At 36.0% G+C, this 115343-nt stretch carries 80 protein-coding genes, 1 pseudogene and 2 riboswitches (2 of these 83 cut by a window edge); of the genes and pseudogenes, 19 read left to right on the top strand and 62 right to left on the bottom strand.

All coding sequences use genetic code 11. The features are described 5' to 3' along the window. On the top strand, nucleotides 1-5201 hold the 3' portion of the coding sequence (locus BGO84_RS03620; RefSeq protein ID WP_291027729.1) for a helicase-related protein. 205 nt of this gene lie to the left of the window's left edge; 5201 of the gene's 5406 nt are visible here — the last part of the coding sequence; its start codon lies beyond the left edge, outside the window; its stop codon occupies nucleotides 5199-5201. Nucleotides 5202-5275: 74 nt separating this feature from the next. On the opposite strand, the gene BGO84_RS03615 is transcribed toward BGO84_RS03620, so the two are convergent. The 29 genes from BGO84_RS03615 to BGO84_RS03475 form a co-directional block, all read right to left on the bottom strand. Then, nucleotides 5276-5629 (bottom strand): helix-turn-helix domain-containing protein, encoded by a 354-nt coding sequence (locus BGO84_RS03615; protein WP_291027727.1) that lies wholly within the window; start codon nucleotides 5627-5629, stop codon nucleotides 5276-5278. A gap of 4 nt (nucleotides 5630-5633) precedes the next feature. Further along, nucleotides 5634-5996 (bottom strand): helix-turn-helix domain-containing protein, encoded by a 363-nt coding sequence (locus tag BGO84_RS03610; RefSeq protein ID WP_291027725.1) that lies wholly within the window; start codon nucleotides 5994-5996, stop codon nucleotides 5634-5636. A 283-nt stretch (nucleotides 5997-6279) separates the two neighbouring features. Continuing rightward, nucleotides 6280-6813: a dihydrofolate reductase family protein gene (locus tag BGO84_RS03605; protein WP_291027723.1), complete on the bottom strand. Its 534-nt coding sequence runs from the start codon at nucleotides 6811-6813 to the stop codon at nucleotides 6280-6282. A gap of 272 nt (nucleotides 6814-7085) precedes the next feature. After that, a complete protein-coding gene (locus BGO84_RS03600; RefSeq protein ID WP_291027721.1) occupies nucleotides 7086-7934 on the bottom strand; it encodes an RteC domain-containing protein in 849 nt (282 codons plus the stop codon). Nucleotides 7935-8013: 79 nt separating this feature from the next. Beyond that, on the bottom strand, nucleotides 8014-8772 hold the full coding sequence (locus BGO84_RS03595) for a metallophosphoesterase family protein (protein ID WP_291027719.1): 759 nt from the start codon (nucleotides 8770-8772) through the stop codon (nucleotides 8014-8016). After that, nucleotides 8769-9251: a GNAT family N-acetyltransferase gene (locus BGO84_RS03590; RefSeq protein WP_291027717.1), complete on the bottom strand. Its 483-nt coding sequence runs from the start codon at nucleotides 9249-9251 to the stop codon at nucleotides 8769-8771. Before BGO84_RS03590 ends, BGO84_RS03595 begins: the two co-directional genes overlap by 4 nt. A gap of 11 nt (nucleotides 9252-9262) precedes the next feature. Continuing rightward, nucleotides 9263-9634: a hypothetical protein gene (locus tag BGO84_RS03585; RefSeq protein WP_291027715.1), complete on the bottom strand. Its 372-nt coding sequence runs from the start codon at nucleotides 9632-9634 to the stop codon at nucleotides 9263-9265. Between the two features lie 74 nt (nucleotides 9635-9708). Next, complete coding sequence (locus BGO84_RS03580) at nucleotides 9709-10809, bottom strand: efflux RND transporter periplasmic adaptor subunit (protein ID WP_291027714.1); 1101 nt, start codon at nucleotides 10807-10809, stop codon at nucleotides 9709-9711. Between the two features lie 12 nt (nucleotides 10810-10821). Next, entirely contained in the window at nucleotides 10822-13971 is a 3150-nt protein-coding gene (locus BGO84_RS03575; protein ID WP_291027712.1) for an efflux RND transporter permease subunit, read from the bottom strand. Nucleotides 13972-13974: 3 nt separating this feature from the next. After that, the gene (locus tag BGO84_RS03570) at nucleotides 13975-15366 is read right to left on the bottom strand and encodes a TolC family protein (RefSeq protein WP_291027710.1); all 1392 of its coding nucleotides are present in this window, start codon (nucleotides 15364-15366) and stop codon (nucleotides 13975-13977) included. Between the two features lie 588 nt (nucleotides 15367-15954). Then, nucleotides 15955-16413: a MarR family transcriptional regulator gene (locus BGO84_RS03565; protein WP_291027708.1), complete on the bottom strand. Its 459-nt coding sequence runs from the start codon at nucleotides 16411-16413 to the stop codon at nucleotides 15955-15957. Nucleotides 16414-16450: 37 nt separating this feature from the next. Continuing rightward, entirely contained in the window at nucleotides 16451-16699 is a 249-nt protein-coding gene (locus BGO84_RS03560) for a hypothetical protein (RefSeq protein WP_291027706.1), read from the bottom strand. An 86-nt stretch (nucleotides 16700-16785) separates the two neighbouring features. After that, a complete protein-coding gene (locus BGO84_RS03555) occupies nucleotides 16786-17193 on the bottom strand; it encodes a heavy-metal-associated domain-containing protein (protein ID WP_291027704.1) in 408 nt (135 codons plus the stop codon). Between the two features lie 32 nt (nucleotides 17194-17225). Beyond that, nucleotides 17226-18902: an efflux RND transporter periplasmic adaptor subunit gene (locus BGO84_RS03550; RefSeq protein WP_291027702.1), complete on the bottom strand. Its 1677-nt coding sequence runs from the start codon at nucleotides 18900-18902 to the stop codon at nucleotides 17226-17228. Nucleotides 18903-18916: 14 nt separating this feature from the next. Further along, nucleotides 18917-20401 (bottom strand): TolC family protein, encoded by a 1485-nt coding sequence (locus BGO84_RS03545; protein ID WP_291027700.1) that lies wholly within the window; start codon nucleotides 20399-20401, stop codon nucleotides 18917-18919. Nucleotides 20402-20412: 11 nt separating this feature from the next. Then, complete coding sequence (locus tag BGO84_RS03540) at nucleotides 20413-24237, bottom strand: efflux RND transporter permease subunit (RefSeq protein WP_291027698.1); 3825 nt, start codon at nucleotides 24235-24237, stop codon at nucleotides 20413-20415. Nucleotides 24238-24259: 22 nt separating this feature from the next. After that, on the bottom strand, nucleotides 24260-24634 hold the full coding sequence (locus BGO84_RS03535; RefSeq protein WP_291027696.1) for a rhodanese-like domain-containing protein: 375 nt from the start codon (nucleotides 24632-24634) through the stop codon (nucleotides 24260-24262). 125 nt (nucleotides 24635-24759) lie between these two features. Then, nucleotides 24760-25236 carry a hypothetical protein gene (locus tag BGO84_RS03530; protein WP_291027694.1) on the bottom strand — a complete coding sequence of 159 codons (477 nt, stop codon included), beginning with the start codon at nucleotides 25234-25236 and terminating at the stop codon, nucleotides 24760-24762. 347 nt (nucleotides 25237-25583) lie between these two features. Further along, the gene (locus BGO84_RS03525; protein ID WP_291027692.1) at nucleotides 25584-26375 is read right to left on the bottom strand and encodes an ABC transporter permease; all 792 of its coding nucleotides are present in this window, start codon (nucleotides 26373-26375) and stop codon (nucleotides 25584-25586) included. A gap of 7 nt (nucleotides 26376-26382) precedes the next feature. Further along, nucleotides 26383-27360 (bottom strand): ABC transporter ATP-binding protein, encoded by a 978-nt coding sequence (locus tag BGO84_RS03520; protein WP_291027690.1) that lies wholly within the window; start codon nucleotides 27358-27360, stop codon nucleotides 26383-26385. 110 nt (nucleotides 27361-27470) lie between these two features. Then, a complete protein-coding gene (locus BGO84_RS03515; RefSeq protein ID WP_291027688.1) occupies nucleotides 27471-28034 on the bottom strand; it encodes an AraC family transcriptional regulator in 564 nt (187 codons plus the stop codon). A gap of 1617 nt (nucleotides 28035-29651) precedes the next feature. Further along, nucleotides 29652-30809 carry a DUF5009 domain-containing protein gene (locus BGO84_RS03510; RefSeq protein ID WP_291027686.1) on the bottom strand — a complete coding sequence of 386 codons (1158 nt, stop codon included), beginning with the start codon at nucleotides 30807-30809 and terminating at the stop codon, nucleotides 29652-29654. 33 nt (nucleotides 30810-30842) lie between these two features. After that, the gene (locus BGO84_RS03505) at nucleotides 30843-32918 is read right to left on the bottom strand and encodes a family 20 glycosylhydrolase (RefSeq protein WP_291027684.1); all 2076 of its coding nucleotides are present in this window, start codon (nucleotides 32916-32918) and stop codon (nucleotides 30843-30845) included. A gap of 30 nt (nucleotides 32919-32948) precedes the next feature. After that, nucleotides 32949-36557 carry a glycosyl hydrolase gene (locus tag BGO84_RS03500; RefSeq protein ID WP_291027682.1) on the bottom strand — a complete coding sequence of 1203 codons (3609 nt, stop codon included), beginning with the start codon at nucleotides 36555-36557 and terminating at the stop codon, nucleotides 32949-32951. A 54-nt stretch (nucleotides 36558-36611) separates the two neighbouring features. After that, nucleotides 36612-38906, bottom strand: coding sequence for a GH92 family glycosyl hydrolase (locus BGO84_RS03495; RefSeq protein WP_291027680.1), 2295 nt, complete (start codon nucleotides 38904-38906; stop codon nucleotides 36612-36614). A 76-nt stretch (nucleotides 38907-38982) separates the two neighbouring features. Continuing rightward, nucleotides 38983-40518, bottom strand: a complete 1536-nt coding sequence (locus BGO84_RS03490; protein ID WP_291027678.1) for a RagB/SusD family nutrient uptake outer membrane protein — start codon at nucleotides 40516-40518, stop codon at nucleotides 38983-38985. A gap of 33 nt (nucleotides 40519-40551) precedes the next feature. Next, nucleotides 40552-43800 (bottom strand): TonB-dependent receptor, encoded by a 3249-nt coding sequence (locus BGO84_RS03485; RefSeq protein WP_135106458.1) that lies wholly within the window; start codon nucleotides 43798-43800, stop codon nucleotides 40552-40554. A gap of 293 nt (nucleotides 43801-44093) precedes the next feature. Further along, nucleotides 44094-45086 carry a FecR domain-containing protein gene (locus BGO84_RS03480; protein WP_291027676.1) on the bottom strand — a complete coding sequence of 331 codons (993 nt, stop codon included), beginning with the start codon at nucleotides 45084-45086 and terminating at the stop codon, nucleotides 44094-44096. A 110-nt stretch (nucleotides 45087-45196) separates the two neighbouring features. Beyond that, nucleotides 45197-45769, bottom strand: a complete 573-nt coding sequence (locus BGO84_RS03475; RefSeq protein WP_291027674.1) for an RNA polymerase sigma-70 factor — start codon at nucleotides 45767-45769, stop codon at nucleotides 45197-45199. A 354-nt stretch (nucleotides 45770-46123) separates the two neighbouring features. Between BGO84_RS03475 and BGO84_RS03470 the strand changes: the two genes are divergently transcribed. The 3 genes from BGO84_RS03470 to BGO84_RS03460 all read left to right on the top strand — a co-directional run bounded on the left by BGO84_RS03470 (nucleotide 46124) and on the right by BGO84_RS03460 (nucleotide 47387). Then, nucleotides 46124-46513, top strand: a complete 390-nt coding sequence (locus BGO84_RS03470) for a GDSL-type esterase/lipase family protein (protein ID WP_291027672.1) — start codon at nucleotides 46124-46126, stop codon at nucleotides 46511-46513. A gap of 172 nt (nucleotides 46514-46685) precedes the next feature. Beyond that, a complete protein-coding gene (locus BGO84_RS03465) occupies nucleotides 46686-46886 on the top strand; it encodes a hypothetical protein (RefSeq protein ID WP_291027670.1) in 201 nt (66 codons plus the stop codon). 84 nt (nucleotides 46887-46970) lie between these two features. Further along, nucleotides 46971-47387 (top strand): NUDIX domain-containing protein, encoded by a 417-nt coding sequence (locus BGO84_RS03460; RefSeq protein ID WP_291027668.1) that lies wholly within the window; start codon nucleotides 46971-46973, stop codon nucleotides 47385-47387. A 64-nt stretch (nucleotides 47388-47451) separates the two neighbouring features. Here the strand turns inward: BGO84_RS03460 and BGO84_RS03455 are convergent, their stop codons facing one another. Beyond that, nucleotides 47452-47805, bottom strand: a complete 354-nt coding sequence (locus tag BGO84_RS03455) for a helix-turn-helix domain-containing protein (RefSeq protein ID WP_291027667.1) — start codon at nucleotides 47803-47805, stop codon at nucleotides 47452-47454. Between the two features lie 78 nt (nucleotides 47806-47883). Between BGO84_RS03455 and BGO84_RS03450 the strand changes: the two genes are divergently transcribed. Continuing rightward, the gene (locus tag BGO84_RS03450; RefSeq protein WP_291027665.1) at nucleotides 47884-48429 is read left to right on the top strand and encodes an NAD(P)H-dependent oxidoreductase; all 546 of its coding nucleotides are present in this window, start codon (nucleotides 47884-47886) and stop codon (nucleotides 48427-48429) included. 136 nt (nucleotides 48430-48565) lie between these two features. On the opposite strand, the gene BGO84_RS03445 is transcribed toward BGO84_RS03450, so the two are convergent. From BGO84_RS03445 to BGO84_RS03435, 3 genes are all read right to left on the bottom strand, one after another. Beyond that, a complete protein-coding gene (locus tag BGO84_RS03445; protein WP_291027663.1) occupies nucleotides 48566-49789 on the bottom strand; it encodes a GNAT family N-acetyltransferase in 1224 nt (407 codons plus the stop codon). A 135-nt stretch (nucleotides 49790-49924) separates the two neighbouring features. Then, on the bottom strand, nucleotides 49925-50797 hold the full coding sequence (locus BGO84_RS03440; protein ID WP_291027662.1) for an endonuclease/exonuclease/phosphatase family protein: 873 nt from the start codon (nucleotides 50795-50797) through the stop codon (nucleotides 49925-49927). A gap of 199 nt (nucleotides 50798-50996) precedes the next feature. Continuing rightward, entirely contained in the window at nucleotides 50997-52340 is a 1344-nt protein-coding gene (locus BGO84_RS03435) for a cobyrinate a,c-diamide synthase (RefSeq protein ID WP_291027761.1), read from the bottom strand. A gap of 68 nt (nucleotides 52341-52408) precedes the next feature. Continuing rightward, nucleotides 52409-52605, top strand: a riboswitch (cobalamin riboswitch). 48 nt (nucleotides 52606-52653) lie between these two features. On the opposite strand from BGO84_RS03435, the gene BGO84_RS03430 reads away from it, so the two are divergent. The 8 genes from BGO84_RS03430 to cobM are packed head-to-tail and all read left to right on the top strand — an operon-like array spanning nucleotide 52654 to nucleotide 65249. Beyond that, entirely contained in the window at nucleotides 52654-54849 is a 2196-nt protein-coding gene (locus BGO84_RS03430; protein ID WP_291027660.1) for a TonB-dependent receptor, read from the top strand. A gap of 8 nt (nucleotides 54850-54857) precedes the next feature. Next, the gene (locus BGO84_RS03425; protein WP_291027658.1) at nucleotides 54858-55979 is read left to right on the top strand and encodes an ABC transporter substrate-binding protein; all 1122 of its coding nucleotides are present in this window, start codon (nucleotides 54858-54860) and stop codon (nucleotides 55977-55979) included. A gap of 5 nt (nucleotides 55980-55984) precedes the next feature. After that, nucleotides 55985-56920: a sirohydrochlorin cobaltochelatase gene (locus tag BGO84_RS03420; RefSeq protein WP_291027656.1), complete on the top strand. Its 936-nt coding sequence runs from the start codon at nucleotides 55985-55987 to the stop codon at nucleotides 56918-56920. A gap of 49 nt (nucleotides 56921-56969) precedes the next feature. Further along, nucleotides 56970-59315: a TonB-dependent receptor gene (locus tag BGO84_RS03415; protein ID WP_291027654.1), complete on the top strand. Its 2346-nt coding sequence runs from the start codon at nucleotides 56970-56972 to the stop codon at nucleotides 59313-59315. Nucleotides 59316-59317: 2 nt separating this feature from the next. Further along, on the top strand, nucleotides 59318-60814 hold the full coding sequence (locus tag BGO84_RS03410) for a PepSY domain-containing protein (protein WP_291027652.1): 1497 nt from the start codon (nucleotides 59318-59320) through the stop codon (nucleotides 60812-60814). A 7-nt stretch (nucleotides 60815-60821) separates the two neighbouring features. Continuing rightward, nucleotides 60822-62231 (top strand): precorrin-3B C(17)-methyltransferase, encoded by a 1410-nt coding sequence (cobJ, locus tag BGO84_RS03405; RefSeq protein WP_291027650.1) that lies wholly within the window; start codon nucleotides 60822-60824, stop codon nucleotides 62229-62231. 10 nt (nucleotides 62232-62241) lie between these two features. Further along, a complete protein-coding gene (gene cbiE, locus BGO84_RS03400; protein ID WP_291027648.1) occupies nucleotides 62242-63435 on the top strand; it encodes a precorrin-6y C5,15-methyltransferase (decarboxylating) subunit CbiE in 1194 nt (397 codons plus the stop codon). Further along, entirely contained in the window at nucleotides 63432-65249 is a 1818-nt protein-coding gene (gene cobM, locus BGO84_RS03395; protein ID WP_291027646.1) for a precorrin-4 C(11)-methyltransferase, read from the top strand. Before cbiE ends, cobM begins: the two co-directional genes overlap by 4 nt. A 7-nt stretch (nucleotides 65250-65256) precedes the next feature. On the opposite strand, the gene cbiD is transcribed toward cobM, so the two are convergent. From cbiD to BGO84_RS03270, 25 genes and pseudogenes are all read right to left on the bottom strand, one after another. After that, nucleotides 65257-67080 carry a cobalt-precorrin-5B (C(1))-methyltransferase CbiD gene (cbiD, locus tag BGO84_RS03390; RefSeq protein WP_291027644.1) on the bottom strand — a complete coding sequence of 608 codons (1824 nt, stop codon included), beginning with the start codon at nucleotides 67078-67080 and terminating at the stop codon, nucleotides 65257-65259. Beyond that, complete coding sequence (locus tag BGO84_RS03385; protein WP_291027642.1) at nucleotides 67077-68078, bottom strand: ABC transporter ATP-binding protein; 1002 nt, start codon at nucleotides 68076-68078, stop codon at nucleotides 67077-67079. Before BGO84_RS03385 ends, cbiD begins: the two co-directional genes overlap by 4 nt. Nucleotides 68079-68082: 4 nt before the next feature. Continuing rightward, complete coding sequence (locus BGO84_RS03380; RefSeq protein ID WP_291027640.1) at nucleotides 68083-69114, bottom strand: iron ABC transporter permease; 1032 nt, start codon at nucleotides 69112-69114, stop codon at nucleotides 68083-68085. Next, complete coding sequence (locus BGO84_RS03375; RefSeq protein WP_291027638.1) at nucleotides 69115-70245, bottom strand: ABC transporter substrate-binding protein; 1131 nt, start codon at nucleotides 70243-70245, stop codon at nucleotides 69115-69117. It abuts the gene before it with no gap. 5 nt (nucleotides 70246-70250) lie between these two features. Next, complete coding sequence (locus BGO84_RS03370; RefSeq protein ID WP_291027636.1) at nucleotides 70251-70958, bottom strand: precorrin-2 C(20)-methyltransferase; 708 nt, start codon at nucleotides 70956-70958, stop codon at nucleotides 70251-70253. A gap of 278 nt (nucleotides 70959-71236) precedes the next feature. Next, nucleotides 71237-71438, bottom strand: a riboswitch (cobalamin riboswitch). A 12-nt stretch (nucleotides 71439-71450) separates the two neighbouring features. After that, nucleotides 71451-71855, bottom strand: a complete 405-nt coding sequence (locus BGO84_RS03365) for a RidA family protein (protein WP_291027634.1) — start codon at nucleotides 71853-71855, stop codon at nucleotides 71451-71453. 171 nt (nucleotides 71856-72026) lie between these two features. Continuing rightward, nucleotides 72027-72821 (bottom strand): helix-turn-helix transcriptional regulator, encoded by a 795-nt coding sequence (locus BGO84_RS03360; protein WP_291027632.1) that lies wholly within the window; start codon nucleotides 72819-72821, stop codon nucleotides 72027-72029. 130 nt (nucleotides 72822-72951) lie between these two features. Further along, nucleotides 72952-75308 (bottom strand): annotated as a pseudogene (locus BGO84_RS03355) (TonB-dependent receptor). Nucleotides 75309-75450: 142 nt separating this feature from the next. Then, a complete protein-coding gene (gene nhaA / locus BGO84_RS03350; RefSeq protein ID WP_291027630.1) occupies nucleotides 75451-76779 on the bottom strand; it encodes a Na+/H+ antiporter NhaA in 1329 nt (442 codons plus the stop codon). A gap of 253 nt (nucleotides 76780-77032) precedes the next feature. Then, nucleotides 77033-77380, bottom strand: a complete 348-nt coding sequence (locus BGO84_RS03345) for a YciI family protein (RefSeq protein ID WP_291027628.1) — start codon at nucleotides 77378-77380, stop codon at nucleotides 77033-77035. A 70-nt stretch (nucleotides 77381-77450) separates the two neighbouring features. Further along, nucleotides 77451-78275: an AraC family transcriptional regulator gene (locus tag BGO84_RS03340; protein ID WP_291027626.1), complete on the bottom strand. Its 825-nt coding sequence runs from the start codon at nucleotides 78273-78275 to the stop codon at nucleotides 77451-77453. A 126-nt stretch (nucleotides 78276-78401) separates the two neighbouring features. Beyond that, nucleotides 78402-81500 (bottom strand): CusA/CzcA family heavy metal efflux RND transporter, encoded by a 3099-nt coding sequence (locus tag BGO84_RS03335; RefSeq protein WP_291027624.1) that lies wholly within the window; start codon nucleotides 81498-81500, stop codon nucleotides 78402-78404. A 2-nt stretch (nucleotides 81501-81502) separates the two neighbouring features. After that, a complete protein-coding gene (locus BGO84_RS03330) occupies nucleotides 81503-82594 on the bottom strand; it encodes an efflux RND transporter periplasmic adaptor subunit (RefSeq protein ID WP_291027622.1) in 1092 nt (363 codons plus the stop codon). Between the two features lie 5 nt (nucleotides 82595-82599). Further along, nucleotides 82600-83889, bottom strand: a complete 1290-nt coding sequence (locus BGO84_RS03325) for a TolC family protein (RefSeq protein ID WP_291027620.1) — start codon at nucleotides 83887-83889, stop codon at nucleotides 82600-82602. A gap of 74 nt (nucleotides 83890-83963) precedes the next feature. Continuing rightward, nucleotides 83964-85310 carry a HAMP domain-containing sensor histidine kinase gene (locus BGO84_RS03320; RefSeq protein ID WP_291027618.1) on the bottom strand — a complete coding sequence of 449 codons (1347 nt, stop codon included), beginning with the start codon at nucleotides 85308-85310 and terminating at the stop codon, nucleotides 83964-83966. Next, the gene (locus BGO84_RS03315; RefSeq protein WP_291027616.1) at nucleotides 85307-85993 is read right to left on the bottom strand and encodes a response regulator transcription factor; all 687 of its coding nucleotides are present in this window, start codon (nucleotides 85991-85993) and stop codon (nucleotides 85307-85309) included. Before BGO84_RS03315 ends, BGO84_RS03320 begins: the two co-directional genes overlap by 4 nt. A gap of 181 nt (nucleotides 85994-86174) precedes the next feature. After that, the gene (locus BGO84_RS03310; RefSeq protein WP_291027614.1) at nucleotides 86175-87335 is read right to left on the bottom strand and encodes a DUF5009 domain-containing protein; all 1161 of its coding nucleotides are present in this window, start codon (nucleotides 87333-87335) and stop codon (nucleotides 86175-86177) included. A 10-nt stretch (nucleotides 87336-87345) separates the two neighbouring features. Continuing rightward, complete coding sequence (locus BGO84_RS03305; protein WP_291027612.1) at nucleotides 87346-88935, bottom strand: beta-N-acetylhexosaminidase; 1590 nt, start codon at nucleotides 88933-88935, stop codon at nucleotides 87346-87348. Between the two features lies 1 nt (nucleotide 88936). Continuing rightward, nucleotides 88937-91444: a family 20 glycosylhydrolase gene (locus BGO84_RS03300; protein ID WP_291027610.1), complete on the bottom strand. Its 2508-nt coding sequence runs from the start codon at nucleotides 91442-91444 to the stop codon at nucleotides 88937-88939. Between the two features lie 16 nt (nucleotides 91445-91460). Next, nucleotides 91461-92432, bottom strand: coding sequence for a hypothetical protein (locus BGO84_RS03295; RefSeq protein ID WP_291027608.1), 972 nt, complete (start codon nucleotides 92430-92432; stop codon nucleotides 91461-91463). 75 nt (nucleotides 92433-92507) lie between these two features. Further along, on the bottom strand, nucleotides 92508-93869 hold the full coding sequence (locus BGO84_RS03290) for a DUF5016 domain-containing protein (RefSeq protein ID WP_291027606.1): 1362 nt from the start codon (nucleotides 93867-93869) through the stop codon (nucleotides 92508-92510). Nucleotides 93870-93881: 12 nt separating this feature from the next. Then, the gene (locus tag BGO84_RS03285; RefSeq protein WP_291027604.1) at nucleotides 93882-95342 is read right to left on the bottom strand and encodes a RagB/SusD family nutrient uptake outer membrane protein; all 1461 of its coding nucleotides are present in this window, start codon (nucleotides 95340-95342) and stop codon (nucleotides 93882-93884) included. A gap of 12 nt (nucleotides 95343-95354) precedes the next feature. Continuing rightward, nucleotides 95355-98624 (bottom strand): TonB-dependent receptor, encoded by a 3270-nt coding sequence (locus tag BGO84_RS03280; protein WP_291027602.1) that lies wholly within the window; start codon nucleotides 98622-98624, stop codon nucleotides 95355-95357. Between the two features lie 35 nt (nucleotides 98625-98659). Then, nucleotides 98660-99643 carry a FecR family protein gene (locus BGO84_RS03275; RefSeq protein WP_291027600.1) on the bottom strand — a complete coding sequence of 328 codons (984 nt, stop codon included), beginning with the start codon at nucleotides 99641-99643 and terminating at the stop codon, nucleotides 98660-98662. Between the two features lie 65 nt (nucleotides 99644-99708). Then, a complete protein-coding gene (locus BGO84_RS03270; RefSeq protein WP_291027598.1) occupies nucleotides 99709-100251 on the bottom strand; it encodes an RNA polymerase sigma-70 factor in 543 nt (180 codons plus the stop codon). 478 nt (nucleotides 100252-100729) lie between these two features. Here BGO84_RS03270 and BGO84_RS03265 point away from each other — a divergent pair, with 478 nt between their 5' ends. The 6 genes from BGO84_RS03265 to BGO84_RS03240 all read left to right on the top strand — a co-directional run bounded on the left by BGO84_RS03265 (nucleotide 100730) and on the right by BGO84_RS03240 (nucleotide 110968). Then, nucleotides 100730-101608, top strand: coding sequence for an AraC family transcriptional regulator (locus tag BGO84_RS03265; RefSeq protein ID WP_291027596.1), 879 nt, complete (start codon nucleotides 100730-100732; stop codon nucleotides 101606-101608). A gap of 391 nt (nucleotides 101609-101999) precedes the next feature. Then, nucleotides 102000-102590: a DUF3575 domain-containing protein gene (locus BGO84_RS03260; protein WP_291027594.1), complete on the top strand. Its 591-nt coding sequence runs from the start codon at nucleotides 102000-102002 to the stop codon at nucleotides 102588-102590. Between the two features lie 70 nt (nucleotides 102591-102660). Continuing rightward, nucleotides 102661-103773, top strand: coding sequence for a hypothetical protein (locus tag BGO84_RS03255; RefSeq protein ID WP_291027592.1), 1113 nt, complete (start codon nucleotides 102661-102663; stop codon nucleotides 103771-103773). Between the two features lie 136 nt (nucleotides 103774-103909). After that, complete coding sequence (locus BGO84_RS03250) at nucleotides 103910-104848, top strand: FimB/Mfa2 family fimbrial subunit (RefSeq protein ID WP_291027590.1); 939 nt, start codon at nucleotides 103910-103912, stop codon at nucleotides 104846-104848. Nucleotides 104849-104932: 84 nt separating this feature from the next. After that, nucleotides 104933-108031, top strand: coding sequence for a fimbrial protein (locus BGO84_RS03245; RefSeq protein ID WP_291027588.1), 3099 nt, complete (start codon nucleotides 104933-104935; stop codon nucleotides 108029-108031). Nucleotides 108032-108079: 48 nt separating this feature from the next. Beyond that, the gene (locus BGO84_RS03240; protein WP_291027586.1) at nucleotides 108080-110968 is read left to right on the top strand and encodes a fimbrial protein; all 2889 of its coding nucleotides are present in this window, start codon (nucleotides 108080-108082) and stop codon (nucleotides 110966-110968) included. Between the two features lie 66 nt (nucleotides 110969-111034). Here the strand turns inward: BGO84_RS03240 and BGO84_RS03235 are convergent, their stop codons facing one another. From BGO84_RS03235 to BGO84_RS03220, 4 genes are all read right to left on the bottom strand, one after another. Continuing rightward, nucleotides 111035-111916 carry a 3-hydroxyacyl-CoA dehydrogenase gene (locus tag BGO84_RS03235; protein WP_291027584.1) on the bottom strand — a complete coding sequence of 294 codons (882 nt, stop codon included), beginning with the start codon at nucleotides 111914-111916 and terminating at the stop codon, nucleotides 111035-111037. 5 nt (nucleotides 111917-111921) lie between these two features. Next, on the bottom strand, nucleotides 111922-113412 hold the full coding sequence (locus tag BGO84_RS03230) for a hypothetical protein (RefSeq protein WP_291027582.1): 1491 nt from the start codon (nucleotides 113410-113412) through the stop codon (nucleotides 111922-111924). Between the two features lie 112 nt (nucleotides 113413-113524). After that, entirely contained in the window at nucleotides 113525-114715 is a 1191-nt protein-coding gene (locus BGO84_RS03225; protein WP_291027580.1) for a nucleotide disphospho-sugar-binding domain-containing protein, read from the bottom strand. Then, on the bottom strand, nucleotides 114716-115343 hold the 3' portion of the coding sequence (locus tag BGO84_RS03220; RefSeq protein ID WP_291027578.1) for a nucleotide disphospho-sugar-binding domain-containing protein. The gene runs 575 nt beyond the window's last position; the window shows 628 of its 1203 coding nt (coding positions 576-1203); its start codon lies beyond the right edge, outside the window — the gene reads right to left on this strand; it ends in the stop codon at nucleotides 114716-114718.

Here is a 115343-nt window from a genome sequence, read left to right as displayed (position 1 = left end):
TATTCCCAATGGTTGCCGAGCTGCATAGAGTAATAAGGGATAATACCGATTCTACTATAGAGTATAAGCAATATATCAATAGTATAAAGAACTCGGTACTGACAGCTTTCTATACTCCGCCTTTAGTTGTTCAGGCTCTAGCCGATACATTCAGTGATAACGATGTACAGATAAATACCCTGTTAGATCCATCAGCAGGCATGGGTGGTTTTTCCTCTGCTTTTTCTTTCCGCTACCTCAAAGCTGATATTGTCAATTTTGAAAAGGATCTGTTAACAGGTAAAATCCTTTCCTTTATCAATCCTGATGATAAAGTTATTGTAGATGGTTTTGAAACGATAGAAAGCCGATATGATAATCATTTCGATGTAGTTACCTCCAATATCCCTTTTGGTGAGATGAGTGTATTCGATGCAGAATTTATGAAAACAGATAAACTGCATAGGGATTCTACTCGGGCCATTCACAATTATTTCTTTCTGAAAGGAGTTGAAACATTGCGTGAAGGAGGATTGATGGCATTTATTACCTCTCAGGGAGTATTAAACTCACCCAATAACCAGGCCGTTCGCCAATGGCTGATGAATAATACGAATCTGATATCAGCTATCCGTTTACCGAATAATCTCTTTATAGAAAATGCAGGAACAGAAGTCGGCAGTGACTTAATCGTTCTGCAAAAGAATACACAAAAGCAAGAACTAACCCGTCAGGAGAAAAAGTTCCTGACAACCTATGAGCTTTCACCCAGCATAACAATAAACAGCAGCTTTGAGAACCTGCAACGAATAGTCCATACCAAAGGATTTACAGATACCGATCCTTATGGAAAGCCGGCACAGGTATTCTTACATGAAGGAGGAATAGAAGCTATTTCTTCTGATTTAAAGCAAATGTTGAATACAGATTTTAAACTGAATCTCGATTTGAACTTATACTATAAATATTCAACACAAAGCCAAAAAGCTGTTCAAAGTACATCTGCATTAAATAACAAATCACAATCGGTAGAAGAAAAAGCGAAAGTTATTGAGCTGAATGTATCACAACCAACCATGTCATTATATGATTTGTTTGGGTTTACAGAAGCCGAGCGTACACAGATTAAACCGAACAAAAGAAAACGCACACCTCAATCCAATCAAAAACCTGTACAGTTAAGTTTGTTTTCCTCCAATGAGAGACAAAAGCCTGAACCCACCCCCAAACAAGTTATCAGGGAAGAGAAACCAAAGCTACCGATGGAACTTCGACCATTCTCCGGCATATTGGAAGAATATCATAAACAAGGCTCATTAGTCAAAAATGACGGGCAGATCGGCTATCTGAAAGAACGTTACAGGACAGATGCCATGTTTCAGCCTTTAGATCTGTCGACAACACAACAGTCAAAGGTTGACAGATATATTCAATTACGGGATGCATATCATAAATTGTACGATTATGAAGCCAAGAACCTAATTGAAGAACCTGATTTACGAAAAGGTCTGAATATCTCTTACAATTCTTTTTTCAGGCTCTATGGGAATCTGAATGATAAGAAGAATCTGGATATAATCAAGATGGATGCTTCCGGAACAGCGATTCTTGCATTAGAACGCAGGATAGACGGAAGATTGCAAAAGGCGGATATATTTCAGAGACCTGTAAGTTTTAATCCTGATGAGGTAAAACACGCAGAAACTTCCCGAGAAGCTTTAGTCGCATCATTAAACAAATATGGTGAGATTCACATGGATTACATGCTCTCACTACTGGATAATAAAAAACAGGAAGAGGTATTAAAGGAACTGGAAGGACAAATCTATTTCAACCCGATGATCCAAAAATTTGAGATCCGGGATAAATTTATTTCAGGAAATGTGATTGAAAAAGCAGAGCAAGTCAAAAACTATCTCACTAATCATCCGAATGATCCGGCATCACAAACCGCCCTTAAAGTATTAGAAGAATCCATTCCGCAACCGATCCGCTATGCTGAACTAGATTTTAATTTCGGAGAACGCTGGATCCCGATGCAAACCTATCGGGATTATGCCGGTACACTCTTTGAAACCAATGTGAATATTGAATATTATGCCTCTCGTGATGATTTTACTGTCAATTCCGAACGAAGCAACCTGATCATTAATGAAAAGTTTGCTGTACAAAGTGAAAAGCAGCTTTTTACAGGGATTCATCTGATGAAGCATGCATTACTTAATACAACTCCGAATATTACCAAGACAATTGAAGTTTTGGATGAGAACGGGGAACGTAAAAGTGTAAAAGTCGCAGACCCGGAAGCAATCCAATTAGCAAATTCCAAAATAGACGAAATCCGGAATGGCTTTACCGACTGGCTCAACGAACAATCCCCCGAATTTCAAAATAAGTTAGCAGATTTATATAATAAAAAATTCAACTGTTATGTCCGTCCTGAATACGATGGTTCACATCAGACATTCCCTGATCTTGACCTGAAAGCATTGGGTATTGTCGATTTATATCCGAGTCAGAAAGACTGTATCTGGATGCAGAAACTGATAGGAGGAGGCATAGCTGATCACGAAGTCGGTGGCGGAAAGACGCTTATTATGTGTATTGCAGCCTATGAAATGAAACGGCTTGGTTTAACTAACAAGCCGATGATATTAGGATTGAAAGCCAATGTACACGAAATAGCTCATACCTTTAGAACAGCATACCCGAATGCTAAAATTCTCTATCCGGGAAAGGAAGACTTTACACCAAGTAAACGGGTAAAGATCTTCAATGATATAAAGAACAACAACTGGGATGCTGTTATATTAACACACGACCAATTCGGAAAGCTACCCCAATCTCCTGAAATGCAGCAACAGATATTTCGGGCAGAACTGGATTCGGTCGAAGAGAATCTTCGTGTTATCGAACAGATTGAAGGTAAATCCGCTTCCAAACGCATGTTACGGGGATTGGAAATAAGGAAACAGAATCTGGAGGTAAAGCTGAGTGTGCTTGCCGATACGATAAAGAACCGGACAGATGATGTGGTAGATTTCAAAATGATGGGAATCGACCATTTGTTTGTAGACGAATCTCATCAATTTAAGAACCTGACTTTTACCACTCGACATGATCGTGTTGCAGGCTTAGGTAATCCTGAAGGAAGCCAGCGAGCTTTGAATATGCTCTTTGCCGTTCGCACCATACAAGAACGTACAGGTAAGGACTTAGGAGCAACATTTCTTTCGGGGACAACCATATCTAACTCCCTGACAGAATTATATCTGTTATTCAAATACCTTCGTCCGAAAGAATTGGAGAATCAGGGTATCAATTCTTTTGATGCATGGGCAGCAATCTATGCAAAGAAAACAACCGATTATGAATTCTCGGTTACCAACCAGATTGTACAGAAAGAACGTTTCCGTTATTTTATTAAAGTCCCAGAACTGGCGAACTTTTATGCGGAGATAACTGATTTTCGTACAGCAAAGGATATTGGTATAGATCGTCCCGAAAAGAATGAGATACTGTACAATATTCCGCCAACACCACAGCAGGAAATATTTATTCAAAAACTAATGGAATTTGCCAAAACCGGAGATGCTACATTGCTCGGTCGTGCTCCACTGACAGAGAAAGAAGATAAGGCAAAAATGCTGATTGCAACTGACTATGCCCGTAAAATGTCATTGGATATGCGGATGATTAATCAGGCATATGGAGACCATATTGATAATAAAGCATCGCATTGTGCAGCTAAGATAGCCGAATATTACAATAAATATGAATCCAATAAAGGAACCCAATTTGTATTCTCTGACTTAGGGACATATAAACCCAATGAATGGAATCCTTATTCGGAGATTAAGCGAAAGCTGGTAGAGGATCATGGTATTCCGGCACATGAGATACGTTTTATTCAGGAAGCAAAGACAGATAATGCCCGTAAAGCAATGATCGAGGGGATGAATGAAGGGCGTATCCGAGTATTGTTTGGTTCTACTTCTATGTTGGGCACAGGAGTGAACGCTCAACAAAGAGCTGTTGCTATTCATCATCTGGATACACCTTGGAGGCCATCAGATCTGCAACAACGGGACGGGCGTGCTATCCGAAAAGGGAATGAGATCGCTAAACTATATGCAGATAACAAAGTGGATGTAGTTATCTATGCAGTCGAGAAAAGCCTTGATTCCTATAAGTTCAATCTGTTACAGAATAAGCAGACATTTATCAATCAGCTAAAGAATAATAGTCTGGGTAGTCGCACCATTGATGAAGGCAGTATGGATGAAAGTGCAGGCATGAATTTTTCGGAGTATGTAGCAATTCTTTCAGGTAATACCGATTTGTTGGAAAAAGCCAAGCTGGAGAAAAAGATCAATGCTTTGGAAAGTGAGAAGAAAGCATTTGTCAAAAGTAAATCTTCAGCCACATTTAAATATGAAGATAGTACCCGAACCATTGACGGGAATACACAGATGATAAACCGCATGACAAAAGATTGGGATGCGTTCAGCAATCGTGTTCAAACAGATAAGGAAGGAAATAAACTGAATCCTGTAAAATTGGAAGGGATAAATTCATCTGATCTGAAAATTATCGGAGAAAAGTTAAATCACTTATCGGATAATGCCCGTACTAATAACGAGTATTTTACCATTGGAACACTCTATGATTTCAAGCTTCTTGTAAAGACCGAGGATAGTCAAAAGGAAGGCTCTATTTTCAAAGATAATCGGTTCCTTATAGAAGGGGAGGGTGGAATAAAGTACAACTACAACAATGGGCATATTGCTGCTGATTCCAAACTAGCCGCTATGAATTTCCTGAATGCTTTGGAACGTATTCCTAAGTTGATTGAGAAATACCAGACCGACAATGAAAAGCTATCTAAGGATCTCCCAATACTTAAAGAAGTTATTGATTCTTCTTTCAAGAAAGAGCCACAATTAAAAGAGCTGAAAACAGAATTGGTCGCTTTGGATCGGCAGATTCAGCTTACTCTGACAACCAAAGATGAACCGAAAGAAGTTCAAAAAGTTGTTTCTGTACAGTCTGTTGATTCTGTAAGTGATGTACGTTCTGGACAACCAATGAGTATTAAGGAGATTATTGATGCAAACAGGGATCGGATATTATTAGGCAGGCCTGATAATGGAAATGTTAGTATTTCAGAGAATAAGAAAAATAAGGATGAGAATTCTGAATATAGAGGAATGAGATTGTAACAATAAAAAGAGTTTCTGCGTTTCACAACGAAGAAACTCTAAAAAGGCTAATAGAAAAGAATTTTAATGATCTGCTATTGGATATTGTCTTTGTTTTTTGAACTGCTTTTCTTCTGCCATTTATCTTTATCTGTAGGTTTATCCTTTCCTCCGAAATATTGATCGACAAATACTTTTACATCAGATTCCCTATAGTAGTTCCGTTTACAGATTGTTTTGAAAGGGAGTAATCCTAAATTGCGATAGCGTTGTAAAGTACGTGGGGTGATTTTAAGGAACAGACATAAATCCTGATTATCAAGTAAACGCTCTCCCAATACACCACTGTTCTCAGAAACCAGTAGCTTATCAACTTTTTCATCAATACGTTTGAGAAGTCTGGCTAGCCCTTTTATGTTGGACTCGAATATTTCGTCGTCTATCATCATAACTTTATTTTTTAGGCTTATTTCTTTTCCTGCGTTCAATATACTGTTGATGGTTAGTGATCAAATCAGATAGTGCTTCTTCTCCTGTTTTAACCAAGCGTTCCTCTAGAATACGCTTTATTTCTCCTATGGTATAATAGGTTTTCCCTGACAGGATAGAATATGAGATAAGTTGATTGGAGCGAAGACGTTGCAAAGTGCGTTCGCTTATCCGAAGGAAAGTGCATACTTCATAACTATCAACCCATACTTCATCTAATTCTTTAGATATACTGGACGTGTCATTATTTCGGATGTAGTCGGTAATCGAATCAATCTTTCTGATTAACTCTTTAAATGCTTCTGAATCTATTGTTATAACTTCCATATCATATTTGTTTGAAGCAAAGGTCTGATATTTAGAAGTTTCAAAAGCCCAAGTTGGGATGACTATTTATAGATAAATATCTAATTTACTAATAGATAGTATCCTTTTTCTAATTATTTTGATTTACTAAGATGAGAATCTGTGGTGTGAAATTTTAATGAAGAAACATGGGGCTTTGAAGACTATTTTTAGCTCTATTACATGTGGAAATGTATGGAAAAATAAATACCCAAGCTTGGGATAAACTTGGGTAAATTGGATTTTATTTTTATCGCATTTAAGGCTAAATATTTCGATGGTATTCAACTTGTAATACATTATTGCTGTATGTATGGGTGTTGTGTAGCTTCCAAGTCGATTCTTTAGCTGTATTGGGAAATAAAGGAATTTCTGCTCCAAGCATGATCGGTATGATTGTAATTGTCATTTCATCTATTAAATCATTATCAAGAAACATCGAAATAATTTCACCTCCACCCACAAGCCAGATGTCTTTGCCTTCCTGTTTTTTTTTCTCTGATAGAGTTTCTATAATATTATCCGAAATAAAATGAATATTCTCTTTCGGATTGTTCATCTTATTTCTTGTAATTATATATGATATTTTATCCTTGTATGGATAGATTACATCCATATTAAGAATATCCCGATAAGTTCTACCTCCCATGATGACACTATCTACTGAATCGAAGAATTCATTATAGCCATAGCCCAATTTAAGTGTAATTGGATATGCTGAGAGCCAGTCTAAACCTCCGTCTATATTAGCAATATATCCATCGATAGATGCTGCAATATATAATCTGATTTTTCGCATAGATATAATATTTAGATGTGCAATATACAAAAAAGAAGTGTGGAGCATGCACTGCTCCATCACGAGGTACTGGTATACCCGAAGAACGAAACAGGCATGTCCACACCATACTTTCGTATAGCATGAACATTGCACATTTCGTCTCGTTCTTCTAAAATTACCAGTTTTCGTGATGAGACGTTTACGTGAACGTTATGTTATATATATCAAGAAGTATTATGAATACTCCTGTTTTTCTTTTTATTCATACAAATATAAGTTATTATTTCGATTCATTTATTGTCTAATCCATCCATTCTTTCTTCGAGAAGCTTAATCATTTTATCTAAAAACAAGGTGCGGCTACCTTTGCGTTCCCGGATTTCAAGAAATGTGTGATAGAAATCTCCCAAATTGATATTGAAGACTATCTCAATATATTCAGCAAGCTCTTTGATGTTAGTATTGCCATTATTGAAACAACCCACATTATCCCATGCGTAAATCTGTTCAACAAGTTCTGCTTTCTTTGCTGTCCATGTAAGCTTCGCTTTTGGAAAACTAAATGTTTCTGGAATATTCCGTTCGAGATTATCTATGTTTAAAAGCTTATTATTTATATAAACTGTTAATCTCTCATTGGCAATCATCTTTGCAACTTTAAAATCAAAGCTTGTAGAGAACTTAGAGTCCCTTTCAAAGTAGAAGCAATCCTGTATTAACTGAATGTCCGGCTTACCTCTAAGAAAGTAATATTTATCAAGGTGGGTACTTCCTGAACGATAATACTGATAGAAGTCTGCATTATTATCGAAGAAATACTTTATTCGTCCTAATATACTTTCTAAATAATTCTTTCTATCAATGTAACTACCTGTTGGCATTCTCATTTCCAGATTATACATCTTTCTATGGTAAATTAGAATACTGAAAAGTTGAGGCTTTGTTTCTTTAAAGAAAGTAATCTCGTCGAGTTGATTTTGAAAGGTATAATTTGAAACGAATTCTTTCAATTCATCAAAAGCTGTTTCTAATAAAGAAATAATACTAATTGATTTTTGAAAAATATTACTCTCTTCTAATTCTATAAATTGAATCTTTTTATTAATGTTTTCCTTTATTTGACGAATAAACTGTTCCATAGTATTGTATTAGATTTGCGTAATAATTCTTATTCAGAGCTTAAAAACTAGAAACACTTATTTGCATTTGTGCTAACCTTTAACGAATAGACTTCAATAAAAAGTTGGCATAAAAGTCTGGAGTAGAACTATTCTTTATGCCATTTATCGTTTTGCGTATATCATAATCAATTTTCCGAAGAGTGAGCTTTACCTTTTCGTCAAATGTGGGCCCGTCTTCATTTATTGTCAATTGTAAATAAACGGCTTTTCCTCCATTCGGCTCTTTACTGCGACCAATCGATCCTGCGTTGATGAACAATTTAGGTAAATCATTGCAATAAACTTCCTTTATAAAAGACAAGTGCGTATGTCCAGAAACAATAACATCCGCTTGATTCGATTCAAACATACTTATTATAGATTCTGTATCATGATTTTCGTAGATATATTCTTCGTTGCTCTTAGGACTGCCATGCACAAGCAGAAAAGATATATCTGCATAACTAAATCTGATATTAGGTTTTAACTCTGATAAGTATTCACTATTGGTTTCAGATATTGTTTCCTTTGTTTGCCGTATAGTTTCTGCACGAGCAAGTTGTTCTTCTAATGTATGTTTTTTGAGAGGATGCACTTCATAATCGAAAGCTATTCGTTCGTCATGATTCCCCATAATTGTGGGGATATTATATTCTTGAATCAGATCGATAACTTCGTTTGTCCAAGGAGCTCCATCGGTTAAATCTCCAAGACAATAAATTTGATCGGCCCTAAAATTAGAATGAATATCCTCTAAAACTTTTTCTAATGCCGGCAAATTGGCATGTATATCACTTATTATTGCTATTTTCTTCATTCGTCTAAATTCTTCAACATCCATATTTTACAGTAATTATGTCCACTTTCTCCCATAGGAGCATCTAGGTATTTAAATCCTAATCTTTCGTATAAACCGACAGCCATGCTTAGTTCTTCCATACTTTCGATATATATATGCTTATATCCTACTTGTTTGGCAAAATCAAGACATATATTTATCAATCGCTTGCCATATCCCTTTCCTCTGATTTCAGGGATAGTGTATAGCTTCACTAGTTCGGCTGTATGTTCGGGTAAACCTTGAGTCGGATAAATACCTGCACCACCTAGTATCTTATTATTTTCTTCGATGACAAAGTATGCACTTTTATCATTGTTTACAATGTCACTCAAAGACCATATACTCTGGTCATAATATACAGTTCCCGGCTGGTTGGCTCCAAATTCTTCCAGAGTGGCTCGTATTATACGAGCCACAGCTTGATTATCTTTTTCTTCTATCAAACGTATATTCATATTTCAAGTAATTATCTGTATCTGCAACAATGAGGTAAAGCATTGTATGTCTTAGTATCGGCAATATGCCTCTCTGTATCATATCCCCATCTGGCTAAAGCAATACTTATCGAGTCTATATTTGTTTTTGTCGGATCAAAATCCACTAACAGCTTTTGATCGTTTTGTATCCAATAAGCAAAAGAAACCCCTTTTACATTAAATCGTGCAACTTTTTCTATTTCTTCCTGACACATTTCACATTCTCCTCTTACTCCCAGTACATAATGTTTTCCTTCCTTTCTGGGTAGGGTTCCTACCTCATTTGTTGGTGTTACAATATTACTGACTTTACAGGAACTAAGAATTATGGTTATTAAAAAAATGATCGCTACTGTTTTCATAATCTCTATTATTTAATATTAATAATCAAAGAGTGTTGGTATTGGCTAACCAACACTCTTCTTAGTGAAGAAACCTATTCTTTAGGTATGAACATGTTTTCTTTGGTTTCCTCACTTACTTTTAATAATATCTCATCATTAGGCTCCAGATTGCCAAATACCTCTATTGTCATTCCGTTTGTCCGTCCTTTCCGAACAGGTACTTTTTGAGTTTTGCCTTCTACAATTTTCATGACATATATACCCATATTTCCATCGACCAAAGCTGATTTGGAAATAAAGAATGTAGGTTCTTTAGATTGGAGAGTAATGTTTGCATCAACAATCATACGAGGTAATAAAAGGTTATCTTGATTTTGCACATCAATCTCGATACGTTCAGCCCTTAATTTAGAATCCAAAGCACCTGCTTTTCTGACAACAAGTCCCGTAAATACTTTCTGAGGAATTGATTTGGCTGAAAATTTCACGGTGTCACCTATTTGAATGTAAGGAGTATGAGCTTCAGGAATTGCTAATACAAGCCTTAATGCTGCATCTTTTTGAACGACCAACAATGGTCTGTCTGAACCTTTACCCGCAGGACCTACATAAGCACCTATATCTGTATTACGTTCTGTTACAATCCCCGAAAAAGGTGCACGTATAACCAGATAATTCTCCATTGCCTTAATCTCTTGGTAAACAGATTTTGATGCAGTGTATTGGGCTTCGTCAGCGTCTTTCTTTGCTGTTATTTGATCAATGGCATCTTGCGAAACAGCCCCTTCTGTTTGAGCAGCTTTGATAGTTCTGTCATAAGTTGCTTTCGTGGCTATATAAATAGCCTCCTGTGCTTTCATCTTCGACAGTGCAGATGCTAGTTGAGAATTAATCTCAGGGGCTTCCATAGTTATTAATACTTGACCTTGCGAAACCTTAGAGCCTACATCGACCTTTAGTGTTTGTACATAGCTGGCAACTTTTGCATAAATCTGTACTTCCTGATCTGCAATTAATTCCCCGGGAAGGCGAACCGGTACTGTCGGATTTGATTTATTGAGTTTGACAGTCTCTAAGCTCATAGGCATATTCATTCCAGCTTGCGGTTCTTCTGCTTTCTTTTCTTTAGTTGAGCATGCACCGAATAGTAAGATGAATGTTGTAGCTAAAACAATATTATATATCTTTTTCATTCTGCTTATTTCTTATTTAATTTCATTATCAAAGTATTTACTTTCTGCATCTTCCGGATCTAAGGATACCGATTGTATCGATGCTTTATTTTGCATGTAGGCATATATCTGAGGAAGTATAACTAATACGGCAAAAGTAGAAGCTATAATACCACCAATCACAGCTCGTCCAAGAGGAGAGGTTTGATCTCCACCTTCTCCAAAGCCAATAGCCATTGGGAGCATACCTGCCGTCATCGCTAAACTTGTCATGATAATAGGACGTATACGCAGAGCCGCTGCCTCCTTAGCTGCCCCTAGAGCATCACCGGTTTGCTTACGGATATCCTCTGCATTCGATATAAGCAGCAAAGCATTCGCAATAGATACTCCGATTGACATGATTAGACCCATGTAAGATTGCAGGTTAAGAGTTGAGCCTGTTAACAGAAGCATACTCAATGCTCCCAGAATTACAGCCGGAACACTGGTTAATATGACTGCCGATACTTTGAAAGATTGGAAATTTGCAGCCAACATAATAAATATCACAACAATGGATACGAGTAATCCTCCTTCCAAACTATTCATTGTATCGGTCAATACCGGAGCCATCCCTGCCACTTCAACATTCAATCCTTTAGGCATTTCCCCCAATGAGTTAATCGCTGCTTGTATATCTTTAGCTGCACGTCCTAAATCTTTTTGATGAACGTTGGCGATAACAGAAGTATATCCCATGGAGCCTTTGTTATAACTTTCCCCGTATCCTTTACCTTGTGTAATAGTAGCAACATCACCGAGAATGGGACGAACACTCCCTTTAGATACCGGAATATTCGATAAATCATCAACACTCGACATTTCATTAATAGGCACTTGTACCTGAATATCATAGGCCATATTCATCATACCGCCTATCCAGAAGTTCTTATTGGTATAACGGGATGATGATGTAGATGCAACCATTGAACGGGTAATATCAGACATATCAACTCCTAGTTGAGCTGCACGCACACGGTCCACATCAATATTCAGAGTCGGGTAATTTAAAGATTGAGGTATTTGCTGATCCCGCAAATAATTAATTTCGTTGAGCTTTGCCAAAAGCTTATTGGCATACATTTCGTTACGTTTCTTCATCATTCCTGAGAAGCGTACTTCAATCGGGTTATTCGTTCCCTGGCTCAACACTTTTTCGGTCAAATCCATTGGCTCAAAAGATATCTGCAATTCAGGCATTTTCTCTTTCAATTGCTTACGAATTTCTTCTTTCAGGTTATCCAGATTTAAATGATTATCATTCATTGCCACCTGAAGTGTCGCTTCATGAGGTCCTGCATTGTATAGATAGATAGGACTCACCGCAAATGTGGATGGGTGTTGTCCGACAAAAGCTGAGGTGATCTTTATATGATCTTTACCTATCATTTGGTCTAATTCATCTAATACTTTATGTATCTTTTGTTCTGTTACATCCAGCCTTGTTCCTTCGGGAGCTTTGATTCTCATTTGAAACTGGCTGGAATTAACAGAAGGGAGTACATCTCTACCGATTATATTAAATAACAAAACCACAATGCCAATACTTGCAAGCAAATAACCGAATGTAATTATCTTTCGCTTATTAAGCAGACCACTGATAAAATTCTCAAACTTGTTTCTAAACCGATCAAAAGCACCCTCTTTATGTTCTTCTTTAATTTCTTTCTCTTTTATCAGCCAGTTGGATAGGATAGGCACAAATGTCTGAGAAAGAAGAAAAGAGGTTATCATCGCAAAACTGATAGCTAAAGCCAAAGGTTTAAACAATGCCCCGGGTATTCCCGACATCGTGAGTGCAGGCACAAAAGCTGCCAGCACACTCAACATGATAAGTAACTTAGGAAAAGCAATTTCTTTACAAGCATCCCATACGGCGGTTGCCTTTTTCTTACCCATCTCTAAGTGGCGATGTATATTCTCTATCGTGACAGTACTTTCATCTACCAATATCCCGACAGCCAGAGCAAGACCGGACAAGGTCATAATATTAATCGTTTGCCCGAACAATTGCAGAAATAAAACAGATGATATTAACGAAATCGGTATTGTCAGAATGACAATAAATGCAGAACGTCTGTCCCGAAGGAATAACAAAACCATCAGTCCGGTAAGCAAAGCTCCGATTACTCCTTCGGTAATCAAACTTTTTACGGCATTGATTACATACGTTGATTGATCGAACTCGTAAGAAATGGTTACATCATCAGGAAGGTTTTTCTGGATTGTAGGTATCTGAGCTTTCAAGTTCTTCACAACATCCCAAGTAGAGGCTTTTCCCGATTTAGCAATATTGATATAAACAGAACGTTTTCCGTTTACCAAAGCATATCCTGTTGTTATATCTGCTCCATCTTTTACCGTTGCTACATCACGCAGATATACGGTCTGAACATCTCCTTTAAATAGTGGTATATCTTCAAAATCCTTTACTCCTTTTATAGTATTATTTGTAGGAGTCAGGTAATTGATGTCTCCAATCTGCACATTACCCCCTGGAGCGGTAATATTGTTCTTGGTGATCGCTTCTACAATTTGATCCGGTGACATATTGTGCACCCGCAATGCCGAAGGATCGACATTGATCTCAATTGTTCGGGGGCTTCCCCCAAACGGAGGTGCACTCGTAAGACCGGGAATTGCAATAAGAAAAGGTCTTGCCGTAAAGTTGGCAATATCCTGCAATTCATTATTTGTTTTAGTGGAACTCTTAAAAACAAGTTGTCCTACAGGTTGAGACGAAGCATCGAAACGGATAATGAAAGGAGCTGGAGCCCCTGGTGGTAAGAATACTTGCGATCTGTTGGATAAGGCACTGATTTCAGCAATTGCCTGCCCCATATCCGTATTCTCATAAAAAGTCACCTTCATCAAGGTAAGACCTTGCGTATTTTTTGTTTCAATGTTTTTGATACCATTGGTAAATAGCATCATATTGATGTACATTTTAGTGAAATATCCTTCCATCTGGCTAGGAGTATAGCCTCCGAATGAGTGTGCAATGTAAACCACCGGCAAATTCATTTCGGGAAGAATATCCACCCGCACATCACGGGTTGCTTTTATTCCGAAAAATAACAACCCCATTACCAGTACCAATACCGCTATTGGTTTACGTAATGCAGCTCTGATTAAATTCATATTTTATTGATCTATTTCGTTAGTGAATAAATTGATGTCTCCCACAGAAGAAGCTTTCAACAATAAAGCTTGCCAAACGTTGATAATTGCAATCTCGTTATCCGTTTCGGCTCTGTTCAGACTATAAAAAGATTGAGTAAGATCTGCAATCGTGGTTAATCCGTTTTTATACAAAGCTAAATGTTGTTGATATGCTTCAGTGGCAGCTTTTACTTGTATAGGAGATTCTTTTTTATAATCCAAAGCATTAAGTATTCTTCCGTCTGCCATAAGTGATTGGGCTTTTAATTCACTTTCTAATAACTTATATTCATCAACTAATGCTGATGAAGTGAATCTTTGGCTTTTTATTTTAGAATGATTACGGAATAGTGATGTAAAATTCCACGTTACACCGACACCAATCAAATAGTTAGTCCTGTCTATTCCAACTCCGTCTGTGTACTTTCGGGAGAAGGCTGAATTATCCTGAACATAATTATATTCAAAACCCGATCCTCTCCCTTGCAATACTCCGAATAAAGAAAATCTTGGCAGATTTTGAGATTTCAATAACTTTATCTGTCCATTACTATGATCTATAATGGCTTGCTTATATAGCAATGAGGGATGATTTTGAGAGTCTTCAGATGCTAAAGAAAGTAACGCTGGTGACGATTTTGAGAAAGTATCCTCCAATTGAAATTGGGTATATTCAATACCTAAAAGAACGGCTAATACTTTCGATAACTCAAGTTCTTTATCCAAAACTTTTATCAGACTTATTTTTGCATTCGATACTTCTGCCTGAGCCAAAGAAGCGTCTACCTTTGGCTTCAATTCACTGTCTGCTAGACTCTGTACCGTTGAGAGGAATACCTCGGCTCTATCTACATTTTGTTGTTGGACAAATACCATTCGTTGAATAGCTAATAGATTAAGATAAGCTGACACGGTTCGTATCTGATGCTGAAATATTTCCTGTTTTAAATCAGAACTATTTTTTTCTTTTGCCAGACGGGACAGATTTATATTATTACTGATCTGACCGAAAGTAAAAAAATCCCAATTGATATTAGCCAGATACAGAGAGCCGAAAGCGGCGTTCCAGTTTTGCTCAGCCAAAGGGACACTGGTTGACGCGACTCCGAGTCCTCCAAAACCATACATAGGTCCGTTCTGGGCATTGATAGTTCCGTAGCTTTGCTGAGCTGAAAATTTCAGGTCGGGTAGATATTCTCGTTTACTAGCTTGTTCTGTGGCTTCTGATGCTTGCAGATAATTTCTCTTCGCTTTGATACTTTGATAATTACCTGAGGCAATACGCAAGGCATCCTGCATACTCAACGATGTTTGAGCAGGTAGAATCTTACATACCGAAAGCAGCATCAGTAGAACAATTATTTTTTTGTTCATATTCTGCTTTTTATGAAAATGTATAAATTGAATGAATAGTCTTTTAGATGAAAAGACTAAAAAAATGAAGTGTATTATGCCTTTAGAAAAAAGACACAATAAGTCTTCCTATTGTTGAGCAATAGGTTTAAATAAGGTAAGTGCAGTTAAGAATATGAATTGGATTTTGAGCTCCTAGTGGCGGGGCATTTGTTACCGGATAAGTTTCTTTGCTGATCGTATTCGCATCTGGAGTAATATATCCAGATAAAAATATACTTAGAATCTCAATTTGTTGAGGTGTAATCTCAATATGTGAAATGTTATGGTTCTGGTCAACCTTTAGCTGTAAATGCTCTTTTGAGTGTTTACAGCAACTTCCATCTTTCTTACATTGCTTTTGTGTACAATTTGGACATTTGTCACAATTCAAATTATTCACAACTAAAGAGGTTTTCATTAATCGATTCTGACAATACACATTATAATTGATAAATCCAATCGATATTACCAAATAGAATGCAGCGAGTATGATTAATAAAAAACTTTTCATTTCAATACCAAAATTAATACTCAATTTCGATTTTAAGAAATAGAAATCTATAAGAATTACGAAAAATAACAATTGAGCAAACTTTGTTCTAGTTTCTTATGAAGAGTCAATAATAGACTTTTTTCAAAATCTTTGTAAAGACTAATCTTATGCTTGTCAATTTCGTGTATTATTTGATTAAAATATAATTTGCCTTGAGTTGTAAATGTTATTTTGAGAATACGAGTATCTATATCATCTCTATCTCTCTTTACTAAGCCTTTTTTTTGTAAAGACCTTAAAACTGTAGATACCGTCATTGCATCAATTAGAGCTGTGTCAGATAAACGAATCTGAGTGAGCTCTTTCCCTTTATTTGAGTGCTCAAATATTGCAGCTAATATCTCAAATTGAGTACAAGTTAAACCAAATTGGTTTAGTATGTTTTTTCTATTTCTCAAGATTATTTTTCCAATTAACAACACTGTTTTTTCTAATTCGTAAGGCAGTGTTATTGGGCTATTATTACTATTCATATGGAGGCTATTTTCTTGTTAATTAATATGATGAAGATTATCCCTTTTTGAAAATCGCTATAAATATACACCATGTGATAAATGCTGATATTCCCATGAACGGAACAGGATAATTGAGCTTTGCACACGAACCATTACTACATCGTATTAAGAGATACCAAAATAAAAGACCGATAATAGATCCTATGCTCAAACTAATGATAGATATATATTTATCAAAAAAAACATGTTTTGGAGGTGTCGGTTCCAGCTTTTTTACCGGACTTACTCTAATTTTATTACTCATAACCATGTCCTTTAAATACAACCACTCTGAATAAATATTTAATGAAAAATAAATTAGAGTGGTTATATAAAATTTATACTAAGTATTTATACCTGACAACATGTAGGTAACGCCTCGTAAGCATCTGGATCTGCCGGATCTTTATCAGTACGATGTCCCACTTTAGCTATCGCTTTGCTTATAGAATCAAGATTTGTTAGTTTAGAGTCGAAACTGAGATCAATTTTCTTCTTACTTATGTCCCAATTGGCAGAAGCAACACCTTTTACACTTTTAGCGGCTGTTTCAATGCGCTCTTTACATATTTCACAATCACCTTGTACTCCGAGGGTAGCATGATCAATGCTACTCGCAAGTTCTGATTCAGGATTCGTTTTTGAATCCTGAGTTTCTATTACCGATGTATTATGTCCCTCTTTAGTCGAAGCATTGGAATTACACGAAGCCAAAAATATTACACCGAAAGTCATTGATGCTATAAAAAAATGTTTCATTTTATTTTAAATTAATTGTTTAAAAAAATCGATTATTTAGTAACTCTGTATTTACAGCAGCTCGGTAATGCATCATAAACAGCATTTGGAGCCTTATATTTATTTGTGTCGTGTCCTGCATTCGCTATAGCTTTGCTAATCTCATTAATTGATGTCTTAGTCGGATCAAAGTTTAACTGAAGTTGTTTTGATTTCTCATTCCATGTTGCGAGTATCACTCCATTTACCGATTTTGCCGCTTTCTCAATACGGCTTTTACATATTTCACAAAGTCCTTGTACACTAATTATACTCTGTTCTGTATTTGTTTTTTTTTCAGTTTGAATATTTTTAGCCGTATTATGGTCTGGATGCTCATGATGATTCATATCATGAGAATTTCCAGTCATATTATGTTCTTCATGACCTGTTGCTGGACGAGCAGAATCCTCGTTCATCATACTGCGCTTTCCTTCTAATTGGGCACTCGCGTCTATTGTGAATGCACCATTAGTAACAATTTCATCGCCGTCATTTATACCTGAAACGACCACATACGAATCACCTAAAGAAGGTCCTAATTCTACCTGATGAAGCATAAATGCAGGAGTTTCAGTATTGGGTTGTTTTACATAAACAATTGAGCGTTTACCTGTCCAGAGAACGGCAGACTTCGGTATGACTAGCTGATTGTCGTATTGTTTAAGAGGTGACTTAATTACAGCATTAGCATACATTTCGGGTTTTAACTGCATTCCCGGATTGGCTGCCTCGATACGTATTTTAGCTGTACGTGTCACAGGATCTAATATAGGATTAATAAAAGAAATATTTCCCGACAATGTTTTTCCGGGCAATGCCTGAAGTGTATATTCAAGTTTATCCCCTACCTTTAAGAAAGGAAGATCCGACTCGTAAGCATCAAACATAACCCACACTCTTGAAAAATTAGCAACGTCAAACAGTACATTTCCCTGATTAACGTAATCACCCTGACTTACTTTTTTCCCGACAACAATACCACTAGTTGTAGCCTTTACTTCAACGTATGGCGAAATAGTCTTAGACTGTTCTATCCGCGAAATTTGTTGATCTGTTAATTTCCAGAGTCTTAGTTTCTCCCTTGCCGCCTGCAATAAGGCTGGCTGAACAGATTGCATTTTAGCAGCTTCGAGTAATTCTTGTTGGGCACTCAATAACTCCGGAGAATAAATAGTGGCAATAGTCTGTCCCTGATGTACACTCTCTCCTGTAAAGTTGATGAATAGCTTTTCTATACGACCATTCACGTGAGAGGTTTGAGATTGAGATAGGCGTTCATCTGCCTGAACTGTACCATACAAACGGACTTCTTTTACCGGATTTTGTTTGCTTACAACTGTTGTTTGAATATTTGCCAATGCGACAGCTTCTTTCGACATTTGTATTGCATCCGGGTCAACAGCTGCATCTCCTGTTCCTGCTGTTTTTAATGGAATCAGATCCATTCCACAGATCGGACACTTACCCGGTTTATCCATTTTTATTTGAGGATGCATCGAGCAAGTCCACACTTGTTTTCCGTTTTCATCTGTGGTCATCTCGTGGGTATGTCCTGAATGATCTTCCGCATGCATAGAGTCAGATCCTCCTGAAAATATTACCCATCCTAACAGAATGCCTATAAGTAGGATAATCCCGTACCTGATATAATTATTTCTGAACACTTGTTTTATTTTATTCGTATCCATAATATGAAAGTTTTTTATTGTTCCGTATCTTTTTTGAATGAAATTAATTTCTCTATAGAGGCTACCATTGTATTGTAACTTGCTATAGATTCCGCTTCTTTTAACTGATAGTCTAGTAACTGCCGTTGTACCTGAATTACATTAGTCAGGTCACTTTTACCTGAAACAAATTCCTGAATAATCAAATTATAGGTTGTCTTAGCTAACTCCTCCTGTTTTTTATACAAGGCAATCTTGCGGGCTGCATCATCAAGAAGGTGTTTAGTTTTATATAATTCTGATTCCAACGTATTGCGGGTATTATCATATTTCTCACGGCTGGCCTGCCACCAAAATTTACTCTCCCTCTGCTGAGCTTTGTATTTGTTTCGGTACAAGGGAATGCTGACAGATACCATTGGCATGATCATGTCTTTGCCATTCATATCACCCATTGCAAGCATTGTCTCATCAGTTTTCTTATTAAGCATATACTGCACTCCTATACCAAACATCGGATAACTCATCTTCTTATCCATTTCAGCTTTAGCCTTGTAAGAGAGACCTTCTTCTGTTATCATTCCCAGCATCGGATTCTGATTTTCGATTTTAGCCATTATAGATGCTCCATCGAAAAGAAATGGTGTCTGCTCGAATGATTCGGGGATCTGAATATCACTGCTCACATGACGATTCAATAGAGTATTAAATTTGGCTTTTTCTGCCGCTATTTCAGATAATAAGCTGGCTATGTTGTTTTCAATTTCGGCGATCTCCAATTGTATGCGTAAGACATCGGACATACCAGATGTGGAGGATCCCATAGAAGACATACCAGTAGAACCTCCTCCCATTGAGGACATATTACCTTGCGATGTAGACATAGAGGAAGATTTAGAGCTACCACCTCCCATTGAGGACATACCGGACATACCTCCGCCTGCAATCACAGGTGTGCTACTTGCTGCCGAAGGTGGGGGAGACGGAATGGAATATCCTGTAGATGAATTGCCCGATGGGGAAGCAAACTTGCGAACAGCCAGTTCTTCGAGTTGGGAAAGTAAAGCTTTATTTTCCCTGTTATTCACCAAACGTTGTTGTAAACTACATAAGATATACCATTGGGTATAGACATCAAGGTACAGATTGTCTCTTGTTTCTCTGAATTTCTCATAAGACATCTTTGCCATGTGCGTAGCCTCTTTCTGGGCTGCTTTTTTTGTGCCAAACCAAGGAAACATTTGCATTAGTTTAAACTCTGCAACCTGTTTTCCGCCTATGATATCCATTGGTTGAAGGAACATGCCTATTTCGAGTTGAGGATCTTCATAGGCTCCTTCTTGAGGTATCTTTTGCAAGGAAGCCTTATATGCAAAAAAATCGGCTTTTACTCCAGGATTATTTTGGGCAGCAACTTGCAAATAATGACTCAATGAGTCTATATTCTGTCCATATGTATTCATAAAGGACGTTGCTATTATGAATGCAATCAATAAATATTTTATATTATTTCTTTTCATAAGCTTTGTTTTTATTCTTTAATACCTCCATGTTTTCTTATAGCCCATTCTCTCCACCAACACTGGAATACAGGAACTACAAACATGGTCATAGATTGAATAAGCATACCGCCGAAAGTTGGTATAGCCATAGGGATCATTATATCAGATCCTTTTCCGGTAGAAGTCAATACAGGTAGTAAAGCAATCAATGCAGTAGCTGTGGTCATAGCTGCCGGACGTACCCTTTTTAATCCTGCATGTACTACAGCTTCCCTGATTTCATCTTTTGTATGAGGATTTTCTTTCAGGAATGTGTCATGTATATAAGTACCCATCAATACTCCATCGTTGGTAGCTATACCAAACAAGGCTATAAATCCAACCCATACAGCTATACTTAGGTTGATAGGATGCATCTGGAACATGTCCCGAACATTCGATCCTCCCATAGAAAAGTTCATAAACCAAGGTTCTCCATATAACCAAAGCAGAATAAATCCTCCGGCAAAAGCCACAATAACACCCGAGAAGTGAATGAGTGACGCTGTAACCGTTTTAAATTGGAAATAAAGAATTAGCAAAATAGCCAGTAGACTCAATGGTATTACTATGAGCAAACGATTGGCTGCACGTTCTTGCTGTTCATAATTACCTGCAAACTTGTAGGAAACTCCTTTAGGAAGCTGAATTTCTCCCGAAGCGATTTTCTCGGTCAATATTTTATCTGCTTCTTTTACAACTTCAACTTCAGCTTTACCTGCAACTTTATCGAAAATAACATATCCCAACAGGAAGGTATTTTCGCTTTGTATCATTTGTGCCCCTTTGGTATATTCTATATCTGCCACTTCGCTAAGAGGAATCTGTGCACCTGTAGCTGTGGGTACAATAAGTCTAGATAGCTCTTCGGGATTCTCTCTTAACTCGCGGGGATAGCGTAGTCTGACAGGGAAGCGTTCACGTCCTTCTACCGTTGTAGTTAATGGCATGCCACCAACAGCAGAACTAATTACTTCTTGTAGATCGGCTACTGTAATGCCATACCGAGCCATATTCTCCCGGTTCAGTTTGATTTCAATATATGGTGCTCCCACTGCTCGATCATAAAATACAGTTGAAGGAAGTATCGACGGAACATCTTTTAATGCAGCTTCCAAAGCTTTGCCTCCTTTCTCGATAGATTCAAGATCAGGACCTGATACTTTTATACCCATCGGAGCTCTCATTCCGGTCGATAACATGACCAGACGGGCTTCTATCGGTTGTAACTTCGGCGAAGAAGTAAGTCCGGGCATATGAGATACATTCACAATCTCTTGCCAGATATCATCCGTATTTTTTATCTGAGGACGCCATTGACGGAAATAGTCTCCATTCTTATCTATAACAAGGCTATCTGCCGGAATGAGTCGGAATCCATCTTTAGGGTTATGAGCTGAACCATTAGCAAGTAAAAACTCGCCCTTTCTGTTTACTTTGAACCGTTGTCTATGTCCGTTTTGATCCAAGATATATTCGGGACGATAATTTATTGTGTTTTCGAACATCTGTGTCGGTGCAGGGTCTAGAGCTGAGTTAACACGTCCCCATTTGCCGACAGTAACTTCAACTTCCGGAATATTGGATATGCGTTTATCCAATGTTTCAATATATGCTAGATTCTGCTCTATACCGGTATGAGGCATACTTGTAGGCATCAAAAGGAAAGAACCTTCATTCAAACTAGGCATAAATTCTTCACCGATACCCGGAAATTTATTACTGGAGGCTTGCCATATACTTGTTTGCCTGAATGTTTTCCAACCTACTGCTTCGAAGCCATTGGCTACGAAACCGAATGTTTTGTCAAATCCTATCCAGATAATCATACCGAAGAACACTGTTATGATAGGTATCATCATAAACTTCCAACGATGTGCAAGGCACCAATGCAAAATCCGCTCATAATAAATAACCAATACCCATAACATTCCTAATATAACTGCGATAGCCAATACAACAAACACAAAGTTGATAGGAATACCTTCTTGTGTACCTACAGGTAGCCATTCTATTGTCAGATAATAAACAGCTATGAGGATAGCGATACCGACATTTAGATAAGTAGGTATTTTACTGTTCTTCCATTTATGAGAAAACAGATTATTCAACCCGAATAAGCTTAGCCCTATTACAGGCACAATCCCAGTAAATATAAGCAGGACAATTCCACTCACAACAAGTGTAATGTTGCAAATCTTACGAATAAGTTTAGAACTTATCTTAAGTGAGAAAACATAATATGCTAAAGTAGGTAACATCGCTATACCTAACAAAAATGCTGATAGCAGGGCAAAAGTCTTGGTATAAGCCAGAGGTTTAAATAATTTACCCTCTTGGGCTTCCATTGCGAACACAGGCAGAAAGCTGATAATAGTAGTAAGCATAGCGGTAGACAATGCACCCGATACTTCGCTCACACTCTTATATATAAGGTCAACAAATGCTTTTCCTTTTGTTACGCCTTTATTAGATTCCTCTTCCATATGCCGGATAATATTCTCGACAAAGACGACACCGATATCCACCATTACCCCGATAGCTATTGCAATACCTGACAGTGCCACAATATTAGCTTCGATTCCTGCATAACGCATGATAATAAATGTCATTAACACTGCAATAGGTAAGATACTCGATATCACAACCGAAGCCCTCAGGTTAAAGACAAGTACAATAACTACAATAATACAAATAAGAACTTCGTGAGATAGAGCAGTTTCAAGCGTTCCAATTGTTTCCTGTATCAACCCCGATCTGTCATAGAAAGGAACTACCGTCACCTTGGAAACAGTTCCGTCTGCTAACGTTTTTTGTGGAAGACCGGCTTCCATTTCTTTGATCTTGTCTTTTACATTTTGTATAACCTGCATCGGATTAGATCCGTAACGGGCAACCACAACACCTCCGACAGCTTCGACCCCTTCTTTATCCAGTCCTCCCCGACGGGTAGCAGGTCCAAGATTGACAAATGCCACATCTTTTATTTTAACGGGAACTCCGTTTCGGACAGTAATTACAGCTTCTTCCAGATCTGATACTTTTTTTATGTATCCCAATCCTCTCACCAGATACTCAGCTTTATTAATTTCAACAGTTTCAGCACCGATATCAAGATTACTCTTTTGGACGGCATTCATCACATCCATTATAGATACGTTGTAAGCACGCATCGAGTTAGGATTTATCTCAACCTGATACTCTTTGATATATCCACCGATAGAAGCTACTTCTGAGACCCCTTCGGCTGATGAAATAGAATATTTGGCATAAAAATCCTGAACAGTTCTTAATTCATCAGGATCCCAACCTCCGGTCGGTTTTCCCGTTTCAGGATTACGACCTTCCAATGTATACCAAAATATCTGACCTAAAGCGGTTGCGTCTGGTCCTAAATTAGGTTGTACCCCTTCTGGAAGTGTTCCGGCTGGGAGAGAGTTTAGTTTTTCCAGAATACGAGAACGACTCCAGTAAAATTCTATATTGTCATCAAATATGATATAGATGAAAGACATTCCGAACATGGATGTACTACGGATGGTTTTTACCCCGGGTATCCCTAATAGGGATGTTGTCAGTGGATAAGTTATCTGATCCTGAATATCTTTCGGTGAACGTCCCATCCATTCGGATGCTACAATCTGTTGGTTTTCTCCGATATCGGGGATTGCATCCACAGGCACTGGATCACTAGGTAGTAATCCTCCGTGCCAATTAAAAGGAGCTGTTGATAATCCCCAAACAATTAGAATAACCAGTAATAACATTGTTATTAATCTGTTATTTAAAAAATACTTAATAATCTTGTTAAGCATAGTAAGAATTATTTACGTTTATTTATTCTTTTAAAGTTTGCCAATTTCCGCCATCGTGTACATTTGATAGTCCCAGTTTTGTGAGAATATTCTTAGCTATTTTACTCCTATTTCCTGTACGACAGACAACAACTACATTTTCATATTTGAGTAAAAACTCTTTTGATTCAGCTAGGTTGTCTAAGGGCAAATTGACTGCACCAGGGAAGTGTGCCTCAAAGAATTCTATATGAGCCCTAACATCAACAATGAGTGTTGAGTTTAAGGACAATGAATAGATTGAATTTTCAGAATGAATTACAATAGAATCTGTTCGATATATTGTTTCACCTGAATCTTGAGCCTGAATGTAGGTTGGTAGGAATGCCAAGCCTATTAAAAAATAATATGGTTTCATTATATTTTAATTTTATAAGCATAGGTACGACGGGGTACATCCACCAAACAAAACAGTAATTAAAGCTGATTTGTTAAACGGATAAATCGCAGTTTGGTAACTAAAAAGTTACTCTACTTATAAAATCAAATGCGGTAGATACAAATATAGGAGAGTAAATCTATATTTAATTTACTCAGACCTCCAGGAGGAAAAATATGTTTGATCGTAACTGTACTATCAAACTCAAAATCCTTGAATATTGAATAAAACACAAACCAAACATTTATAAAGAATGGCAGTGTATTATTCAAGTTCGTTTGCTGAACTTGATAGTTATAATCATCTGTAGACAATTGTACATGATTAAAAGAACAGCAATTATTATAATCTTCTACAAGTGATGTTTGTGATGTATGATCAGACTTAGGCTCATTTTCGCAGTTGTCTTTAGACATGTTCTTCATCTTATCACAACAAGAATGATTGGTCTGATTGGGTTTAGCTAAATTAACAGAATAGAAATCACCCGCACAAAAATGCATTGCCAGCACGGGATGAGCCCCTGCGACAAGGATTATAAGTGTTATAAGTGAAAGTAATACTGATAAAAACCGTTTCATTAACTAAACATATTTACTATAAAATATCTTAACATACAAATATATACATATACATCAAATATTAGATATAAAAATCTATAAAAAGAGATGATGTGGTCTATTTTTACAATATATAGCTTAAACGTTATGTGTAAACATCTTCATTTCGATTCTGATATTAATAAAACAATATACAGTAAAATTAAACCTTACTGTATATTGTTGTCGTAAAGGTTTGTTATCGAATAATAAATTTACTCTTCTAACTTAGTACGACTAAAATATTGATTATTACTAATGGAACTTATATCTGTATTTCATATATATAATATTGAAATTAATGGCATGTTTCGAACGATAAAGGCTATTTATCTATTTGCCATTTTAATAAATCGTTTCATTCCGTAATACCCCATAATTAGAGTAAATATCACAATACCAGATAGACTGAATATTAGAGGCATTGTTTCCCCTGATGAATTAAGAATAAAGCGTAATGCTTCATTGATATATACTAATGGATTAATCAGAGTCAGATATTTTATTACAGGAATTGTTTGAAGTGCTGACCAATTGAAAAATATAGCTCCAGTGAATATTAGAGGCATTAAAAAACCAGGGAACATAGCTGCTATTTGGGTTGGTTTCACGATGGTTCCAACTAATAATCCTAATGTCGCAGATGTAATAGAACTAAGTAATAGTACAACAAATAAAAAAAGGCCACTTGCTACATCTAGTGAAATATTGAGATGACTACCCATAAATATTAAAGATATAGGTAGCACAATCAGGGCTCCAATCCAAGACTCAATTATACCTACAAACATTTTCGCCCAAGCTACAATCTTTACATTGACGGGAGCTTGAAGTCTATCTTCTATTTCTCGCGTGTTGTTAAAATCCATAGCTAAAGGCACAGCTGTTCCATGAATTCCTGTAACTAACAAACTCATACCTAGTACACCGGGAAACATTTGATTCGGAAAATCAATATCCAATATTCCTATTTGGGGTAGTATAAACCCATATGTTAAAATCAAAATAAAAGGTAACATACCTACTCTAAAGACAAATTCTTTCCAATCTCGGCTTTGGATAAGCAAATCCCGTCTTACCATTATTTTAAACACATTCAACTGATTTAATTTCTTTTCCATAACCTCTTTAGTTATTTTTTTTATCATTAGTTGTCAGATATATAAATATATCATCCAAGGTGGTAGCACTAAGATTGATACTTTCTAGGCTAAGATGTTTATTTTCGATCCATATAAGGAGTTCATTAAGCACAGTCTTACTGTTTTCAGCATATATTATACAGTTCTTTTCATCCTTGACACTCAGACTAATTACGTTTGGCAGCTTTTTTACTTCATCTACAATTTCTTCTGTCACATAATCTAAAGTAATAGAAATAATCGTTTGGGAAGGAACTAATTCTCTTAACTCTTGTACCGTTCCGATCGCTTTAATTACTCCCTTGTTGTAAATAGCTACTTTATCTGAAAAACGCTCTGGCTCCTCCATATAATGAGTTGTAAGAAATACAGTTGTATTAAATTCTTTATTCAATCTTAACACTTGTTGCCATAGAACTTCCCGATAGGCGGGATCCAGTCCTGTAGTAGGTTCATCCAAGAATAAAATTTCAGGTTGGTGCATTATTGCTCTGGCTATTTTTAATCGTTGTGCCATTCCTCCTGAAAAACTTTTGACGTAATCATTCTTCCAATCTGTAAGACCAAAACTTTCAAGTAGTTCATCAGCCCGATTTGCTGCTTCTGCTTGGCTCATCCCAAAATACTGTCCATGATAAATTAAATTCTCACGAGCAGTGAGCCCTCTGTCTAGATTATTATGTTGAGCGACTACCCCGACTTTACTCTTCGCGAAAATTGGATTATCTTTTAAAGACTGACCTTGAAAAAGAATTTCTCCTGATGTTGGGGTTAGTTGAGCTGTTAACATATTAATCGTTGTACTTTTTCCAGCACCGTTAGGCCCTAAGAATGAGAATATTTCCCCTTTCATTAGCTCAAAGGATATTTCATTGACAGCAATATGTGGATCTCCATTCTTTTTGATGTATACTTTCTTAAGATTCTTTACCTCAAGAATAGTTTCTGATTTCAATTCTTTCATACAATTAACGTCTTATATGATTATATTTTATGTCCACTTAACTTTATGGAACAAAATTATATATAAGCAGATAGTTTATGTTGTAGAATTATAGAAATGATTTGTAAGATTTACACCTCATCTAATGGTTTTCTTTTATCCTCTTTTATTTGTTTAAAATGACTTGGAGTGAGTCCTGTAGTTTTTTTAAATTGGTTACTAAGATATGCAACACTAGAGTAATTAAGTCGAAAGGCTATTTCATTCAAAGATAGCTCATCGTAGACCAATAATTCTTTAACTCTTTCGATCCTCTGTGCAATTAAATATTTTTCGATAGTGATACCCTCTATCTTAGAAAAGATATTTGATAAATAACGATAATCATGGTGTAATTCAGTGCTCAATATTTCAGAAAGATTTAATTTCAGACTGTCTTCTTCGTAATGAACACATCGGATGATAATATTTTTAATTTGTTCAATAATTTGGCTTCGGAAATCATTAATCAGTTCAAATCCTAATAAATTTAGGCTATTAATTAATTTGTTCTTCTCATCTTTAGATAGTTCTTTTTCCAAAGAAACCTCACCCAGTTTAATGCTGTTCACTTTAATGCCAATTTTTTCCAATTCAGCATTTATCACCAATATACAGCGATTGCATACCATGTTTTTTATAAATATTACAGCCATATTCCCATTATTGATTATATAACAAAACTACAAATTAATATATGCTTTGATAATATTTAGTTGTTGTATTTTTCAGTTTTTAATAGAAGATACTATCTTCTCAAAATAAAAGTTAACCATGTGGCTTTAATTGAAATACGTGATTATATTATTCATATATAATATTACTCTTACAAGGAAAAGAAATAGGTGCTATATGATATATAGAAAGAAAGTTGCAGTTGTATTAATAAGTATTTTCATTAGTATAGTACTAACGAAACCGCGACACTTCATATTCATAGATCACAGCCATTTTTGTTCTGAAACTTCGAAATGTACATCTGAACAGATGTTATCTGATCAGCACCATGATTGCTGTATTTGTCTTTTTTCTTTTTATAATTTACTCCACAAAAACTAGGAGTGTATGGCAGCAGCCCATAAGTGTAGTTATTGCAAAGCTGATTGTTTTGGATCAGATTAAACCATTACTACTACTTATTTTATCGATATCAACACGTAGTCCTCCCAAACTAATTATGTAGCTTATTGTCGCATATATTTGTCTTTACTTATCATATTAAGCGTAGGCGTATATCTACTATGCGTAGTCCAAATACTAAGTTCATAATTACATTCTGCAGATTTATTAATTTAGATTCTTCATTTATTAATGTAATAATTAATATACGATAAATGTTGCGATCTGTTGCTCTGTAATGATGAAAGTATTGTCTTAAAATTCTTGATAGTAATAGATAATATATGCCCTAATTAATATTTTCGATGTGGAAAGGAGCTAAATAAAGATTGAAATTGAAGTGAATAAATATTAGTTTTTGCTATCTTTGAACCTAGCCATGAGGCAGACAATTCATAGACAATAACTGCTTAAAATGCTGTAAAAAAGCGTTGCTAATTCGTAACCAACAGTTTCTTTGAAATTATAATACACTGAAAAGTACGATATAAGGAGAAAGGTTCACATGCCTCTCTCTAAATTCAGTGTAAGACTTTTTATTTTGAAAATATTAGCTGATATAGCTAAGTACTTCTTCAAATTTTGGCATATAATTAAAATATATTATATTTGTAATGAGTAACTAATGTACGGACAAGTGTGTCTTATACTAAGACAAAATGTGATATTTTGAAATATTACAAAGTGTTCACCTTTGCAAAATTAGGTGAGACAAATATTTGATATGCAGTTTTTTAACTAAAAAATAATGGATCCCGTCCATACCGCCAATAAGATTTACAAATCGAAGAAAAGTCCTGAAATTCAACAGAATTCAGGACTTTTTTGTTTTCAGACCTTAGCAAAAAATACCATTAAAAAGCGGTCAAAAAGGCTCATCCGTGCGACTTCAAGAATGAAAGAGAATACCCCACTTTTATCGTAGCTTATTCTATATAATTCAATATTTTACATATAATAAATTGGCTTTCAGTAGTAGTTTTGTCAATGTAAACTTCTGCTTAGAAAGTAGAAGTTGTTAGATACCTATGCAGCTCTACAGGAACCTAAGTATAAACAGAAAAATTATAGAGAAAGAAGCTGAGACTCAAATTTTGGGACAGCTTCTTTGTCTTTAATATTAATATATATCAAGAAGATCAAATATCAGAGCTTTATATATATATATTCTTTCTATACAAAAAATGCGCCAATCCCCAACAAACCGCAATGAATAGTAAAGCCAAAGAAAATGAAGCCAGATAAGGGTCTATATTCCTTGCTAGAATTGCATATAACCAACTTTTAAAACCAAATCCAGTATTATTCAAAGGAATAGAATCAACTAAAACAGAGACTATACCCGCAAATACATAGATTGCAAGAGGATTAACTCCGAAGGATTGAAAGAAAAGACTCCACGATTTATATCCTTTCACATCAATAATCCAGATCAACAATGATAGTAACAGTGCTCCCGATCCGCATGTAGTAAGGACAAAGGTGGGTGACCAGATTTTTTTATTAATCGGACAACCATAGTTTAACAAAAAGCCCAAAAACAGAAGTATAGTTCCACATAAAAACAGATTTAACATGCGGTCTTTATTGTCTTTGATTGTTATCAACATTTTACCACATAAGAAACCGATCAATACATGGCAAACAGATGTAATAGTACTCAAAATACCTTCGGGTTCTACCCCGTGCTCTATATACATGTGTTGTTCACCCAAAATATAGCGATCTATTATTCCTAAAATATTACTTTCGTCGGACTGAAATCCATTCCCAAAAATAAGAATCAAGAAATAGCAGACAAGGCCTATGGCAATTATGTATGGAATGTACCTATGCTTAACGAATATAATAATCAAAGATGCCACTCCATAGCAAAGAGCTAATCGTTGCATTACCCCCAATATGCGAAGATGTTCAAAGTTCGTTACCGAAAGTTCCAGAAGATGAAAGAATGGTAAACCTGTGCTTTTCAATTGAAAGAAAGTGGAAACAGATAGCCCAAGCCATGCTAAAAATAATCCGACAAAGAAAATAAGAAATGTTCGTTTCAATATTTTGCTAATAACCTGTTTAGTAGGTTCAAAATCGAATTTACGCAGCGAGGCATAACAAGATATTCCCATTATAAACATAAAAAAAGGGAAAACCAGATCGGTTGGCGTTAGCCCATTCCACTCTGCATGCCTCAATGGAGCATAAACGTATTCCCATGATCCGGGATTGTTTACCATAATCATACCGGCAATGGTTATCCCCCTCATTACATCTAAGGATAAAAGTCGATTATTTAAGTTTACAAGTTTTGTTGACATTGATTTATAACTTGATTTAGTTATTGAAATAGATTATCTTACAACGATTTCATCGGTAAAGATAAATCCTACTTTTGTATTGCTTTTGTCCGGATTAGCAACATACCGTATATATCGAGCCTCTACATTTCCTTTCCATGCAAATTCTTTCAGAAAGAAACCTACCTGTGTAAATGGAATATCATTTGTGACAGTAGAAAGTAATGTGAAGTTTTGGCTGTCTGCCGAAGTGTATATTTCCACATCTTTGGGCATCCAACACCAACCAAAGGCATCTTGCATGAAAGTAGCTTGTATTGAATGAACGGTCTGCGTAGTTTGCAAATCGATAACAACATCCATCCCATTGTTTATAAAACCTTGCCATCGGTTATTATCACACGACCATCCCCCTTGTAAACCATTTACTAATGCATCTTTTCCTCCTGCCGGATACTCATCCGAAAATGGCTGTTTATATTCAACAGGCTTTCCTATGGCCAAATGTTTCAGCGTATCATAATATTCTTTGCGCTCACCTACTTCATGCTTCAGATCAAAGGGATTATAGCCCTTGTTTTTCAGGTACTCGACAGCATTCAATGCATTTTCTTTAAATCGGCTGAACGATTTTTTATCCGGTTGTGTCCAGCCAGTTTCAGCGATGGCTAATGCTCTCGGCCAGATCATCATTTCGGCGATATTTTCTGTTGGTATATATTCCGTCCATACATTCGCTTGTACACCCAATATATGTTTCTTCTCTTCGACATTCACAGAGTCTGGTACAGGATTGTAAGAGTAAACCTTCTCAATGGGGGTATATCCTGCCCAAGATAACACATGCGATTCAGGGGCATCCTGATAGAAGTTGAAATAGCAATATTTTATAGGGGTCATAATGGCATCATGCCCCGCTTGTACAGCTTTTATACCATATTCTTCGCCACGCCATGACATCACTGTTGCATTTGGGGCTAATCCTCCCTGCATTATTTCATCCCACCCCAAAAGTCTGCGCCCATTTTTGTTTAAGAAGGTTTCGATATGATGAATCATATAGCTTTGCAATTCATCTACATCTTTCAACCCTTTTTTTTCCATTAAATCTGCGCATTTAGAACAGGATTGCCAACCCTTTTTCTCTGCTTCATCACCTCCTATATGAATGTATTCGGAAGGAAACAAAGCCATTATTTCGGTCAATACATCCTCTAAAAAGATAAATGTTTCTGGATTGCCTATACAAAAATCACTATTGACATAAGCTTTTCCGGCACATGATAGTTGAGGAAATACAGCCAATACTTCTTCACTGTGCCCCGGCATCTCTATTTCGGGAATGACTGTAATATATTTGCTCGAAGCATATGCTACAATTTCTTTTACATCTTCCTGAGTATAATAAACTCCGTAGGCGTTTGGGCTTTTTTCACAATATTGCCGCCCTTTATCAGACCACTCCACAAGATTTTCGTATGGGCGCCATGCTGCCTGCTGTGTAAGTTGAGGATATTTTTTTATCTCTACACGCCACCCCGTACCATCGACCAAATGCCAATGAAAACGATTCATCTTGTAGTAAGCCATCAGATCCAATTGTTTCTTCAGAAAATCTTTAGAGAAGAAATGACGAGATACATCTATCATTAATCCGCGATGGTTGAGATACGGTGCATCCTGGATTGTTAGTGCCGGAATATTCTGAGCTCCGTATTGCTCCGCAAGTTGAAGTAGAGATTGCAAGCCATAGAAGATTCCCACGCTTGCTGACGCCTCAATTTTGATACCCGAAGGGCTGATTGTCAAATGGTAAGCCTCAGAAATATTCCCTTTATTCTCTGTAATAATCAATTGTAGACCTCCCTGTTTTGTATTATTGGTCTCATTACTTAACCGAAGAGGAGATTGCTTCACAAAATCGAGAATCAGCTTTTTCTCTTTTCCTTCAAGATTTGTATAAATGGGCGTAGCTGATGTCATACAAAATTTCCCTTTATGAAGAACAATTTCCTGAGGGAAGGGTATAATCTTAATAGAGCCTGTATCTTCTATTTCAGCTCCATAACAAGTATAAAAACTGATATTCATCAGTGCGAAAATAAAAAAGAACAATTTATATTTATTCATGATTAATTATTTTTTTATACTAATATACAACTAGTTATATATCTTTATTTTTACCGGGCCTATTAGTCCGGCTTCGGGTGTACTGCGATATGGAGTCGGTATCGTTTGGTAATGATTAGCCAAGGTACTATAGACCAATATCTCAACTTTATTAATCCCCGGTAACAAGTAAGGAGTAATATCCACTTGATAAGGAGGACTCATTAATATTCCAGCCGATTGTCCGTTTATCTTAACTTCACAAGTCGCAATCACATCTGTCAGATCTAACATAGCTTTCATATTCCCAGACAAAGAGTCTAGTGAAAAATCCGTTCTGTAATACATTCCCCCCGAATAATATTTCAAAGCTCCGGTTTTAGACCAATCTCCTCTTTTCATAAGTCCCTTTGCAGTTCGTAATTTAATTGGTTCGCATAACACTGCTGTCCCTTGATATCCTGTTTTCCGTTCGACCGAAAACGCAACACACCCTACTTCCTTTTGTATATGAGGTAAGGTAACCCGATAAATATTACTTCCTTGCATGTCTTGTTTAAGTAACCGGATATTCTCTTTAGGGATAGTTACTCCATCAATCCATACTTTCAGGTCGCAACCAGCTATCTTAAATTCCATTTCATAGAGACCGGGAACAGAACGAAAACGGTAATTCCAACGCTTATATTTACCTCTATAAGGATCATATATCAAATGCTTTGTGTTCAGCCAGCGCATAGAAACGGAAGATAAATAAGATGAATCTTTCGTTGGCAAGACGACTGTATCCGGAAATAATATCACAGCACTTCTATCTCTAAAGTCGTGGAGGGCACCTCTTTCCATTCTGTAATTTATTTGCTTAGTATCAGCATATGCAATCAATAATTTATGCCAACCTTTCGCAAGTATGAAGCGATCATCCACCTTTTTCTCATCTATCAAAATCGTATATGGTCTTGTTCCGTCTATCTGAATTTTATATATGCCATTGTGGGGTGCATAAATGTACGTCTGATAAATCTGATGACCTCCGCTGTTTAATATAAAAAAGCGGTCGTCAACTTTCCCTTTCAGCCCGTGCATACCCTGCGAACCGGGGTTATCCCAAACTCCATATTGCCATGAGAAATTATAAAGGACGCTCTCTTTTTCTTTTGTCTGATGAATCGCATCTGTTATAGAAATATCTTTTGACACAGTGTCGAGAAAAGCCTGTGGACCATAACCATAGATGTCTTCCGGCCAGTGGGAGTCGTCGAAATCCGATTTGACCCAATCGGTCTTTGTATTTGTAGCCGGACTATTACGAAAAGACCTTGCTTCAGCACCAATCAATTCTTCAGATGCAGGTAAGCGAAAATCACCCCACTTATTATTCATAGTAGGTAACAGTTCTACCTCCCATTTTCCATCCAATAAAATCTCAGAGGTTAATTGTTCTTGTTTCTGCACTTTATTGGCAAGTATAGGTTCTCCATGAGAGAAGACAAATAAGTATGAATTTTCAGATTCTTTTTCTAGCAATAAATAGGTTCCATCTTTTGTTTGACGAACAACGGGATAATCTTGCATATTGCCAGTGTGGGCATCCCAAAGCTCAACTTTCCCTGTTGTTCGAAAAAAACATTCTGTATCTTTAGGGACATCCATTACCATGTATATATCACGGTCTCCAACTTTGCGATGAAGTACTTTTCCTTTATTTCCATTTGGTTTGAAATCCGGAACAATCAATGACTGCACAACAGAATTTAAAGAGTCCATATCAGACAGATACAAACCTACTCCATTCGCTGAATTTGTCTGTTTACGAGCAGTTGTTCCTTCATATGCTTGAGCCGATGTAAGACCGAATATCTCTTTTACAATAGCATCAACTTCGTTGCTGTTTTCTCCAGACAGAGTGCTTGCTTTAGGCAGTTTTCCTGTAGCTAACACAATACCTCCGGCACGGTAATGCTCTAATATCTTCAAGAGTGAACTGTGATGTATTGCCTCCATATCCGCCAATATTATTACTTTATATTTTTCATCGGCAATAGATATAGATTGTTTTTCGATAGTAGCTTTCTGTAAAAACGAATAGTTGACAAAATCGTAATCGAGTCCTCCGTCACTCATTTTTTGAGCTAAATCAAATACTTGCTTAGGGGTCGAGGTCGAATATGCTTGCATCGATTCGGTAGGGTACATGAGTGCTATATCACACACATGGTGTCCTTGACTCATAAGATAACTCAACCGTTGGGTGTATTCGAGCCATTTTTTCATATGAGGCCAATAAGGCATCCTGAAATGAAAACAGGGCGGTGCCCACTCCCACCAGCCTCCATGGGTAGAATAATAAAGACCATGCATGCATACAAGATTGCCACCTGCCATAAAGTGATGATCAATCTGATGGGTAAGCCATGAGCCCGAACTCCCCCACCCCATACTATGGAATGCTTCGAGCCAGGTGCGAGGACGTTTGTTAAGATGAGCTATCGAGCTCGAGACCTTTGTAGACATAAAACTCGACCCCCTTGCCGGAGCATCGTTACCCGGTGCTGTATACCAACTGTTTGCTCTGAAATAATCAACATATGCTAAAGGGTTTATACCTCTTTCCAAGTTATCGCAACCGTATATTAATCCTCTTTCGGCATGCCAGTTATATATTGGTTTGAAGTATCGGTCTTCTGCCAAATCCATTAAAACGTCGCAATAATCGATACGTACCTTAGGTGTTATATCGCCTATATTTTCTTTCAAAGCCGGCAGATAGAGCAGAATGTCATATCCTTTTCTTTTCTCAAACTCGTTGCGGAAATCTTCCGACCACGAACCAATTTCGATAGGATACGACAATTCGTCCTGAAAGAAATAATTCATTCCTGCCTTTGCCGCATCTCCCACCTTCTTCTCAAAATCAGCAAAGTATACATCAACGAGTTCTTTCCCATAATCGGGGTGTAATGCATAACTGTTACTTGTAGTTATAATATATACTTTACAGGACTTTCCGTTCGGAGTTCTCCACAGCAATCTGCCCTCGTTAATATATTTACTCAAATCTATTTTTCCGGGATAGGCAACTACTGCGAGTATATTTGGTGGAATTTTACAATTAAGGGTACTATCCTCTTTTATCGCTATGGATTGTATTTCGAGTTTCCCTTTATAATTTTTAAATTTGGAATCTTCTACTAGTTTATCAGGATAATATCCGTTGCCGATCCACCCTATTGTATAGTCGTCTAGTCCCACGCCGAGACCTTTTTTGGCACATTCTTGGGTAAACCATTTCCATATTTGCCACCATTTTTCCGAAAAGATCTTAGGCTCTCCCGGTTCGGTTTTGCCGAACAAGCCGAAACCATTCTTATGAGCCTTAATATCTACTTCAGGATCTTGATGGATATAACTTGCAGCAAACCCGTCTATAGCAGCCGAAGAGAGTATATCGAGCTGGTCTTTGAGTCTTTCTGTATTCAATACGTCGCCATTCCACCAATAGAAAGGAACATTTCCATATCCTTTTGGTGGACACTTGAATTCCCCAAGCACATCGATATCAGGTCTCTGCGAAGGGTATCCTTTATACTTCTGTGTTTGTGATTTGATCTGAAGAATACAGATTGAAGCAAAAAGAAGTAATATTATTCGAGTCTTCATAGTCATAATATTCTTAATACTAAAAGAATGAAATATCATTTTATAGAGCAAAATTCATTGTATTGACTGAGGCCTATCGGTTGTTTTTACACCAAATATTTCAGATGGAATGCTTCCCATTTCAAATATAAGCTCACCGCCTGCAATAATATCTGCATGATTAATGTATGACTTGGTATAAGCCTTTCCATTAAGTGAAACTTTCTGTATATATATATTTTGAGGGCTATTATTATTCGCCTTAATGACAAATGTTTTCCCATTTCCCAGATCAATGGTAGCTCTTTCTATTAGGGGACTTCCGAATACATAGGTGCCTCCGGCCGGAGCAAGGGGATAAAATCCTAAAGCAGACATAATGTACCATGCCGACATTTGTCCAATATCTTCATTTCCACAAATACCATCAGGACGATCGTGGTAGAGAGTTGTCATTATTTTGCGGACTTTTTCTGCTGTTTTCCATGGCTGACCTACATACGAAAACAGATATGGAATGTGATGGCTTGGTTCGTTCCCGTGTGCGTATTGTCCTATAAGTCCGGTTATATCCATCGAAGCACTGGGTCCCATATCTCCCTCGATGACAAATAATGAATCAAGCTTTTGTATAAATTCATTTTCGCCTCCGAATAAGTTAACCAACCCTTCTACATTTTGGGGGACTAACCATGTATACTGCCATGCGTTGCCTTCGGTATAATCGTTCTCTTTATGCGCCGATAAAAAAGGATTTAACGGCTCTTCTCTAAATTTACCATCAGACATAATGCCTCTCATAAATCCTATTTTTTTGTCGAAATATCGAGCAAAAGAATTACTCCTTTTCAAAAAATAATCATAGTCGTCTTTCATATCCCTTTCTTTTGCAACTTGAGCCAATGCCCAGTCTGCAAGAGCATATTCCAAACCTTTTGCAACAGATTCTTTCATCTTGTCGCAAGGTAAATAGCCTAATTCCTTGTATTCTTTCAATCCTCTTTCGTCTAATAGAGCCGATGTTTTCATAGCATTATAGGCTAGGTTTTTGTCAAACCCTACTATCCCTTTGAGATATGCATCTGCTATAACCGGAATGGCTGGATTGCCAACCATAGCATCAGTTTCGTTTCCTACCAAATGCCAAACAGGCAGTTTCCCCTGTTCTTTATAAATCTGAAGCATGGTATTAATTATATCCGGCATCATTTCGGGGTGAATAATTGTCATCAACGGATGAGCAGTACGGTAGGTGTCCCAGAGAGAGAAAGTTGTATAGTTGGTAAAACCTGTTGAATAATGATTTTTGAGATCAGCTCCAAAGTAGCCCCCATCAACATCACAAAAAACAGACGGAGCTATCATAGTATGATAAAGTCCTGTATAAAAATTGCGTAGGACGGTCGAATCATTCGTCTTTATATTTATCTTATTCAACTCTTTATTCCATGCTCTATTGGCTTCATCTTTAACCTTGACGAAATCCCATCCGGGTAGTTCTGCCTGTAAGTTTCTTTTAGCACCCTCTATACTGACCGGAGAAATAGCAACTTTCACTAATATTTCTTTCTTTTTCGTAGAGGATGTAAAGAATACTTCTCCATACACTTTCCTTGCGGTTAAAGAGATTCCATCTTTTACAGAAACAGAGTCTGATAGGGAGAATTTGTTGATTGGCTCTGAAAACACAGCGGTAAAATAAACTCGTTGATCTTTTGCCCATCCTGTAGAAAGACGATAGCCCGAAACAACCGTATCGTTTTCTTGTATTAAATACCCTTCAGAGGGGCTATCCCAGTCTATACCCGCTTCGAGATTTATGATAACACGAGGATCTGATGCAGCCTTGTTCTTAAATATATATTTATGAAAGCCAACTCTTCTCGTCGCTGTGAGTTCAACATCAATATCGTATCTATTGAGATGCACAGCATAATACCCGGGAGTTGCCGTTTCTGTACTTCTGTTAAATAATGAATACATGCCCGAAGATTGATCGCCATGTATCCCTTCTCTTAATTTTACATATCCTGTAACCGGCATCAATACAATATCTCCCAAATCTCCTGTACCAACTCCACTAAGATGCATATGAGCAAAACCGAGAATTGTGGAATCGGAAATATGGTAGCCTGAACACCAATCCCAGCCATGAGAAATATTTGTAGGGCCTAACTGAACAGCGCCAAATGGGACATTAGCCCCCATAAAAACATGTCCATGAGCACCTGTTCCTATATATGGGTCAACATATTTCGTGAGGTTATACTCTTCGTTATAAGCATTTTGACTTTTACAAGAGCCCTCGATTATAAATAAAAAGCATATCAATACCAATACCTTGGTATAAATACATATATCTGACTTCATGGAATATTGTTTTTGATTTTAAACAGGAGGGTTCTCTTATGGAAGCCCTCCTGTTTTGAGTATGATCCTATAACTCTTACTGAGGTTCGGAGCCTGGGTTTTGTGTAAGATTTTTATTTATTCTTAATTCCCTATATGGTATAGGTAATATAAGATTCTCTTTTTTGACATTATATGCTCTTGACGAAACATCCTTATCTATCGATTTGATATATGCTCCATCCGCTGTCATAACCTCTATTGCTTTGCCTGTACGTACCAAATCGAACCAACGATGATTTTCAAAAGCCAATTCATGCTTACGTTCATTGGCTACAACATCTGCTGTAACAACCGATACAGAAGGTAATCCGGCACGTGTCCGTACTCTGTTTACAAATGGAACAGCTTCCGCTCCGCGATTTTGATCGACAAGGCATTCTGCCATCAACAATAATGCATCCGAATAGCGATAAACCGGCCAGTTATCGTCAGTATTGAAAATATTGGTATGTGTGTGACGATATTTGTTTACAAAAGGAAGTGCAGTTTCATAATTATTTATACGTGGGTCTCCTACTTTGAATACATTTGCAACTACCAATGCATCGTTCTCTATTGTCCCTACTGCGATGGCCACAGATGGGTCGAGACGCAAGTCATTTGGTTCGTATGAATCGATCATGGCTTGTGTAGGTACATTCCATCCTCCGGTGGATGTTGTATTGCTGAACTCCACACCAGTAATGAGTTCCCCTTCTTTTGTGCGAGGCATAAAGAGATAAAGCCAGTTACTTTCCTGTCCTTGATTTCCCATCTGATACTGTACAGAAAATATGTGCTCAACGCTATTTTTCTTTGATGTATCGAATACATCTGCGTAATGAGGCAATAAGTCGTACCCCATTTTGTTTATGACATCATCTAATTGACTTTCAGCAGTAGAGTAATCCGGGCTTGGTTTGGTCATTAGTACATATGCATACAGCATTTTGGCCGCCCCTTTTGTCGCAGAACCGTCTTGTGGAAATTCAACTGTTTCGAGTTTGTCTATTGCGTCTTTTACATCATCGATAATAACCGCATAAACTTCCTCCGGTGTAGATTGTACGGGAAAAGCCTGATCAGCAGTTTTTACTTCCGTTAATTGTATTGGTATGCGAGCATAACACTGAACCAGTTCGAAGTAAGCCCAAGCTCGCATAAATTTGGCTTGTCCGATTATGCGGTTCTTGAAAGTATCGGACAAATCGGTGGCGTCTAAACGTGCTAATATTGTATTTGCTTGGGCTATTGTATTGTAACAGCTGCTCCATAGTTCCGAAACCGTATAATTCTGACTTGTAACTAAAAAGTTAGCAACATCTTCACGGAATGAATTGCTATCCATTCGTTCATTGTTGTTGCGTGTATAATGGGTATTGTCAGATCGCATTTCGCCAACAATGTAGCCAATGTTTATAATTGTGCGCATGCTTGCATATGCAGCATTTATAGCCTGATTGAAGTGGTCTTCTGTTTTATAAAACGATGCTTCTGTAGAACTACTTTCGGGGTTGAGGTTCAAAAAACTCTCATTGCATGAGTAGAATAGCAACATTACAGATAGGCATGCTATATATATTTTATTCATAATCAATAATTTTGAATACTAATTTGTATATTATTAAAAAGTAATATCTAAGCCGATAGTAAATGTTCTTGGAATAGGATATGTAGTCATATCAACACCCATTCCACTCCAGCTAAGACCCTTTCCGGCCTCATTATTGTTTATTTCGGGGTTTAGTCCAGGATAACCGGTTACAGTAAATAATTGTTGTCCTGAGAAGTATATACGAGCCTTTGATATATATTTGTTCGGTTTGAACGGAATTGTATATCCTAATGTAACATTTCGTAAGGTCATATACGATGCATCATATACCCATCCGCTATGCTTTAGACGGAATATCTCAGTTGTACCAGTTAGTGTTCTAGGCACTTTACCATTTCCTGGATTTTCGAGCGAACGCCAACGATTTTTAACTTCGCGATCTACATTGAATACACCATCAAGATTGAACGAATTGTCGGAAGAACCTAAAAACACATCACCCCCAAGTTGACCGCTGATCAATACACTTAAATCAAAATTCTTCCACGAAAACTCATTTGTAATACCATACAGGACATCCGGATTGGGATTACCTATGATTGTTCTGTCATTTTCGTCTATATAACCATTTTTGTCAACATCCTTCATTCGGGCAGTACCAACCTCCGATGACCAGTGTTTAGGTTGGGTATCAAATTCTTCTTGAGTCATATAAACTCCGTCGAAAACATATCCATAGAATACACCGATAGGTTGTCCTACTTGTAATCTATTCCAGTCGGCATAACGTTCGTCCCCTCCTATAGGTGTATTGTTAGTACTTAATTTTACAACTTTATTACGGGGTATTGTTATATTGAGGTTTGTTTTCCAGTTGAAATCTCCTACTATATTTCTAGATTCTAGCGTAAACTCATGTCCCCATGTATCGAATCGGCCAACATTAGCCGAAATATCGCTGAACCCCGATGACCAAGGGATATCTATCTGATATAGCAATCCGTCTGTAATCTTGCTATAATAATCGTACATAAAGAAAATACGGTCATTGAGAAATCCGACATCGACACCCAAATCTAATTGTTTTGTTTCTTCCCATGTAAGGTCATTGTTGCCTATGTTTCCTAATGATTTTCCGGGTGCTAATGTTCCACCGAGCACATAGTTATTTTTATTCAATGTAGCTATATAACTGTAGTCTCCAATATTGTTATTACCTGTGACACCATAGCTAGCTCTTAACTTCAGATAGTTCATTACTTTGGTCACCGGTTTCATAAAGGATTCTTCCGAGGCAATCCATCCTCCCGAAACTGAAGGGAATGTAGCATATTTGTTTCCTTCTCCGAATCTGGAACAGCCATCCTTACGAATTGTAGCTTGAAGTAGGTAACGGTCTTTATATGTATAATTGGCACGTCCGATAAGTGAGGCCACAGTCCATTCGGTGGTCGAACTCGAACCTTTTGTTGTGGCTGCGGCATCGAGCCAAGGTACCTCATCGTCAGCAAAATCAGTTCCGGTGATAGAGCTGAATTCCGAATTTACTTTTTGGGCGGAATATCCGAGCAAGAGACTAATCGCATGATTTCCGAATGTTTTGTCGTAAGACAGCATATTCTCTATTGTCCAGTTATAGTATGTTCCAGTATCATAAGAGCCTTCAGCCTTTACCGGAGGAGGTGTAAACAACCCACCACCAACAAGAGATGATGCCCATTGACGATTTCGAGAGTAGCCTATATCGGTTCCAGCCTGAAATTTGTATTTCAATCCGTTCCATATATCAATGTTCGCATAAGCGTTACTTATCAAGGTTATGGTTCTCGTATTGTTTAATCGTCCGTCCAGATAGCGAAGCCAGTTTGGCTGTCCAAACATTCCCGGCGATTCGAGTGATACCTTCAGACTTCCATCTTTATTATAAGGACTTTGGCATGGGTCAGCTATCAAAGAAGCACTTAGAATCTCGCGGTATCCATCAGTGTTTTGGTTATTGTATATTTGAAATACAGGGGCTACATTAAAGCCTAGTTTAACTTTTTCGTGCAATGTGAATTCATTGTTGACACGTAGGTTGTAGCGTTCGAAATTAGAGTTTCTCACTACTCCTTCTTGCTTGAAGTATCCACCTATTACGGCTGTGGTCATAAAATCATTTCCGCCGGACACACTTAAACTATAACTCTGAATAGGAGCCGACCTTAATAATAATTTATACCAATTGGTACCTTCTCCGTACTGTTCGGGATGCTGATACATTTCAGGCACAGGGTCTGTTGATCCTTCGTATTTAATTTGATCTTCATAAAACTCCTTCTTGAACTGGGCAAACTCACGGGCATTCATGACATTCATCTCCTGCAATCCATTAACAGATTGAACGCCGTAATTTGCGTGTAGAGTAACTTGTGTTTTTCCCTTCTTCCCTTTTTTAGTAGTAATGAGTATTACTCCATTTGCAGCCCGAGATCCATATAAAGCCGTAGCAGAAGCATCTTTGAGTACCGAGAAAGTTTCTATTTCATCGGGGTTTATATTATTCAATCCTGTTGATATTGGAATCCCATCTACAACAAATAATGGCTCACTTGCATTACTGATAGATGCAGCGCCACGTATACGAAATGCCATACCTTGTCCGGGAGCTCCGGATGTTTGATTAATTTGCACACCGGCTACCTGACCTTGAAGCTTTTGTCCTATTTGGGCTACCGGTATATCAGTCAAGGCATCTCCTTTTATCGTATTGATGGCACCTGTTATGTCTCTTTTCTTTTGGGTTCCATATGTTACCACAACTACTTCATCCAAATACTTTGTGTCTTCTTGCAAGATAATGTCAAACTTGGTTTGATCATTTATCGGAAGTACTTTTTCGGTAAAACCCAGAAAGTTAACTTTTATAGAGTTGCCAGTTGTAATAGATAGGTTAAACGCCCCGTTTTCATCAGTAGCAACCCCATTCGTTGTACCTTCGACAACAACGCTAGCACCAATAATCGGTTCTCCTTTAGCATCTCTCACAGTTCCGCTGATGGATTTCTTTTGTTGTTGTTGAATCTGCTGTTTCAACTCTTCTTTCTTGTTAGAATCAGCTGGATAGATCAGAATAAATTTTCCATCTATTTCATACGCCAAACCCTTGCCTTTAAGGGCAATGTCTAAAATATCACTTATAGTACGATCTTTAACTGAAAGCGTTACTCGACTCTCATTATCAAGTTCATTGTTATTGTATAAAAAAGAGAAGTCGCTCTGCTTTTTAATCTCATAGAAAAGATTCTTCAGTTTGACATTCTCAAGTTTTAAACTCATTCTCATATTTTGAGAATAGCTGTTCGATGCTGATAATGAAAACACAATTGCAACTGTAAGAAATAGAGTCAGTTTCATAATTCTAAAAAGTCTTTTGTGGTAAAAAAGAGGTGCAAAAAATGTTTTTCTAAAATAATTTTTCATACTTTAGCATTAGTTTTAGTTAATAATTTTGAGATAACTTTATTGCGAAAACTTACTGAATCGGGAAATGGAGCTAACATTTTCCGATTCTTTTTTACATTTATGAGGTATCCATGCTCTTTAGTGTTTTTATTATTAGTTATTAGATCTTAGATTTCGTATATTTCTATTACATTTCCTGCTTGTCTATAATCGAATTTCCGATGTTTTTTGAATAAATCGAGAATTTGTTGAATACTCTCGCCTCTGTCGAAGACTCCCGAGAACAGCTCGTTTTGGAGTCGGGGTGATTTTATGTCAATCCTAATATTAAAGCCTCTTTCGAGTTTTTTTACAATATCGGAAAACGTTTCGGCATCAAAGTAGTAACTACCATTCCGCCATGTGGCATACATAGAAGCATCAACTTCATTTATATTGACCGATCCGGATAGTCTATCAAATACATATTGCTGATTCGGAGACAATATGATAGACTGCTCGTTTAGTAAAGAATCTGTTTTCTCAACTTTCACTAAACCTTCCAATAAAGTTGTGATTATCTTATTATCATCAGAATATGCCTTAACATTGAAATGAGTACCCAGCACTTTTACATTAATACTATTAGTTTTTACTACGAAAGGTTGTTGTTTGTTTTTCGCTACATCAAAATATGCCTCACCCTCTAATACCACCACTCGTTCTTTTCCTGAAAAGGAGTTTGGATATCTCAAGACCGATCCGGAGTTCAATTCTACAATGCTGCCATCACTGAGCGTTATTTTTGATTTTGAGCCATATTCACATTTAGTTTCTACATAGGATATATTTTCATCTTTTATTGTTGAAAATAAACTTAGACCACCAATGATGATAAGAAGTGCAATTGAAGCGGCAGATATATATTGCCACATTTTTGTCTTTCTCTTATATGAATATTTAGAAACTCTGTTCTGAATAATATTAAATATTCTTTCTTTAGAATCATAAGCATGCTCAAATGATCCGTTATATCTTATCTTTTGTAATTTTTCAAAAATAGCATAGTTTCTTTCGTCTTCTGAAAGCCAGTTATCAACTAACATCTTTTCTTGATTAGTTGCCGTCTTATTTATTACAGCCACTATCGCAGGCAATATTTCAGGATTGTCTTTTATCATTGTATCGTGGGTTTATATTAGTATAGAGTAAAAAAAAAAGAAAGACATCTAAGCCTTTCCTTGAAAAAAGTATCTTTTTATAGAAAAAATATATAAAAGGGAGAAATTACTTATATAATAGCTAGAAAAACAATCAGTTTTTTCTTCAAGATATAAGCAAGTTTTTTAATAGCTATTACGATTTGTGCATTTACCGTTTTTTCTGAAATGGACAAGATCTCAGCTATTTCTCGGTATTTCAAGCCTTCTTCTTTGGCCATCAGAAATATCAGTTTACATCGTTCGGGTAATTCATTTATTGCACTCTGTATAGCCAAAACAAGTTCTTCATTGATATAAATCTCCTCGGGAGTCAGATCACTCGAGGCCATCCCCAAGGGGATATCATCGATAATTAAGGATTCAATATTCTTTGATTTGTTGATATAATAGAGAGCTCTATTGCGGGTTATAGTAAAAAGATATGCGACAATATTATCTATATTCAATAATTCTAATCTGTTTTGCCATATACTAAAAAAAACATCAGAAATGATTTCCTCTTTAGTTTCATTATTCTTTATAAAATAACTGGCAAAACGATATATCTGAATATAGAACTTATCATAGAATAAACGAAAGGCATAAGGGTCATTCTCAGATATCCTTTTCAGAATAGCATTGAGTTCATTTGAGTTATTCATGCTAAAATTGTTTAAGCCTCACAAAAGAAAAGTCAAACGTATAAATTTTTTTGCATAAAATTGATTAATTACGATAGAAGAACTTCAAAATTTCTTTTATTCATCTGATTTCATCAAAAACGAAGTATGGGGTGATTCGAAAAATATAAAAAATTACAGTTCTTATTATATGAGGTATTGTTTGGCTAGGAAAGAGTTTAATCAATATGTTAACCGAGTAAATTGGCGGATAAGTTCGACTACTGATTGGCATTAATAAATTAAATAATCAAAATATTAACAATATAAAAATCGTTATCGCTTAAATCTATCATAGGATATATATATGTTTACACTACATAACCTAACCAGCATATGGATAGAACCGTTATAGATACGCACCCCAAAATATGTTTTGTGATGGCAGGCATAAATGATTTGTTCAACAATATAGCACCCGATGTTATATATCAAAATCAAATACAGATCATTAATAACTTAATAAAAAGCGGAATAAAACCTGTGATACTACTAACGCTTTATACACACAATAATCTATCTTTGGCTCAAAAGATAGATTATATCAACAATAGGATAATTAGCTATTGCGAGAAAGAGGATATCGACGTAATCAATTTGAATCCCCTCTTAGCTTCGGAACAAAGCTTAAAGGCAGAATTACAACAGATGGCACACATCTCACCGAGGCTGCATATCTCATATGGTCAAAAGAGTTGGTACGCTATCTTGCAATCAAAGGCATAAAGTAATTGTAAAACATCATTAGCTAATAAAAGCTTCAATATATTCTTCTCCTTTGACTATATTTATCTCAAAAGGAGAAAGTACATCTAATCGCTTCATTGTTTATTTTTTTATCTTATTTACTGCTATTAAAGTTTTGCAGCCGATAATATTTTCAAAATCTTTTCCGAGCATGATCATACCACCTTTAGTACCAATAAAGAAGATTGCAACCTTTATCACAGGTTTTATTGGTTCTGCTGAACATGTCAAAATAATAGCTAATTTTATAAGAATAATAAAAACATTGAAACCCGAAATCCGTTATTTCTGTGATCCTGTTATGGGTGATATTGACAAACGGCAGTACATGGGATCGAATGTTCCGAAATAGGCAAACAGTACTGAAAGTGATAAATTATAATTCCAGCTTGGAAATAAAACCATTTGACATTAGATAAAAAAGGATTAGAGACATATGTGCAAAATAAAATTTATTCGTACTGTAGGGCTTCTTGTTATAAAAAATGACAAGCTGCTCCTAGCATATAGTAATAATAAAAGAGCATGGTATTTACCCGGAGGAAAAATTGAGACGGATGAATTACCTCAACAATCTTTAGTGAGAGAAATATGGGAAGAACTAACTCTCAAAATAGATGTTAAGTTGCTAAAATACTATTGCCATATTACTGCGCCTGCATATGGTGAAGACGAAAATCTGATAATGGAGCAAGATTGTTATTTATACGAACTGCACGAAAATATATCGCCGAATAATGAGATCGGAGCTATCAAGTTTTTTGATAGTTATAGCTATCAACAGGAACCTGCACAAGTTATAGGTGTACTTCAGATATTTAAAAGACTAAAGGCTGATGGATTAGTAAGCTAAAGAGAAGTTCTTATCAGAAAATACTGTTATTATAAAGAGATGAATGTACTAAATACAATATATTCTAATCGACAGCCTCGCACTTTTCTCTGACTACGGTATGTCCCCAGTTGTTTATCGCTTCGAGAGCAGGCACGAAGGTATGTCCAAATGGAGTGAGTTTGTATATGACTTTTATTGGAGGCTTTTCTCCATATACAGTTCTTGATATCAATCCCACTTCTTCCAGTTGTTTCAATTGGAGGCTCAATGTCATCTCGGTTATATCCGGCATTTCTTTTCGCAATTGGCTATAACGCTTTTCTCTATCTTTTAAGTAATATAATATCACTACTTTCCACTTTCCTCCAATCATATCCATTGCCAAACTGACTGTGCAATGGTACATTTTTCCATTAAATTCAATATTCTTTGCCATACCTCCAACCTATCTATTATGATAGTTATTGCAAAGATAGATTACTATAATTAGTTTTGCAACTAAAATTATTATAGTATGGTATTACTTATTTTAGCTCATCCCTATTTTAATAAATCGATAGCAAATAAAACTATTGTAGAACGATTGCAAAAAAGTAGTTTGGATATAGAAATTCGAAACTTGCACGCTCTTTATCCTGACTTTAGTATTGATGTGCAAGCCGAACAGGACGCTTTATTGAGGCACAATACAGTCGTGTTTCAGTATCCATTTTACTGGTACAATATGCCTGCAATCTTAAAGCAGTGGTTTGACTATGTGTTTGTTCATCAGTTTGCTTATGGTTCACAAGGCGACAAACTGAAAGGAAAGAATTTTGTGCCAAGTTTTACGGTAGGTGCATTTGAAGACCACTATAGAACACTTGAAAAGCATCATTTCCGAGTTCTAGAATTTTGTAAAAATCTGGAACAGACAGCATATTTTGCACAAATGAATTACATTGACCCTGTATATTTTCATGGAACATCCGGTGTGTCCGGTTATGGTGAGTATGAAATAAAAAACAGGGCTGAAAGACATGCGGAAAAACTAATATCTCTATTGTCTGAAATGCAGTAAAAAAGTTTAGCAACTCTATATGTAAAATTGTGAATAACTCTTGTCAGGCCTATTACTTAAATCACATCTCATAGTGTAATAGAAAGCAAGTCAAGTAAGAGATATAAAGCTTCAATTATTATTATAGAAAAAGTAATTAAAAATAATCAGAAAAATACGGTTGATTATCTGGTATTATTTGTTCTAGGACTTCAACGATATCATTATCTGCCTGAAGTCGTTCAATCCGATGCAGATATGAAGGACTACGATACGACATAAGCATAGTTGTCAATGTTTGAATATCGAGATATACAGGCTTACCTACAGCTTCACTTGTATGAGTAAGCCTGCCTTTATCATCTTTAACTAAGCCAAACGCTCCCCTATTCCATTCTGCGATCGAATCGGAAACTACAAAGTGGAAAGGAGTAAATACATCCAGGTTTTTAAACGGAAAATTATTAAGAAATTCAATCACATCAACTATTCTAGCCATATAATAAGGTTCGATTGTCTCTTGTATCTGTCCATCATCCAAAAAGAAGTGAAGAGGATCATTCTTGTATATATTTCCTTGTACCTCTTCTATCATTGAGTAATGAGCATAGACAAAATTCCATAGGCCTATTCTTGCTTCTTGATTTAGATATATAATATCTTTGATATGAAATATATCTTCTTCTATCCAATATAAGATATATCCTTGCGGAATGTCATCTTTATCATAATAAACAGCCGCGGTTCTTTCCTCTTCATTTTCCCATCTCCAATATTCCTCCCACTCTTGTGTAGCCCGTATTAAAGCCCCGTGGTTGCTCCGTGCAAATTTATCATAGACCGAGATTACATCCGGATGGTTAACAGATAATCTTTCAGCAAAGCCTTTTACCGCAATGTTTTTGGGTATCTGGCTATCTTTTATTGTAAAAGTCAAATGATCGGACATTATCTCCCACCCTTTACGCCGATAATAAGGGATAGAATAGGGATAGAGATAAGATATCCATTGTCCTTTATTTTTCATTATTTGTAGACCTGATTTTATGAGATCATTCATCAATCCGAGGTTTGCATATTCAGGATATGTACCTACTCCTGTTAAACCTCCCATTGAAAATATTTTTCCATGAATATTTACTTGACAAGGATAAATACATAATTGAGAGACTAGCTGATCATCATTAAACCATCCAATAACATCTGCATTCTTGAGAATGGGACGTTTAGACTTTACAATCTCGCCATCCTTATATCCACTTTGCAGGATATCGTTATTGGTTACCTGAAATACATAACGCAACAGTTCATTAAATTGGTCTATATATTCTAAGCCAAAAGGTTTTAAGATTAAACGCTCTCTTATTTTATTTCTTTCCATAACTGGAATTATGTTATTTATACAAAGATCTTAAGCCTTCTTATTTAACAGGACACAGAAAAAAAATGTTTACATTATATCTACACTGTAAGAGGACAGAAATAAATATTCCGATTTCTTTCCTTTAAACTTAGCCTAATTAGCCCATTCTGCATTTACTAATATCGGAAAATGATCTGATGGAAATTTACCGATATTATAAGTATCAGTTAACATACCCCATCTCTTTGTCTTAAAGTGCTTACTGAAATAGATATGATCCAATATTTCGTTGTTGTTTATAATAGCTCTATCCAAACTATCTAATTCTTCAAGAGGCTTTCCCCAAGCATTATATGACGAGTTATTGGCATACGGTTGTTCAACATCATAATAGGTATTTCTTAACACTCCCGAGTTATTAAGAAGCTGAGCCCAAGAACTATCCATTCCTCCATTTAGGTCTCCCATAAATATCACGGGATTATCCCCTACTATTTCTTTGATTTTTGTCAATATCAATTTACTACTTTCGTTGCGTGCATAATCTTTTTCATAATCATAATGAGCACTGAAAACGAAGAAACTCTTACCTGATTTGATATCCTGTAATTCAACCCATGTACAAATACGATTGCAACAAGGAGCATCCCAACTTTTAGAAGGTACATCAGGGGTGGCAGACAACCAGAAGTCTCCATTACTTAGTAATCTGTATTTGTCTGTTTTGTAAAATATTGCGGAATGCTCCCCTTGTCCGTTACCATCTCTTCCCTCCCCATAATAATCATAACCAGGTAGAGCAATTTTCATATCCTTTAATTGATTCGGTAAAGCCTCCTGAGTTCCAAAGAAATCAAAGTCGTGATACTGTACTAACTTTGCAATATACGGAAAGCGATCTTTCCACATATTACCCACATCGGATGAATTGTCATTTCTAACATTATACGTTCCTACATTAAATTTTTGTGCATTTAGAGTAAAGGCAGTCATGAATAATACTGCACTAATAAAAATTTGTTTCATTATTTAATTAATTTGAGAATTAAAGGTAATAAGTAAATATAATTTCTTGATGATATATTCTCAGATTATAACTTTCTATAACGGTTTATGCAATAGAACTGATAAAAAAACTTATATATCGATACATATGATAAACTATGTTATTATGAGTTGTAACCAATCATCAGAGTTGGTGCACTTGATACAAACTACACTTTTATCACTTAAATAAATGCAACAAATCCTCCATCTCAGCCCAATATATATGAGTATATCCTGCAATTACATTTTTGTAGCGTAATAGCTTTGTATTCACTGGAACTTCCTTTGCATTATACTGCTGTGTTATACTTTCCATGTTATTTTCAATATGTGAATAATGAAATTCGTGTCCTCTAACAGTTATACTATTATATTCAAATTGACGGTATCCTAATTTAAGCTTCATGTTCTCCATTGAAGCCTTTTGCTTGAAAATATCTACCATTGGATATTCTATACCATCTTTATCTGCGATAGATGAAGACAGATACATCATTCCACCACATTCTGCAAGAATATTACCTCCATTTTCCGCATAATCCTTAATAGCCTTATGTAGCAGTTTATTTTCGCTTAGCTGTTTTGCATATAATTCAGGATATCCTCCCGGGAAATAAACAAAATCTGACTTTGGCAAATATTTGTCTGTTAAAGGACTAAAGAAGGTCACTTCTCCTATTTTTCTTAAATATTCTATATTTTCATGATACATAAAATTGAAGGCTTCGTCGGCTGCAACTGCTATTTTCAGATCCCGAGAAGCATGTTCTTTAATTCGCTGCGGTTCTGAATTTCCTAACTCAACTTGCGTATATGATAACAATTTATCAATATCAATATGTTTTTCTACAATTGATGCGGCAATATTAGCAAAGTCATCTAAAAGAAAATCTTGATCGGTACTTAATCCCAAATGACGTGAAGGCACACTTAGATTTTCATTTTTAGGCAGATAACCTAGTGGAACTATACCAACATCGTGGCAAGCATCCGAGAGAAATTTATAATGGCTCTCGGAACCAACATAGTTAAAAATTACTCCGATGACATTTATCTTTTCATAAAATTTTTTGAATCCATACAATAACGGAGCTGCTGAATATGCCATAGATTTGGCATTTATAACCATAACAACAGGGATATCCAATAATCCTGCAATTTCGGCACTACTTCCTTTCATTTTGTCATATCCATCAAATAGCCCCATCACTCCTTCTGTAATGCAAGCATCACTTCCTGATGCGTATTTTGAGTACAGATATCTGACGTGATTCTCTGATGATAAGAATAAATCCAGATTGACAGATTTATTGCCTGAAGCCATATCGTGATATTTCGTATCTATATAATCAGGTCCGCACTTAAATGGTTGTACCATAAGACCTCTGTTCTTTAATGCTCTTAATAAGCCTAAAGTAACTGTTGTTTTTCCTGAACCCGAGCTTGGCGCAGCTATGAGAAAACTGGAAATCACTTTCATGAGTAATCTGGTTTTATTTTCAGCAAAAGTATAAAAAGCCATCAATGAAATGAATTTTACCAAGAAAATATATTTTTTAAGAATTCTTTTTAATCCTATTTTTTTTCAATTACCTTTGAAGCCGCTTAGGTGATGCATTCAGACATTCGTCTGTTGCATAAAAGGGAATTCGGTCAGAATCCGAAACAGTGCCCGCTACTGTGAATTCCATAAAATTTTGAGTATCACCACTGCCACTGTCATAATGATGGGAAGGCCTCTCAAAATGGAACAAGTCAGGAAACCTGCCTAGCATAAATTAATAGATATTCCCGGGGTCAGGAATATAATTAACTAACATTATACTTCTTTTTTAATGAAACTAAGAATTATGCTAACAGCATTGCTATGCTGTATTGCAAGTATTTCGTTCGCTCAGTTGAGCTTGCGCGGAAGAGTTGTTGATGAAAATGAAAAGCCGATCGCTGGCGCCAGCGTATGGATTGAGTACACAACCATTGGAACATCCACAGATTTGAAGGGTGAGTTTAGTCTTGAAAAAATCCCGGAAGGTAATAATCTTCTAAGAATTAGTGCACTGGATTATAATGGAGCTCGTGAGACAATAAACAGATCTAATGACAACATCCTTATTCGGATGAAACATTCTCCTCTTAAACTGAATGAAGTAGTAGTAACAGGTACCGGCACAATCAACAAACTTAAAAACTCACCCGTTGCAATAGATGTTATTTCTCAGAGGGAACTCCAAAACACGAATATTCCTACATTCGAAAACGCTATGATTGCTCTGAATCCTTCCATGTCATTTACTCCTAATGCAATGGGATCGTACATGCAACTGAATGGATTAAGCAATAGATATATACTTGTGTTAGTTGATGGTAAAAAACTTGGTGGCGATGTCGGAGGTAACGTAGACTTAAACCGCATTGATATGGGAAATATCAAGAGGATAGAAGTTCTGAAAGGAGCCGCTTCTTCTTTGTATGGTTCGGATGCAATAGCGGGAGTTATTAATATTATAACCAATAAACCAAAAGACTTAGTAAATTTTTCTACAGAGACACGCTTCTCAGAGTATGGACAATTTACTCAAAATGCTAACCTATATCTGAATATTGGGGGCTTCTCTTCGTCTACTTCTTTTCAGCGGAATCAGGCTGACGGATGGCAACTAAATAAAAAGGAAATAATAAACGATAAAGAAGTAGATACGGATAAACAAGCTATGTTACGCTTCTATTCTGATGTTTTTAGCCAACGTTTTGGTTATAAGGCGACAAAAGAATTGAGCATGTATGTAGAGGGAAGTCTTTTCGACAAAAAATTTAAACGCCCCGTAAGTACTTATGGGTTCGATATGAAATACGTCGACTATTCATTTGGTGCCGGTGCAAAGTATTTACTGAAAAATAATGGCTTGATTACATTAGACTGGAATACCGACCGTTTCGAATACTTTAAAGCTTACCTGAAAGAAACCAAAGACAAAAACGGTGTCACATTTATGCCTGGAGATGAAGAATTTGTGAGAAGACAGAAGTACAATAATATAAATCTGAAAGGTACATTCAACGCCGGAAAGTTCAATAAAGTAACTGTAGGTTCAGAGTACAAGGTAGACAACCTATATGCTCCGGCAGATAGCATCGGAGGTTCCAGAAATGTTTATACATTGGCTTTTTATGCTCAGGATGAAATAAATCTTTTCGGAAAGTTGAATATTGTTCCCGGGGTCAGATATATATACAATGAAACCTTCAAAAACAGGGTTACACCTAAAGTCAGTGCAATGTATACTCTTCATGATTTCAACTTCAGAGTATCATACGCTACAGGTTTCAAAACTCCTGAATTGAAGCAGCTATTCATGAAAACTGAAGTTACGAGCAAAGGTAAAACCACTTTAAGTGTAGGGAATAAAGATCTGAAGCCTGAAAGTTCAAACTATTACTCTGTCAATGCTGAATATATAAAAGATTTCCTTTCATTGACTGTTACAGGCTATATTAACAATCTGAAAAATAAGATCGATACATATGAAATCGAATTAACACCCGAAGAAATAGCTGAAGGATATAATAAGAAATCATCGTATCATAATATCGGAAGATCTCGTATTCAAGGCGTAGACTTTACTTTTAATTCATACCTTGGTTATAACCTTACTTTAGGAGGAGGGTATAGTTATGTGAATGCCAAAGACCTCGATACAGGAAAGCGTCTTCAACGTATCAGCCGTCATACAGGAAATGTTAACCTGAATTGGTTTAAAGATTTCGGGTTATTCAAGTCAAATTTTAATCTAAACGGACGCCTGCAAAGCCGTAGATATTATGATGATGGTGATGATGCACGTGCTTATCAATTATGGAACTTTGCTACACGTCATACATTCAAGAGTATAAATGGTCTTGTATTTGAACCGGGTTTAGGTATTGAAAATATCTTTGACTTTGTAGATGATAAACCTTTCAACCGCAATTATGCGACTTTATCACCCGGACGTACATTTTATGCCAGCCTGAAAATTAAGTTTAGTAAGTAAGACTGTTTATGAAATCTTCAAACTTATTATACTTCTTTGTTTTCTGCTCAACTCTTTATTCCTGTTCTTCGATCGGGAATAAGGAGAATGAAAATATTGAAAAATATCAGCTAAGACATGCTCGTGGATTCAATGTAGAACAATATGAAGATTACAAATTGGTAACCGTACGTGACCCATGGGATACAGTGCGTACTCTCTATCGATATATATTAATTGATCGTGATAAAGAAATTCCGAAGAACCTGCCTGAAGGAACTATAGTAAAAGTACCATTGCAAACTGTGATCGCTTTTTCTACGATTCAATGTAGTATGTTGAAAGAAATAGATGAGCAGCATCGTATAACAGGGGTCTGTCAGGCCAAATATATAGACCTGCCTTATATCCAAGAACGATTGAAAGCCGGAAAGATTATCGATTTGGGAAGTATGCATAAACCGGATGTTGAACAATTAATCAATCTGATGCCATCTGCACTTATTGTATCAGCGATGGAAACCGGCATGGGCTATTTGGATAAGTTAAGAATTCCTATCATTGCTACTACTGACTATATGGAAGATACTGCTCTCGGTCGTGCCGAATGGATACGCTACCATGCATTGTTTTACGGAAAAGAAGCGCTAGCTGACTCGCTTTTCCAAGAAACAGAACGCAGATACAATGAAATAAAAGATAGGGTAAAGAATGCATCTAATAAACCAACAGTATTCAACGACCTGAAATTTGGTAAAACATGGCGGATTGCTGGAGGAAAAAGTTATCTGGCAAATCTGATACGTGATGCTGGAGGCGAATATGTTTGGAATGATGATAATTCAACCGGATCGACACGCTTGTCTGCCGAAATGGTACTCGACAAAGCAGGATTGGCTGATATCTGGCTGTTGAAGTACAATCGAGAAGAAGATTTCACATATAACAGGCTGAAACAAGAAGATAAAATATATGCCCAGTTTGGTGCTTTTAATAAAAAACAGATATGGGGATGTAATACCGGCAAAGTCCATTATTTTGAGGATTTGCCGATCCATCCCGATTCTATATTGAAAGACATGGCAAAAATATTTCATCCGAATTTATTCACAGATAATAAATTAAGCTATTTCAAATCACTAGATGAATAGATATTATGAAAAGGATTTTACTATATATTATGCTACTATTTACCACTGTTGCAACATGTGCACATAGTGGAGGTAGTTACGAGTATTCTGATATTTTTAAAAGTATGCAGGCAGGCGATAAAGCTGCTATTCTGATAGTTCACTTTGGTACTACTCATGACGATACTCGCGAACTGACAATAGAAGCATTAAATAATCAGGTGAAACAAGTTTTCCCTTCTATTGAAGTAAGAGAAGCATACTCTTCACGTATTGTTATCAAAAGGCTTTCGGAACGTGGTATCTATAAAGTGAATCCATTAGAAGCTTTAAAACAACTTCATACTGATGGATACACACATATATTAATACAGTCTTCCACTGTTATCGATGGAGTGGAAATGGAATCTTTGTACAAGAATGTAGAAGAAGTGAGCGGACTGTTTAAGGATGTACGTATAGGTACGCCATTGCTTTATTCTCCACAAGACTACGAAGATGTTATAAAGGTCTTAACCGCAGATAATAAAAAAGATGTGGCATATATATGGGTCGGACATGGAACTTATGATGCTACTACAGCCCAATATGCGATGCTCGATTATATGCTTAAAGCCAAGGGACATACAAACTGCTTTGTTGGAACTGTAGAAGGCTATCCTGAATTTAATGATGTTTTAGCACAATTAAAGGCTTCGGGCTTGAAAGAGGTTGTTCTTATGCCATTTATGTTTGTAGCCGGAGAACATGCAAAGAATGATATTGCCGGAGATTGGGTCGAAAATCTCAAAAAAGAAGGTTTATCTGTAACCGAAAACCTTCAGGGGCTAGGAGAAAACCCTAAAATCAGGGAAATATATTTATCTCATCTACAATTTATAACTACTCATCGTAAAATGGATATAATGGAGAAAAAATCCATATATGAAAAAACGGGAGAAAAGATAACACTTGAATATTAACGGTTTATCTATAGAACACTTAAAAAGCTAATATTTTTTACTAATATTTATGAAACGTATACTTTATATAATAATTATCATAATGGTTTCCGTAAATACTTTTGCTCAGAACAAAAGTATGACCGATACTGTATATTCTATCAAGGAAGTTGAGGTACTAGGAGCATCCAAAAAGAAAGTAGAGATAGGAAAACTGAACGTTCCTTTACAATATCTACCAATGTCAGTAAGTACAGTTTCTTACAAAGATCTCGAAATAAGAGGAATCTCAAATATTGAAGATGCTGTGAAATTTTTACCCGGTGTAAGAATGAATACCAGCTATGGAGCCTTTCAGACGCTCTATGTACGTGGTATGACTTATACGCCCATTATGATTGACGGAGTAAGAGATGAGCGTACTATGATAAATTCGTATCCTTTTTCTGATCTTACCAATGTAGAATCTATGGAACTTTTGAAAGGGCCTGCTTCTGTATTGTATGGCCACTCCGTATTGGGAGGAGTATTGAATATTGTAAGGAAATCTCCTACGCCCCAAACTGTAGTTAATATGAAAATGTCGTATGGCAGTTGGAACAACAAGCAGGCAAATATGGATTTCGGAGGTAACCTTGCCGGTCCGCTGAATTACCGTGCAAATTTTAATTATAGCGATCAGGATGGATGGCGTGCTACAGGTAACAAGCGGCTTTCCGGATATTTAGCTCTTGGTGCAGATATCGATGCGACAAGCAAAATTGATGTAAGAGGTAGTTTTCATCGTGACGGGTATGGTACTGAAACTGGGCTTCCTCCGGTAATGATGGCCGATGTATATAACGCAGACGGCAGCCTTTACTTGAAGGCAGGGCAAGAAATCCCGGGATTAAATGAAAAGAAGAGATATAATAATGAATCTGATTTTCTTAAAAACAATGGATGGGATATATCTGGAAAGTATGAGAAAAAATTTAGCAAGTCTATGAAACTAACAAATTATTTATCATATAAATATGACGACATAAATTATCTTGGTACAGAAGAACTCAGCTATTTGTATAGTATGGATCCTGTATATAAACATTATATAGATAAGGGGACTTACAAGATGTATATAAATCTCGACTCTGTTCAGCTTACATATCCTTTGCGTTTTTCTCATATAGCTAAAACTTTAGGTAATCAACTAGAATTATCCGGCGATTTTTATACAGGGAATATCAAACACAATTTCATAGGAGGCTATTCATTTTCTCAAATGTTTCGCAATTCATATACAGGATATAATAATGCTCCCGAAAACGATAAATTCAATAGTGAATATGATATTTATGGCCCTGGAATATATTCTGTTATAGCTGTAAATAACCCTCAGAGCATGGGATACATGAAATCAAAGTTTAGTAAAGCAATTATAACAAAAGATTATACACATGGAATCTATTTCCAGGATTTAATAGAGTTCCACGAAAAATTCAAATTATTGCTGGCTGCAAGATATGATATGTACAAATATATGCGTACAGGGGCAAATACTTATGATGGCATACGTGAATATCACAAATCAGAGCAAACTCCATATAGTATTGCGACCAATTCTGCATTTACATACCGTACCGGAATGGTATTTCTACCTATATCAGAGCTTTCTATTTACACATCGGCAGCATCGTATTTTCGTCCTTCTCGTACATTCCCTGCTGCAAATACAATTTATCTGAACAAAAATGGTAGTGAAATAGATATTGAAAGCGGAAAAGGGATCTTCGATCCGGAAAAAGGTTATCAGTTTGAAGCAGGTACCCGATATACTTATAAAAGCATTTTACAGGCATCAGCTAGTGTTTTCTACATTCGAAAGAATGATATTGTTAGAAGTTTCGGGCGGTTAAGTGTCGGCTCAGATGCAAATGGAAATCCTATAATGAAGTCAATCATTGGACAGGTAGGAAGTGAAGATTCCAAGGGATTCGATATTGAAGTGGCTATTATGCCAACTCATTTTTCCTCTTTCAATTTGGGATATTCTTATACAGATACAAAAACTCTTGATATACAACCCAACAAGTATGTAAGCATCGATACCCAGAATATAACATTGGTTCCTCATAATACATTTTATGCATACGGAAATATTGTTGTTCCGAAAGGAATTTTCAGAGGTTTGTCATACAACCTGAGCGTATCTTTTATGGATAAAGTATATACGAATTATGCTAAAAGTATGTCTTTTTCATCGTACTGGCTGACAGATATGGGTATTTCTTATTCTTTAAAAAACGGTATAAGACTTTCGGGAAATGTAAATAATGTATTTGATAAGAAGTATAGTAATCAGGCTGTCTATGGTACACAACGTGTTCCGGGCATGCCTCGTAATTTTATGCTATCATTGGCATATAGCCTTAGATAATTATGTTGAAAAGAATATTATACTCTATACACAGAATACTGGGAACTATTCTCAGTATTCTGTTTGTTGTTTGGTTCCTGTCCGGATTTGTCATGATTTATCATACATTTCCTCGTGTATCCAATATCGATAGATATGCACATATGGATATCCTACCCCCGAATATTCTATCTCCAGATTCAGTTGTAAAATGTTTACTTGAAGGAACAACATTCTCTAAACTCTCGCTAAGATCGTATGCCGGAAAAGCTTTTTTTGAAAGCATATCGAAAGAAGGCACTGCCCAAATATCTGCGGATAGTGCAGCAGTATCGAATAAGATAAAAATAACACCATCTTTTCCTCAGATAGAAGAGTATGCTAAAAAATGGTGTAATGCAGATATTGTAAAAGTAGATACTCTTAGGGAACTTGAACAATGGATTCCTTTTAGCTATCTAAAGAAAGATTTTCCTATTTATAAGTTCTATTTTGGAGATCAGGATAAACATCAACTTTATATCTCTTCGCAAACAGGAGACGCATTGCAATTTACGAATAAAGATAATCGTTTCTGGTCATGGCTGGGTGCAATCCCGCATTGGGTATACTTTACTTCATTAAGGCAAAATACAAAACTCTGGACTAATGTTATAACTTGTTTATCCGGCATAGGCTGTTTGGTATGCATTGCAGGTATTATTATAGGTATACGTTCGTACATCATACAGTATCGTAAAAAAAAGAAATGGGGAAGCCCATATCGAAAATTTACATATAAATGGCATCATATCATGGGCTTTGTTTTCGGGATATTTGTTTTCACGTTTACTTTCAGTGGAATGATGTCTTTAAACGATGTTCCTGATTGGATTGCGAAAGTACACAGTCCATCTATTGAGGAAAATATGCTTCTACCCCACCCTGTTATTCTTCAGGACTACAAACTGAATGTTCAAAAAGTTGTAGAGGCTTATTCGGGAGAGATAAAGAGTGTAGAATGGGCGTATTTCGGACAAAAACCATTATACAAGGTTATCGTAGGAAAGAAACTGTTAACAATAGATGCTTCGGAAGATAGTCTTAAACTTTTAAATCTTAAAGAAGTAGATATAAAAGGTTATATAGTTCAGACGCACAGTGAGCCGATGAAAATATCATTAATGAGCAAATATGATAACTATTACGTTGGCTTAACAGACCATCTGCCATTACCTGTATATAAAGTAGAGGTGGCTGATGCTGACAACAGTATTTATTATATTAATCCTAAAAATGGGAATGTTAGATATTTTAATACCAACAGTAAGGTTCACAAATGGACTTATCAAGCATTGCATAGTTACAAAACTGGATTCTTTGCAAAACATCCTATTCTGTGGAATATTACAATGTGGATAACATTGATAGGCGGTACATTCGTTTCTATTACGGGGGTATGGCTGGGAATAAAATATATTATAAGAAAAGTAAGGAAGTTGAAGAAATCTCTTTGTATCAAAGAAAAAGAAGATAAATAATTTTAATATGTCGACAGGAAAAATAATAGTTGCAGGGATCGGTCCGGGATCGAAGGAAGATATAACTCCGGCTGTATTGGATACCATTCGTATATCGGATGTGATTGTCGGTTATAAATACTATTTTCAGTTTATAGAAGATATTATTAAGCCCGATAGCCTCTGTATCGATACAGGTATGAAAAAAGAAAAGGAACGGGCTAAAGAAGCTTTCCTATATGCAGAGCAAGGCAAAACGGTCTGTGTAATCAGTTCGGGAGATGCAGGCATTTACGGAATGGCTCCGCTTGTTTATGAGATGAAGAAAGAGAAACAAAGCTCGATAGAGATTGAAGTCTTGCCGGGTATTAGTGCTTTCCAAAAAGCCGCCGCCTTATTAGGAGCTCCTATAGGACACGATTTCTGCATCATTTCACTATCCGACCTAATGACGCCCTGGGATAGGATAGAAAAAAGAATTATAGCCGCAGCTTCTGCTGACTTTGTTACAGCAATCTATAATCCTAAGAGTAATGGACGCTACTGGCAGATAAACCGCCTGATAGAATTATTCAGAAAGGAGCGTTCGCTCGAAACACCAATTGGCTATATCCGTCAGGCCGGACGTGACGAACAGCAAATTAAAGTGACAACTCTGGGTGAGTTTGATTCGCAAGAAATAGATATGTTTACCATTGTCATTATCGGTAATTCTCAGTCTTATATTTTCGGTGAAAATCATATTGTAACACCCCGTGGATATTACAGAGAAGAAAAGAACGAAGATGTAGGCATCGGACAGGATATAATGATACGCAGTTTCCGTACTATCGAAAGTGAATTGAAGAATAAGAACATCTCATTAGATAAGAAATGGGCTTTACTTCATGCTATTCATACGACAGCTGATTTTGATATGGAAAATATCCTATATACCGATGCAAGAGCGGTTGAAAAGCTTCATTCTGAATTTGTAAATGGTAACGTAAAGACTATTATTACTGATGTTACGATGGTTGCCTCGGGGATTCGCAAAGGGGCTTTGGAGCGATTGAGTATAGATGTAAAATGTTATCTGCATGACGAACGAGTGGCTGAATTGGCTAAGCTGAAAGGTATAACTCGTACACAAGCAGGTATTCGTTTGGCTGTGGAAGAGTATCCCAATGCTCTCTTTGTATTCGGAAATGCACCGACTGCACTGATGGAACTATGCGAACTAATACGAAAAGATAAGGCAAAGCCTGCGGGAATAATAGCTGCTCCCGTTGGCTTCGTCAATGTATGTGAATCAAAGCATATGGTCAAGTCTTTTACCGATGTGCCCAAGCTAATAATTGAAGGGCGTAAAGGAGGAAGTAATCTGGCTGCAACATTAGTAAACGCCATTCTCACTTTTGATGATGCGGAACAATTAAAACCGGGAAGAGACGTATAAAGAGATAGTTATGAAATTCTATGTAATAGGTATAGATGATAATCAAAGCCAATATTTCAATCCTGATATACTGGACATTATTAATAACCATTCTGTTTTTTCAGGAGGGGTAAGACATTATGAGATTGTTAAGTCTCTTTTGCCCGAAGACTCATCCTGGATAAATATAACAATACCTTTATCTACTGTTTTTGAACAATACAGTAAGTATAAAGAAATTGTAGTTTTCGCTTCAGGTGATCCTCTGTTTTTTGGCTTTGCAAATACAATTCAACGAGAGATGCCGGATGCAGAAATTGTTCTTCATCCGTTTTTCAATTCCTTGCAATTGTTGGCACACCGTTTACTGATACCTTATCAGTATATGCATATTGTCTCACTAACAGGTCGAATATGGGATAAATTCGATGAAGCCCTAATTCTGGGATACGATAAGATCGGTGTACTGACAGATAATAAAGATCATACTCCATCTGCGATTATTCAACGAATGCTTGACTATGGATATAATAATTATAAGGTAAGTATTGGGGAATTGTTGGGAAATAAAGAAAAAGAGAAGGTTACAACATCGGAACTAAAAGATATTTTAGATAAAAAATTTTCATTTCCTAACAATCTTATTCTACAAAAGACAACCAGCCGTTACCGTCCTTTGGGTATTCCTGAAAATGATTTCTATCTTTTGGATGGACGTGCAAAAATGATAACTAAAATGCCTATACGGTTGTTTTCTCTTAGTCTGTTGGACTTGAGAGATAAATCTGTTTTTTGGGATATCGGATTTTGTACAGGTTCTGTCTCTATCGAAGCAAAGATACAGTTTCCACACCTTAAAGTATTAGCTTTTGAGAAGAGGGAGGAAGGCAAAGAGTTGATAGAAAGTAACTCCTACAAATTTGGTACTCCTGGTATTCAATCTTTTATAGGAGACTTTACGGATATAGATATTACAGCTCTGCTAACACCCGATGCGGTATTTATAGGAGGGCATGGAGGTAAGATGAACGAGATAATGAGAGGGGTATCTACTGTTCTCAATCCTGAAGGAGTGATTGTTTTTAATTCCGTATCGGTAGATAGTAAAGAGATGTTTCTTCAAGCTATAGAAAATAACAATCTGCAATTGGAACAATGTATTGCCATCAAGGTTGACGACTTTAATACGATAGAAGTAATGAAAGCTAAAAAAATATCAAAATGAAGAATGCTATAATATTAACATCAGAAAGTAGTTTGCAAATAGCTAGAACTATTCAAAGCGAACTAGAAAAAACTGTAATATTCACCAAAGCCGACATTGAAGGAACAATTCAGATATCATCTATAAGTAGTTGTATAAGTGATGTTTTTTATAAAGTAGAATCAATTCTTTTTATCGGAGCAATGGGAATCTGTGTGCGGAGTATTGCTCCATATATAAAAGATAAGCATACCGACCCTGCCATTGTAAATATAGATAGTACTGGAAAATATGTTATCTCTGTTCTTTCAGGTCATGTAGGAGGAGCAAATGACTTGACTCAACGTATTGCTCATATATTGGGGGCTGAGGCTATTATTACTACTCAGAGCGATAATACCAACTTGTGGGCATTAGATACCCTTGGCAAAAAATATGGATGGACAACTGCATCAAATACCGCTGATTTCAATAAGCCATTGACTACTTTTGTCAATAAAAAAACGACAGCTCTTCTACTGGATATAAATGATGAAGGAACTCAATATCTTGAACGCACAGTCCCTGAACATGTAAAGTTATATTACAACTATAAGGATATTAATCTATCTGAATTTCAGCTTCTAATCGCCGTTACACCTTATCTCTACTCGCAAACAGATATTCAGACAATTTATTATCATCCGAAAGTTTTACACCTCGGTGTAGGTTGCCGTAAGGAATGTAATCCTATCGGTATCAGTGAATATATAGCTGAAGCCTTAAATAAAAACAATATAACTATAGCTTCTATTAAAGATATTTCATCGATAGATATAAAGAAAGATGAACCTTTGCTGAAAGTACTTCAATCTCATTTTAAAAATATTCCTGTAAATATTTACACAGCGAATGAATTGAGAGATATTGAAGTTGCTAATCCTTCCAAAAAGGTTGAAGAAGTAACAACAGTGGCAGGTGTAGCTGAATCTTCGGCTATAAAAAGTGCAGGCGGAGGCTCTCTTATATTAGAAAAACAAAAGGGAAAACTAAGCGATGGAAATGACTTCACATTTGCTATAGCAATAGATAGAAAGGCTATTCGTCAGGGACATATTGAAATTGTTGGAGCAGGTCCGGGTGATCCTGATTTAATTTCAGTAAAAGGACGTCATTTCTTGGAAGCAGCCGACTTGATTTTATATGCGGGAAGCCTTGTACCTGTAGAACTGACTTATTGTGCTAAGCAGGGAGCGACAGTGCGGAGTTCTGCTTCTATGGATTTAGAAGAGCAGTTTGAGATAATGAAAGAGTTCTATGATAAAGGTAAACTCGTTGTCCGTTTACATACGGGAGATCCGTGTATCTATGGTGCTATTCAAGAGCAAATGGCTTTCTTCGATAAGTATAATATGTCCTACCATATTACACCAGGCATATCTTCTTTTCTAGCTGCTGCCGCTGCCTTAGAATCTCAATTTACTATCCCGGAAAAAGTACAGACAATCATTCTGACAAGAGGAGAAGGACGAACTTCTATGCCGGAAAAAGAAAAGTTACATTTGTTGGCACGTTCACAAAGTACAATGTGTATTTTCTTGAGTGCATCAGTTGTAGATCAGGTTCAGCAAGAGCTTATGGAACATTATCCACCAGAGACCCCTGTTGCGGCTTGTTATAAGCTGACATGGAAAGACGAAAAAATATACCGTGGAGAATTAAAAGACTTAGCTAAAATTGTCAAAGAAAATGAACTAACCTTGACAACAATGATAGTTGTAGGAGAAGCTATCGGAAATCGCCAGGGATTGTCTAAACTTTATTCACATCAGTTCAAACACTTGTTTCGGTCTTAGATAAAGCTCATTGCCTGATATTACCGAACTCATCAATTAATAAGATATCTAATGTGCCATTGGGAAATAAAGGAATACATACCTGATGGCATCTTCTTACTATCAGTGAAAAGAATGTAGCTTCTGTTTCGGGAATAACATCCCATAACTGTCGTGCCATGGTTATTTGTTGTATAGCGTCTATTGTAGTCTCTGAACAACGGGCTTCTTTCGCTAATGTCGAAATAAACTCCTTATTCATAATCACCTTTTTACTATGGGTATCTAATGAACCTTCAGCTAATTTCACGGCTTTACCTATCATTATTCCCATTGTAAGGCGCTCAAAGCCTAATTCTGAAGCTGCAATAATAGTTTCACCTATAAAGTTACCATAATGAATAAAAGCCTGTGGAGGCAAATTGGGATATTGTTGTTTCACAAATCGTTCACTTTTAGCACCCGAATTGACAACCACATTCTTACATCCTAATGCTTTGGCAACCTGCATTTCGCGACGGATTGAGGCTATAAATGCTTCCGAAGAAAAGGGTTTTACAATACCCGATGTTCCGATAATGGATATACCTCCCGTTATTCCGAGTTTCGGATTAAAAGTCTTTAATGCAATTTCTTCACCTTTCGGTACAGATATAGAGACGTCTATTCCTGTCTTTAAATTTTGTTCCGGCAATTTATCCTGATAATGACGCATAACTTTGAAGAGCTCGCGCTTCATCATCATTCGGGGAGTCTTATTAATAGCAGGCCCTCCTATTTCAAGACCTAAACCGGGTAAAGTAACTACTCCAACTCCTTTTCCTTGCAGAAAGCGAACTCCTTTGTGTTCATGAGTTAATCGTACAGTAGATACTATCTCGTGTCCGTTAGTTACATCCGGGTCATCTCCGGCATCCTTTATCACAGAGCAACTCGCAAGCTTGCCTTCTAATATAGTCGAATGAATGGGAAGCTTTATCCATTCTCCATTTGGAAGAGTTATGCTGATTTCGGTTTGATTTTCCCTAGTCAATAATGCCGATAAAGCGGCTTTAGTTGCAGCCGTAGCATACGTGCCGGTAGTATATCCCGTTTTAAGATCAAAAAATTCAGGCAGAAGCTTTTCGATCTGCTTTCTTAATCCATTCTCACCATATACAGAAATAAAATCAGGAGATAAAGTCGGACGTTTCACGACAAGAACGGGAATATTCAGCTTCCGGGCTCCTATAACCTTCTCATTGAAGCCACCGGATTCGCCGCTCTCTTTTGTTATGATTGCCTGAGGTTTAAACTTCTCAAAGAGTAAGGTTTCATCTTCACCTTGTTGATAATATAAAACCTGTTCTATTGGGAAATTCTCTTGTTGTATGATAGAGCGTGATTCGTCTCTATCTAATATTCTGAACAAGCAATAATGCTGCTGCCAGTATGGTTTTAGTTTAGCAACAGTATTTACTCCGGTTAGAGCCAGCAAATTATCTATATTATTTTTTTCTAAGTATTCAATAGCTTCACTATAAGACCCAAACCAAAGCAAATCTTTTTCCTGTTTGGGATAGTTGCGTTCATATCTGACAACCGGGATATTTAATTCACGAGAAGCTTGTGCTATATTCTGATGCAATACTTTTGCAAAAGGATGTGCTGCATCTACAATTAGCTTTATACCTTTCTCTTTGCAAAAATCTATTATACCTTTCTCATCTAAACCTCCGGTAATATGAGTGCCATGTGCCGTTTCTATTTTCTGTGGTTTGGTTTTAGTTGAATAATAGAAATGCTTGGCTGCATTTTCACAAACGACAACAACTTTACGGCCTTCTGTGGTTCCTCCGAATATAAGTATCATATCATGATATGGTTTAAGAGTTCTTCTATACTTGTAATACCTATAGGCGATTGATCCGGCTTGTACAGTAAAATGCGGTTCTCCTTAATTTCGACAGAGAAATCAGATTCAATATCGCGTGAAGCTAAAATCCCATTTCGTAAAAAGGCTTTACGGATCATAGCATATATTTGTCCATGTCCTATAACTTTTATTTGCTTGTTAAAATCATTCTCGACTCTAAACAAACCTGTATATTGGTCAAAGACAATGCCTTTTCGAGCAAAGAAGTTGCTCAGATTTCCATCTAAAGATAAGTCTTCGGGAGTACCTATCTGAATCCCGTGTTCACTATCCATCAACCATATTTTGTCTGCTATTTGCAAAGCTAAATCAAGGTCATGGGTAGATAAGAAGATTGTCTTATTTGTTTTGCGAGATAACTGATGTAATAATTGCATCAGTTCTACTTTGCTTGGAAAATCCAGAAATGCAGTAGGTTCATCCAGAAGAATAATCGGCGTCTCCTGTGCCAGAGCTTTGGCAATCATTACCTTTTGACGTTCTCCATCACTTAGTGAGTCAACCATTCGCTCAGATAGATTTTCTATTTTTACGAGTGAAATGGCCTCTTCTATTTTCTCTTTATCTTCTAGTGCTAACTTTCCCCAAAATCCGGTATATGGACTTCGCCCTAAGCCAATTAGTTGATAGGATGTCATATTCTTTATTTCGAACTTTTCAGTCAATACGACTCCAATTAACGTAGCTAGCTCTTTTTCTGGATACTTCTCTATTTTTTTTCCATGAATAACGATATCTCCAGACAATTTCGGCTGAAAGGCGGTTAATGTCCTTAATAAAGTAGATTTGCCAATACCATTTGCACCCAATAAACAGGTAAGTTCTCCGCTGTATATATCAGAAGTGATATGTTCAGCTATCACCTTTATATTCTTTTGTGATGAATAACCTATAGCAAGCTCTTTTAGCTCTATTGTCTTTTCTTTCTTATGCATAACTCTAACCGACTTCATTTTTGCGTTTACCGAATAAGACGGAAATAACGATAGGTGCGCCAATCAATGCTGTTACAGAATTGATTGGTAATGCGCCTTCGAATCCCGGCATACGGGCCACCAAATTACAAAACAGAGCCAGAGAAGCACCAGTAAGAGTTACAGCAGGCATCAGTATCCGATGGTCAGACGAAACAAAAATAGTTCTGCACAAGTGAGGTACAGCCAGCCCCAAAAAAACGATAGGCCCGCAGTAAGCTGTTACAATAGCAGTAATGATGCACGAACAAACAATAACATAGAGCCGAGCTTGTTTTACATTCAATCCAAGGTTACGTGCATAACCATCACCTAAAAGCATCAGATTAAGAGTTTTTATCAACAGGAATGAAAGGGGTATTAATACGATCATGATGCCTACAAAAGTATACACTTGATTACCTGAAACTTTAGAAAAACTACCCAAACCCCAGATTACATAAGCTCTTACATCTTCATCGTTACTAAAGAATTTCAGTACACCAATGATAGCTGTTGCAATATACCCTATCATAACGCCGATAATAAGCAGGATAACGTTTCCTCTTACAAACCGAGAAATAGTTATAATGATAATCATTATAGCCAAAGCACCTGCTACTGCCGCTATAGATATTGCTATCTCGCCAAACAATCCCATCTTGATCAGTGCTGTTCCTCCAACACTACCTGAAAGTAGGATAATAAAAGCTACCCCCAGACTTGCACCTGAGCTAATTCCAAGTTCGGAAGGTCCGGCTAATGGATTTCGAAATAGAGTCTGCATCTGTAATCCACTAATAGATAGTCCGGCGCCAGCCACTAAGGCTGTAATAGTTTGAGGAAAACGAGATTTCCAGATAATATTCTCCCAGATTATAGACTCTTCCTTTATTCCGAATAGAATATTCCAAACGGAACCCACCGGTATGGAAATTGTGCCCAATACCAGATTCAGAATGAAGAAAACGAGTATAGAGGTAGAAATCAGTGCAAAAACTATCAGGGGACGTTTCATTTATTTAAGTAATTCGTAATAAACAGGAACATATTCGGGTAACAATGACGGATGAAATATTTTTATCAAATCGGCTAAAACTACTTCGGGCTCAACAGGAGTATTTTCATAGAAAGGTTTCTCTCGCAGATTACAATATATAAGCTTTTTATCCTTAAAAGCTTTAAAATCTGCATATCGAGCATCACTTTGTTTCAAAGCATCGTAAGTGAATGTTCCATCGTGGCTATTCACCATCCGCCAGTAATCAGTATTTGCCCCCTGTGAATAAACAGTTTCGAAATCGACATAAAAACCTCCGGATTCGTTATCATTTTTCATAAAATAATCGGCTCCTGCATCTCTGAATAGTTGTGCCAGATAGCTGTTTCCTCCAACTACATACCAGTTACCCGAATGTAATTCACCGCTCAACACTGTGGGACGTTCTGAAATAGAAGCAGACAATACTTTTAATTTATTATACTTGTTTTCTATATCGTCAAACTGTTTATTGGCTTGTTCTTCTATTCCTAATAGCATAGCAGTGAACTTAATCCATTCTGCCTGTCCCAAAGGAGAACTTTCTTTATATCCTAAAAAACTAATTAATGGTATATTCAGGTTTCGAATCGCATCGTATCCTCCTTTTTTGAATGGTGAAACAAGTATAATATCCGGATTTAGAGCGAGAATAACCTCATTGTCAAATTCACCTTCTATACCAATTTTTCTGGTCTTGTCTTCTTTGAGCTGTCTATTCATCTGTTCATTAAAAAGAAAGCGAGTGCTGGTTATCCCCACAACCTTATTCAAAGCATTGAGCTTAATAAAGTTTGATAGTTGCAGTGTGGTCATGCAAATTACACTGCAGACAGGTATTTCTATAGTCTGATAATCAGCAGGTATGCCCTCTTTGTTGCTCCCTCTATTGACCAGAGCGTATTTGTAATGCATATCGCTCTCCCCGGATGGATCGGTTATATCAACTAATTTATAGTTTGCGGAACTAATCACTTTGAAACCTTTGGCATATTTAATATTCATAGAATCTGCAGAGTTTCGATCTCCGATAGTTTTTGCATTCTTATTTTGATTACAGCCCGAAAATGTAATAACCAGAGTAAATAAGATAAAAAGTAGTTTTTTCATCCAGATTATTCTTTTGTAATTATTAATAGTGAGAAATAAGGAAATTTGCGATCTATTATTTTATGTATATCCTGCGTATAGAATTCTTTTTCTTTAATTCCTACATTCTCAAAATAATGTATTCCCACTTTATTTATTGAAGACATAGCCTGCTTAATAGCCTGTTCCGATTGAGAAGGTTTCATTATCACGATGGAGTTTCCAGCTTCTATTCTTTTCTTTAAATCATTGGATGATATTATCCCGGGAATGATATGCAATTCTTCTTCTTGTTTGGCTATATGGATATTGGCAAGGGCTGCACAGGCAATAAACGCCGGAATGCCGGCAATACGTTCTGTCGGAATATTTTTTGATATAAGATTATCTGATATATAATGAGTTGAAGAGTAAAATCCTGCATCTCCTTCTGCTACTACAACTATTTTTAATCTTTTCTCATAATGCTTTTCTATAAGCTCAGCAACTTCCTTATAGCAGAGTATAGCATGCGATCGATCTTTACTCATAGGTACATCAAAAAGAGAAATAACGGAATCATTAATATTCAGTTCCAATAAAATATCACGGCTACGGGATAACATATTTCCGACTGGTGAAACAGTCGAGGGGCAGAGAATAATATCTGCTTGTTGCAAAGCTTTTAAGGCTTTTAGGCTTATAAGTTCGACATCACCTGGCCCAAGAGATACAAATGTAACGAAATCAGACATATTTATTTTTAATTATTATAGTTACAATCTGCTTAATTCAACAAAAGGTAAGTAACTGAATACCTGTAGTTACAATAAATATGTTTAGAGATACGGATTTTGTATGTTGGTATATTCCGCAGCATACCAATACTGCCTTCAAAAACATGTAATGCCTCATATCTTATTTTATTATTGTAAAAAACTAATAAAATAAAACAACGAGTTTCCTGAAAATTAATAAAATAGCAATGAATACAAGATGTATTGCACAACCACTCCTATCCCTGGAAGCTTGGTGTTTATTTGTCAGATCTGGCAGGTCTTCTGGCTATCCTCCGGTTAAAAGCCTTCCCATTTCTTTCGAAACAGTGGCATGGAATTTTCAACCGATTTTATGAGAAATTACAGCTGCAGGTACAGCCCCGGATTCACACCGGGTTCCCTTTTATTACAACTTCATGATTTTGAAATTACAATACCGAAATCTGAGTGCAAAGGTATTAATATTTTTTATTTTGAAGCCCAAATTTCAACTTCAATTTTAAGCTCTTGTAAACCCAATGCCTTCACATAAGCAATAGTCATAGATGGGTATATTGTACCAAATAGATTATCCCATCTTGCGTCCAAAAAATCCCAATCAATATCTTCTGTAGCCCAGATATTGACTTTTATAACATCGTCGGAAGTTAAATTCTGACTTTCCAGAATTTGTTCAATATTCCTAAAAGTATTGTATACCTGTTCATTCATACTATCAGGAATAACTCCATAATTATCAGTTCCAATCTGTCCGGAGAAAGTGTATAGAGTTGAATTTTTAGGAATTATAGTCACATGTGAATATTTTCCGACAGGCTTTGAAATATTTTCAGGATTTAATCTGACGACTCTTTTGATTTTATCACTATTCATTTCAATTTTTCTTTAAATAAACAATCCAAATACCAAAGCGGTATTTCTTTTGTAATGCAAAAGTATAGGTAGTGTATTATTTGAAATTGGATAAAACCGACAACTCTCAGAAAAAGAAATACAATAGTTCTCGTAAATTGAATTGTAGAAAGAATACATCGCTAGCAAATGCTAGATAAGCCATTGAGGAAAGTTAGCTAAATACTCTTTTGAATTTAGTATGAAATTTCTAGGATTAGTTCCTGTAAATTCTTTAAATTCTCTGTTATAGTGCGATTGATCAAAATAATCATATTGATAAGCAAGTTCTGTAAAATTTTCAAAATTTGTCTGACGCAAAGAATTCAATCCCTCTTGAAAACGCATAATCCGTGAAAATATCTTTGGTGATAATCCAACAGACTGTTTTATAATTCTTTCTAATGTTCGCTCCGACAAATTCATTTCTAATTGGATTTCTTTAAGAGTTTTTCCATTTTGTAATAATGTCGAAGCATGCACCAACTTTTTATGATTATTTTTGACTCTTTCTATTTGCTTAAGGAAGAAAGAAGAGATTAGGCTTATTTTTTCTTCTAAAGAAATTGCGTTAACAAGTTGCTCAAGAATAGCATCCCTCACAATGTCTTCAAGTGAAATATTTTGATGATTTAACTCAAAAGCATCTAATCCAAAAATTGTTTTTAAAGCCGTTGGTTGCAAATATACGCCAATAACGCTAAAGTATCCACTAACTGTATGCTCCGTATATTTAGAATATTGCCCATATAAATACAATTGAGGCAACGCTTGTCCCTTTCTATCAAAAAACAAGTTTGGTTCTTGTTGAAATATTAATGCCGGTATTCCATCCGGGATAATCTTAAAACATTTATCACTAGAATTATTCGTAAAGTCCTCCAATATCCAAAAATATTGGATGTAATCTTGTAAAGCCTTTATAGGAATAAATTTTTTATAAAACATTTATCTTTATATATGTAAAATAGATAATCTAAAATATGAGAGAATGTTGCACAATACATATCAATGCTAAGTGAAGGCTATTTTATATTACAAATATAAATCTTTTAAAATGAATTAATCTTACTAATTTTTAGAATTCAAATGTCACTCCAATGGTAGGGATTATAGATGCACTCGAACGTTTCAAGTTTTTCATCTCGTAACGTTGTTCTTCTATCGGTGCTTGTGGATTTATGATATTTCCCGTACTTACAATTACATCTTGTCTTCTGAACGAACTTCGTGTTACATTCTGTAAATCGAGGTAAAGGCCAAGCATATACTTCTTCAGATAAAAAGTTTTATCTACTCTCAAGTCTAGCTGAGTATATGAAGGGTTACGCAACGTATTGTATTGAGTATAGTCGAGATAAGGTTTTCCCGAAGCATTCCAAGCCAAGACCAGCGAGGATTTGTCTTGATCGTAAGGAGTAAAAGGTGCTCCACCTATCGACTTTATCTTTGCTCCTAGACTCCAATTTGAATTAAAGTAATAGGTTCCTGTAAGATTAAATATATATCCATTATCCCAGGCCGAAGGAAGATACTTACCTTCTTTTTTTGCAAATTGACTTTTGAATAAAGTAAATGAAGATAAAACATTTACTTTACGAGCGACTACCCATCTTCCTAATAATTCCACACCATAGCTTTTACCTCTTGCATCCGATACAAGCAGTTCGTTCCCTATCGCTCCGTAGTCGTCACCCTTACTCATCAAAGGAATGCCGTCTTGCACAGATAAAGGCATATTGTTGTAATATTTATAAAAACCTTCTAAAGATATTTCGAAATTCTTTATCGACTGATAATTGAAGCCTGCCGATACCTGATCAACACGCATATAATCCAATCCCTTGTTTACAAACATACCATTGTTATCTTTCAATCCCATTGCTGTAAGAGGTGGAAGCTGGAAGTAACGTCCGATATTAGCGTTGGCATTCAAATTAGCTATAAGCCTATATGATAAAGACAGGCGGGGCGAAACCTGATTAAATATTTGCTTGGTATTATGTGAATAGGATGCAGCATCTAGCCTTATTCCAAAAGATGATTTGAATCTCTCATTTGTTGAGACATAATCTATCCCCATTTGAAAAAGCTTAGTTGTGTATCATATTGGAGAGCCGTTTCTTCATCATTATAAAAAAACACCTGAAAACTATTATTGCTATATTGCACATAATCTATATTTAGTCCTGTATTAATTTTCCATTTACCAAGTGGCGTAAGGTTTTCGAATCTAAGTTTCGATTCTTGTTCCAATGATTTGTATTTTAACCTTAGCATATCAGGGTCGTTATTCAAATTGTCCTGATATTTCGTATTACGATTATTCAGGTAACTATGGCTGAGAGCAAGAGTCTGTCTATTACGTTTGTTGTAATGCTTATAAACTGCCCCTAAGGTAAAAGTTTCCTGCTTTATAGTTGGCAAATAACCCAGTATGTATTCGGCATCTTCGGTAGTAGCTTTATTATTTAGCTTCATATCATCTATTGCACCAACACCTATAAATGTAAGCTCGTTAGTAGGTGACAATTGAGTTTTTATCTTGAACAGGGCATCATTGTATGTTGGCAAGAAAGGGAGTCCTATGAGATCGAAAAGAAGTTGCAGATAAGATCGCCTCATAGATACGGTATATGTTGTCTTTTTACTTAAAGGTCCATTGGCTGTTGCAGAAGCTTCTGATGCACCTAAAGTTCCTTTGAAAGATTGCTTTTCCGGATTTCCATCAGCTAATTTGAAACTTACGACAGAGCTTAATGCATCACTACTGTACGATGGAAAAGCTGCTGTATAGAAATTTACTTCCTTGATCAAATCTGCACTTATGATACTTACAGGCCCACCAGAAGCTCCTTGTGTACTAAAATGATTAATGTTAGGTATTTCTATACCATCCAGAAAGAAACTATTTTCTGAAGGCCCACCACCTCTTACAATTAAATCGTTTCGATAACCTCCTGGCGAGAAAGCTACCCCCGGATAAGATTGTACAATGCGGGATATATCGCGGTTAGCTCCAGGGCTTTTTTCTATTTCCTGTGTACTTATAACATGCAATCCAACCGGGCTTTCAATAGAACGCCTGAAAGGCATCGGATAGACATTTACATCGGCTAACTCATTCGTATTTTCTTCTAATTCAACGGTTATTTGTAAATCTTTTACTGTCAATAAATATTCAGGGGTTTGTTCAGCTTTATACCCAACAAATGATACTAGAAGGGTATAAGGTCCGGGTAATAGATTTTCAATAGAAAAATGCCCTTCTTCATCTGTTTGTGTACCAATAGTTGTACCCTTTACTATTATACTGGCATAAGGAATGGGGCTTCTGTCTCCTTTGTCTATGACTGTTCCCTTTAATGAATGCTTCTGCTGAGAGAATACACTAATACTAAAGAGTGATATAAATACAAATAATATCGTTTTCATAAATATTTAATAAGCGAATTAATTAAAACTCACAAATTCAACATTTAGATAAAGAAATTAGTTCACAATTTATACTACTATGAAAGTCTTTTGTTACAAGTATTCTCTTGATAAATTCATATAAGTATAATACGGAACGGTATTATTTCCGTTTTATGGAACGACTTAATGTCATATACCCTAACACTCCGCCTATAATAGAAGCTGCAAAAATACCAATTTTTGCTTGTACCATATATTCAGGATGGGTGAATGCGAGTGATGTGATAAATAATGACATGGTAAAACCGATAGATGCGAGTAGGCTTATACCTAGTAGGTTATGCACATTCATTCCTTCCGGAAAAGGAGCAACCTTTAATTTAATAAGTAAAAGCGTAAAACCTACGACTCCCAACACTTTCCCTAATAACAGACCTAGTGCCATACCTAAAGCTATATTTGTGCTGAATAGCTGCTCTATATCAATGTTTAGTGAAACTCCCGCATTCGCTAAAGCAAATATAGGAATTATAACGAAAGTCACTAAAGGATGCATTCTGTGCTCTAAGCGTTGCAACGGAGGAATTGCTTTATTCGTGTCTATTTTTATTTCTTCCAGTAAATGCAACTGATCATTTGTAAGTGTCGGAATTTCACTTTTTGGATCGACTTCTCTAAATTTATCCAGGTATTTCTTTATTCGTTCAACAAATAGATTTTCTCTTATTTTGACATCGGCAGGAATCATGAAAGCTGCAATAACAGAAGCTATTGTAGCATGAACACCTGATAGCAAGAATGATGTCCATACCCCAAGAATTCCCAATATAGCATAAAACAAAATACTTCTGACTCCCATTTTATTGCCAACAAACATGATAAAAGCAAAGCCGAAACCTGTGGCAAGGCTTATAAAAGAGATATCGGAGGTATAAAAAAATGCAATAACCAAAACAGCTCCCAAATCATCAACAATGGCGAGAGCCGTAAGAAAGACTTTCAACGATAGAGGTATTTTGCTCCCCAACAGATACAAAATCCCCAGAGCAAAAGCAATATCAGTAGCCATCGGAATGCCCCAGCCATGATGGACTTCTCCTGATGGATTAAGACTTATATAGATGAGTGCGGGAACAAGCATGCCTCCTATTGCTGCTCCAATTGGTAAAAGAGCTTTACGAGGATTGGACAGCTCCCCTCCTACTATTTCCCGTTTAAGTTCTAGCCCAACAACAAAGAAAAATACGGCCATCAGGCCATCGTTGATCCAATGATGGATACTATATTCAAAAAAAGGAATTCCATTAAATACAATTCCTAATTTATGTTCTAAAAAATGAAAATAATCTTCCGACCAAGAAGAATTAGCAAGAATCATTGCAATTATAACACTTAGCCCAAGAACGATCCCTCCCGCCTTTTCCTGTAATATAAATTTTTGAATGGGCTGAACAACCTTGTCTATGGGTTCTTTTTTTTCTTCTGTCATCGATATAGTTTTTTATGAGAATGTTTTATCTACAATAAAATGTACCTTAGTTGTAAACTTTAGTAAAAGTCAAAAATAAAAATATTTTTCTACTTCATATATTTTTTAACATTTATCGACATTTAAGATCTTTAATGTTTACGTTCCCTTTTCTAAATGAATTTATGGTCTCTGATAAGACTAACCAATAGACACAAAGTCGTGATTTATAATATAAATCACGACTTTGTTAGTTATATAATCTAATTATAAATTAATCGTTCCCTTTTATGAATTTGGCAACTTCTCGAACTTCCACACTACCGCCAATTTTGAAAATAGGATTAGCTTTGGCAATCTCTATTGCTTCATCAATTGTTTCTGCATTTATAACTACATATCCTGTTACAATCTCTGTACCTTCTGAATGAGCACTATTTACAATATTTCCATTCGAGTGAATTGTTTTTGCTCCTGAGGGAGATAAGGTATTTCCTTTATCGGATACTTTATTTTGCTTCATTAGACTACTGAACCATTCCATTCTTTCTTTCACTTGTTCGGGAGATGGTTTTATCTCCGAATCTTTATTTAATCTGAATATCAATAGAAAATCTTTCATATCACACATTTTATTAATATTTAAAACAAATACAAATATAAAGATGTAAATAAGAAATATATCAGCACTTTTAGGGCTGTTTTCGGTACTTTTTAAGAAAAGTACTAGGAGAAAATCCTGTTTTTTTCTTAAAAATTCGGGCAAAATATGAAGAATCTTCAAATCCAATCTGATAAGTGATTTCACTTATATTGTAGTCTGAGTATATCAATAGCCGTTTAGCTTCGGTTATTTTAAGATTAAGTAGATATTGCTTGGATGAGATACCAAGTATTTTTTTACATGTTTCATTCAATTTATCTTCTCGTACATTTAGTTTGTTTGCATAATGAGAGATTGTATATAATTTCGAATAATCGGATAGAATTAACTCTTTAAATTGCTCTATTAGTGTATTACTTTGATATGTTTTTACCTGCTTCCTTTTGGCTATCCTATATAATAAGCGAGAATAGTACAAGAGCCCAGCTTTTATATTTTCTTCTGATGCATCATCTTTATAAAGCAACTCTTTATTAATATCTTCAAGAATAGATAAATGAAGTGACACATCAATATTGTCGATATCAATGTAGGGAGAACTATAGCTCAAATTCATATCTAACCCGGCTAATTGATCTATAAAAATAATATATCCCTGCACATTATCATAGAAGCTCCAATTATGAATCTGCTTAGGAGCAACGTAAAATACTCTCTGTGGTTTTATTGTGTATTCTTCAGAATCAATCACATAAAATCCACTTCCATGAGTAAACCAAACAAAAGAAAAAAAAGAGTGACTATGAGGCCATTCGATCTCTACATTCTCCCCTGATTCGAAATGCCTTATAAAAAATGATTTTGATAAGGCATTATCAGGAAGAGCTTCTGCCATAGAGTATTCTTTTATCATACGTGATTGTTTATACAGGAATATTATCTGTTTATTTAATACTATATGAATTATATGAGTCTAATTATAGACTGCCTATAGCAGCAAATTTACATAATTATTGCAATTTTCTTTTATTAAATACTTCTATTCTTTTCTTAGTCTTTTATCCCTTCTATAAGCAAAATAAAATACTTGAGGTAATACTGTAAAAGAAAGAATCATGCATATAATTATTCCACCTACAATCATTATAGCTAGCGGGCGTTGAATTTCAGAACCCATATCGGTAGATAAAGCTGCCGGAAGTAGCCCCATCGATCCCATTAAGGCAATCATCAGAACCGGTCGTACACGTTGAGCAACGGCTTCATTGATTGCTGTACGAAGATTATGCGTTTGTTGTACTTTTTTCTTCATGAGTGTTACCAACAAGATGCTATCTATAGAAACGATACCGAACAAGATAATGAATCCGATGCCTGCCGATATACCGAAGACTGTACCTGTTAACCATAAAGATACAAAACCGCCGATAAAAGCAAATGGCATAGCGCTTACGGCTATCAGCGTGTCTTTTACTGTCATGAAGTTCATATATAATAGAAATATAATCATCAAAAGTGCAGCCGGAATAATAAATGTCAAACGCTTTGTGGCGCGTTGTTGGCTTTCAAATTCGCCAGCCCATACCATTTTATTTTCAGATTTAAGCTTTATATTTTGTCCAACAGCTTTTTGAGCTTCGTCTATAGTCGATCCCAAATCCCTGTCTCGTATACTAAAACCAACTCCTACATAACGGCTGCTACCTTCACGGTAGATAAATGCAGGCCCGGTAATAAAATCAATACTAGCTATTTCTTTCAGTGGGACTTGTTTGCCATCCATTGTTGGGATAAGAATATTCCCTATTTTATCTTCATTGTCCCTAAACTCTTTTTGAAAACGCACCATCACATCAAATGTACGTTCATTCTCATAGAAAGATGTCGCAGCCTTTCCACCTATTGCCATTTCAACAACCGTTTGTACATCTTTCATAGATACAGCATAACGTGCCATATGCGATTCTTCTAACTTTATGCGGAGTTCGGGCAGTCCAATACTATGAAATACATTAACATCTTCTATCCCTCGTATGTTTTTGATCGTTGCTGCTGTCTGATCAGCTAAATCTTCAAGCTGATGTAGGTCTGAGCCGAATATTTTTATAACCAAAGAGCTTTTTACACCGGCAACATATTCTTCTACATTGTCTTGTATGGGTTGGCTGAATGCCAATACAACACCCGGATAGATATTTAATGAGTCTTGCATTTGTGCTATCAGATCATCTTTACTTATTTTGTGTTTCCACTCTTTTTCAGGTTTCAGTTCTGTGTGAAATTCTATATTGAAAAATCCGGTAGCATCAGTTCCATCGTTTGGACGTCCCGTTTGCGTTAAAATAAAATCAACTTCGTCAAAGCTTTGAAGTTTCTTTTTCATTTCTTTTGTTATGCGTACCGATTCATCCAAATTAATACTGTTGGGTAGCGTAGCACGCACATATATTGCACCTTCGTTCATCTGAGGAATGAATTCTGTTCCCCAGAATGAAAAACGAATAACGCAAGTGGTTAGTATCACTAAAAATACCACTATAGTCTGTATACGATGTCTACTTGCAAACGCAAACATATTGTATAAAACTCGGGTAAAGAAACGACTTACGAAATTGGTTTTCTCTTTTACCGATTTTGTCAACAACAATTTACACATAACCGGCACATACGTTAATGACAAAATTAGTGAACCTAATAGCGCATAGCCTAAGGTAAAGGCCAGCGGCTGAAACATTTTTCCTTCAACCTTCTGAAACGAAAATATAGGGAATAATGCCACTACCAATATTATCTGTGCAAAAAAGATGTATGAAGCTACACTTCCGGCGCTTTTGCGGATCAATCCACCTTTCAGCATCGGATTAAAACGGCTACCTAGATCATGCGATCGCTTTTCCATTGCGACATACACACTTTCGACAATAACCAGTGTTCCTTCCAGTAACAGCCCGAAATCCAGGGCTCCCATGGATATGAGATTTGCAGGCAAACCTTGTATACGCAGCATGATAATGGCAAACAAGAATGATAATGGAATGACGGATGCCACAATGAGTGATGTACGCCAGTTGAAAAGAAATATGAAGACCACGAGTGATACTAACAAAATACCTTCGAGTAGGTTGCGAAGAACGGTGTGCACGGTTGCATTCACAAGGTTAGTACGGTCAAGAAAGGGCTCTATCTTCACGTTATCAGGCAGAATACGCTCGTTAAGTTCTGCTATTTTTTCTTTCAGATGGACAATCACCTCACTGGGGTTTTGCCCTCGCAACATAATTACAATACCTTGTACCACATCATCGTCGTCATTTAGACCGACTTGCCCTAAACGAGGTTTAGAAGATATACCCACTTCGGCAACCTGCTTTACACGTATAGGTGAGCTGCCTTTTACTTCAATGAGTATATTCTCAATATCTTCTATACTTTCAAGTAAGCCTATTCCCCTAACAACAAATGCTTGGCTTCCTTTTTGTATTACATCACCACCAACATTGATGTTACTTCGTTCAACGGCTTCATATACATCTAAAGGGGAAAGATTATAGTTTGCAAGCTCAGCAGGATTCACTTTCACCTCAAGAACCTTTTCTTCTCCACCAAAGCTGGCTATTGTTGCTACTCCCGGCACAGATAATAATTCACGCTCTACGACCCAAGAGTTGATAGCAGCTACCTCGCGTACAGGCAAATCACTCTTGAGAACATAACGAAAAATTTCACCTGTAGCACCCGAAGGTGGCTCTATTGATAATTCTACACCTTCAGGGAGGTCGAGATCTTGCATCCTATTAGACGCATATTGTTGGGCAAAGAAATCATCAACCCCATCTTCGAATAGAACAGTAATTACAGACAAACCAAAAAGGGACGTCGAACGTACATCTGTTTTACGAGGAATGGTATTTAGTTGCTGCATGATAGGTAAAGTGACAAATTTCTCAACTTCTTCGGCACTTCGACCCGGCCATTGAGCGATTAATTTCACGCGTGTGTTAGTGACATCCGGATATGCTTCTATAGGGGTGTTTTGGAAGCAAATAACTCCTGCTATTGCGAGTATACATGTTAGAAAAAGTACTAATATGTGGTTACGTAGTGCAAATGCAATAATATTCTCAACAAATTTGTGCATAATTATTTATTGTTAAGCCCTGAATATATTAGTAAATGGTTTGAGGTCACAACTTCTTCTCCTTCAGATAATCCTGATTTTATATAAGATACCTGTCCGCTATGCCCTTTTAAAAAGACCTCTCTTATCTGAAAATTACCATCGGTATTTTTTATTATAACAAAATAGTGGTCTTTATCGAATATTAATGCATCAGAAGGGATAGCTATATTTTTCTCTCCAACTTGATTTTTCAGATAAACGATAGTAGACATTCCAGGTTTCAACTTCAGGTCTTTATTCGATATAATAATTCTCGCCTTCAACACTTTATCTTCAGGATCAAAAACTTGTGACATCAAGTTGATCTTACCTTCGAATCTTTCATTAGGATAAGACAATGTTGTAAAATTCACATCCATGCCCTCCTTTACCAGCTGTAGGTTACCGGCATATACATTAACCACTACCCACACTGTGGATAGATCGGCAATCGTAAAAAGAGTGCCGTTGTCGGAAGATAATGTACTTCCTGATGTTACGTTTTTGGATACAATATATCCGGACATAGGAGCTTTTATAGAAAAGATTCCATTCCCCTTGTCTGAGCCGAATAGTTGCATATCATTTTTTACTTTTGATAAGGAAGTCTGTGTTTGTTTGAGTTTAGTTTCTATTTCCAACAACTCTTTTTCCGAAAGCATCTTGTCTTTAAACATCTCCCTGGCAGATTTAAGTTCACGCTCTATGATACGTATTTCAGCCTGTAGAGAGCTTTGCTCACTCTGCAGCTCAGATAAATCTTTACTATGAATATCTAACAGCGCTTGTCCTTTTTCAACTTTATCTCCCAATGAAAAATAAACCCTGCCAGCTACTCCCTCAGTTAGAGGATAATAATTGATTACTTTATCTGAATCATATTCTACTTGTCCTGTAAGAGTCAACATTTCTATTCTTGTTTCGTATGCTGCCTTTACAGTCTTTACTGACGAATAGAAAGCCGGAACAATTTCTGCTTGTTTATCGGAATTAGCTTCTCCTTTCCCCGTACAGGAAACAAGCGATAAAAAAAGAATCGTTAATGTAAATAATAGAATTTTCTTTGTTATCATAATGGTTACTTATTTATTTCAGTGCCAACTGCATATTGAAACTCTACAAATGAATTGTACATATTTTTTCGAGATAAAAGAACTATTTGTTTGTTGCTTTTATAAGATTCCATAAAATCGAGGTATTCGAGCATGCTGATATTTCTATTTAGGAAATTTTTTGTATATATACCAAGCATCTCATCCAACTCTGTTAACAAATCGTTATTCTCTATTTCTTCATAAAATTTGTACGTGCGACTATAATTGGAGAAAGCCTCAGTTATTTCTTGTTCAGCAATATTTTGTAGTTGCAAAGCAATAAGTTTGTTTTGTTCAATATTTATTTTAGCAGCTTTAATATTCCCTTGATTCCTATTCAAAAAGGGTAAATCGAAACTGATCCCAAATCCGATAAAATCTTTCCATACGCCTCCATACCGATCATAAGAGGCACTTAGTGTTATATCCGGAATTCGTTGTGATTTTTCGTAGATCAATGATTTTTCATAAAACAAAGTTTGCTGTTGTTCACGTTTTATATCAGGACGTAACTCGTGCGCTTTTTCGAGTAAAGACACGAGTGAGACCTGATTGGGATCAATATAATTGAAGTTTGTGTTTTCTACTTTTATGATATAAAAAGGTGAGATATTAAGTAACGATTTCAGATTTTTTTGTTGTTCATTCAAAGCTGCTTCCGTCTGATTTATTTCATTTTTAAGTTCTATTAAGCCTGATTGAAGCCTAAGCAATTCATTTTTTGCGATATTGTTTAGTTCGGCTTGTCTTTTGTAGGCAGAAATAAGTAGCTCAAGAGACTCTTGTTGAACAGATAAGACATCTTTGTATGATTGATGGTATTCTGTTTCGTAAATTAATTTTCGAAACTCTGCTTTCAAACCTCTCAGCACATCTTCAAAATTTAAAACAGCAATTTCTCTTGAAACTTTTTGGCTGTTGATAAGCTTGTTTCGTTTATTGGCAGTTAAAATCAGTTGACTCAGTTCTATACTAAACTGTGTATTTCTGGGAAAGGTTTCAGCCCCAAGTTCTTCTCTTTGTTTGGCGGTGCTCCATAAATTCATCGAACCGATAGATAATTGTGGATTATCCCATAGTTTTGATTGTGCAATTTCTGCCTCGGCAAGAGTGATGTTCATCTTTTCGGCTAATAGCTGTAGGTTTTGTTTTAGGAACAAAGCCTCAATTTCCACAGGAGTATACTTGAGTACTTGAAACTCTTGTGCAAAGACCGGTAATCCGAAAAATGTCAATATAAGACAGGGCAGAGTTGATAGCAGTAACTTTCTCATCTTCAAAATCTAATTTTAGATGCAAAACTAGACTCTTGAAATTAGAAAGAGATTAAACCGAGATTAGAATAGGATTAGAAATTGATATCCCAGGTAATTGTAACAGTTGTCCCTTTATTTTCCATAGATGAGATACTAATATCAGCTCCTGAAAGTTTTAATATTTTATGTGCAAGAGATAAGCCTATTCCAGCCCCCTTATATGAATGTGTATTTTGTGCTCGGTAAAATGTGTCGAATATTTTATCTTTTTCTTTTGCCGGTATGCCAATACCTTTATCCGAGACTAAAAGATGAAAGTGGAATTTGTTTTTGATGATTTCAACTTTAACCTCACCATTTGAATACTTACAAGCATTATCAATTATATTTTGTAGGGCAACAAATAACAAATGACTATTTGACCGAATATAGAATGAATTCTCATTTTTTACGAACGAAATTCGTCCTTTATATTTAGATTGCTCTAAATAATGAATAACGAATTGCAACTCTCCTACTACATCTAATTGCTCAACATCTGATTCTGATATTTCCAAATCGGTTTGAGCTAATTGAAAAAGGTTATTTACTAATATGTTTAAACGCTCGATCTCATTTTCAATCCGTTTGATAGAACCTTTGTATTCATCCGGAGTAAACTCTTTTAGTTGCATAACTTCACACTCGCCCATAATTGCTGTTAATGGGTTTTTTAGTTCGTGTGATGCATTCGCAATAAATGTCTTCTGCGAGTTGAAGCTTATTTCTAAGCGTTCGATCATTTGGTTGAAATAACTGATAACTTGAGCTAGTTCGTCATTTCCATTTCTCTCTATCAGCCTAAGGTGTAGGTCTTTGGGTGTTATTTTTTGCATTCTGGAAACCATATCCTGTAGAGGTTTAGTTATCATTTTTGCATTCCACCAGAGTAGACCAAAAATAATAATACTGCTTACGAATAACACTATTAACAGGATATGCTTCAGCAGATTTTTCAGGTAATCTCCTTGAATATTCTTAGCTGTAACGATAATGATAAAATTTCCTTCATTGTCGGGGTAATATATACCAACTCCGCTTAGGTTATCAATCTCGAATTTTAATTGTTCTGTTCGGAACAATTCGTCTATTTGCCTTCCATTCAAGAAAGACTGAAGCTCTACAGTAGCATCTTGTCTACTATTGGCTACAATTATCCTTTCAGAAGTCTCAGGTAATAATCTTTGATATGCGTCAAGTACTTTTTGATAGGCTTGTTGACTCAGTTCATCTTTTTCAAAATGCTTTTGAGCCGTAATAAGTGCTTTATCAAGTAGAAGCGTATGGTAATTACTATCAATATTTTTTGAAGTAAGTAGATAGACAAAAATAAAAACTACCATCAAGATCACGACAGTGATAGATGTATATAAAAGGGCAAGTTTTGTTTTTATCTTCATTCTTCTTTTAATATATATCCTAATCCAATAACTGTATGAATTAGCTTATCCATTCCTTCAGGCTGAATCTTATTTCGTATATAGTTAACATATACATCTACGATATTTGTATTCGTGTCGAAATTGATATCCCATACGTTTTCTAATAGAGTTTGACGCGAAAGCACCCTATTGGGATTTTTCATGAAATACTCGAGCAATAAATATTCTTTAGCTGTGAGATAAATTATATTACCATCACGAATAGCCTGCTTCGTGTTTGTATCTAATTTTAAATTAGAAAAGTGTAAAATTTTGTCATCTTGTATTCCCGCACAGACTTTCGAACGCCTTAACAATGCATTAATCCGAGCTTCAAGTTCAACCAGCTTAAACGGCTTGATGATATAATCATCGGATCCGGCATTAAGGCCTCTTACAATATCCTCGGTTGTAGATAATGCTGTAAGTAGGATTACAGGGGTAGTATAGCCGAATTTTTGTCGATAAGCCTTACAAAGCTCTAATCCTGACATAAAAGGCATTATTATATCCATAATGATTAAATCATAATCTGTGATTTGTAATTTTTCCCATGCATGTAATCCATCATTACATATCTCTGTTTCAAATCCGCTTATATTTAAACCTCGCTCAATAAACGAACTGATATTCTGCTCGTCTTCTACAATCAGTATTTTCATCTTAAAAAGGGTAGCTTTTAAATACAAATATAAAGGATGTTTAAAAATTCTAGTATGTTTAACCTTAAGTTATTTGAAAATAAGAGATAGCAACATGAACATTTATTAAAGAAAGAAGCCCATAAAATATTTATTTCATGGGCTTCTTCTAATAACCAACTTTTCTTTTAGTTCTTCTATATTAAATCTTTATGAATATTTTCCTCTTATATAATATGTTACCAATTGTCCAAAGAATAGAGATGAAACACAAGGCATAGATTAATGACCCGAAATAATCTCCACAAATAGATTTCAAAATCTGAGTATAAAAACAATCCTTAATACTCATTACTTCTTGACAATTCAAATACATACTTTCAAGGATAGTTGCCATAACGCCTGCTAGGACATATATAAACAAAGGATTTACCCCAAACGATTCGAAAAATACCGACCACTTCTTATACCCCTTCACATCGATGATCCATATAAGCAGCGATAAGAAGGTAGCACCCAATCCACATGTAGTAAGAACAAATGTCGGAGACCAGATTTTCTTATTTATAGGACAGCCATAACTCAACAGAAAGCCAGAAAAGGTAAGTATAGCACCTATAATAAACAGGTGAAGCATCCTTTGTTGATTATCTTTTGTTTCCATCAGTATTTTCCCACAATAGAAACCGATCAACACATGACACACAGCAGGGATTGTACTCAAAATACCTTCGGGATCGAGACCGAACTCTGTATACATATGATTCAGTCCAAGAATACTCTGATCTGTCACTGCTAGGATATTGTACCCTTCGGTAGCAAAACCGTTTCCGAAAAGTAAAAGCAAGAAATAACCAATCAGACCGACTGCAATTATATACGGTATATACTTATGCTTTATAAAGATAGCTATCAGAGATGTTATGCCATACGTAAGTGCCAAGCGTTGCATCACACCCAGAATACGCAGATGTTCAAAATTGGTGACGGATCTGCTCAACCGTTCCCAAAATTCCAGATTATCGGCAGCTAAAGCATGGTATGTACCAAATGAAACACCCAGCCAGGATAGACCTAAACCGATAAGAAATATAACGAATGTACGTTTCAGTATTTTTCTTAGTGTGGGCACAGAAAACTCAAAGTTGAATTTCCGTAACGAGATAAAGGTAGAAATACCCATAATGAACATGAAAAACGGAAAGATAAGGTCTGTGGGAGTTAATCCATTCCACTCGGCATGTCTCAACGGAGCATATATATGCCCCCATGATCCGGGGTTGTTCACAAGTATCATTCCGGCGATGGTGATACCTCTCAAAACATCGAGAGATAAAAGGCGACTGCTTGTTTTTATTTCCATTGTATTTTTTTTAATAGGTATAAGAGCGATAATGTATTCCTTCTCTATCCATAATACGGTTGTGTAAACTCATTCGTTGCAAAAAATCCTGCCAGTTTCGTTTATTACTCCATATCAGCTCACTATAAGCTTGTAAAGCAGGGTATACATGTTCTTCTAGTTTTATCTCATTTGGAATTTCTTCTGTCCATACACAGGCCTGATAACCGATTACTTTAGATTCTGTCATGTTGGGATAATCCTTTGTTATATCAAATTCATATAATTCTTTCCATCGTTTAAATGAAGGTTTCGCACTTAGATAGAAATGGCTCCATGTCATAAAAATCATCGGATTTCCTTTCTCTACAATCATGTTCGCATTTTCATTCATCCAATCGCGCCAGAAAGTCACATGTACCTCATTTTCGATATCATCGACAGCTGCATCGTCCCATACGATAGTCTTTTTCCCTTTTTCCTTTAGCGACTTTTGAATTTCATTTACAAAGAACGTCTGCAAATCGGCTGATGATTTCATTTTGTGCTTTTTCATTTGTCTTTTACAATCAGCATTCAATTCCCAAGTATCTCTTTCTACTTCATCAGCTCCAATATGTACAAAAGGTGAAGGAAATAGTTCTGCTATTTCAGAATATATGTCTTTTGCAAAATCTATCACTTTAGGATCACACGGACATATAGGATACGAAAACTCTTTACCCCAGCCGGTATTTCCAGTGCAAGACAGCCACGGATATGCTCTGATCGCAGCAGACATGTGTCCCGGCATATCTATTTCTGGTATAATTTCTATGCCATACTTTTGTGCATGTGCGATGATTTCCCGCATATCAGCTTTAGTGTAAAATCCGCCATACTTAGAGTCATTTCGAATGAAACGTTTATCTATTTGCATATCTGGATTATATTCCGATTGGCGTATACAGATCGAGTCATATTTATCAAAAGATCTCCATGCGCCGATTTCTGTTAATAGAGGATATTTATCTATTTCGATTCGCCATCCTTGATCATCGTTTAAGTGCAAATGCAGCTTGTTTATTTTATAAAATGATAAGCGTTCTATCGTTTTTAACAAATACTCTTTTGTAAAGAAATGTCGAGCCACATCCAAATGAAACCCTCGCCACTTATATCGAGGATAATCTTCTATTTCTGTAACAGGTAATTGTTTGATTTGACCTGCAGATGTGAGAGAAATAGATTTTATCATCTGATGCAAAGTTTGTATCGCCCAAAGGCTTCCGGCGGAACCGGATGCATGGATATCAATATGTACTGTGTCTATCTTAATATGATATGCTTCATCAGGTAGTTGTTTATCTACAAAGAAACGTATTAGGCTATTTTCATTCGAGTTATAAGAGACCTCTATGTTCAAAGATTCCAATAATGCTTTTTCAAGTATGCTTTTGGCATTCTCATCTATATCGTTGCTTATCGTTATTACCGATGGCAAACGTAGAAATAGATTAGAGTATATCTCTTTTTGAGGCTTTGGTATCAATCGAGGGGTTTCAGAATTTAATTTCTGAGAGAACCCGCCCTGTGTCTGTATAATAAAACACAGACACAAGAGGAATATTCTAAACTCCATTTTATTTGTATTTGTATAATGTGGTTACACTTTCTCGTCCACAATAAAAAGCTTTCGCCCTTATTTCTTTTGCATTACAAGTTATAGGTTCAGTCCAAAGAGTAGAATTAACTGTAGGTTCCGATCCATCTATTGTATACCTGATTTCAGCATTAGGAATAGATGTATTTACATGTAATTTGCCATCGATCATCTCTATGCCGGGATGGGCAATACGAAATTTAATATTCAGATGACTAAGACGAGGCAATTCGTACTCACTTATCTTTCTGTTATATAGGCGCAATGCATTGGTATATTTATCGCTTAACGGCTCATTCTGCCATTCAGGATGAGTATTCCAAGCTCTCTCTATAAGACCAAACATCTTAGGAAACAAATAGTATTCAACCATATCAAAATTGCGTATGGTTTCTGCCCATAATTGTCCTTGCATGCCTTTTATTTCGTTATAGGCATTTGGTGATAAAGCTATTTTTTTGTTAGATACCTTTGTTATATCTATCCGATTACCACTCATATCTGATCGTACAGACTTATATATATCATATGGTACAACATTAAACGAATTATACTCATTTACAAAACCGCCCCAATAAGCTCCGGGTTCATTTTCGTGTTTGTTATATGATAAGTCAAAATACAAATTGGTAACATTGCATAAAATAATAGGATAACCGGCATTAGCCAATCTGTAAGGAATCTCATCTCCATTCCATTCGGGAACTGTATTCCAGCAATAACTTAAAACATTATCTTCGGAAAACTTCTTATTTACCGTTTCATCAGGTAATAAACCAACTTCCTGCCATGCGCCGAGTTGTATATTCTTTTCTTTAAAGAAAGGGATGATCTGTTCAATAAAATAGTCCTTCAACTCTCTCGTTTCCTTGAAGCCTTTCTCCTTCATAAATGTCATTGCAATATCCGAACCTTCCCAAGCTCCATGGGGAACTTCATCACCCCCCAGATGTAAAACAGATAATTCCATTTCGGCATCTTTATACATCAAATCTACTTCGTTTACAACCTTTTTCACAAAGCTATATACTGATGGTAGAGCTACATTGATAACATTATCAGTATAACTTTGCGCCGAGATATAACGTGATGTATCTGCAAAATCAGTAAGTAAATATTCTTCTGCCTTCTTTTTATCAGATTTTATATATTTATAATAGCGAGCATTCATAGCTTTAATCGCTGCTCGTGCATGTCCGGGTAGATCTATTTCGGGGATAACTCTAATATGATGCTTCTGTGCATATTTAAGGATTTCTATAAAGTCGCTTCTAGTAAAATAACCATTTCCTATCGAATTTTCATCATTAGCATTCCATCCACTTCCATAGGCAGGATATAGACATTCCTTCTCGTCAAGAGTATGACCTCTGCGAGCTCCAACTGTTGTCAGTTCCTCTAAACCGGGAATTTCTATCCGCCAACCTTCATCATCTGTCAAATGTAAATGTAAAACGCTCATTTTATACATTGATAAAATATCTATAAGCTTCAATATATTTTCTTTAGAAGAAAAGTTACGAGCAACGTCTAACATTTGACCTCGATACTCGAGATCGGGATAATCAGATATACTTACATTCGGTAAGCTATATGGTAAATCTTTACTATGTATAAATGCTAAAAGTGTTTGAACCCCGTTAAAAATTGCATGAGGTGTATCTCCGGTAATTTCAATGGATCCATTATTCAGTCCCATTTGATAGTATTCTTTATTTTTGCCTACATACGATTCTTTTCTCAGATTTATAGTTACAGCAGCCTTGTCTACAATATTACAGCCATATAGTTTTTCAAGCTTTTCTTTCAATAGATTTGCTTCATTCGCAAACGTTGGATCATATTTCAGGCTAACATCTTTTGTGAAGGAAAATTCTCCGCCATTCTCCTTCACATTTTTCAGCGATGGGAAGATATCCGTTTTCTTTAAAGGTACTTGCTCTGAAAAAATTAGATTACTTTCATAAACGATTTTTCCATCAGGATATGGCAACTCACTCTCTCCTACTCTTGACCATTGATAATCATGAAGAAAAGGTTTGGAATTGATAGCAACACTATACGGTACAGACTCTTTTCCTTTTTCATCGAGCATAACAATGTATGCGCCTTCCGGTGCTCCTGCATTTTTCAGAATACTTCCTGCACAACGAAATGTTATCTTTAAAGTATCACCCGAAGCTAAAGGACGATATGAGGATGATGGAGCGATCTTGTAGTAAGTAGAACTGATTTGCTGTACAATGACAGGTGATGTAGGTTCAGGCTTTACAGCTGCCGGCATTTGATTATAGTAGATAATCCAATTTCCCCGTAAGGAATCATTGCTATGATTAATAAGATAAAATGTATTTTCATAATATCCGGGCTCTATTCCATTTCTACCCATTTCCCACATTAATGAGACAGGGGATTTGTTTAGATTCTTCTGATTTATACATGCCGACATTATAAACATAGAAGTAATCAGATAAATGATGTATTTCATGTCTTAAAAACTTTCTTTATTTTTGAATATAGACACACGGTCCTAATTCATTTTTCGGAGTGTTTATATTTTTATTATAGTCTGTCATCGGAAAAATTTCTCCCGATACAACATTTGCAATATATAGATCATATCCTCCAAGGCTTCCGGTACGTGTGCTACAGATAATAACCCAATCATTGTTTACCGGATAAGCATCAGAATAATCTCCGTCTGTATTATTAAAAGGGAGGCGTTTACTTTTCAATCCGCTCCAAAATCCACGATATACTTGATCTACACGGTTTGTTTCGGAATATCCCACAGAATAATAGAATGATGTTTCATCCGCATTTATAGGATAATAATCCTGAACTTTAGGTGCATCATAAAGTGTTTTTATAGATTTACTTTTAATATCGATCACAGCAATAGAAGATGTTGCTCCATCACCTTTCGAACAAATAAGCTTTGTCCCATCGGCATTATAGTAAGGCATCGAATAATCTACAGGACTAAGTTTTGTTACTTTCCCTGTTTCCAAATTGAGTTCGGCAACCCTAAAATCTTGTTTGAAAGCTATACGTTTCCCATCAGGGGAAAATTTAGGATCTTCATCTCTTGTTCCGTCATATGGTGTAAGATTTACAGGCTGTGTTGTTCCCGAAAGATCGTATAAAAAGATATCCCATGTATTTGTATCTTCTCCTATTCCCATAAAAGTGATCTGTTTACCATCGGGAGAAAAATGCGCATTCATAGCGTTGCGTATTTTCCAGTTTTCACTTATACATTTCAATTCATTTGTACCAAAATCATAAATGTACATTTTAGAATCTTCAGTGTCATAGGTTGTATAATTGTGATATACTAGTTTGCCTTTTAAGGTTGGGGCCTCGGTTATAACAGGAGGTGTCTCTGTTTTCTTATTATCATCGTTATCATTGCAGCTAAATAGAGAGAGTCCTAAACTGCATATTATCAAAAGTTTTAACCAATATGTATTCATTGTATTATATTTTATTTTAGTGGCTCTGATGACAGAATTTCATTTGCATCATGATCAGAGCCACTGTTATTATTATCAAGGAAGTCTTTTAAAATCAACTTTAGATTTGTTCAAACCGTCAGAAACATCTAGTGTAATACGGTAATAACCAGGAATAAAACCTTCTCCTCCGACCAAATCTGCCATGCTTCCGCCTGCTGCACTCACTCCGGATGAATCTCCGGTAAATAAGTCATTCGAAAAAACAGCGAATTGGGCATCCCATGTACGATTACTAAATATTTGGATATCAAACCCTCCCCAATCATGCTGATCTGACAGATAAACAGTTGCCTGGTACTTATTTGGTTCTAAAAGACGCATGTAAGCTAACTGTTTCACATCATTGAGATCCCATCCTATAGAATTAAATGCACTATTCCAAGTAGGAGATGAAGAAAATCCATGTCCAATGACCCAATAAGTAGCCGGAGCCACATCTGTCATCCTGTTAACCCATATATAGTTATACTCCAATGAATAATACACATCCCACTTGCCGGATTCACCTATAAATTTGTATGTCTTTGTTTCAGCATTATATTCGAAAAAGTCTCTATTGTAAGCTTGTTCTATATTATCAATACCTGATATAGAAAATTCTTGTCCTTTGGTAAAGTCTACACTTGCATACAAGTAATTTCCGGAAGCCATCATCTGTACATTATTTACCTTGATGACCAGTCTCAAGCCTTCTATATCAAAATTGAAAGAAAATGCATCGAATATAATTTTCTTAACAAGCCAGTTACTATATGAAAATTTTATATCGCTACCAAATCTATCTCCAATAGATGCTACATTATCATCAATACCTGCATTCCATACATAATTGGCTTGTGCAAGGTCTTCGGATGTTGCTATTTTAGTACTGAAAGTACTTGGATATCCTCCTTCTTCCGATTCATAGATGTATGGAGTATTTTCTTTTGCATGCAACTCTATTACAGATTTATCACTTAATATAAGATAGAGGGTCTCTGGTAACTCGGGCCGGATAGCTTTAAGTGTTTTTTGCTCTTTAGTTTCACCTCCATCCACATTTATCAAAGTGAAATTGACTTTCAGCTCATCTCCTGTAGCAATATTGGAAGTAAATGGCACAAACAAAGAAATATTATCTAGCGATACAGAATTATCTTTTGTTCGTATAGACTTACTACTGATAACAACATCGTTGGCCACTAATTCTACCTCGAGAGTAGAAAGAGGGCGAACAGCATCGCTCACTTTCGCATCAAAATAAATAGAATCTCCTAACTTAATATTTTCGTTACCCTTTATTGCCAGCGACTCAATAACTGGTACTACGATTGTAGAACTGTCATCATTGTCACTACATGATACGAAAATGGCAGATATAAAAATCAATAAAAATAATATTTTAAATGTCTTCATAATATTCATTTTTTAATAACCCGGATTTTGTGTTAGGTTGGGATTTGAATCTTTCTCTGTCTGAGGCACAGGCCATAGTTTATGAAATTCTTCTAGGTTTGGGAAAAGTAATTTTCCATTTTTGTCTTTATGTTGATGCATAACTTCCACCATTCTGTCATTGCGTAACAGATCATACCAGCGTTGTCCTTCCAAAGCAAGCTCAAATTGACGTTCTTGTTCAACGGATAAACGAGCATCTCCTTGAGATAAAGTTGTTGATAATTTCTTTAATCCGGCACGATCGCGAATCGTATTTACAATATTCATAGCTTCGCTAATCTTATTTAATTCAACTAATGCTTCAGCTTTAAGGAGAAGTATGTCTGCTAATCGCATTAATATAATCTCTGAATCTTTTTGGCGGATTTTATTTGCAATAGGATAATTGCTTGACGGGAAGTAGGTATCATATGGTACTTCTTTATAAACAATTGTTGATCCAAAGCGTTTGTCATCAGGGTTGAATTTAGAGATCAGATCATGTGTCGGTGTACAGTAGCGGCGCCATGTAATAGAACCATCTTCTTCACTGTACAATACCCAATATGCCCAGTTGGGTGAGGTAGCATCATAATATACTTCAAAGATGCTTTCTGTTGTATATTTATTTGCCGGATTCCATAAATCATCATAGTTTGTCACTAATTTATAACCATCAGCAATCACTTTATCACATAGTTCTACAACTTTAGAATAGTTACGTCCAGACTTTTCTCCTCGAGTAGCGTATACTTTTGCCAACAAACCATTTGCCGCTCCTTTGGTCGCTTTAAATGCACCTTGCGACAAACTACCCAAATCTGGGATAGCTTCTTCCAAATCTTTTATTATCTGTGTATAGATATCGTCTGAAGGAGTACGCGCAGGATATAGTTTAGGGTATAGTTCTTCTAAATTCTCGGCCGTAATAGCAGGTATCAATTCTATCATCAGAGGGGCATCACCCCATATTCTTACAATATCGAAATATGCATAAGCCCTGATAAACTTAGCTTCGGCAATAATTCGTTTGCGAGTAGCATCATCAATATTTGTTTTCATCAAACGTGTATTTTCTATTACGCTTGTTGCTGCTCCTCCCATTTCATAATATTGAGCCCACATCAGTTTGGTTTTCGAGTTCATAGATGTTACCCTGATACCGTCCACTTCTTCACCCGGAACTCCATCACCTCCGGCATAGCAATTGTCTGACTGGATATCCCCATAACTGAAATTCTCAAATTGAAAAATATCTTGTTTAAATTTATTATAAGCACCGTTTAGTTCGGCTTCAGCATCCGTTACTGATGTATATTTAGATTCCAGATTAGAAGAACTCTGCGGATCTCCTGTAAAATCAGATAAAGGTTCATTGTCTAGAAAATCGCCACAGGAATAGGTGATAAATAGACATGATATAAAGGCTAATAATTTTATATTTGTTTTCATTGCTTTATATTTTTAGAATTCTACATTAAGACCAAATATTACGGATTTATTTTGAGGATATGTTCCATAATCGACACCTAATTCGACTGCACTTGCATCATAAGCATTTACTTCAGGATCGTATCCGCTATATTTTGTCCATGTCCATAGATTTTGAGCTGTTATATATGGTTGAAGTTTTCTGATTCCTGCTTTTTTCAGAAAGTTGAACTTCGGGCTAAAATCATAAGATAGTGTTATATTCTTCAGTCGCAGATATGAGCCATCTTCAACAAAGCGGGAAGAGTTATAAATATTCTCTATATTTCCAGGACGAGGTACTTCTGTTACCATACCGGGACGTTTCCATCTCTTTAAGACATCAGTAGATTGATTACGAAAGTCCATCATACCTGTCATATCAATCTTTGATGCGTTGAAAATATCATTTCCGTATGATCCTTGAAAGAATACAGATAAGTTAAAGTTTGCATACGAGAAAGTGTTTGTCAGACCAAAAACAAATAAGGGCTGTGCATCTCCTATTTTAGTTCGGTCTTCAGGATCTATTATTCCGTTCTCATTTCTATCTTCGTAGATGATATTACCGGTTTCCGGATCTACTCCTTTTGATACATATCCGTAAAATGTTCCCAATGAATTTCCTTCCTTTAATATAATAGCAGGTTGTTCGGTAGTATAAGTAGTGGCATAATAGTACACTTTGTTTAAACCAAGCTTGGTTACTTCATTCTTGTTGAATGAAATATTAAAATCAGTATTCCATTTAAAGTTCTTCGCATCTATGCTTCGCGCAGATACAGCTATTTCAAGACCTTTATTTTTCATTTCAGCATCATTGCGAGCAATTCCTCCGGGTATATTGGCATAACTAGGTAGATAAACAGTTAACAACATGTCTTTTGTATATTTATAGTATGCATCAAAGGTGAAGATGAGTCTCGAATTAAACATGCTGAGATCAATACCTACGTTCGTTTGAGTCGTTTTTTCCCATGTCAATTCTCTGTTGCCAGGAGTTTTCAAATAAAGAGACAAACCAGGTAATGAATTATCAGTAGTCGGAGGTATTCTTCCTGCTGCATATTGTGCTCGCCATGAATAATTGCCAATTCCTTCCTGATTACCATTAAGCCCCCACCCTGCTCTGAGCTTCAAGTCTGAAATGACATCTGCTGTACCGGCCATAAATGACTCACTAGAAATACGCCATCCGGCAGAAAATGAAGGGAAAACACCCCATCTCTTTCCGGGTGCAAACTTAGAGGAGCCATCGGCTCGCATATTAGCACTTATCAGATATTTGCTTTCGTAATCGTATGCCACACGTCCAAGAAACGAGGCAAGAGTCCACTCCGATGCATAGCTCCATGTAGCATCTTTGTCAATGATGTTAGCAGCAGAGAAAGAGCGAATATTAGGATAAGAACTAAGTAAATCGTATCCGGCAAGATTTCCTTCTTCCGATTTAGCTTTTTGTAGTGTGGCTCCTCCAAGAATTGATAAATTGTGCTTGTTCTTAAATTTGTTTTGGTATGTTACAAGGTTTTCCCATAGCCATTCAAAATCCTTAGAACTTTCTTCCTCTACACGACCTTTAGTAGATCGTCCGTCAGAGTTGGATGTAGGGTCTAGAAAATATAAGCCTCTAGAGTTCGTTTCGTCTATTCCAAAACTTGTTTTGTAATGCAAGTTTTTTGCAAGAGTAAAGTCGAGGTTGAGAGACCCAATCAGACGGCTTCTGTCGTAAGTCTGATCTGCAGCATTAGCAGCAAATGGACTTAATATACGTGCTCCATATGCAAATTCATCATATTGTCCGGGATTATCAGAATCCCACTTTTGAATATAAGGAGGAGTATTTATTACCGAAAGGATTGATCCGGCTCTCATTGCACTTCTGTTTTCATAGACCTTGCTTCCTTTTGTTTTTGTATAGGCAAGGTTTAGTCCCATTTTAAGCCAGTCTGTTTGCTGATTATCAATGTTCGTTCTGAAATTATAACGTTTAAAATTCGACTTTTTAACAATACCTTGCTCATCCAAATAACCGGCAGATGCAAAATACTGAAGTTTATCAGTTCCACTGGTTAATGACAACTGATAGTTTTGATTACTACCGGTTCCGTAAAATGCATCAGTCCAATTTGTATAACGAGTTTCTTCATCAGGGATAAAGACAGGTGTATCTGTGTACTTGTTTAGATCTTTGATATAATCTTTATACTGTTCAGTGTTCAATGCATTTATTTTATTTCCCAGCTTCGAAAATCCAACATACGAACTAAAGCTCACAGAACGTACGCCAGCCTTCCCTCTTTTAGTAGTAATAAGCACAACACCATTAGCAGCTCTTGCTCCATATATAGCAGCAGATGAAGCATCTTTAAGTATTTGCATACTTTCTATATCATTCGCACTAAGATTCGAAATAGTCGTCATTGGAGTGCCATCCACTACATATAGCGGCTCATTGCCTGCTTGTATAGATGTTGCACCTCTGACTCTGATAGATAGTTCAGAACCCGGCTGACCTGAGGGTTGAACAACCTGTACTCCGGCAGCTCTTCCTTGTATAGCCTGAGCTGCTGATATAATTGGACGCTCTGAAATATCTTCCGTAGATACTACAGCAACAGCAGTCGTCAAGTCCTTCTTTTTTACCGTATTATAACCTATAACAACTACTTCTTCCAACTCCTTATTATTCTCTTGTAGTTTGACTTGTATATGCGAGTTTTTACCAACAGTAATACGTTGTGATGCATATCCTACATAAGAGATCAATAATACAGATTTTTCGTCTTTTACTGAGATAGAGAAACTTCCATCCAAATCTGTGATTGTTCCATTATTTGTTCCTTCTTGCACTACACTTACTCCAATCAAAGGCTCTCCTTGATTGTCAATAACTGTTCCTTGTACTGTTTTTCCCTGTGCCACAATGCTATGCTGAGTAAGGTCAGAGTCCTTTTTTTGTTTCGAAACAATGATTATATGTTTCTGCTTAATTGTATAGCTACAATTCTCATTTTTCAGAACCTGTTTAAGAGCGTCTTCCAAAGATAAATTACGGATTGATATCGAGAGTTTTTTTTCTACATCAAGATCCGTTTCATCAAATCCGACCGAATAGCCACTTTGTTTTTCTATTTCATACAATGCAGCCCTGATTGTGATATTATTATTCACAATATTAATGTTGGACTGCGCCCAAACATGGCTCAAACAAGACAATAGAAGTACTGTAAGCCATGTATAAACATGCTTTCTTTTCAACATTAGAGTATAAATTTTAAAGGTTAATTAATTGCTTTTCAATATATATATATAGTATTGCTTTTTATCTTATAATTGAAGTCCCGGATAATTTCTTTTAGTATGTCAAGTGTTTCCGGCAGGGTTTCTTCAGGAGAGAAACGTACCGTAAATGTCCTTCCTTCATATTTACCCGCATCAAAGTGTATAACTACATCATAGCGTTTTTCTATAGCATGCAGAATATCACCAAAAGAGGCTTCCTGAAATATTAAATATCCATCTTTCCACATTGCTACTCTCTTTGCATCCACAATTTGTTTCGATAAGTATTGAGTTTTATTATCATATATAATTTGCTCATTCGGCTTCAATATCATAGATTGTACAGGGCCCGTTTTTGTTTCTACTTTTATCTTACCCTCTTCTAATGTTGCTGTTATTTTTGGTAAGTCTAAATAAGCCCTAACATTAAATATTGTGCCCAATGCTTCAATATTCAAATTGTTTGTACTTACGATAAAACGTTTATCCGGATTTTTAGTTACGGAGAAATTAGCTTCACCATTGAGATAAATAGTGCGTGTATCTCCTACAAATTTTTCGGGATATATTATTATTGATCCTGAATTCACCCATACCTCGCTGCTATCCGGTAAAACAATTAATTTTTTTTCGCCATAAGGAACAAAGCATTCTACCATATTCACATTTTTAACCGAATATTTCTGTGTCAGGAAATATGTAAGATATGAACATAGTATAGGAATCATAATCATGGCGGCAATACGAACAATGTAAGAGTAATTGATTCGCTTAATTCTGTGTCCTGCATTCATTTTTTGATGCAACAGCTCTAAATCTCTTATTGTAGATTCATCAGCCTCCGCATTTATATTATTCCATATATTTTCAAGAGATGCATTTTTATCTTCAACATTGTCTGAATTTATCAGCCATTGTCTGAATTTATACTGGATATTCTTGGGAAGAATATTCTCTGTATATCTTCTTATAAGTAGATCGATGTGCTTTTTATGCATTTCTTTGGCTTTTATTACTTAGACTGTAATAAGGAAATAAACACGTAGTCGGTAATTCTATTTTTTTAGTAAAAAAATAAAACTATGTTCATAAGTAGTTTTCTAATATCTTTTAATGCACTGGAAATGTGGGTCTCTACCGTTCTTTTGCTAATTTCTAATTTTATAGAAATTTCCTCGTTTGTGAATCCTTCTTTACGGCTCATTTTATATATTTTCTTTCGTTGCTCAGGCATTGATTCAACTAATGTATCAATAAGCATTTCCAAATCACGAGCCTCAATTGACTCTTCCAATGAATCGAAGTCTTTTATTTTATACCCTCGCTCGTAATCATCAAAGAGTGCATTCTCCTTAAAAAAATCGAAGACCGCATTTTTGGACATTTGGAATAAGTATGTTCTGAAATATTGAATTTCGGGGAGCTTCTCTCTATTGTTCCATATTTTAAGAAATATATCTTGAGATAAATCTCGAGCATCTTCTTCATTCTTTACTAAACTCATTATAAAATTTTTCACTCGAGGATAATGAAGAATAAAAAGAGAATCGAAAGCTTTTGTATTTCCTTTCGAAATATTTAAAAGATACTCTTTTTCTATGTCCATACGATCTAGAATAGATAAAAAACGAAATCTGGGATATATAGAAATGACAATAACTATCTATCGGCACAAAGCTAGTAAGTTTTATGTTTGCAGCATAACAACTAAAATAAATTAACAACTTATATTTGTTCTTAAGGTTAGTCTTTTTCTCGTTTTTCAATTCAGAAAAAGTAATGGCTTAAATATATTTCCCATATATAAAAAATAGACTCTTTTTAAGACAAGGATATATCACAAGACTGTTTCATACCCTCCTATAATTCTTCTTTTCCGCACATAAAAAGTTGTTAACTTTTATTCTTTAAATATTCATTATATAAACTATTAGAATAATATTTTAATAAAAAAAATGCACTATAAATTGAACATAAGAAAAAGTTATTCGTTGAATTATTGATGATTACATTCCTCTAAAGCCCTAGAATTATAGAATTTAATATATTTAACAAACTCTTATTAACTTGATATCTTTATCCTAATGAAGACTAAAACACCAGATGTCTTAAATGAAAAGTGTGTTAAAGAAGTAGAAGAAGCTTCTGTATCTTTAGAAATCTGGACCTTAAATAAAGATCAACATCTTGAATTTATAGCGAAAGAGCATAAAATTGTGCTTGTAACGAGTGGCCGTCTGACATGTCTTTTATCGGGATATACTGATGAAAGTATTGAAGCAGGTCAAATGATATTTATATCTATAGGAAGTCGCTGCCTTATAAGTACAACAGAAGGGGCTTCTGCAATCTGTCTGAAACCGGGATTGATTTTAAATTTATACAATTATTCAAATTACAGCCAATTCTCTTCTCCGAAGGAACTATCATCAAATAAACCTGTAATTTTGAGCTTTACTCCAATTATATCAGTCTATGCTGAATCTTTAAAATGGTTTCTTAACATGAACTTCAGAGATGCTCTATATATCTGTATAAAAATACGAGAGCTTTTTTATCTCATGTCTATTTGCTATACCCTTCAGGAAAGAAGCCTTTTTTTTCAGTCATTGGCATCGAGAGATAATAGTTTCTCTGATTTTATATACCAAAATTACAGAGAAGTAAAATCAATTAGTGAACTAGCCAGTCTTTCTTGTTATAGCCGTTCAGGTTTTGAAAAACGTTTTCGTAAAATTTTTGGAGTACCCGCTTCACATTGGATTACATTGCGAAAAGCAGCGGATATTTATCATGAAATACGTCGGAGCCGTAAAAGCATTAAACAAATTTGTTTCGATTATAGCTTTTCATCGATGTCTCATTTTTACAAATTTTGTAAATCAAAGTTCGGATTATCTCCCGGATATATACGTAAACAAACACTAATAGAGGAAGATGATATAAAAAAGGTGAAAAAGTAACAAAAAAAGGAAAAAATATATGAGCTTTTTTAATAAAACATAATTTATTTTTGTGAACAACGGTTAAGAAGGCAAAACTTAAATCAATTTAAATCACTCAATCGCATAGTCTATTAGCTGAGAATAGGCGGAAATTGAAAAGCAAATATAATACATTTAATAATAAAAGATAGAAACAAATTCTACACTTTGATAGTCTAAAAACTTTTAAATTCAAATAATAGAGAGCTAAGGAGAATTACTCATCCTTAGAAAGTAATATCATCTTGGTAGGCAATAAGCCTGCAATCATCAACTCTAAAGGAGACAAAAACTTTTATAAAAAGGATAAAAACCTGAAAATCAGATTGGTTTCTACAAAACCAATGATGTAACTACTCAATAACATCCGATGACTAAGAAAATAATATTTTTCACACTTATTATTAGTGTGAACTTTTTGCAGGGCAATAGTCAGGCTATGCCAGATAAAACTGAATCGTCTCAAGACATTCTTGGACTCAAATCTAATTTGGTTTATGATATCACAACAACTCTAAATATCGGTGTTGAATATCGATTTTTGGATTATCTAAGTTTTGATTTTTCTATAAACTACAACCCTTGGACATTCTCTAAAAATAAAAAATTAAAGCACATTCTTTTCCAGCCCGAATTACGTTACTGGATCAACAAACCATACAACAAGCATTTTGTAGGAGGGCACATTCTTTATAGTCATTATAATGTCGGGAATCTACCATTCGGGTCCTTAAATAATTATCGTTATCAGGGTGATGGGTACGGATTAGGTATATCCTATGGGTATCAATGGCCTCTTTTCCCAGGATGGAATTTAGAGGCTACTATAGGAGTCGGATACATTTATTTCGATTATGCTCGATATGATTGCGAGACATGCGGGCAAGAACTCGGTAATGGACATAAAAATTATTTTGGCCCTACTAAAATAGGACTCTCACTTATTTACATTCTTAAATAATAGGTATAAATAATTCTTTTACAATTCACACTATTAATCACATTCAATTTAATTAAAAATTCAAGAGCGTATGAAAACGAAAATCAGTTATTTAACTTTATCAATTTTGGCTCTATTAATGAGCTTTAACGGCTGTTCCAATGGTGATGATACAGAGGATGTAGATAAACAACCTAAAAGCGTATTCCTAAAACTAGGTAAAAGTGGCTCTTCTCTCCGTTCTGTGGGTACTCCTGTTGGAGATGGGGATGATGTCGTCCTTCAATCAGGAAATTTATATTTTGTAAATTCATCAGGAGCCATATTAAAACATTATACACTGACAACTACTGCTGCTAGTGCGACGAATATTAATATTACAGATGCCGAAAGTGGAGCATTAATAACAAACCTGCCCGGAAACACTTTTGCTGTGTATGTTGTAGGTAATACTTCTGGTCTTCCTTCATCGGGAAATATTTCTGCAGTAAAGGAATATTTATTACAAGTGGCATCACAGGATGACATAGAAGACGTGAACCTATACGGAACTAACACGCTTACCCCTCCTGTGCTGCCTAATACATTTTATACATCTGAAATCGATCTTAATCCAACTGTGGCCCGGGTCGAATTAACTGATATTACAGCTTCCGGTGTTATAACAAGCTTCAAGGTAGATGGAATTTTCATCGATAATTATTACAAGCAAGCTGTTGTAGATGGAAGTGTAGATGTTGCCGATTTTGTTGAAAATGGAGCCTTTGCAGCACCTTTTGGAGATGAAAGCGCTGAATACCCAGCCGGACTAAAACCTGCTATTTATGATTTTTATGATCCGGCACTGACTGCTGTTTCAAAGGTTGCTAAGCCTGTTATTGGCACAATATGGGCATATAATTTATTTGCATCTTCTACCGGTAGTACGGTCCCTCGCATAATTATCCGCTTAAGTGATATACAAACAAATGACCTCTCCACATATACTAGTCCTCAGTTTATTACGATTAAAGGCTTTAAAGCTGTTTCCGGTGGAGCGTCTCTAACGAGTATCAAATCGGGTGAAATCTATAATATTGCTGCAGGAGCACTGACATTTAAAGAAACAGATTTATCATCGATACCTAACTTAAGCCCAATTGATGTAGAAGTAACTGTTAGTTTGGCAACTTGGTCTGTAGTAGGTGTGACACCAGAACTTTAATTGATATAGTATTCTTTGGAGAAAGAATATTCTTCCTCCAAAGAATCATTTTGTAATCTAACAAAAGCTTTGGCTAAAAATAACACAAGCTACAATAGAAATCTGTAGCTTAATACCTAATCTAAAGGTCTTATATATGAGGTTGTTTTATTTGTTTTTTGGATTATTTTCTGTCTTGGCATTCAATGGCTGTATAGATGATGACTATAAGGATTGCCCAACTGATATCGAAAACAATTTTGTGATTAAGTTCCGTTATGTAAGCAATGAATCCGGAGAGCTTTTTATAAAAAAGATAAAAAAAGTTGATGTATTTGTTTTTAGGGAAAACGGAGAGTATGTAATGTCACAAGATGCAGATATAGATGCATTAACTAATTTTGCCGGAGTTAGCTTGAACTTAGAACCAGGCAACTATCGTATAGTATGTTGGGGAAATGCTTCTGGTAAAAGTTTTGTTAGCCCACTGAGCACAAACAGTCTCATGAAAGATGCTTTTGTTTGTAATATGTCCCTCCGAAATGGAACTTCAGCGATAGATGGAGATACATTATATTATGCATTGGATAATACTGTATTATCCCCATCTTTAAAAGTTGCGACTGTATCCGAAACGATAATAGAACGGATACTCGATTTTCGCCGGGCATTCATAAAAGTACAAGTATATGTAAAGGGGCTTTTAGATAAAGACACTCAGGGAAATCTTCTTGCGCCGATAGTAGAAATGACAGAGGTACCCAGTACTTATAACTTCGAGATGCAGGCTATAGGTACCCCTATACGTTACCTTAATACATCTGTATTTGAGAATATTTCGGGGGAGAAAATCGCATCTATAACATTTAATACAGTTCGCTTTAAGGATGATAATCCAATTAATATACAAATAAAAAAGAGTTCAGACGGTAGTACGATTACCTCAATTGGCCTGACTGACTTTATGAAAAAAAATAATATAACAGTAGAAGGTAAAGAAGAGGCTGTGATACCGATACTGGTAGAATATAAAGAAGCCTCTGTTGAAATAAGTGTTCCAGAATGGTGGCAAATACCGGTGACACCAGAATTATAGAAGATATTATTGCACAAGTGTAGTATTAGGGCGCTTTTCAGCTTGTATACATCATAATATAGAAATAAGATTAGTATTTAGTATATGGGAATCAGAAAAATTGATACGAGACAAAAAAACATCATTGTATTATTATTTTTAGCAGGAATATTATTCAATTCGTGTCGTGACAATGAGTTTGCACCGATTTTTGGTGTGGAAACAAAAGAAGTAACCTTTTCGGTAAAGATTCCCGGAGCGTCGCTACCTAAAACAAAATCGCTGACTGAAAATAATGAAAATGAAGTTCGGAGCATTGAAGTGCTTTTATTCGATAATAACGGGGAATATACTTATCAACCAATATATAGCAATGTTATCAATACAGATGAAGATGACATCAACATTAAAACCTTCACTATAAAAGTTCCCGAAGGAACATATAATATGTTGATTTTTGCGAATGCCCGGGAGGCGATATCAGGAATTATCAGCAGCATTGAAGAAGGAGATTCCAAAACTTCAGTATTAGACAAGCTTGTTATTTCCAATAATGGGAAATGGAATTCCGATCCGGTATCTACAGGATACACTCCTATTCCGATGTTCGGAGAAATACCATCTATCACGGTAAATGCAGGATTATCAAATAACACACCAGTCAATTTGGTGCGTATGGTATCAAAAATCGACGTGGCACTTACTAATACTGATGCTACGGATAATTTTACTCTAGAAAGTATACGTCTCTATAATTATAATAATAAAGGATATATTGCCCCGGTTTCGAGTAATTGGGATCAGGCTCAGAGTATTGTTACAGATGCCAGTATCCCTGCAGGCTCTACTCTTACACAAGGACCTTTGGTATACGATGATACAGCTATTAATATAGATCAGACCGCATCATCAGGTGAAATATATACATTTGAGGCTATCAGGGCAAATTCATCATCGATGCAAGATGCGACCTGTCTGGTAATAGGAGGTACATATACCGGTGATAGTCAACCAACATATTACCGTGTAGACTTTGCCCGTACTTCCTCATCGGTCACCACTTACCTACCTCTACTCAGAAACCATTATTATAAAGTGAATATAACGAAAGTTAGTGGACGCGGTTGGACAACCCCAACCGATGCGTTCAATTCTCTGCCGGTAAATATAGAGGCTAATGTCATTATGTGGGATAATGCAAAAATAGGTGATATAGTTTTTGATGGACAATATATGCTGGGAGTGTCACAAAGAGAAATGACCTTTACCCGTAAAGTACGAACTATTTCGAGTACAGATAATACATTTTCTATAACAACAGATTTTCCTTCAGGATGGAAGATCGAAAAAATAACCGATGCAGGAGGAAGCTCTATAAGTTGGCTAAGTGTAGTGTCTATGATAGGGACTCCGGTAACGGCAGGAACTTCGGGCAGTGTAAGTGATCTTAAGCTTAATATGACAGAAAATACTAGCGGATTAGATCGCATTGCCTTTATTCATCTTAGTGCAGGGCGGTTAACTCACACTGTAAAGATAACTCAAAAAGCCGAACTAAACCTGGAACTTACGATTACTGATATGTCTGGAAAAGAAATTTCCGAGCTGGTATTTATCTCATCTGCTGATGTTCAGCCGGCAGCACAACAATTCAAACTCAAATGGAATCCTTCGGTATTCACAGTTTCATCAAGTCGTACTGATCTTTATAATGTGGGCTTTTCATTCGATGGGTCATCGGATCAGCCTGGTTCGGGAGCATTTACCTTGATCAATGATGCTTCTGGCGAAAAAACTTTTACAGTACGCCCTACAGCTATTACGTCTGCTGAATATGCAACAAATCCTTTTCTCGAAAAAGTATCTGTTGTTGATTTCAGAATAGGTGACCCATACACTTTTTTAACTGCAAGTATTTTTCTTAGACAGGTAAAATACAATATCTCTACAGAAAAAGATACATATTATCTGATGGATGGGACTCAGAAGTATTTTACCATTAAGTCTAATACAAATTTCACTGTTGAGATCAAAAGTAACCCTGATAATGTATTACAAACTTTGACAACCACCACTGGAGGGGGCAATACGAATGGGACGAGAGTATATTTCAACATAATCAATGATATAACGAATCCTACACTTTATAATAGAGATGTAGTGCTGACAATTAAGAGCCCACAAGGACGTTTCGCAGATACAGATATTACTTTGCCTTGCTATGCCGGTATCATACAGCCTAAATCAAATTCCTATATTGTAAGTCCGGGAGGTACAGGAATACTAATCCCTGTAAGTAGATCTAACGAATCTGCTGCCGGCATTCAACTTGGTACATCAGATAGTTTTACGGCGGGACTTCTTTGGACTGATAATATAAATAAAATAGCATCTAATTCAAATATAAGCATCCTTCAGGCTGTTGGCACAGGTGCATCGGGCTATGTTCTAGTGAAACCGGGAAGTACCCAAGGAAATGCAGTTGTAGAGATTAAAAATGCTTCAAACAAAACACTTTGGTCATGGCATATATGGGTAACTAACTATACTCCGTCAGCCTTAGGTACCGGCAAATTTATGGATCGTAACCTTGGAGCCTTGGGGAACACCTCAAACACAGTGGAAGCAAAAGGTCTATTATACCAATGGGGACGTAAAGATCCGTTCCCGAATTCGTCAACATTAACAGGAACCGATGAACCTATTTTATATACGTCATCAGGCACCACATCAGTATCTAAAATACAGGTAGCAGAATCAAATAACTTGGCTAATTCTATAGCATATCCATTAACTTTCTACTATGGCGCAACACCCAATTTTGATTGGTATACTAATGGAACAGGGCAAAACAATGCTCTTTGGGGACCAGCAACTAAAACAGTTTATGATCCATGTCCTGTTGGATGGCGTGTACCTCAACAAGGAACATGGGGCAGTAGTAATTTTACTATGGGACAAAATAGTACTACATGGGATACCTCGGGAATGACATGGACTGGCTACGGAAACTGGTATCCTGCGGCAGGTTATCGGACGGATGGAAGTGGAAGTTTGACAAACGTTAGTTACAACGGAATATATTGGGCTGCCACAGCTACTGGTGTATACGGATTCAATATGAAATTTAATAGTACAAATTTATGGATTGGGCAACCAACTTACCGTGCCGGAGGTTTTTGTATTCGATGCGTATCCGAATAATAAATAGCCTAGAGGTATCGGCTTAGAAATTATAAACACGAATAAATTATGAGAGTAATTATCAAATTGACTATATATGGAGCTATACTTGTTTTGTTATCATTAGGCATCTCTATGCCTTCATGCAGTGATACCGAATATGTATCGACAGAAAATAAGAATGTCATGGATATGTTATTTTCAGTAGTAGTTCCAGGTTCATCGGGTCTTAAATCTTCTTTGGATGAAGATGATGAGAATGATGTGCGAAGTATAGAAGTTTTGTTGTTCGACCTAGACGGGAAATACACATATCAACCTTTGTATAGTAATGTTATAAATACTAATCCTACAGATAGTAAGGTTAAGACTTTTTCTGTAAAAATTCCGGAAGGAAATTATAATGTGGTAATTCTGGCAAATTCCCGACAGAGCCTAGCTAATGCTTTAAGCAGCATAAGTGACGGTGAGGAAAAATCTTCGGTTATGGAAAAATTACTATTGTCGAATGCGGGAAAATGGAACACCGATCCTCTATCCGGAGGATACGTTCCCATACCAATGTGGGGAGAATTGACATCACTCTCTGTAGATGGCAATACAGTCATTAATAATCCGGTCAATCTGGTTCGTATGGTTTCCAAAATAGATGTAGCACTTACTCATGTAGATGCCACAAGTAAATTTGTACTGGAAAGCATACGCCTTTATAACTATAATAATAAAGGTGGAATTGCTCCTGTATCGTCAAATTGGAATGCATTACAAGGAAAAGTAACATCCCCTTCGGTTCCTGCTTCTGCACAGAAACCTGCAAATGCGTCACTGAACCCACTTGTGTATGATGAAGATGCCATTACAACACCGGGGATTTCTAGCATAGGAGAAATCTACACTTTTGAAGCATTAGCCGGAAGTTCATCATCTTTACAAGATAATACCTGCCTGGTTATCGGCGGAACTTATACGGGCGACGCCCAACCGACTTATTATCGGATCGATTTTACACAAACATCTTCAGGCACTACCACCTATCTTGCTTTACTCAGAAATCATCATTATAAAGTAAATATATCTGAAATTAGCGGTTCAGGATTGGCGACTCCAACAGATGCTTTCAATTCTCGTCCGGTTAATATTAAAGCTGAAATTATCCAATGGAATGATGCTCTGATGAGTGACGTTGTTTTTGACGGACAATACATGCTCGGAGTTTCCGCCGGAGAATTTTCTTTTCCCAGAGATATTCAAACAGCTAGTGATGAAAACAATACGCTTGCAGTTACAACTGATAATCCGTCAGGGTGGACTGTAGATAAAATAGTAGATGCGCAAGGCAACAATATTAATTGGGTAAGTTTGTTATCCACATCAGGAACTTCTGTTTCATCTGGTTCTTCGGGGGTAATTTCCAACCTTAAAGTTGGTCTGACGGAAAATGTAAGTGGCTTAGTCCGTATTGGTTTTATCCATTTGAAAGCAGGGCGACTTACTTATATAATCAAAGTGACGCAAGATATAAATTCAGCTATAGCATTAAGTATAAAAAATACTGCTGGAACTCGAAAAATCACAGAATTGATATTTGCAGCACCAATAAATACTCAACCAGATGCCCAACAATTTAAAATAAAGTGGGTTCCAGAATCTTCATCCGTTACAGCAACTCATTATGTGATAGGTAGTACAGGGCTCTCGTTAGACGTTTCTTCAGGTTTGCCTTCCGTTGGTTTGCAGTCTAGTATAAGTGATCCTTCAGGAGAGAAATTATTTACAATACAACCCCCAGGTATTTCTGATTCCGAGCTTTTAGATAATCCGTTTCTTGTGAAAATATCAAAAATAGACTTCACAGTATCCAATGGTACTAATAATATAACTGAGAGTATATTCTTAAGGCAATCGACTTACAACATTGTGTTCAGCAATGTTAGCAGTTCGTACTGGACAAATGGAAATACATATACGTTTAATGTGAGAAGTAATGCCGGTTGGCGTATAAAAGCCATCACTGAAAATATAACGACAGGTAGTGGTTCTCTTTTGAATCTGCAAGCTTCAGACAACTTAAAAGTTGGAGCAGTTGGTTCCGCTAATACTGGAACAGGTACTGCTGTTAATTTTAGAGTAGTAGGGAATGCCATAAGTGTGGCAGGACAGGTAACAGTAGTTTTTGAAAGTACCGACTCTCCCAAGAAGTTCAATGATGTAACTCTTGTATTAAATATAACTAATGAATATTATCCTAAAGCTCATAAAGGATGGGCTGGCAGTAATATATATTACGATCTTGTTTCAGGGCATTTGACTTTCGATGATGTCGGTGTAACCACACACAAGACTTATCAGGGAGTATACTTTCAAGGAGGTAGCTTATATGCTATTTCACCTATAGGTGCCTATTCTTTGGCAACAGTATTATATCCTCCTTTGGGCGGAACGACATCAAACATAGAATGGTCTGCAATTCCATATCCTATAACCAATGTAAACAGTAATCCTCCTTCGGGAAAAACAAATCTTGACCGTGCATACCTCTATGAAATAACGAATGCATCGACAGGCGTTGGCGATATTTGCAGATACTTAACAGAAAAAGGATGGGCGCCTCCTGGTAAAAAATGGCGAATGCCTACTTCTAACGAATTTAATGATGTATCCAGTTATTCAATAGTAGGTCCGTTTGTATCATATACCTCTACCCTAGCTGATGGAACTCAGTCTTTCGACAGAGGATATAATAAGTTAGATACAGGTTCTCCATTTTTCCCAGCATCAGGATATCGAGATACAAATAATAGTCTTATTCAAATAGGAACAAATGGAATGTATTGGTCTTCATCCGCTAACGGAGTCAATAGCTATGCCATGACTTTTGCGAATGGCAATTTGATAACAACCAATTATGAACTTTTTCGTACTTTAGGCTTTTGTGTGCGTTGTGTAGTAGAAGAGTAATTTTTAAAACTAGTCAAAACTTGAAGGGAAGATATATAGGCTTTAATCCTACACATCTCCCTTCTGTTATTTTTTTATTTTAGTGATGTTTATTTCTTTTGGATATTTATAAAATCCTTCTCCTGAGAGATATCCCAGTTTTCCTTGTTTTATAAAATTGTCTTTTAGATATTGTGCAAATAATTTTGCTTTCAGATCTCCATTAGCGGCTATATTATATACTGTATTTATACCAACTATATCATATATTTCAAAAGGACCAACAGGTGAGCCTGTTGCGATACGCCATGTTTTATCGATGGTTTCGATATCGCCAACACCCTTTAGGTAGAGTTCGGTAGCAGCTGCCATAAAAGGCATTAACAATGAATTTAAGATATAACCACGTTGCTCTTGCTTTACAAGGATAGGAATCATTCCAATCGCTTTTGCAAATTCTATAACAGTATTATACGAATCAGCATCAGTCTCTGATGATTTCATAATTTCAGCAATATTGCAGTGAAATAATAAATTAGAAAAATGTAATGCAAGGAATTTTTGGGGACGCCCTGTAAACTTCATCAAATCGCTGGGTAAAATTGTTGATGAATTAGTAGTAAAAATTGTCTTTGCAGGAGCAACCCTACCCAACTCTGTGTATAATTTTTGTTTTATTTCCATATTCTCTGGTATAGCTTCTATTGTAATATCAGCATCTTGAACAGCTTCAGACAGATTAAATGAATACGAAATATTATTAAAAGCGGCATCCACTTCTTCTTCGGTAGCATGAGCCTCTCTCAGATATATGTTCTTTAGTAACTCAAGGTTTTCAATCCCTTGACTGTATAAGTCAACATTGATGTCATATATCGTGACATTGAATCCTTTAAAAGCTGTCTGAAATGCAATTTGAGAGCCCATATTACCACCCCCTAGAATAGTTACATTGGATATTTTATTCATCTTCTTTATTTTAGTTTGTATAATTGAAGTATCTCTATATTTTTTTCATCTATCGTATTGATAATCGTGTCTGTTAAAATTAAAGTGTAATTTTCTTTGAAAGCACGCAGATTTAAAAAATATTCTTGATTTCCAATTTTCCGTCTCTTCTGCACTTTTGTGCTTCCATCTATATCCAATAGAGGCAAGGGTATAACTATAAACTTGATTTCTTTATTTTCAATATACCTTGTCTGTTCATCACGCATTTGAGGATATGACTCATATGTTAGATTCGGTGAAACAAAATAACGAATATTAGGAACGATTTTACATGTTGTAAATAAACTATTACCCAGACCAAAACCAACATTTAGGAGTGTTGGATTTGGTTCCTTAACAATTTCATCATGAATTTTCTGTGTAAGTAATCCCGGCTTCAAAGAAACTGTAGTCCCGGCGATCTTACTATTCCCCAAATCAGTCTGACTATAGCCTATATATATCATACAACTTGTGATGATAAGTAAAAAAGCAGGTGTAATATATTTTACTATCGTTATAAAACCGGATATGTATATAAACAAACTTAGTACGCCCAATAAGCTAAAAATAAGAAATACAACAGGATAATACATTTGAAAAACCGGAGACATAAATATAATAATGTAAAGAGCGACTCCGGATAATAGTAAAGCATATTTACCTAAAGTATACTTAATATGTTTTACTGGAAAATAAAAAACTCCAATAAGTGCCATAAAGAAAAGTGCAAAAGGATCCATAAACAGGTATACAACACGGAGAAATACCAATTGCAGAGAGCTACTTATCGTCTGTAATTCTGCGTATTTTCTATTCAAATCAATATAAATAGAGTATGCTTCTTGGAGTGCGTCATTAACATAGAGGTACAAAAGAATAGGAGTTGCAATAATCAAAAGTCCTGCAATATATGCAACCATATTTACTGCAAAATTTTTGAACGCTCTCTTCCGTAAAAGATTAAAAAATATAGCAGCTAAAGGAAAGAACCAAAAAGCCAACAAATTGAGTTTTATAAAAAGTACCATAGAACACATAATTCCATGTATAAACATTACTGACGGCTTATGGATAAATACACCTTTTCCTTTAAAATATCTGACAAAGTAATATAAACTAATACATTCGAAAACAAGAATAAACTCTTCTGCTGATCCTCCCGCTTTCATTATTTTCAGTATAAAGACAGGGAAAATAATAGCTACTATATATGCAAAAGCATTATCCAAATATAATTTAGATAGCTTATAGATATAATAAACCATTATAAACCATGCAGTCCATTGAATCAGAAACATTCCGAAGAAAGAATTATTTGATATAAGATATCCCAGACCATATATAAAGAAAATAAGAGGCCCTTTATGATCAAAAGATTCAGTATAAAGGGTTCTGCCATTAAACATAGCTTTTGCTACATTAAAGTAAATATTTACATCTGCCCATTCATTTGAATAATACAAAGGAGACATGTGAGAACATATGATTAATAGAAAAAAAACATAACAACCGAGGAGTATTATTATTTTATTTTCGGTCAGTGAGTTAAAAACGCTCATGCTCAAATTATATTCTTTTTAGTTACTATTTTACAGTTATAATTTCTTCCAATAATTCGGCAGCTCTTTTATTGCCACCTGCTTCTATAAAAGATTGTTGAATCTCTTTAGCCGCTTTTTTATATGTAGGATTGTATAATAGCTCATCTACAGCATGTTCGATGTCTTTAACGCGCATACGACTATATTTGATGCGAATACCACAGCCGTAGTTTTGAATCAGTTGAGCTGTATGCGATTGATCGAAGGCCATCGGAATAATAAGCATAGGTATACCATTCATAAAAGTATCGCAAGTTGTATTTAACCCACCATGTCCGATTACAACATCTATATGTTTCAATAATTCTGATTGAGGAACATATCCTTGCACTATAAAGTTCTCAGGCCATTCATCCAATATGTTAGGATCTGCAGCCGCTATAACAGTAACAGGCTTATCTTTTAACGCTTCAATCATGTGGCTAAAGAAATCTTTCCGACTTTGGACCAATACTGTTCCTATCGAAATGTATATCTTAGGGTGGTCACCCATTGCCTCAAGCTTTTTCCAATCGAATGGAGTATTATCCGGTCTACCTGTCAATGCCCCTATAAACTTCATATAGGGTGGTACAGAAGCATTATCTAAACCGCAAAATAGCTGTGAAGTATAGTACATATTCAATAGCTTAGACTGCATAAACTCTTCATCCCCATCTATTCCAACAAAACGTTGTAAATCAATGATTGATTTATGTACCCATTCTGTAACTTTAGGTGCACTTTGAGGGTCGTTCAGAGCATTAGGTGTAATAGGCGTTATAGTGGCAAATGGAATATTTTTTAATTGAGCGGACAGTCCACCAACAAAAGTAATACAATCATTCACTATTACATCGGGTTTATATTGCTCTACAATCTCATTAAACTCGTCTATCATCATCCTAGCAAAAGGAATATAGGTATCTTCCAATCCTAACTTAAGAGCTTCAAGTGCCGGCATATTAGCGCCCTTATTTTGCAGCAAGATTATTCGTTCTATCTCTTTTTTGTTTTTACTCTCTGTTTTTTCCATATAGAAGTATTTTGCTCCTAAAGGAAAGAGTTTCATATTGAGTTTGGTCATACCCGCCCAAGCAACATCATGGCCTCTTTCTAAGAGAGTGCCTCCTATACTTAATGTGGGGTTTATATGCCCCCAGAAAGGAGGAATTACAAATAAAAATTTAGACATTTAATTCTGTTTTAAGGTTATAGACAGTATGTTTTCTAATAATTTTACTGCTTTAGCAACGCCTCCCGCTTCTTCAAATGATTTTTGTATTGCCTGGGCATTTTCTGAATATTTCTTGTCATGGAGAATTTCGTTGACAGCATCTTTCAATTGTTGTGCCTTAAATCTGTTGAAGTTTAATCGTATTCCTGATCCGCTATCTACAACTGTACTTGCAACATAGGATTGGTCATAGGCAATAGGTAAAACGACCAAAGGTTTGGCATATGACAACGCTTCACAAACAGTATTGTGTCCTCCGTGGCATACTAAAGCATCCATTAGAGGGATAAGTTTAAGTTGTGGAATGCGTCTACATACTATAAAATTTTGAGGTATATAGTCAAACAACTCAGGATCGGAAACAATTACGATTCCTATCATTTCATTCTCGAAAGCCTCTGTCACTTTCCTTAGAAATTGTCGTTTGAGGTTGTGATCAAATGTTGTTCCTATTGTGACTAGTATTGTAGGACGATCATTCATTGATTGAAGTTTATGCCAATCAAAATCATCGGTCAAATCTCCTCTATTGATTACTGGACCTACGAATTGGTAATAATTATCTAAGTTAGATTCTCCAAATAAT

The organism is Dysgonomonas sp. 37-18, from assembly GCF_001899125.1.
In the GTDB taxonomy this organism is placed as follows: Bacteria; Bacteroidota; Bacteroidia; order Bacteroidales; family Dysgonomonadaceae; genus Dysgonomonas.
Note: the sequence above shows the minus strand (reverse complement) of the source record. Positions and strands in the feature narration are given on the sequence as shown.

What these genes read in the sequence shown, in the direction of transcription:
- BGO84_RS03615 (WP_291027727.1), bottom strand. Translation starts at nt 5,629, where the DNA reads ATGATGATAGACGACGAAATATTCGAGTCCAACATAAAAGGGCTAGCC.
- BGO84_RS03610 (WP_291027725.1), bottom strand. Translation starts at nt 5,996, where the DNA reads ATGGAAGTTATAACAATAGATTCAGAAGCATTTAAAGAGTTAATCAGA.
- BGO84_RS03605 (WP_291027723.1), bottom strand. Translation starts at nt 6,813, where the DNA reads ATGCGAAAAATCAGATTATATATTGCAGCATCTATCGATGGATATATT.
- BGO84_RS03600 (WP_291027721.1), bottom strand. Translation starts at nt 7,934, where the DNA reads ATGGAACAGTTTATTCGTCAAATAAAGGAAAACATTAATAAAAAGATT.
- BGO84_RS03595 (WP_291027719.1), bottom strand. Translation starts at nt 8,772, where the DNA reads ATGAAGAAAATAGCAATAATAAGTGATATACATGCCAATTTGCCGGCA.
- BGO84_RS03590 (WP_291027717.1), bottom strand. Translation starts at nt 9,251, where the DNA reads ATGAATATACGTTTGATAGAAGAAAAAGATAATCAAGCTGTGGCTCGT.
- BGO84_RS03585 (WP_291027715.1), bottom strand. Translation starts at nt 9,634, where the DNA reads ATGAAAACAGTAGCGATCATTTTTTTAATAACCATAATTCTTAGTTCC.
- BGO84_RS03580 (WP_291027714.1), bottom strand. Translation starts at nt 10,809, where the DNA reads ATGAAAAAGATATATAATATTGTTTTAGCTACAACATTCATCTTACTA.
- BGO84_RS03575 (WP_291027712.1), bottom strand. Translation starts at nt 13,971, where the DNA reads ATGAATTTAATCAGAGCTGCATTACGTAAACCAATAGCGGTATTGGTA.
- BGO84_RS03570 (WP_291027710.1), bottom strand. Translation starts at nt 15,366, where the DNA reads ATGAACAAAAAAATAATTGTTCTACTGATGCTGCTTTCGGTATGTAAG.
- BGO84_RS03565 (WP_291027708.1), bottom strand. Translation starts at nt 16,413, where the DNA reads ATGAATAGTAATAATAGCCCAATAACACTGCCTTACGAATTAGAAAAA.
- BGO84_RS03560 (WP_291027706.1), bottom strand. Translation starts at nt 16,699, where the DNA reads ATGAGTAATAAAATTAGAGTAAGTCCGGTAAAAAAGCTGGAACCGACA.
- BGO84_RS03555 (WP_291027704.1), bottom strand. Translation starts at nt 17,193, where the DNA reads ATGAAACATTTTTTTATAGCATCAATGACTTTCGGTGTAATATTTTTG.
- BGO84_RS03550 (WP_291027702.1), bottom strand. Translation starts at nt 18,902, where the DNA reads ATGGATACGAATAAAATAAAACAAGTGTTCAGAAATAATTATATCAGG.
- BGO84_RS03545 (WP_291027700.1), bottom strand. Translation starts at nt 20,401, where the DNA reads ATGAAAAGAAATAATATAAAATATTTATTGATTGCATTCATAATAGCA.
- BGO84_RS03540 (WP_291027698.1), bottom strand. Translation starts at nt 24,237, where the DNA reads ATGCTTAACAAGATTATTAAGTATTTTTTAAATAACAGATTAATAACA.
- BGO84_RS03535 (WP_291027696.1), bottom strand. Translation starts at nt 24,634, where the DNA reads ATGAAACCATATTATTTTTTAATAGGCTTGGCATTCCTACCAACCTAC.
- BGO84_RS03530 (WP_291027694.1), bottom strand. Translation starts at nt 25,236, where the DNA reads ATGAAACGGTTTTTATCAGTATTACTTTCACTTATAACACTTATAATC.
- BGO84_RS03525 (WP_291027692.1), bottom strand. Translation starts at nt 26,375, where the DNA reads ATGGAAAAGAAATTAAATCAGTTGAATGTGTTTAAAATAATGGTAAGA.
- BGO84_RS03520 (WP_291027690.1), bottom strand. Translation starts at nt 27,360, where the DNA reads ATGAAAGAATTGAAATCAGAAACTATTCTTGAGGTAAAGAATCTTAAG.
- BGO84_RS03515 (WP_291027688.1), bottom strand. Translation starts at nt 28,034, where the DNA reads ATGGCTGTAATATTTATAAAAAACATGGTATGCAATCGCTGTATATTG.
- BGO84_RS03510 (WP_291027686.1), bottom strand. Translation starts at nt 30,809, where the DNA reads ATGTCAACAAAACTTGTAAACTTAAATAATCGACTTTTATCCTTAGAT.
- BGO84_RS03505 (WP_291027684.1), bottom strand. Translation starts at nt 32,918, where the DNA reads ATGAATAAATATAAATTGTTCTTTTTTATTTTCGCACTGATGAATATC.
- BGO84_RS03500 (WP_291027682.1), bottom strand. Translation starts at nt 36,557, where the DNA reads ATGAAGACTCGAATAATATTACTTCTTTTTGCTTCAATCTGTATTCTT.
- BGO84_RS03495 (WP_291027680.1), bottom strand. Translation starts at nt 38,906, where the DNA reads ATGAAGTCAGATATATGTATTTATACCAAGGTATTGGTATTGATATGC.
- BGO84_RS03490 (WP_291027678.1), bottom strand. Translation starts at nt 40,518, where the DNA reads ATGAATAAAATATATATAGCATGCCTATCTGTAATGTTGCTATTCTAC.
- BGO84_RS03485 (WP_135106458.1), bottom strand. Translation starts at nt 43,800, where the DNA reads ATGAGTTTAAAACTTGAGAATGTCAAACTGAAGAATCTTTTCTATGAG.
- BGO84_RS03480 (WP_291027676.1), bottom strand. Translation starts at nt 45,086, where the DNA reads ATGATAAAAGACAATCCTGAAATATTGCCTGCGATAGTGGCTGTAATA.
- BGO84_RS03475 (WP_291027674.1), bottom strand. Translation starts at nt 45,769, where the DNA reads ATGAATAACTCAAATGAACTCAATGCTATTCTGAAAAGGATATCTGAG.
- BGO84_RS03470 (WP_291027672.1), top strand. Translation starts at nt 46,124, where the DNA reads ATGGATAGAACCGTTATAGATACGCACCCCAAAATATGTTTTGTGATG.
- BGO84_RS03465 (WP_291027670.1), top strand. Translation starts at nt 46,686, where the DNA reads ATGATCATACCACCTTTAGTACCAATAAAGAAGATTGCAACCTTTATC.
- BGO84_RS03460 (WP_291027668.1), top strand. Translation starts at nt 46,971, where the DNA reads ATGTGCAAAATAAAATTTATTCGTACTGTAGGGCTTCTTGTTATAAAA.
- BGO84_RS03455 (WP_291027667.1), bottom strand. Translation starts at nt 47,805, where the DNA reads ATGGCAAAGAATATTGAATTTAATGGAAAAATGTACCATTGCACAGTC.
- BGO84_RS03450 (WP_291027665.1), top strand. Translation starts at nt 47,884, where the DNA reads ATGGTATTACTTATTTTAGCTCATCCCTATTTTAATAAATCGATAGCA.
- BGO84_RS03445 (WP_291027663.1), bottom strand. Translation starts at nt 49,789, where the DNA reads ATGGAAAGAAATAAAATAAGAGAGCGTTTAATCTTAAAACCTTTTGGC.
- BGO84_RS03440 (WP_291027662.1), bottom strand. Translation starts at nt 50,797, where the DNA reads ATGAAACAAATTTTTATTAGTGCAGTATTATTCATGACTGCCTTTACT.
- BGO84_RS03435 (WP_291027761.1), bottom strand. Translation starts at nt 52,340, where the DNA reads ATGGCTTTTTATACTTTTGCTGAAAATAAAACCAGATTACTCATGAAA.
- BGO84_RS03430 (WP_291027660.1), top strand. Translation starts at nt 52,654, where the DNA reads ATGAAACTAAGAATTATGCTAACAGCATTGCTATGCTGTATTGCAAGT.
- BGO84_RS03425 (WP_291027658.1), top strand. Translation starts at nt 54,858, where the DNA reads ATGAAATCTTCAAACTTATTATACTTCTTTGTTTTCTGCTCAACTCTT.
- BGO84_RS03420 (WP_291027656.1), top strand. Translation starts at nt 55,985, where the DNA reads ATGAAAAGGATTTTACTATATATTATGCTACTATTTACCACTGTTGCA.
- BGO84_RS03415 (WP_291027654.1), top strand. Translation starts at nt 56,970, where the DNA reads ATGAAACGTATACTTTATATAATAATTATCATAATGGTTTCCGTAAAT.
- BGO84_RS03410 (WP_291027652.1), top strand. Translation starts at nt 59,318, where the DNA reads ATGTTGAAAAGAATATTATACTCTATACACAGAATACTGGGAACTATT.
- cobJ (WP_291027650.1), top strand. Translation starts at nt 60,822, where the DNA reads ATGTCGACAGGAAAAATAATAGTTGCAGGGATCGGTCCGGGATCGAAG.
- cbiE (WP_291027648.1), top strand. Translation starts at nt 62,242, where the DNA reads ATGAAATTCTATGTAATAGGTATAGATGATAATCAAAGCCAATATTTC.
- cobM (WP_291027646.1), top strand. Translation starts at nt 63,432, where the DNA reads ATGAAGAATGCTATAATATTAACATCAGAAAGTAGTTTGCAAATAGCT.
- cbiD (WP_291027644.1), bottom strand. Translation starts at nt 67,080, where the DNA reads ATGATACTTATATTCGGAGGAACCACAGAAGGCCGTAAAGTTGTTGTC.
- BGO84_RS03385 (WP_291027642.1), bottom strand. Translation starts at nt 68,078, where the DNA reads ATGCATAAGAAAGAAAAGACAATAGAGCTAAAAGAGCTTGCTATAGGT.
- BGO84_RS03380 (WP_291027640.1), bottom strand. Translation starts at nt 69,114, where the DNA reads ATGAAACGTCCCCTGATAGTTTTTGCACTGATTTCTACCTCTATACTC.
- BGO84_RS03375 (WP_291027638.1), bottom strand. Translation starts at nt 70,245, where the DNA reads ATGAAAAAACTACTTTTTATCTTATTTACTCTGGTTATTACATTTTCG.
- BGO84_RS03370 (WP_291027636.1), bottom strand. Translation starts at nt 70,958, where the DNA reads ATGTCTGATTTCGTTACATTTGTATCTCTTGGGCCAGGTGATGTCGAA.
- BGO84_RS03365 (WP_291027634.1), bottom strand. Translation starts at nt 71,855, where the DNA reads ATGAATAGTGATAAAATCAAAAGAGTCGTCAGATTAAATCCTGAAAAT.
- BGO84_RS03360 (WP_291027632.1), bottom strand. Translation starts at nt 72,821, where the DNA reads ATGTTTTATAAAAAATTTATTCCTATAAAGGCTTTACAAGATTACATC.
- nhaA (WP_291027630.1), bottom strand. Translation starts at nt 76,779, where the DNA reads ATGACAGAAGAAAAAAAAGAACCCATAGACAAGGTTGTTCAGCCCATT.
- BGO84_RS03345 (WP_291027628.1), bottom strand. Translation starts at nt 77,380, where the DNA reads ATGAAAGATTTTCTATTGATATTCAGATTAAATAAAGATTCGGAGATA.
- BGO84_RS03340 (WP_291027626.1), bottom strand. Translation starts at nt 78,275, where the DNA reads ATGATAAAAGAATACTCTATGGCAGAAGCTCTTCCTGATAATGCCTTA.
- BGO84_RS03335 (WP_291027624.1), bottom strand. Translation starts at nt 81,500, where the DNA reads ATGCACAAATTTGTTGAGAATATTATTGCATTTGCACTACGTAACCAC.
- BGO84_RS03330 (WP_291027622.1), bottom strand. Translation starts at nt 82,594, where the DNA reads ATGATAACAAAGAAAATTCTATTATTTACATTAACGATTCTTTTTTTA.
- BGO84_RS03325 (WP_291027620.1), bottom strand. Translation starts at nt 83,889, where the DNA reads ATGAGAAAGTTACTGCTATCAACTCTGCCCTGTCTTATATTGACATTT.
- BGO84_RS03320 (WP_291027618.1), bottom strand. Translation starts at nt 85,310, where the DNA reads ATGAAGATAAAAACAAAACTTGCCCTTTTATATACATCTATCACTGTC.
- BGO84_RS03315 (WP_291027616.1), bottom strand. Translation starts at nt 85,993, where the DNA reads ATGAAAATACTGATTGTAGAAGACGAGCAGAATATCAGTTCGTTTATT.
- BGO84_RS03310 (WP_291027614.1), bottom strand. Translation starts at nt 87,335, where the DNA reads ATGGAAATAAAAACAAGCAGTCGCCTTTTATCTCTCGATGTTTTGAGA.
- BGO84_RS03305 (WP_291027612.1), bottom strand. Translation starts at nt 88,935, where the DNA reads ATGGAGTTTAGAATATTCCTCTTGTGTCTGTGTTTTATTATACAGACA.
- BGO84_RS03300 (WP_291027610.1), bottom strand. Translation starts at nt 91,444, where the DNA reads ATGAAATACATCATTTATCTGATTACTTCTATGTTTATAATGTCGGCA.
- BGO84_RS03295 (WP_291027608.1), bottom strand. Translation starts at nt 92,432, where the DNA reads ATGAATACATATTGGTTAAAACTTTTGATAATATGCAGTTTAGGACTC.
- BGO84_RS03290 (WP_291027606.1), bottom strand. Translation starts at nt 93,869, where the DNA reads ATGAAGACATTTAAAATATTATTTTTATTGATTTTTATATCTGCCATT.
- BGO84_RS03285 (WP_291027604.1), bottom strand. Translation starts at nt 95,342, where the DNA reads ATGAAAACAAATATAAAATTATTAGCCTTTATATCATGTCTATTTATC.
- BGO84_RS03280 (WP_291027602.1), bottom strand. Translation starts at nt 98,624, where the DNA reads ATGTTGAAAAGAAAGCATGTTTATACATGGCTTACAGTACTTCTATTG.
- BGO84_RS03275 (WP_291027600.1), bottom strand. Translation starts at nt 99,643, where the DNA reads ATGCATAAAAAGCACATCGATCTACTTATAAGAAGATATACAGAGAAT.
- BGO84_RS03270 (WP_291027598.1), bottom strand. Translation starts at nt 100,251, where the DNA reads ATGGACATAGAAAAAGAGTATCTTTTAAATATTTCGAAAGGAAATACA.
- BGO84_RS03265 (WP_291027596.1), top strand. Translation starts at nt 100,730, where the DNA reads ATGAAGACTAAAACACCAGATGTCTTAAATGAAAAGTGTGTTAAAGAA.
- BGO84_RS03260 (WP_291027594.1), top strand. Translation starts at nt 102,000, where the DNA reads ATGACTAAGAAAATAATATTTTTCACACTTATTATTAGTGTGAACTTT.
- BGO84_RS03255 (WP_291027592.1), top strand. Translation starts at nt 102,661, where the DNA reads ATGAAAACGAAAATCAGTTATTTAACTTTATCAATTTTGGCTCTATTA.
- BGO84_RS03250 (WP_291027590.1), top strand. Translation starts at nt 103,910, where the DNA reads ATGAGGTTGTTTTATTTGTTTTTTGGATTATTTTCTGTCTTGGCATTC.
- BGO84_RS03245 (WP_291027588.1), top strand. Translation starts at nt 104,933, where the DNA reads ATGGGAATCAGAAAAATTGATACGAGACAAAAAAACATCATTGTATTA.
- BGO84_RS03240 (WP_291027586.1), top strand. Translation starts at nt 108,080, where the DNA reads ATGAGAGTAATTATCAAATTGACTATATATGGAGCTATACTTGTTTTG.
- BGO84_RS03235 (WP_291027584.1), bottom strand. Translation starts at nt 111,916, where the DNA reads ATGAATAAAATATCCAATGTAACTATTCTAGGGGGTGGTAATATGGGC.
- BGO84_RS03230 (WP_291027582.1), bottom strand. Translation starts at nt 113,412, where the DNA reads ATGTCTCCTTTGTATTATTCAAATGAATGGGCAGATGTAAATATTTAC.
- BGO84_RS03225 (WP_291027580.1), bottom strand. Translation starts at nt 114,715, where the DNA reads ATGTCTAAATTTTTATTTGTAATTCCTCCTTTCTGGGGGCATATAAAC.